A 115,343-nucleotide genomic window follows, 5' to 3' on the forward strand; every position below is an offset into this window, starting at 1 on the left:
GCGGTTGACGGTGTCGTCCTCGGCCTCCATGATCCGGTCCAGGCGCCGGATGTCGCCGTACCGGTGCCGGTAGCCCTCCCAGTCGAGTTCGGCGAGGTCGCCGTAGCCCTCGAACTGGCTGATGACGCCTTCGTGGAAGGGGACGTGGAGGGTGCGGGAGACGTCCTCCCACTGTTCGAGTTCGCCGTCGTCGAGGCCGGTGCGCTCGGCGAGTTCGCGGCGCCGGGGCTCCGGGAGGGTGCGCAGGACGTCGAGGGTGCGGGAGAGCACCCAGGCGGCGGTGACGTTGGTGTAGGCGTTGTCGTCGAGTCCGGGCCGCAGCGCGTCGGGGTAGGCGTCGTGGTACTCGTCGGGGCCCATCACGCCCCGGATGCGGTGCCGGCCGAGCCGCTCGTCCCAGGTGGCCGAGTCGGCCCAGAAGCGGGCGATCTGGAGCAGCATCTCCGCGCCCTTGGTGTGCAGGAACTCGGTGTCGCCGCTGGACTCGCAGTACTGCCACACGTTGTACGCCACGGCCGAGCCGACGTGCCGCTGGAGCCGTGAGTGGTCGGGCAGCCAGCGCCCGGAGCGGGGGTTGAGATGGACCTCCTGGGTCTCCTCTCGGCCGTCGCTGCCGCTCTGCCACGGGTAGAGGGCGCCGCGCCGACCGGCCGCGCGGGCGGCGGCGCAGGCCCGGTCCAGGCGGCGGTGCCGGTAGCGGAGCAGGGCGCGCGAGACCTCGGGGAAGTGCAGGTTGAGGTACGGCAGGACGAACAGTTCGTCCCAGAAGACATGGCCGCGGTACGCCTCCCCGTGCAGCCCTCGGGCCGGTACGCCGACGTCGAGTTCGGCCGTGTGCGGGGAGAGGGTCTGGAGGACGTGGAAGAGGTGCAGGCGGAGGATGTCGCCGGCCTCGCCGGGGACGTCGAGTTCGGCGCGCCGCCACAACTGGTCCCAGGCCGTCAGATGTGTTTCGAGCAGGTCGTCGAAGTCGGGGGCGGCGGCGACGCGGTCGATCGCGGCGTCGAGCGGGTCGCTGATGGCGGGGTCGCGGGAGGTGTGCAGGGCGATGGTCTTGTCGACGGTGGCGGTGCGGCCGGGCCGCAGGCTCAGCCGGACGCGCTGTGCGGCCCGCGCCCCCTCGTGGCGGTCGGTGACCGGGGCGTCGGCGCTCAGCCGGGCCGCCATGCCGATGCGGATGTCGGAGGTGCGGGTGCGGCAGCGCAGCCACACCAGGCCGGGTTCGGCGGAGCCCGTGTCGGGCGAGGTGAGGTGGCGGCCGTCCAGGTCCCGGTAGCGGGCGACGCCCGAGTTGGTGACGCCGCCGTCGAGCGCCGCCTCCACGTCGAGGTCCCCGGTGAAGCCCTCGGCCGTGAACTCGGTGCGCAGCGCGGCGAGATGGGGGTCGGCCATGTGGACGAGCCGCTGTTGCCTGACCGACAGGACCCGGCCCTCGCCGAGCGCGTAGCGGGTGCGGCGTTCCAGGAGGCCGGAGGCCAGGTGCACCATCTGCCGGTGGTCGAGCACCTCGGCCGTCTCGGGGGTGAGCCAGGATCCGTCCACGAGCCGGAAGCGCAGCGGCAGCCAGTTGGGGACGTTGACGATGTCCTCGTTCTCGACCCGGCGGCCCGCGATCTCCGTGGTGAGCCGGTTGTAGCAGCCGGCCACGTAGGTGCCGGGGTGGTGGATGTCGTCGGCGGCGCATTCGGGCAGGGCGCCGCGGGTGGCGAAGTAGCCGTTGCCGAGGGTGCACAGCGATTCGCGCAGGCGCTCGTCGGCGGGGTCGTAGCCCTCGTACTCCCAGGTCCAGCCGGTCACCGGGGCGCCCCTCCGCCGTCCGCGCCCTGTCGGTCGAGCAGCTCGCCGAGGTCGTCCACGACGATGTCGGCGCCGTGCCGCAGCAGTCTGGCGCGGGTGTCCGGGCCCGCGGCGCGGTCCACGCCGACGACGAGGGCGAAGCCGCCGTTCCGGCCCGCCTCGACGCCGGCGAGGGCGTCCTCCACGACGGCGGCGCGGTCGGGCGGGACGCCGAGCCGGCGGGCCGCTTCGAGGAACAGGTCGGGCCGCGGTTTCCCGGCGAGGCCGAGGCGGGCCGCCTCGCCGCCGTCGACCAGGGCGGTGAAGAGGTCCAGCGCGCCCGCCCGGGTGAGCAGCTCGCGCGCGTGCCGGGACGCGGAGGCCGCGGCGACGGGGACGCCCGCCGCGCGCAGGGCGCGGACCAGCCGCAGGGTCCCCTCGAAGGCGTCGACGCCCCGCTCCCGGAGCCGCTCGGTGAAGAGCCGTTCCTTGTCGGCCGCCACGGCGCGCACCGTCTCCTGCGTGGGGTCGAGGCCACGGGAGGCCAGGAAGGCGGCGGCGCCGTCGAGCCGTGACCTGCCGTCCACGTATCGCAGGTAGTCGTCGTGGGAGTCGAACGGGCGGCGCTGTGCGGGGTCCGTGGGCGGGTGTCCGGCGAGGAAGGTGTCGAAGGCGGTCTTCCAGGCGGCCGCGTGCACCGTGGCGGAGTCGGTGATCACTCCGTCCGTGTCGCACACGACCGCGTCGACGTCACGCAGCACGGGCACGAGCGCGGCACGGGACCTGGCGGCCATCTTCACTCCCCCTCCGGCCCGGCGGCCATCGTCGCCGCCCCTGCGGGCGGGCACCTTCCACGGTCACACCGTCTGCGGTACCACCGCCACCGGGCACGCCGCGTGGTGGAGCAGGGTGTGGCTGACCCGGCCGAGCTGGAGGCCGAGGTGCCCGTGCCTGCGCCGGGCTCCGACGATCACCAGGTCGGCGGCGGCCGAGCGGTGGACGAGGACGCCGTGGGCCGCTCCCTCGACCGTCACGCGCCGTACCCGGACGTCCGGATGCCCGGCCGCGGCGTCCCGGACGAGCGCGTCGAGCAGCGCCGACGCCCGTTCCTCGTGCCGGCGCGCCGGCTGCGCGGCGAGCGCGGGGTCGTCGGCGCTCTCGTGGGCGGGGCAGCGCCAGGCGCGTACGACGTCCAGGGTGCAGCCGCGGGCCCGCGCCTCGCGGAAGGCGAAGCGCGCGGCCTCGGCGCCGGTGACGGGATCGCCCGCGCCCAGCAGGATCCGTTCGTGGGTGCCGGCCAGGCCCGCCTTGTCGCCGCGGACCACGATCACCGGGCAGTGCGCGCGGGCCGCGACGGCCAGGCCGACCGAGCCGAGGAGCAGTCCCTCCAGCCGGCCTCGGCCGCGCGCCCCGGTGACCAGGGCGAACGCGTTGTTGCCCTCGCGCAGGAGGGCGGCGGCCGCGTCGTCGGGGACGATGTCGGTGGTGACCTTCACCTCGGGGTGGCGCCGTACGGCGCGTTCGGCGGCGGTGGCGACGAGGTTCTCGGCGTACACGCGCTCGGAGGGGCGGTCGAGGCCGGTGGAGGGTGCGGGGCGCTCGTAGCGCTCCCAGCGCGAGGCGTGGACCAGGCGCAGCGGGAGGCCGAGCCGGGCGGCCTCGTCGGCCGCCCAGTCGACCGCCGTCAGACTCGCGTCGGATCCGTCGACACCCAGGACCAGGGGAAGCGTCAGCGTCATCGTCCCCACCGCCTTCCGTACCGCACGGGGTCATGCCTTCACGGGGCCATGTCTTCACGGTGTCACTGGCGGGCCCGCTGGTGCGAGAGGCGAACGGGCCGTCGGTCGGGACCTTCGGCCCATGCGTACCGCGTGTCTCAGTCGTGCGGCACCACGGCCACCGGCGCCGACGCGTGCTGGAGCACGCCGTGCGTCACCGGGCCGATGCGGCCGCCCACGCGCGCGTGGGACCGCTTGCGGCCGACGACGACCAGGGAGGCGTCCCGCGAGGCGTGCACGAGGTGCCGGCCCGGGCTGCCGACCACGGCCTGCGCGCGCACCTCCACGCCGGGGAACTTGTCCTTCCAGGGGAGCAGGACGTCGTCCAGCCCGCGCCGGGTCTCCTCGGCCAGTTCGGCGTCGAGCCCGCCCTCCAGGGCCGCCGCGTGACCGTAGACGGCGGCCGGGTCCCAGCCGTGGACGACCCGCAGGACGGCGGCGCGGCGCCGGGCCGTCTCGAAGGCGAACCGGATGACGGAGTCGTCCGGCTCCCGCAGGTCGAGCCCGAGGACGACGTCCCGGTAAGCGGTGGTGGCCGACGGGCCGCCCGTGGCGTCCGGGAGGTGTTCGTCCTCGGCCTGCTCGCCGGCCCGCACGAGGACGACGGGGCGTTCCGCCCGCGCCACCACGGCGAAGGCGACGGAGCCGACCAGGAAGCCGGTCACCGTGCCGAGGCCGCGCGACCCGAGGACGAGCAGTTCGGTGTCCTCGGCGGCGGCCGCCAGCAGGGCCGGGACCGCCTGTTCAGCGGTCTGCCGGGACATGATCCGCAGGCCGGGGTGGCGTTCCGCCAGCGCGGCCTCGGTCTCGCTCAGCATCTGCGCGGCCCATGCGCGCTGCGCCTCGATCACGCCGGGCGCGGGCACGCCCATGAAGGGGGTGTACGGCGGTCCCGGCAGGTCCCCCTCCGCGTGCAGGAGACGCAGGTCGGCGTCTCGTTGCGCCGCTTCGCGGGCGGCCCAGTCGGCGGCGGCGAGGCTTTCGGGTGAGCCGTCGAGACCGACGGTGATGGCGGGCATGCGGACCTCCTTCAGGGATGCGCTGTCAGTCTCGTCGTCGCGCGGGGGCCGCAGGAAGGGCCGGAGGTCCCTGCGGGGCGCCGACCGGCCCTCGGGGGCGGGGAGCTGACGTCGTGTCCCGGGGTGGGGCCGTTCGTCAGGCGGCGGCGCCGGGGTCGCCGGCCCGGGCGGTGTCTTCCTGCGGTGCCCGGTGCGGGTCGGCGGGGCGGGCCGGTCCGGACAGGGCGCAGTCCACGTCCACCACGCCCTCCACCGTCCGCACCAGCCGTGTCACCAGGGCGACGAGCGAGGCGTCCCACACGCGGCCGGTGAGGGTCACGACGCCGTCGTGGACCTCCACCCGGACCGGGCCGGTGGGCGCGGCGGGGAAGCGGGCGACGACCTCGCGGCGTATCTCGTCGGCGATCTCCGTGTCGTCGCGCAGGAACACCTTGATCAGGTCGGAGCGGCTGACGACGCCCAGGAGCACGCCGTCGTCGTCGACGACCGGGAGCCGCTTGAGATGGCGGTGCGCCATGAGGCGTGCGGCGCGGGCCACGGTGTCGCCGGCGCGCACGGTGACGGCGGGGGCGGTCATCAGGTCGCGGGCGACCACCGCGTCCGCCTTGGCCGCCGGGTCGGGGCGGACCGGGGACCGTCCGAAGCGGTCCGGGTCGCCGTCGCGCAGCATCTCCTTGGGCAGGAGATCGGCCTCGGACACGACACCGACGACGCGGCCGTCCTCGTCCAGCACGGGCAGGGCGCTGACCCTCCAGCGCCGCATGGTGCGGGCGATGTCCTTGAAGGCCACTTCGTCGCGCAGGGCGACCACGGTGTGTGTCATCACGTCGCTCACGAGGGAGAGCATGGCGTCCTCCAAGTGCTCCGGATGCCGTCCCCCGCCACCTTCCAGGCTCCGCCGGGCGGGCCCGCGCGGGGAGGGGCCGGACGGCCCTGCCGTGGGGCCGAAGGCCACCGAAGGCGCCGGCTCGCGCGCCGGTCACCGGCTTCCGCAGGGCGCCGGACGTGCGGCGGTGCGGTGATGTGTCACGGTAGTGGTCTGGGGCAGGACGCGGCGGCGACCGGGCCCGACCGGCCCTGTGGACAGGGACCGGCGGCACCTGCCCTCTCGGTCCCGGCGGCCGGACGCTGGAGAGGTATCCGGCCCGCAGCCCATCGGAGGAGACCGCGTCATGGTCCGTTATGTGTACGACTTCGCGTCCGGCGGCCGTGACATGGCCGACCTGCTCGGCGGCAAGGGCGCCAACCTGGCCGAGATGGCCCGGCTGGGGCTGCCTGTCCCGCCCGGTTTCACCGTGACCACCGAGGCGTGCCGGGTCTTCCTCGCCACCGGCAGCGAGCCGGACACCCTGGCCGGGGAGATCGCGGAACACCTCGCCACGCTGGAGCGGGCCGCGGGACGGCGCCTCGGGCAGCCCGACGATCCGCTGCTGCTGTCCGTGCGCTCCGGGGCGCGGTTCTCCATGCCCGGCATGATGGAGACGATCCTCGACGTCGGTCTCGACGACGACTCCGTGCTCGGCCTCGCGAAGACCTCCGGGAGCGAGCGGTTCGCCTGGGACTCCTACCGCCGCCTCGTACAGATGTTCGGCAGCACGGTGATGGGTGTCGACAGCGCCCTGTTCGAGAACGCCATCGCCGAACTGAAGCGCGCTCGCGGCGCGCAGGACGACCTGGCGCTGACCGCGGCGGACCTCGCCGAACTCGTCGGGATCTACAAGGACCTCATCCGCCGGGAGACCGGCGAGGACTTCCCGCAGTCCCCGGCCGAGCAACTCGGCCGGGCCGTGCGCGCCGTCTTCACGTCCTGGACGGGCGAGCGCGCCCGGCTGTACCGGCGCCGCGAGCACATCCCGGACGACCTGGGCACCGCCGTGACCGTCCAGACCATGGTCTTCGGCAACCTCGGCTCCGACTCCGGCAGCGGCGTCGCCTTCACCCGCGACCCGGCCACCGGCAGGACCGGCCTGTACGGCGACTATCTGGCGAACGCGCAGGGCGAGGACGTCGTCGCCGGCATCCGCAACACCGTTCCGCTCACCGCGCTGGAGGAGCTGGACCCCGTCTCGTACGGACAACTACGGGACCACATGGGCACGTTGGAGGCGCACTACCGGGATCTGTGCGACATCGAGTTCACCATCGAGCGGGGCCGGCTGTGGATGCTCCAGACCCGGGTGGGCAAGCGCACCGCCGGGGCCGCGTTCGCGCTCGCGGCCGAGCTGGCCGACGAGGGTCTGATCACCGCCGACGAGGGTCTGTCCCGGGTCGACGGGGACGGCCTCGCCCGGCTGATGTTCCCCCGCTTCGACACCTCGGCGGTCGGCACGGCGCTCGCGCACGGACTGCCGGCCTCCCCCGGCGCGGCCGTGGGCGCGGCGGTGTTCGACTCGGCGGAGGCGGTGCGCCGGGCCGCGGCGGGCGAGGACGTCGTCCTGGTGCGCCAGGAGACCACCCCCGACGATCTGCCCGGCATGATCGCCGCGCAGGCGGTGCTGACCAGCCGCGGCGGCAAGACGAGCCACGCGGCCGTCGTCGCCCGCGGCATGGGCACGGTGTGCGTGTGCGGGGCCGAGGAGCTGGACGTCGACCTCGCGGCCCGACGGTTCACGGTGGGCGACACCGTCGTGGAGGAGGGCACCGTCATCTCCGTCGACGGCTCCGAGGGCGCCGTCTACCCGGGTGCCGCGCCGCTCGTCGCCTCCGAGGTGATGCGCTACTTCGAGACCGGCGAACGGTCCCCCGGACTGGTCGAGTCCGTCGCCCGCGCCATGGAACGGGCCGACGGCGTCCGCACGTTGGAGGTGCGCGCGAACGCCGACACACCCGAAGACGCCGCCCGGGCCCGGCGGTTCGGCGCCCAGGGCGTCGGGCTCTGCCGGACCGAGCACATGTTCCTCGGCGAGCGCCGCAAGCTCGTGGAGGCGATGATCCTCGCCCGCGACGACAGCGAGCGCGAGAAGGCACTGAGCGCGCTTCTTCCGCTCCAGCGGCGGGACTTCATCGGCATCCTGGAGGCGATGGACGGTCTTCCGGTCACCATCCGGCTCATCGACCCGCCGCTGCACGAGTTCCTGCCCGACCGCACCGACCTCGCCGTACGCCTCGCCACCACCGAGGCCCAGGGCGACGTGCCGGCCGCCCACGACACCGAACTCCTCGACGCCGTCAACCGGATGCACGAGGAGAACCCGATGCTCGGCCTGCGCGGGGTGCGCCTGGGCCTGGTCGTGCCGGGGCTGGTCGCGATGCAGGTGCGGGCGATCGCGGAGGCGGTCGTGGAGCGCACCCGGGCCGGGGGCAGCCCGCGGGCGGAGATCATGGTGCCGCTGGTCGGCGCCGTGGAGGAACTGCGCATCGAACGGGCCGAGGTGGAACGCGTCCTGGCCGAGGTCTCCGAGGAGTCCGGCGTGCCCGTGCGCTGCCCGGTCGGCACGATGATCGAGCTGCCCCGGGCCGCGCTCACGGCCGGACGGATCGCCGAGGAGGCGGAGTTCTTCTCCTTCGGCACCAACGACCTCACCCAGACCACCTGGGGCTTCTCCCGCGACGACGTCGAGGCGGCGTTCTTCTCCGCCTACCTCGACAAGGGCATCTTCGCCACCTCCCCCTTCGAGACCCTCGACCGGGACGGAGTGGGCCGGCTGGTCCGCATCGCGGTCGACGAAGGCCGCGCCGCGCGGCCCGAGTTGAAGATCGGCGTCTGCGGCGAGCACGGCGGGGACCCGGCCTCCGTCCACTTCTTCCACGCCGCCGGCCTCGACTACGTCTCCTGCTCGCCGTTCCGGGTGCCGGTCGCGCGGCTGGAGGCCGGACGGGCCGCGCTGCCCGAGCCGGGGACGGGCAGCGACAGCAGGTGACGGGCGAGAGACGCAGGAGGTGGTCGGCATGGCCCGCATCGTCGGCGAGGTGATGACCCGCGACGTCGTGGAGGCGCACCGCGACACGTCGTTCAAGGACGTCGTACGGCTGCTGGACCGGCACCGGGTCAGCGGGCTGCCCGTCGTGGACGAGGACGACAAGGTGATCGGGGTGATCTCCCAGACCGACCTGCTCCGCCGCCGGGCGGGCCGGACGGGGACGACCGCTCCGTCCCCGGCACGGCGGCTGCGGATGCTTCCGTCGGGGCGGTCGGCGCGGTGGGCGGGGTCGGTCCGGGCCGCCTGGACCGCCCGGTCGGCGCGGGCCCTGCGGTCGTCGGCCCGGGCCGCCGGGCGTCCCGCCACGGGGGCGTACCCCGCCACGGCCGGGGAGCTGATGTCGACCCCCGCCGTCACCGTCCACCCCGAGCAGCGGATCGCCGACGCCGCGCGCGTGATGGAGCGTCACGGGGTGGACCGGCTGCCGGTGGTGGACGAGGAGGACCGGCTGATCGGCATCGCCACGCGCAGCGATCTGCTGCGGGTCTTCCTGCGCACGGACGACGCGATCCGCCGCGAGGTCCGGGGCGAGGTGCTGCCCCGCACCCTGGGCCCGTCGGCGGCCGGCGTGAGCGTGTCGGTCGCGGACGGCATGGTCACGCTGCGGGGCTCCCTGGAGCACGGGCACGGCGGGGACCTGGCGCTCGCGATCCGGCTGACGTACCGGGTGGACGGAGTGATCGGCGTCGTCAACAGGCTGACGGTCCCGGCCGGTTCGGGACCCGTCCCGGGACCGTGAGGGCCTGTCGGCCCCGTGCCGGGACCTCCGGGACCTGGGGTGCGGCACCCCTGACGCGGGACGCTACGGGTGGACGAGCGGCAGGGCCCGAGTCCCGGGACCGGATCCCGGGCCGGCACCGGTGATGCCGCCGTCCCCCGCGCCGCCGACCGTGCGGCGCCGCCCCCTCGACGACGGAGGCTCGCCCCCATGACCCGCCACCACGACCGCGACACGAAGAACCGTGCCGTGAAGGACCGTGACGCGAAGACCCGTCCCGCGACCGACCGTCCCGCCACCGCACCGTCAGGGAACGCGCCGTCCGGGAACGCGCCGTCCGAGATCGCCGTGACGGTGGACCGTCTGGTGACGAACGGGCTCAAGGCGCTCGCCGACTACGAGTCCCTCGACCAGGAGCAGGTCGACCACATCGTGAAGAAGGCGTCGGTGGCCGCGCTGGACCGGCACACGGACCTCGCGCGGCTCGCGGTGGACGAGACCGGGCGCGGTGTCTTCGAGGACAAGGCCGCCAAGAACATGTTCGCCTGCGAGTACGTCACGCACAGCATGGGCCCGATGAAGACGGTCGGTGTCATCGCCCGCGACGACCTGGACGACATGACGCAGGTGGCCGAGCCGGTCGGTGTGGTGTGCGCGGTCACCCCGGTCACCAACCCGACCTCCACCACGATCTTCAAGGCGCTGATGGCGCTGAAGACCCGCAACCCGGTGGTGTTCGCCTTCCACCCCAACGCGCAGCGGTGCAGCGAGGAGGCGGCCCGGATCGTGCGGGACGCGGCGGTCGCCGCGGGGGCGCCTGAGCACTGCGTGCAGTGGATCGAGACGCCGTCGGTGGCGGCGACCGGTGCCCTGATGCGGCACCCCGGGGTCTCCCTGATCCTCGCCACGGGCGGCAACGCCATGGTGAAGGCCGCCTATTCGGCCGGCAAGCCCGCCCTGGGCGTCGGCGCGGGCAACGTCCCGGCGTACATCCACCGCAGCGCCGACGTGCGGCGGGCGGTCAACGACCTGGTGCTGTCCAAGTCGTTCGACAACGGCATGATCTGCGCCTCCGAACAGGCCGTCATCCTGGACGAGGAGATCCACGACGAGGTCCTCGCCGAGTTCCGCACCCTTCACGCGCATGTGGCGACCGCCGAGGAGAAGGCGAAGCTGGAGGCGTTCCTGTTCCCCGCGAGCCGGGCGGACGCCACCGGCGCGGGCTGCGAGCCCAAGGTCAACTCCGCGGCCGTCGGGCGGAGTCCGGCGTGGATCGCGGAGCAGGCCGGGTTCTCCGTGCCCCGGGACACCTCGCTGATCCTGGTCGAGGCGGACCGGGTCGGCCCGGACGAGCCCCTCACCCGGGAGAAGCTCTGCCCGGTCCTCGCGGTGCTGCGCGCCGGCACCTGGCAGCGGGGCTTCGACCTGGCCGCCGACATGGTGGCCTTCCACGGACAGGGCCACAGCGCCGTCATCCACACCGGGGATCCGGAGCTGGCGGAGGCGTACGGCCGGCGCATGAAGACGGTGCGGATCATCGTCAACGCCCCGTCCTCGCAGGGCGCGATCGGCGGCATCTACAACAGCCTGCTGCCGTCGCTGACCCTCGGCTGCGGATCCTGGGGCAGCACATCGGTGTCCGACAACGTCTCCGCCGCCCAACTCCTCAACGTCAAGCGGGTGTCGACGCGGCGCAACAACCTCCAGTGGTTCAAGGTGCCGCCGAAGATCTACTTCGAGCCGCAGTCGCTGCGCTACCTCACCTCGATGCCGGACGTGCACCGGGTCACCGTCGTCACCGACGCGACCATGACCCGTCTCGGTCTGGTCGGCCGGGTGGAACGCGTCCTGCGGCGGCGCCGCGAGCCGGTCACCATCCAGGTCATCGACAACGTCGAACCGGAGCCGAGCATCGACTCGGTGCGGCGCGGCGCCCGCCTCATGGGCGACTTCCGCCCGGACACCATCATCGCGCTCGGCGGCGGCTCCCCGATGGACGCCGCGAAGGTGATGTGGCTGCTGTACGAGCAGCAGGCCGAGGGCAGGGACGTCGACTTCGCCGACATGCGGCACAAGTTCTCCGACATCCGCAAGCGGGCCTTCCGCTTCCCGGTGCTGGGGAAGCTCGCCCGGCTGGTGTGCGTGCCGACCACGTCCGGCACCGGCGCCGAGGTGACCCCGTTCGCCGTCATCTCCGACCCGGCCACCGGCAAGAAGTACCCGCTGGCCGACTACGCGCTCACCCCCAGCGTGGCCATCGTCGACCCGCTCCTGACGTCCGCGCTGCCCCGCGCGCTGGCCGCCGACAGCGGCTTCGACGCCCTCACCCACGCCATCGAGGCGTATGTGTCCGTCTACGCCAGCGACTTCACCGACGGGCTCGCCCTGCACGCGATCCGGCTGATCTTCGACAACATCGAGGCGGCCGTCCATGAGGGCGCGGCCCGGCCGCGGGCCCAGGAGAAGATGCACAACGCGGGCACGCTGGCGGGCATGGCCTTCGGCAACGCCTTCCTCGGCATCGTCCACGCCATGTCCCACACGCTCGGCGCGACCTTCCACATCGCGCACGGCCGGACCAACGCGGTCCTGCTGCCGCACGTCATCCGCTACAACGGCACCGTGCCCACGAAGCTCACCGGCTGGCCCAAGTACGAGAGTTACCGGGCTCCCGAGCGCTTCCAGGACATCGCGCGCACGCTCGGTCTGCCCGCCGCGACCCCGGCCGAGGGCGTCGAGTCCCTCGCCTCGGCGGTGGAGCGGCTGCGGGACGCCGTCGGCATCGAACCGTCCTTCCAGGCGCTCGGCGTCGACGAGCCGGCCTTCCTCGACGCCCTGCCCCGCCAGGCCCTCAACGCCTACGAGGACCAGTGCGCGCCGGCCAACCCCCGGATGCCGATGCTCGACGACATGCAGGAGCTGATGCGCGCGGCGTACTACGGCGGCCGTACCGCGGACCGCGAGGAGTAGGGCAACGGCACGCGCACGGTGGCGCGCCCCCACGGCGGGAGACTGTGGGGGCGCGCGGTTCCGATCGACCGAAGAACACGAGGAGTTGTGGGATGGCGAAGGCCTATCTGGTGGGCGGCGGGATCGCGGCCCTGGCCGCGGCGACGTATCTGATCCGCGACGGCGGCTTCGAGGGGAGCGACATCCATCTCTTCGAGGGCCATCGGGCGCTGGGCGGCAGCCTGGACGCGAGCGGCGGTCCGGACGTGGGCTACAGCATGCGCGGCGGGCGGATGTTCGACGGCGAGTCCCGCTGCACCTACGACCTGCTGTCGGGCATCCCCTCGCTCGACGACCCGGCCGTCTCGGTGACCGACGAGATCCTCGCCGGACACGCGGAGTCCCCCTGGGACGACGCGGCCCGGCTGGTCGACGCGGACGGCAAGATCGTCGACACGACGTCGATGGGCTTCTCGGAGCGCGACCGGCTGGAGCTGGTGCGCTGTCTGGCCGTGTCCGAGGGCCACTTGGACGGCAAGCGGATCAGCGACTGCTTCGGCGAGCACTTCTTCACGACCGCGTTCTGGTTCATGTGGTGCACCACGTTCGCGTTCCAGCCCTGGCACAGCGCCGTCGAGTTCCACCGCCATCTGCGGCGGTTCGTGCACCTGTTCCCGGAGTTCTCGTCCCTGTCGGCGATGCGCCGGACCCGTCACAACCAGTACGACTCGATCGTGCGGCCGCTGACGGCCTGGCTGCGCGCCCGCGGCGTCACCGTGCACCCCCGCTGCCAGGTCACGGACCTCGGGTTCACGCCGGGCATCCGCAGCGGCACGGTCGACGCCCTCCACCTCAGCCGGCGCGGCCGCGACGAGAAGATCGCCGTGGCCCCCGAGGATCTGGTCCTGGTCACCAACGGCTCGATGACCGACGCCTCCAGCCGCGGTTCGCACACCGCCGCGCCGCCGCCGGCCCCGCCGCGCTCGGACGCCTGGCTGCTGTGGCACCGACTGGCCCGCGGGCGCGCCGACTTCGGCGATCCGGGCGTCTTCGACAAGCGGGTGAAGGAGTCGCGCGGGGAGTCCTTCACGGTCACCACCCGCGACCCCGAATTCCTGCGGGCGGTCGAGGAGTTCAGCGGCCGGCCCGCGGGCCGGGGCGGTCCGGTCACCTTCACCGGGTCCAACTGGCTGCTGACCGTGCTGGTGGACCGTCAGCCCGTCTACCGGGACCAGCCCGAGGACGTCACCGTCTGGTGGGGGTACGGCCTCTTCCCCGGGCGGGCCGGCAACGGCACGCCCAAGCCGATGACGATGTGCACGGGCCGCGAGATCCTCGAAGAGGTCCTGCACCACCTGCCGTTCGACGCGGCTACGGAGGCGCGGATCCTGGAGACGTCGACGGTCGTGCCCTGTGTGATGCCCTACCTCACCAGCCAGTTCCTGGCCCGCCGCCACGGCGACCGGCCGCAGGTGGTCCCGGAGGGGTCGGTCAACCTCGCCTTCATCGGGCAGTTCGCCGAGGTGCCCGACGACGTCGTCCGCACCGTCGAGTACTCGGTGCGGACCGCCTGGACGGCGGTGGCGGGGCTGCTGAAGCTGGACCGGCGGCCGCCGGAGGTCTACAAGGGCCACCACGACCCGCACGTCCTGGCCGCCGCCCTGGAGCGCATGCACCGCCGCTGAGCGGCCCCGAGCCGCCCTGGTCCGTTCAGACCGCGATACGGCGTCCCGTGACGGCGTACGGCTCGATCCTCACCCACAGATCGCGCCGGCCGCCGGCCCACGGCTTGCTGTGGGCGCGTTCCGCGAGCCGCCGCTTCTCGCCGAGGTCCGTCACCGTGCGCGCGTATCCGCGGGCGAGGACGCTCCAGCCCTGGCTGAACACGTCGTCGATACGGTCGACCTCGAAGGCGACCGGGCAGCCGTCCGCGAGCGAGGGGGTCGCGCCGCGGGCGGTGCGGAAGACGATCGCGTCGTCGACCACGCTGTAGTTGACGGGCACGATCGTCGGCCCGAGCTCGGTCGCGACCGCGAGCCGTCCGACGCCGTGCGAGGACAGCAGCTCGGCGCACTCGGCTCGGCTCAGTTCGGTGAACTCCGGTGCGCGGCCCGCCTGTTCACGGCCGGGCGGTACTTCGGCGTCGCCGCCGGTGAGCGCCGAGACCGTGGTCTCCAGCGCGGCGGCGAGGGTGAGCAGCGCGCCTCGGCCGGGCACGGCGTCGGCGTGCTGTTCCAGGTGTGCCACATAGCTGGGGGCCATGCCGGCCCGGTCGGCGGTCTCGTCGCGCGACAGCCCGAGGGCGAGCCGTCGCGCGACGAGCCGCCTGCCGAGGTCTCCCTTGGGCGTCAGGGCGTCCGTTGGCGTGTGGTCGTCCTCGGACGCGCCGTCGGTGCGTCGGGCGTCCGCAGCCGGTTCGGTCATGGCCCCTCACTTCCTCGCGTCAGGCCGCCGGGACGGCGATCTCGTCGTGCGACGGCTCGCCGAGCACCACCTTGAGCGCGCCGGTGTCGGCGGCGCGGGCGAAGACGTCGTACGCCTCCTCCATCCGGTCCAGCGGGAAGGTGTGGGTGACGAGCTGGGTGGTGGGCAGACGGCCCGCGGCCGTCATGCGCAGCAGGGTGGGGGTTGAGTAGGTGTCCACGAGACCGGTGGTGATGGTGACGTTCTTGATCCACAGGTCTTCGAGGTGCAGCGTGGCGGGCTTGCCGTGCACGCCGATGTTGGCGACATGACCGCCGGGGCGCACCATGCGCGTGCACAGCTCGAAGCTCTCGGGCACCCCGACCGCCTCCACGACGACGTCCGCGCCGAGGCCGTCGGTGAGGTCGGCGATGAGCTGCGCGGGGTCCTCGGCGGCGTCGGCCACGGCGTCCGCGCCGAGCCGTTTGGCGGCCTCCAGACGGGACGCGGCGAGGTCGACGGCGACGATCCGTTCCGGCGAGAACAGGCGCGCCGTGGCGATCGCCGCGAGGCCGATGGGGCCGGCGCCGACGACGGCGACGGTGTCGCCGGGGCGGACCCGGCCGTTGAGGACGCCCACCTCGTAGGAGGTGGGGAAGATGTCGGCCAGCAGGACGGCGTCCTTGCTGTCGACCGCGCCGGGCAGGGCGTGCACGGACAGGTCGGCGAAGGGGACGCGCACGTACTCGGCCTGGGTGCCGTCGATCAGATGGCCGAGGATCCAGCCCCCGCCGCCCAGGCACTGGCCGTAGGCGCTGTCGCGGCAGTAGCGGCAGCGTCCGCAGGCGCTGATGCAGGAGACCAGCACACGGTCGCCCGGACGGACGGTCCGGACGTCGCTGCCGACCTCCACGATCTCGCCGACCGCCTCGTGCCCCAGCACGGTGCCGGGGCGCACCTCGGGGACGTCGCCCTTGAGGATGTGCAGGTCGGTGCCGCAGATGGTGACCGCGTCGACGCGTACGACGGCGTCGGTGGGCTCCTTGACGGCAGGGTCGGGGACCTCTTCCCAGGCGGACTGCCCGGGGCCGTGGAAGACGTAGCCTTTCATGGTGCTCCTCCCGATCCTTTCCGGTGGCGGTAGTGCCCCACCTATCCAGCTTGTCCGGTAATCGCCGGATCCGCTTGGGCCGACCGGCCCTCACTTCAGCGCGTCGGCGACACCCTGGGCCCATTTCTCGATCGCGCCGAAGTCCCGGAAGTCGCCGCCCTTGCCGGAGCGGAGGATCATCCCGGCCACCCACCCCTTGGCGCCGTCCTCCAGCCGCCCGCCGAACGTGACGTGCTCCTCCACGCCCAGCCGGTCCATGGCCCGCCGCACGCCGCGCACGGGCGGGATGTCCCGCTCGGAGGCCGAGGCGTCCAGCGGTCCGCTGTCGAAGAACCACACGGGCCGCTCCTTGAGCAGGGCGCGGTGCCGGCGGACGAAGCGCCGCGCGTCCTTGTGCCAGCGCCCCGCGTAGAGCCCGCCGCCGACCACGACGGCGTCGTAGCGCGCCACGTCCGTGACGGAGCGGGCCGGGAGCACCTCGGCGGTCAGGCCGCGGGTGCGCAGGACGTCGGCGACGGCCGTGGCGATCTCCGCCGTCGATCCGTTCGTCGTTCCGTAGACAACCAGAACGGTGGCGGTCTCGGTCTCGGTGGCGGTCTCGTTGTCGGTGCCGGTCATGGCGGTCCGCCTCCTCTCGCGGTCCGCGCGGCCGCGCTCAGCGCAGCCGGCGCAGGTAGGGGTCCTGGGGGCGGCGCGGCAGCAGGCGTATCCGGGTGTCGAGCGCGGTGACGCCGTCCGGCCTGGCCAGGACGGGGTTGAAGTCGGCCTCGGCGAGCTGCGGCAGATCCGCCGCCATCCGGGACAGCCGCAGGAGCAGCCGTTCCAGCCCTTCGAGGTCGACGGGGGCCTGTCCGTTCGCGCCCAGCAGCAGCGGGGCGCAGCGCGGCGAGGTGATGAGGTCGTGCACGTCGCGGTCGGTGAGCGGGGCGAGCCGGGCGGCGTGGTCGGCGAGCACCTCGGTGGCGGTGCCGCCGAGCCCGAACAGCACGAGCGGGCCGAAGACCTCGTCCTGGGCGACGCCCGCGAAGAGTTCGATGCCGCGGGCGGCCAGCGGCTGCACGACCACGCCGGTCATGAGTCCGGCGAAGCGCCTCTCCAGGTCGCGGAACGCGGCCCGTACCTGGGCGTCCCCGCGCAGGTCCAGATGGACGGCGTGCTGCTGCGCCTTGTGCAGCAGTCCCGGCCAGTGGGCCTTCATGACCACCCGGCCGTCGGCGCCGCGCAGCCGGTCGGCGGCCAGCACGGCCTCGTCCTCGGTCTCGGCCCAGGCCCAGGGGATCTGCGGGATGCCGTAGCAGTCCAGCAGGTCGGCGCAGAGCATCGGGTCGAGCCAGCCCCCGTCGGGGTGGTCCGACAGGTAGCGGGCCACGACCGTGCGGGCGCGGTCGGTCTGGAGGTCGTCGAGTGCGGGGACGGCGCCGGAGGGCCGGGCGAGCCAGGCGGCGCGATCGGCGGCATGGGCGAGCGCGCGGGCGGCCGCCTGCGGTTCGGCGTAGGAGGGGATCGTGCCGCCGTTGGCGGCGGGCAGCAGCGTGACGGACCGGTCCTGTTCCAGGCGTACGGCGAGGACGGGGCGGGCCCGCCGGCCGGGGGCGGCGGTGAGGGCGCGCACCAGGTCGTCACCGGTGGCCGCGGCGACCGCCGTGGGCACGAGCGCCACCACGACGGCGTCGACACCGGGGCACCGGGTGAGACGGTCGACGCACTCGGTGAGCTGTTCCTCCGACACGGCGGCGGTGGCGTCGACCGGGTTGCCGACGGCGGCGCCCTCCGGCAGGACCGCGAGCAGGTCGTCGATCACGGTGGGGGTGAACGGGGGAAGGGCGAGGCCCGCCTCCGCGCAGGCGTCGGCGGTGAGCACCCCGGCGCCGCCGGCGTTGGTGACGATCGCGACGCGGGCGCCCGCGGGCAGCGGCTGGGAGTGCAGCAGGGCCGCGGTCTCGAGCAGCTCGCCGACCGAGCGGGTCGCGGTGATGCCGGCCTGGGTGAAGAGGGCGCCGCGGGTCATGGTGCGGGTGGCGGCGGCCGCGGTGTGGGAGGCGGCGGCCTTGCGGCCCGCCTCGGTACGGCCGGCGTCGACGGTGAGCACCGGGATGCGGCGCGTGACACGGCGGGCGGTGCGGGAGAAGGCGCGCGGGTTGCCGAACGACTCCAGGTGCAGCAGGGCGAGGTCGGTGCGGCCGTCGCTCTCCCACCACTGGAGCAGGTCGTTGCCGCTGACGTCGTACTTGTCACCGAGGGAGACGAACGACGACACCCCGATGCCGAGGCGGGAGAGTCCGTCGAGGAGGGCGATGCCGACGCCGCCGGACTGTACGGCGATCCCGGCGGTGCCGGGGCGGGGGTGCTCGGCGGCGAAGGTGGCGTCGAGGCTCAGTTCCGGGTCGGTGTTCGACACGCCGAGGCAGTTGGGGCCGACCAGCCGCATGCCGTGGGTGCGGCAGGCGGCCAGCAGCGCCCGCGCCTGGAGATGGTCGAGCCCCGCGGTGAGGACGACGAGCGCGCGTACCCCGGCTGTGCCGCACTCCTCGGCGAGGGCCGGGACGGCGGCGGCAGGTACGGCCACGATCACCAGGTCGGGCGTCTCGGGCAGGGCGGCGACCGACGGGTAGGAGGGCACGCCGAGCACGGTGCCGACGTGGGGGTTCACGGCGAACAGGCGCCGGGTGAAGCCGCCCGAGCGCAGATGGTGCAGGACGGCCCGGCCCACCGAACCGGGGGTGCGTCCGGCGCCGGCCACGGCGACCGCGGACGGCCGCAACAGCGGGACGAGGCTGGCCACGTCTGCGGCCTGGCCGCGCGCCTCGACGGCCGACAGGTAGGTGTCGTCCTGGCCGAGCCGGACGGTGCAGCGCACCTCGGGCCCCTCGAAGCGGCGCGAGGTGTGCAGGCCGAGGTCGGCGAAGAGACGGAGCACCTCGTGGTTCTCGCTGAGCGCGTCGGCGGTGAAGGCCGTGACGCCCTCCGCGCGCGCCGCCGAGACCAGGTGCTCGACGAGGAGGGTGCCGACGCCCCGGTGGTGCAGACCGTCGGCGACGGCGATGGAGACCTCGGCGGTGCCCTTGTCCTCGGCGGTGCCCTCCTGCTCGGCGCGGGCGTCGCCGCCGGCGCCGGTGTCGTACTCCGCGATGCCGATGATCCGGTCGTCCGCCTCGGCCAGCAGGGCCCGGTATCCCGGCCGGGCCGGGCCGCAGGCGCGGTCGGCGGCCTGGGCGGCCGAGCGCGGGCTGGCGGAGAAGAAGCGCAGCCGCAGGTTCTCCGGCGACATCTCCTCGTAGAAGCCGCGCACCTGCCGGTGGTCGCCGGGCCGCGCCGGCCGGATGCGGACGGTGGTGCCGTCCGCGAGCAGCGCGTGGACCGTGGGCCGGTCGAGCAGGTCGTCCGTCATCGCGGGTCGCCTCCATGGCTTCGGTACTTCGATCGTCCGGCGGAGCGGCGCCGGGGCCCAAGGGCCGGACGGCCCCGGTGCCGCCGCCGACCGGCCCCGGGACGGGTCAGTCGTCCGCGACCAGGGCCGTCAGGTCCAGGAGACGGTTGGTGTAGCCCCACTCGTTGTCGTACCAGCCGAAGACCTTGGCGAGGGTGCCGTTGGCCTGGGTCAGGGCGGGGTCGAAGACGCAGGACGAGGGGTCGCCGATGACGTCGCGGGAGACGATCGGCGCCTCGGACACCCGCAGGACGCCGTGGAGCGGGCCATCGGCGGCGGCCCGGAACGCGGCGTTGATCTCCTCCGCGGTCGCCTCCCGGGCGAGGACCACGGCGAGGTCGGTGAGCGAGCCGTCCTCCACCGGCACCCGGACGGCGATCCCGTCCAGCGCGCCGGCCAGCTCCGGGACCACCAGGCCGACGGCGCGGGCGGCGCCGGTGCTGGTGGGGATGATGCTGAGGGCGGCCGCGCGGGCTCGCCGCAGGTCCTTGTGCGGTCCGTCCAGCAGCGACTGGTCGTTGGTGTAGCCGTGGATGGTGGTCATCACGCCGCGTTCGATGCCGAAGGCGTCGTCGAGGACCTTCACCATCGGGGCGACGCAGTTGGTCGTGCAGGAGGCGGCGGAGACGATCCGGTGCCGGTCGCGGTCGTAGGCACGGTCGTTGACGCCCATCACGATCGTGGCGTCCACGTCCTTGCCGGGCGCCGACAGCAGCACGGTGCGGGCGCCGCCCTTCAGATGCAGTGCCGCGGAGTCGCGGTCGCGGAAGCGGCCGGTGGACTCGACGACGACGTCGACGCCGTGGTCGGACCAGCGCAGGGCGGCCGGGTCGCGTTCGGCGGTGACGGCGATCCGCCGTCCGTCGACGGTGATCGAGTGGTCGTCGTGCTCCACGTCCCGTCCGATACGGCCGAACGTCGAGTCGTACTCCAGGAGATGGGCCAGGGTGGCCGGCGAGGTGATGTCGTTGACGGCGACCACCTCGACGTCCTGGGCGCCCTGTTCGGCGCGGTCGAGGGCGGCGCGCAGATAGGTGCGGCCGATCCGTCCGAAGCCGTTGATGCCGACGCGCGTGGTCATGGCGTGGGGTCCTTCCTCAGGAGGTGGAGTGATCGGTCGGATGCCGGGTCCCGGCATGGCTCGGCGCGGTGGGCCGGGGCGGGCCCACCGCGCCGTGGCCGCTCAGCGCAGCCAGCCGTGGTCGCGGACGATCGGGAGTCGGGCCCAGAGGCGGCCGATGCCGAGGGTGTTGCCCGCGGCGGTGGCGGCCAGGACGATCAGGGCGACGGCGTAGATCACGTGGTAGTCGACGAAGGGATTCGTCGACATGGTCGGTGATCCGTCCGCGAGGTGCTGGGCGGGTGGCCATTCGGCGACCCACATCAGCGCCATCATCAAGGTGCCGGCGACGGCGGAGATACGGAGCGCGACCCCCGCGATGAGGGCGACGCCGATGCCGAGCAGGCCCAGCATGAACAGCCAGTTGGCCCACGGGTCGCCGGCCCAGGAGTGGAAGGTGGACTCCATCGGCCCGACCGCGACCGAGCCGAGGAAACCCTTGGTCGGCGAGCCGCCGTCGATCCAGCCCTTGCCGGATCCGGTGGCGTAGCCGAGGCCGAAGGTCTTGTCGAGGAAGGCCCACAGGAAGACGAAGCCGGTGAGCAGTCGCAGGGAGGCGAGGGCGTAGGCCCGCGCGGTGTGGGTGCCGGTGCCCGCCGACTCGGCCGGCTCGGTTGCGGAGGTGGTCCGGTTCCTGCGGAACGACGGCAGGTGGAGTCCGGAGCTCCGGTGCGGGGTCTCGTGCACGGCCATGGTCATGGTCCCTTCGGGGGCGTTCGGGGCGGTGCCTGACACCACATACTCTGGCCGTGCGCGGGGCCGGGCGGCGGATGCCGAAGGTCCGCGGCCGCAGGGCCGAACGTCCCTGTTCTCAGGGGACGTTGGGGGGTGCTGCGCGGACATGGCGCTCTGACCTGCCCGTCAGTACGCGGGCACGCCCCGCTTCCGGAAGCGTTCACGGACGCTCTCGGTGAGGGCGGGGTCGGGGACCGGGGTGTCGCGCAGCGGGAAGGGGATGCCGAGGGCCTCGTACTTGGGGGCGCCGAGCTTGTGGAAGGGCAGCACCTCGACCCGGCGCACGGTGCCGAGCCCGGCGACGAACTCGGCCAGTCCGTCGACGGCTTGGGGATCGTCGGTCCAGCCGGGGACCAGAACGTAGCGGATCCACACGGGGACGCCGAGCCGGTCGAGGCGGGTGGCGAACCCGAGCGTGGGGGCGAGCCGGGCGCCGGTGAGTTTCCGGTAGGTGCCGATGTCGAAGGACTTGATGTCCAGCAGCACCAGGTCGGTGTGGGCGAGCAACTCGTCGGTGGCGCGGGCGCCGAGGAAGCCGGAGGTGTCCAACGCCGTGTGCAGCCCGGCCTCTTGGCAGCGGCGGAGCACCTCGCCGGTGAATGCGGGCTGGAGCAGCGGTTCTCCGCCGGTGATGGTCACACCGCCGCCGGCGGTGGTGAGGAAGGGCCGGTACTTCTCGATCTCGGCCATCACCTCGTCGACAGTGGTCTCCCGGCCGTCGCGCATGTGCCAGGTGTCGGGGTTGGCGCAGTACAGACAGCGCAGCGGGCAGCCGCTGACGAAGAGGACGAACCGGGTCCCGGGCCCGTCCACGCCGGTGGACAGGTCCCAGGAGTGGATCCGGCCTCGCGTCATCGTGCTCACAACGTTCCGTGGAAGGTGCGGCTGATGACGTCGAGTTGCTGTTCGCGGGTCAGGCGGACGAAGTTGACGGCGTAGCCGGAGACCCGGATCGTCAGCTCGGGGTACTTCTCCGGGTGCGCCATCGCGTCCTCCAGCACGTCCCGGTTCAGCACGTTGACGTTCATGTGGAAGCCGCCAGAGGCCATGTAGGCGTCGAGGATGCCCACCAGATGTCCGGCGCGCTCCTGCGGGGCGTGTCCGAGCCCTTCCGGGGTGATGGTGGTGGTCAGGGAGATGCCGTCGCGGGCCTGCTCGTAGGGCAGCTTGGCGACGGAGAGGGCGGAGGCGGCGACGCCGTGCCGGTCGCGGCCGTTCATCGGGTTGGCGCCGGGTGCGAAGGGCTGTCCGGCCCGGCGTCCGTCGGGGGTGTTGCCGGTGTGCTTGCCGTAGACGACGTTGGAGGTGATGGTCAGCACCGACTGGGTGTGTTCGGCGTCCCGGTAGGTGGGGTGCCGGCGGACCTTGGCCATGAAGGACTCCACCAGTCCCACGGCGATGCTGTCGGCGCGGTCGTCGTTGTTGCCGTACGCCGGGAAGTCGCCCTCGGTCCGGAAGTCGACGGCGAGCCCGGAGGCGTCCCGGAAGACCTTCACCCGGGCGTACTTGACGGCGGAGAGGCTGTCGGCGGCGACCGAGAGGCCGGCGATGCCGCAGGCCATGTAGCGGTGCACGGGGTGGTCGTGCAGGGCCATCTCCAGCCGCTCGTAGGCGTACTTGTCGTGCATGAAGTGGATGACGTTGAGGGTGTCGACGTAGGTCTCGGCCAGCCAGTCCAGGACCCGGTCGTACGCCGCCGCCAGCTCGTCGTAGTCCAGGTGGTCGCCGGTCAGGGGCGGCATCGCCGGGGTGACCTGGTCGCCGGTCATCTCGTCCCGGCCGCCGTTGACGGCGTACAGCAGCGCCTTGGCCAGGTTGACCCGGGCGCCGAAGAACTGCATCTCCTTGCCGACGGCCATGGCGGAGACACAGCAGGCGATCGCGGTGTCGTCGCCGTTGCGGGGGCGGATCAGCTCGTCGGACTCGTACTGCACGGCGCTGGTGTCGATGGACACCTGGGCGCAGAACTCCTTGAAGCCGGCGGGCAGTCGGGGCGACCAGAGCACGGTCAGGTTGGGTTCCGGGGCGGGCCCGAGGTTGTAGAGGGTCTGGAGGAAGCGGAAGGAGGTGCGAGTGACCAGCGGGCGGCCGTCGGTGCCGAGGCCGCCGATGGACTCGGTCACCCAGGTCGGGTCGCCGGAGAACAGGGCGTCGTACTCGGGGGTGCGCAGGAACCGGACGATCCGCAGCTTGATCACGAAGTCGTCGATCAGTTCCTGGGCGCGGGACTCGTCGATGACGCCGTCGTCCAGATCGCGCTGGAGGTAGACGTCGAGGAACGTCGAGGTGCGGCCCAGCGACATCGCGGCGCCGTTCTGCTCCTTCACCGCGGCGAGATAGCCGAGGTAGAGCCACTGCACGGCCTCGTGCGCGGTGGCCGCGGGGCGTGAGACGTCACAGCCGTAGGTCGCCGCCATCCGGGTCAGCTCGCCCAACGCCCTTATCTGCTCGGCGAGTTCCTCGCGGTCGCGGATGACGTGCTCGGAGGACGGCCGGGCGTCGAGGAGGGCCCGCTCGGCCCGCTTGGCCTCGATCAGCCGGTCGGTGCCGTACAGCGCGACGCGCCGGTAGTCGCCGATGATCCGGCCGCGGCCGTAGGCGTCGGGCAGGCCCGTGATGATGCCGACCTTGCGCGCGGTGCGCATGGCCGGGGTGTAGGCGTCGAAGACCCCGTCGTTGTGGGTCTTGCGGTAGGTCCCGAACACCTTGGTCACGAACGGGTCGGCCTCGTAGCCGTACGCCTTCAGTCCGCTCTCCACCATGCGCAGACCGCCGTTCGGCATGATCGCGCGCTTGAGCGGGGCGTCCGTCTGGAGGCCGACGATCAGTTCACGGTCGCGGTCGATCCAGCCGGGGGCGTGCGAGGTGATCGTGGACGGGGTCGCCGGGTCGACGTCGAGGATGCCGCGGGCGCGTTCCTCGGGGAACAGCGAGCTGACCTTCTCCCACACGGCCCGGGTCCGTTCCGAGGCGCCGGCCAGGAAGGAGGCGTCGCCCTCGTACGGGGTGTAGTTGGCCTGGATGAAGTCGCGTACGTCGATCAGCTCGCGCCAGCGGGTCCCGGCGAAGCCCCGCCAGGCCGCGGTGACACGGTCGCCGGCGGTCACGGTGGGCACGGTCGTGGTCATCGCCGTTCCTCTCTTCTTCGTCTCTGTGTCGTGTCTGCTCTGTGCCGTGGTGCGTCTCCTTCGATGCTCGTCGTTCCCGGCCGGCGCCGGGAGTGCCGGCCGGCGCCCTCGCCCGGGCCGTACGGCCCGGGTCACCGGGCTGGGTGGCCCTGGCCCGGCCGGGGGCGCGCGCGGACACTGGAGGCGGAAGACCGTCCACGCCGTCACGGAGGGCTGTCATGGAAACCGCCCACACACCTCTGTTGCGCTCACTGACCGAGGAGCACCGTGAACGGCTGCTCCGCATCGCCCGAAAGGTGTCGTTCCCGCAGGGCACGCGCCTGTTCGAGGAGGGGGAGCGCGCCGACCGCTTCTGGATCATCCGCACCGGCCGGATCGAGCTGGACATGCGGGTGCCGGGCCGGCGGGCCGCCGTCATCGAGAGCCTCGGGCACAACGAGCTGATCGGCTGGTCCTGGTTCTTCACCCCGCACGTCTGGCATCTGGGCGCCGAGGCGACCACACCGGTGCGGGCCTACGAGTTCGACGCGGTCGCCGTCCGCTCCCTGTGCGACGACGATCCCGCGCTGGGCGACGACGTCGCCCGGTGGGTCGGCGAGGTGCTCGCCCACCGGCTGCGCTCCGCCCGGACGCGTCTGCTCGATCTGTACGCCCCGTACGGGTCCGGCAGCCCGGTCTGACTCCGCGGGCCCGGCCCCGCACCTGTCCCCCCCGGCCCGGCCCCGCACCCGTACCTCCTACCTGAGGAGTGGCCATGCACGGCACCCCGCACATCGTCAGCGACGTCATGACGCACACGGTCGCCGCCGTCGGCCGTGGGGCGACGTTCAAGGAGATCGTCAAGCTGATGCAGGACTGGAAGATCAGCGCCCTGCCCGTCCTCGAGGGCGAGGGCCGGGTCGTCGGGGTCGTCTCCGAGGCGGACCTGCTGCCGAAGGAGGAGTTCCGCGACAGCGATCCCGACCGGTCCACGCAGCTCAGCCGGCTGGCCGACCTGGCGAAGGCCGGCGCGGTCACGGCGGAGGAGCTGATGACGTCGCCCGCGCTGACCGTGCGGGCCGACGCCACGCTCGCCCAGGCCGCCCGGACCATGGCGCGGGCGAAGGTCAAGCGGCTGCCCGTGGTCGACTCGGTGGGGCTGCTGGAAGGGGTCGTCAGCCGGGCCGACCTGCTCAAGGTCTTCCTGCGCACCGACGAGGACATGGCCGAGGAGGTCCGGCGCGAGGTCGTGGCCTATCTGTTCCCCGCGCCGGGATCGAACGTGCGCGTGGCGGTGCGCGAGGGCGTCGTGACGCTGACCGGACGGGTCCGGGACACCTCGCTGGTGCCGGTGGCGGCACGGCTGATCCGGGCGGTCGAAGGGGTCGTGGACGTCGACTTCGACCTCACCGGGCACGGGCTTCCGGCGGACGCGCCCGCGGACGCCTGACCGCGGCCCGCCGGGCGGCGCGTGTCAGGCGTCCGCCCGGCGGAACGCCGCCGCCACGTCCAGCGCGACCCGCGCCGCCCGCCGGGCCGCATCCGTCTGCTTGGCCTTCTTGTCCACGCCCATCTCCTCGTCGCCGAGGTCGCTGACGCACTTGAGCATCGCCCCGCCCACGAAGTCCTTGGCCTTGAACGCCTCCCAGATCGTGTGCAGCACGCCGTGCGCCTCGGTCTCCACTCCCCCGATGTCCAGGGACAGGCCGAGCAGCTCGGCGCGCAGGGCGGCGTCGCGCCAGGCGATGACCTTCTCGCCGCTCGCGAAGTCCTTGACCAGCAGTTCATGGCCGTCGAGCGACGCGTCCAGCCGGCCGCGGGCGTCGAGTCTGCCGACGAGCCGCAGCACCTGCTCGTCGGACCGGTACACCGGCGGGCGCAGCCCGGCGCCCTCGGGCCGCACCCGCTCGGGGCCGTAGTCGAACACCTGGCGTGCGAAGAGGACGTCGCCCAGTGACACGCCGTGCTCGGCGAAGCCGCCGCAGACCCCGACCAGGAGCACGAGGTCCGGCCGGAACGCGGAGAGCAGTGCGCGGGTCACGGCCGCGGCGGACTGGCCGCCCTGGTCGGTGGCCTGGGTGGTGACCACCCGGACGGGGGTGCGGCCAGCCGAGTCCAGCTCGAAGACGTCGTAGTAGCGGCCGTCGCGCTGCATCTCGGTGATCTCGATGCCGCGGTCCTGGAGCGTGTGGAGGAGCGCCTTGGTCTCCACGGGGACGGCGGTGAGGAGGGCGACGTGGTACTCCTCCCCGGCGTCGGGCGCGGCTGCTTCGGTGCCGGTGCTCGTACCGGTGCCGGTGCTGGTGGTGGGTGCCGTCACTTCGAACCTCGACCTGCGTTGTGCGCGGAACCCGGCGAGGACCGCCTCGGGATTGCTGGTGAACGACTCGACCTCGGCCTCCACGCGTCTGCGCTCGGCGAGGGACTCCCGTTCGGCGAGGAGGGCGGGCTCCACGAACGGGTTCTCCGGCGGGGTGGCGTCGATGAGCGCCGTGAGCCGGAGGAAGATCTGCTCCGCGACGGGCAGGGGCAGCAGCCGCAACTGGGTGAGCGGCGGGATGACCGTGGCCCGGAAGGTGTTCTTCTGCACCAGCATGTGGACGACGCTGGGCAGCAGCGCGTCGGTGTAGGGGGGATCGTCGGCCGCCGCCCGTACGACGGCGGTCGCCGCGACGCCGAGGACGCCGGCGTCGCTGTCGCGGGGCCGCTTGTCCGCCCGCGGGTGCTCGGGCGCGATGATGAACTTGATCAGGTCGGCGTCCGCCTGCCCGGCCCGCGCGAGTCCTTCGAGGGCCGTGGTGCGGTTCAGCGGGTCCGTGTCGTCGCGGATCACGCCGACCAGCCAGTCCTTGGTCGTCGGTGTGATCTCCCGGCGGCCCACGAGGTCGACGATGGCCCCGCGCAGGGCGCGTCCGTGCCGGTTGTTGCGGGCGGTGTACTTGAGGCGGTCGGCGACGACCGTGATCCACTCCTCGTCGCCGGTGTCGAGGTGGGTGAGGGAGCCCACGGCGGCGCGCCGGGTGCGGTACGTCTCCTCGGGGTCGCGGATCGTGGTCCGCAGGACGTCGGCCGCCGCGGTGTCGCCGAGGTGCCCGAGGGCGTTGGCGGCGGAGCCGCGCACCCAGTCGTCGGCGTCGCCGACGAGTGCGGCGGTGAGCGGGCCGAGGGCGCCGGGGTCGTTGATCCGGCCGAGGGCGTTGGCGGCCGAGCCCCGGACGTTGGCCTCGCCGTCGTCGGCCAGGGCGGTGGTGAGGGCGGCGACGGCCTCGGGGTCGCCGATCCGGCCGAGGGCGTTGGCCGCCGCGCCGCGCACGATGGCCTCGCCGTCGTCGGCCAGGGAGACGCTGAGGGCGGGCACGGCCTGCGCGTCGCCGATCCGGCCGAGCGCGTTGGCGGCCGCCCCGCGCACGATCGCCTCGTCGTCACCGGCCAGGGTGGTGCTGAGGGCGGGCACCGCCTCCAGGTCGCCGATCCGGCCGAGCGCGTTGGCCGCGGAGCCCCGGACGCCGGAGTCGCCGTCGGCGAGGGCGGTCGTGAGCGCCGGTACCGCCCGGGGATCGCCGATGCTGCCGAAGGCGTTGGCGGCCGACCCCCGGACGATGGGCTCCCGGTCGTGGGCGAGCGTGCCGGTGAGGGCGGGGATCGCCTGCGGGTCGCCGATCCGGCCGAGCGAGTTCGCGGCCGAACCCCGCACGCTCGCGTCGGTGTCGGTGAGCGCGGCGGTGAGCGCGGCCACGGCCTGCGGATCACCGATGCTGCCGAGGGCGTTGGCCGCCGAACCGCGGACGTTGGACTCGGTGTCCTGGGCGAGGGCGGTGGTGAGGGTGACGACGGCCTGCGGATCGCCGATGCTGCCGAGGGCGTACGCGGCCGACCCCCGCACGCTGGACTCGGCGTGGACGCCGAGGACGGCGGTGAGCGCGGGCACCGCCTCCGGATCGCCGATCCGGCCGAGCGCGTTGGCGGCCGAACCCTGGACCCCGGCGTCGGGGTCGTCGGCGAGCGCGGCCGTGAGGGCGGGCACGGCCTGTGGATCGCCGATGTGGCCCAGGGCGTTGGCGGCCGAACCCCGCACGCTGGCCTCGGAGTCGGAGCCGAGCACGGTCATGAGCCTGGGCACCGCCTGCGGATCGCCGATCCGGCCGAGCGCGCTGGCGGCCGAACCGCGCACGCTGGGCTCGGCGTCGTCGGCGAGCACGACGGTGAGCGCGGGCACCACCTGGGCGCCGCCGATCCGGCCGAGGGCACTGGCGGCCGAACCGCGCACGCTGGTCTCGTCCTCGGTCTCCAGGGTCCGCAGCAGGGCGGGGACGGCCCGGGGCGAGCCGATGCGTCCGAGGGCGGTGGCGGAGGCGCCGCGCACGGCGGTGTCGGAGTCGGCGTACATCGCCGTGAGCAGGACGTCGACGTCCTGCTCGCCGCCCTTGCTGCTCAGCCAGTTGGCGCTGCGGCGGCGGGCCGCCGGGTCCTTGGACTCCAGCAGCCATCCCCGGCGCTTCGCCGCCTCGGCCTCGTCGCGGTCGGGTCCCCGCGGTGCCGGTTCCTTCTTGTTCCGCTGGTGGGTGCGGCGCAGTCGCTGGAGCGCCTGGGCGTCCAGGGAGCCGCTCCACAGGGCGGCCAGGATGTGGTCCGCGAACTCCGGGTCCTTGGTGTTGAGCGCCCGGAGCAGTCCGCGCTGGAGTCCGTCGCGCAGCACGGTCGACGGCAGGGCGGCCAGGGCTCCGGCCAGCCGGTCGCGGGTCTGGCGGCCCTGGTTGAAGCACTGGCCGAGCTGCTGCCACAGCACGCCGCGCACTTCGTCGCCGAGGACACCGCGGTTGGCGAGGAGGACGTCCACGAGGAGTTCGGGCGGCAGCGGTTTGGCGTCCGGGGCGAGGAGGCCGAGCGCGGCACTGTCGGGGTCGGACTGGAGGCCGACCCAGTCGCCGAGGCACTGGTCCAGGTAGGCGGGGTCGAGCACGACGGGCGGCGGGCTGGTGCTCCGCCAGGCGAGGGCGAGTCCGAAGTCGACGAACGCCGGGTGGATCAGGCTGTACTGGTCGTCGGCCGTGTCGCCGACCGGCTCCACCATCTGGGTGTCCAGGAACGCCTTCACGGTGTGGACGATCTCGTCCCGGTCCTCGAAGACCCGGCCGAGCAGCGCCTCGACGTCCCGGGCGAGGAAGTCGGCGTTTCCCTTGCGGGTGGTGATCGCGGCGAGCGCGGCCGCGCACAGGGCGGCCTCCATGCCGAGCCCGCGTTTCGCCGCGTCCTGCTCGGCCCTGCCGAGTCTGCCCTCGCTGTCGGGCCGGGCCACGGTCTGCCGCAGCAGGTCGGCGCGGCTGCGCGGGATCGCGCGGTCCTCGACGGAGCGGGTGCCGAGCAGCCAGTCGGTCAGCAGCGACAGCATGAACGGGTTGGAGGCGACGCCCAGCATGTCGCCGGACCTGATCTCGGCGAGCGCGTCGGTCGCCGACTCGTCGCGCATCCCGAGGTAGGTCTCGATGTCCTGTTCGCCGAGCGGCTCGATGGACACGGTCTCGACATCGCGCAGGATGGTCCGGTCCAGGTCGTCGACCTTGCTGCGGGACGTCACCAGTACGGTGAAGTCATGGGATCCGGCGACCAGTTGCCAGATGAACCTGCCCTCGGCGGAGCCGCCGAACTCCCGCTCCAGCTCGTTCAGCGCGTCCACCAGGAAGACCACGCGGTTCTTCTTGACGTGCGCCTTCCACAGCTTCTCGTCCACACCCGCCGGACGTAACTGGCGGGCGAGTTCCTTGACCGTCAGCCCCTGCACGTCCAACTGGCGGATGGTGCGGTTGTCGACGACGACGCAGGGCGTCTCACGGTCGAGGAGCGCGATGGCGTACTGGAGGACGGCGGTGCTCTTGCCGCTGCCCGCGCCCCCGGTCACCAGCCAGGTCTTCGGCCTGGGTGCGTACTTGGCCCGGTGGGAGGGCAGCAGGTCGAGCAGCGCGTCGAACCGGAGCCGTTCCCCGGAGTCGTCCGCGGCGGCGCGGACCCGGAAGGTGGGAGGGAGGTAGTGCGCGACGGTCCTGCTCACCAGCCGGGCGCGCAACGCACTGTACGGCGAATCGGCCATCCGTCCCCCGTGACGCTCTACGCCTCTCCATCAATGTCAACGAACGTACCACGCGCGGGGGTTCGTGATGTCTGCTTCGTCACCTCCGGTGATCAAGGTCCGCTTGTCATCTGCGCCAGAAGAGATGGTGCGTGACGCCGCTCGGGCTGGGCACGGCCTCCAGGTGGTAGCGGTCCAGCAGTTCGTCGGGCGAGTCCCACAGGCGCAGCCCGGATCCGAGTTTCACCGGTGCGACGACCACGTGGAGGGTGTCGACCAGGCCGGCGTCGAGGAACTCCCGGATCGTGGTCACGCCGCCGCCGAGCCGGACGTCCTTGCCCTGCGCGGCCTCCCGCGCGCGGGCGAGAACGGCGGCGGGGTCGTCGTCCGCGAAATGGAACGTGGTGTCGGAGAGCGTGAACGACGGCCGTTCGTGGTGGGTCATGACGAACACCGGTGTGTGGAAGGGCGGTTCGTCACCCCACCAGCCGCGCCACTCGTGGTTCTCCCAGGGGCCGCGCTGGGGTCCGAACTTGTTGCGGCCCATGATCTCGGCGCCGATGCCGTGACGGAAGTCCCGGGCGAAGTAGTCGTCCAGGCCCCGGCTTCCGCCGGGCGCGGTCCGGATGGGCCAGCTCGCCGTGGCGCCGGCCCACGCGAAGAGCTTTCCCGGGTCGATACCGCTCCCGAAGGGCGCCTCCAGGCTCTGGTCCTCTCCGGCGGCGATCCCGTCGCTGGAGATCGTGAAGTTCTGCACGCGCAGTAGCTGGTCCATCGGTTCGCTTCCCTCGTCAGGTCCGCCCCGCCTCGCAGGGCGCCGGGTCCTACGTCAGGATGTCGAACAGGACGTGGCCGGATCGACAGCGACGCGAGGATTCGCCGCCGCTGGGTGCAGGAGACGTGCATGAGTGACCTCAAGTTCGAGCAGAAGCGCTCGCTGTCCCGCCGTGAGGCCGCCGACCTGCTCACGGCGCTCGCCGGCGCGCTGCGCGAGGGTGGCCGGGCCGAGCTGGACCTCGGCTCCGGGGTGCTGGGGCTGCGGGTCCCCGACCGTCTGCACGGTGAGATCGAGGTCGAGGTCGAGGACGGGAAGATCGAACTGGAGATCGAGTTCACCTGGCCGATCACACCGCACGAGACAGCGGCCGGCCCGGAGCCGGCCACCGCCCCCGCGCGCAAGAGCACGCCCGCCAAGCCGGGCAGGGGCAGGAGCACCAAGCGGGCGGCGGCGAAGGCCGCCTGATCACAGCCGCGGTGCGCGGGGAGCGGACGGTTTCGCCCCGAGCGCGCCGCTCCCCGCGCACGTTCACGGGGCCGTCGGGGGCGGGATCTCCAGGAGCCCCTTGTCGGCGGAGCCGGCCGGGGTGTCCGCGCCGACCGGGGTGGCGGTCATGGGGCGGGCGGCGGCGCAGCGCTGCTTCTCGGCCTCGGACATCGGTCCGGTGCGTTGCAGGAGGCGGTCGGGGACCGCGCGGGACGGGCCGTCGACCACGGCGTGCAGCCGGTAGTCGTCCTTGGCGCTGACGAACCAGCCCTCGACGCGCTCCCTGCTGGGCTGGATCTCCACCCAGCCGACCTCGCCGGGCTGGATCCGCTCCACGATCTCCCGCTGGTCGCTGCTGAACCACTGCCAGGGCCGCTGCCAGGTCCGCTCGTAGGCGGCGGCGAACTGGGCCGCCATCGGGCGTTCCTTGAGGCGTTTGACGTCCTCGGCCCGGTCACCGGAGGTGGGCAGCCGGGCGACCTCTTCGAGCGGGAGGTTCGCGGCGGCGTAGGTCTGCGCGATGCTGTCGTGGCCGCGTTCGGCGTAGCGCAGGACGCGGGTGTGCTCCAGGGGGTTGCGGGTGCAGTTGACGAACGCCTCGCCGATCACGCGCGCCCGCCCGTAGTAGCGGAAGGAGGTGCGCCGGTCGGGGCGGAAGGTGCAGGCGTTCTCGCCGTTGCAGGCGGCGGCCGCGTTGTGGAGGGTCTTCTCGCGTTCGTTGCCCTTGTACGCCTCGGCCGTGCCGAGCGCGGTCCGGTCGACGCTCTGGTTCACGGCCGGCGGCACCTCCACCGCACGGATCCGGGTGATCATCGGGGTGCAGGTGACATGGGTGCGCGCGGCGGTGACCTTCGAGGTGAAGGTGAGAAGGGGTTCGTTCTCGGCGGCGGTGAACTCGTATCCGCGACCCGTCCACCGGCCGGTGCCCGGGGTGCCCTTGACCCGGCCGGGGTCGGGGGCGGTCGTCACCGCCCGGACGGGTCCTCCGCTCGCTTCGACGGTGTACGGCTGCCCGTTCTCGACGTCGGCGGCGACGCATTCCTTGGAGACGGCGGGGCTGTCCTCGTAGGAGACGGTGACCCTGGCTCCGGCGCGCACCCCGCGCAGCCGCTGCTGGAGGGTGTTGCCGTCCTTCTGGAGGGCCACGCCGTGGGCGCTGTCGGTACGGCCCGAGGCGGCGGCGGAGTAGCGCTGGTTGGCGCCGGTCCAGTGGTCGAGGCCGACGGTGGTGGGGCCGTCGCCCCTGATCGCCGGGGAGGCGAAGTCGCCGTTGAGGACCTCCACGGGCTGTTCGCCGACGGCGGCACCGGCGGCGAGGGGCGGGAGCAGCAGGGCGGTGGCGGTGAGCGCGGTCAGGGTGGTGAGGGTGGTGGCCAGGGGTGGGCGGGGTCGGTGCCGCATGGGGGTTCTCCTCGGGAAGGGGGCTCAGGAGGCGGCCGGGCTCAGGACGACCTCGCGCTGCGGTGCCGCGTCGGGCGGTACGGCGGTGCGGGCGGGGATCTCCCGGGGAGTGCCGTGGCGCAGCCCGCCGGGGCCGCCGCCGGTGTTGTCGTCGTCGCGCGCGGTCGCGTCGGGGGGCCGCGTACCGCTGCACACCCCGGCGGGGGCGGCGTAGGTCTGGGCGACGAAGTGGCTGTCGTTGACCATGGAGGGGCTGTCCACCGCCACGTTGAGGACGCTGCCGCCGCCGTCGGTCACCAGTTGTCCGACGACCCGGCGCATGGCGACGGTCGCGCCGAACACGAGCATGTCGTGGGCCCTGACGGTGGTCTTGTAGGTCGTGCTCTCGGTGCTCTCGACGGTCCAGGTCTTGGCGTACGCGGCCTTGAAGGCGGCCTGGAAGGCGAGGCTCGCGCTGGTCTGCCCGGTCAGCCTGGCCCCGGCGCCGACGCTGGTCTTGGTGCCGGACTCGGAGGTGGGGCCCTTGCTGAGGTCGGGTGTCTTGTGGGAGCTGGTGATGTCGTTGGCGAGCGTGGTGGTGACCTCGCCCGAGGCGCCGATGGAGCCCTCGGCGGTCACGGAGCCGGAGATCTCGCCGCTGATGTTGTCGGTGGTGCCGGCGTGCAGGGTCACCGTGCGTTCGATGTTGATGGGGTCCTGGGTGCAGTTGACGACGGCGTTGCCCAACGACCGCACGGTGGTGGCGAATTCGATGCCGAGCGCGCGGTCGATCAGGAACCGGCAGCCCGACCGGTTCTTCTCGCAGTGCTCCAGGACGTCAGCGATCTTCGCGGGGCGGCCGTCGGCGGTGACGGCGCGGGGTTCGGGCAGGGGGCCGGGGCTGTTCGTGGTGGGGGCGGGGCCCGGCGTGGCGAGGGCGGGGAGGGGTGCGGCGAGGGACACGGCGAGGGCGAGGGCCGGGGCGGCGAGCAGGACGCGGCGCGCGGGCATGGGGATCCCTTCTGCGGGGTGGACGGAAAGCGGCGAGGGAGGTGGCCGGTCAGCCGCCCAGCAGGGCGCACAGTCGGGAGACCGGGAACGGGCTCCGCCCGGGATCCGCGGAGCCGGCCGGGAGCGAGCCGGGGAAGCCGGAGCAGGTGCCGGTGACGGCGGCGGACACCTCGCCGGCCGGTCCGGGCTCGAAGCCCTTGACGGTGGCGGTCATGTCGGTGATGCCCTGCTTCTCGCCCATGCCAGGCCCGGCGAGCTGGTCCATGCAGGCGCTGTTGCCGGGCCGGCACTCCTCCAGTTGTCTGCCGACGTCCTTGATCGTCTGGTCGGCCTTCTTGGCGTCCTCCTCGGTCTTCTGCTGCTGTTCCTCGACCTTCTGCGCCTGCTCGGCGTTCTCCTGCTCGTCCTTGCACGCCTGGTCGTCGGGGGCGCACTCCTCGGCGGGGGCCAGGGACGAGGGGGGCCGGGCGTGCGCGGGCGGGGCGAGGAGGACCGGGGCGGCGAGGGACAGCGCGGAGGCGAGGACGGCGGTGCACAGGACGCGGCGTGCGGACGCGCGTGGGATCACGTGAACTCCCTACGGAATGGGGCGAGTCGACGGCCGGAGCGGCTCGGAGAGGCTCGGTGGGAGGCCGTCGCCGCGAACAGCAAAGATGATCAGAAGCTAATCCGACCCTCCCCGGTCGCCCGGAAGAACACACGCGCTCCGGGGTGACGCGAGCAGTGTTCACCGCATCGGCCCCATGCCGTCCGGACAGACCTCGGGCATATGTCGGACCCTCTTTCAGGTCATCGAAGGGGACCTCGTGCAGAGGTGCCGTCCCGCCCGTGCGGATGAACCCGATCTCCCCGCACCCCGCCCGGTACCGGCCCGCCGACCCCACCGGCCGCGTCCGACCGGCGGGCGGCACACCGACGGGACACAGCCCGCAGGGACACCTCCGAACGGGGGCGCCGACGGTGCCTGGGCCCTTCGGGTGTTTCGCCCGCTCCGGGGTCGCGCCGGTGATCGTTTGCGGACACGCTGCTCAGGGGCCCGGCGACCTCCCCGGCCGTCCGGCCCCACCCCACAGCCTTTCCCCCCGCCTTTCCCCCACCGCTTTTCGCCACCGCCTCCCCCTCAGCCCGCACGCGGTCCGACGCGAAGGAGAGCACAGCCATGTCCCCACGCCCTCGTCCCCGTCCCTCCCAGGACGTGACCGGCACCCGGCGGGCGGTGACCCGGCACCGCCGCACCCTCGCCACCCTCGCCGTCGTCGCCACGGCCGCCGTGGTGCTCACCCCCGTCGCGGCCGCGTCTCCCACCGCGGCCAACGAGGGGAACCCGACCGTCCTGAGCTGGGGCGCGGGCCGCACCGGTCAGCTCGGCAACGGCACCCTCGCCGACAGCCTGTCCCCCTCCTCCGTCACCAGCCTCTTCCGCGGCGACGTCGACCAGGTCTCGGCCGGCGGCACCTCGTCGGCCGACTCCTTCGCCCTCGCCCGCACCGACAAGACCGTGAAGTCGTGGGGCCACAACTCCTCGGGCCAGCTCGGCAACGGCGGCAACGCCAACCAGACCGTGCCGACCACCGTGCCCCGGCTGACCAATATCAAGGACATCGCCGCGGGCGGCCGGCACGCCCTCGCGCTCGACACCTCGGGCCAGGTCTACTCCTGGGGCGACAACGCGTACGGCCAGCTCGGCAACAACCGCACCGGGGACAGCCGTACGGTCCCCGACCGGGTGCAGGGCATGCCCAAGGTCAAGCAGATCTCGGCGGGCTGCGACTTCAGTCTCGCCCTGCTGGAGAACGGCAGGGTCTACGCCTGGGGCCGCGGCATCCACGGCCAGCTCGGCAACGGCAGCCGCGCCACCAGCTCCGTGCCGCGCCTGGTGAGCGGCCTGGAGGACGTCGTCGAGATCGACGCCGGCTGCCATCACGCGCTCGCGCTCACCGCCGACGACACCGTCAAGTCCTGGGGCTACAACCTGTACGGCCAGCTCGGCAACTCCTCCACCAAGTCCGCCACGGTCCCCGTCGACGTCGACTGGCTGGAGGGCGTCTCCGACATCGAGGCCGGCGCCCACCACAACTACGCCATGACCAGCGACAGTCATGTGTGGGGCTGGGGCAACAACCAGTACGGCCAACTCCTGGAAGGCGACGAGGCGTTCGGCGACAACGTCTCGCGCACCAACCGCACCGCGCCCGTCGAGATCCCGCGTCTGGAGGGCGTCCAGCACCTCGCCGCCGGGGCCCGGCACGGGGTCGCGGTGACCGCCGACGACGTCTTCACCTGGGGCCACAACGGCGAGGGCCAGCTCGGCAACGGCACCACCGTCTCCCGCTACGACTCGGTGCGGATCCTGACCGAGGGCTCGGCGATCAAGGACGTGGCGGTGTCGCTCGGCGGCAACACGACGTACGCGTACTGAGCGGCCGCGTGACGCTCATGTCGCCGTACCCGTACCGACGCACCGCCCGCGCCCTCCCTCCTCCGAAAGGCACGCCGATGACTCCACCCCTGCGCCGCACTCTCCTCACCTCCGTCGCCCTGACCACCGTCCTGGCCGCCCCCTGCCTGACCGCACCGGCCGCCGCGGGCACCGACCCGTGGGTCCGTGCCTGGGGCGAGAACGCCCAGGGCCAGCTCGGCAACGGCGGGCTGGCCGCCCAGCAGACCGCGACCGCCGTGACCGGCATCGCCCGTGACGACGTACGCGAGTTGTCCGCCGGAGGCGGCGGCGCCGGCGCGGCCGCCAACCCCTTCGCCGTCGCCCTTCTCAAGGACGGCACCGTCAAGAGCTGGGGCTCCAACGCCACCGGGCAGCTCGGCAACGGCACCCTCGTCAGCCAGCCCGTCCCGGTGACCGTCGCCGGGCTGTGGGGTGTCAGCGAGGTCTCCGCCGGCGCCAACCACGCGCTCGCCGTCAGGGCCGGGCGGGTGCTGGCCTGGGGCAGCAATGCCAGGAAGCAGCTCGGCACGGGTCTGGACACCACCAACCCGTACCGGACGCCGGTCCCCGTGCAGAGCCTGGACGAGGTCAGGGACGTCGGCGCGGGCTGCGACTTCAGTGTGGCCCTGCGGCAGGACGGCACCGTGTGGACCTGGGGTTCGGGCGCCAACGGCCGTCTGGGCACCGGGGCCAACACCGACCGGGACACCCCGCAGAAGGTGCCCGACCTCACCGACGTCGAGTCCGTCTCGGTCGGCTGCGACCATGTCCTCGCCCTCACCGCCGACGGCACGGTCAAGGCGTGGGGCCGCAACACCGAGGGCCAGCTCGGCAACGACAGCACCGCCGACAGCAACAAGCCGGTCGACGTAGCCTACTTGGACGCGGTGGCCGAGGTGTTCGCCACCTCGGCCTCGGGCTTCGCGGTCCTCGACGACGGCAGCCTGGCCGGCTGGGGCAAGAACAGCGACGGCCAGCTCGGCGACGGCACGAAGTCCCACCGCACCACGCCGGTCGTCCTGGACCAGCTCCGTGGCGTCCAACAGGTCGCGGGCGGAGCCGACTTCACCATCGCGGCGCTGGACGACGGTTCGGTGATCGGCTGGGGCGCCAACGCGGCCGCCCAGCTCGGTGACGGCACCACCACCTCGCCCGCGTCCACGACCGTCGCCCTGCCGCCCGGCAGCGGGATCACCCATGTGACGACGACGATCACCGGCAAGTCGGGGTACGCGTACTGACCGTCCCCGGATGGCCCTCACGGTTCGGTGGCGAGCGCTCTGCGTCGGTCGGTCACGTAGCTCGCCACCGTTTTTCGGTCACGTTCCGTCAGGAGCCGTTTCTCCACGGTCTGTTGGATGTCGTGTACGGCCTCCGCGAGTCCCGTCGACGCCTGGCAGTCGGCGTCGGCGCGTGCGGTGCGGATCTCGTCGCGGCCGAGGGCGCGCACGGCGTCCTGGTCCGGCCCGGTGCCGCCCTCCGCGACGGTCGTCCGCAGACGGGAGTCGACGGCCTGGCGCGGGGCCTGGAGGTCCTTCGCCGGATGCCCCGCCTTCGACATGCACGCCGACCAGCGCCGTACGGCGGCACGGTGGTCCGGGTCCGCCTCGACGGCGGCGATCACCCGGTTCGCGAGCCCCACGGTGACGGGCTCGACCGTGTTCCAGTCCGCCCCGTAGACCTCGGTGCGGGCGCGGGCGACACAGCCGTCGGTGGAGTACTCCAGGCTGACGCCGTCGGGCAGCCGCAGGGTCACCCGGTGCGCGGGCGTGCCGGTGAGGGCCTGCTGCCAGACCGTCTCGCGGGGTTCGTCGGCCGGCGCGGGGGCGGTGAGCCGGTAGAGGTACTCGCCGACGATCCCGTACCCGTCCTGGGCCGCCCTTCGCGGGGTGAGCAGCCCGTAGGGGTTCGTCTCCTCGCTGCGCGCGGACGTGGTGCGGGGCTGGGCCGTGTACTGCTGCCCGCGGGAGCGCATACAGGCGGCGACGGCGCGTTCCTCACGGTCGTGCAGGCGTACGGCGTCGGCGTGGCTGATCGCGGTGGCCCCCGACAGGGGACGGACGTCGGGGGCCGTGGACCCGCGGCCGGGCTGCTCACCCCCGTAGGAGCAGCCGGCCGCGGTCAACGCCACGGACACCGTGAGGAGTGTCCGCCACGCCGTCGGGGGGACGATCACACGCACCAGTCGTTCGAGGCGACGTTGTGCCAGTACACGGTGTTCGCCAGGGAGCCGTTGTAGTAGCCCCGGGAGAGCACGTAGCTGGAGCCGGTGTAGCCCGTGCCCGAGTAGATACGGACGTTGCAGCTCGTGCCGTTGTTGTAGAGCGACTCGGCGTTGTTGAACTTGTTGTACTGAAGGAGGTTGGTGTTGTCGCCGTAGACCACGCCGGGGGTGCCCGAGCCGTTGACTCCGAGGTAGGCGCACAGCCCGCCGGAGGGACAGTCGGACAGCGCCGCGTTCGCGGGGGCCGCGGTGACGACCGCGCCGGTGACGGCGAGCGCCACGCTTCCCAGGGCGATGCCGGCCTTGGCCAGGATCCGCTTCATTCTGTGTGTTCCTCCATCGCTCACGCCGCCCATGGAACGGAAGGCGTCCATCGGTGCGGCGGGGTGCCGTGCACACGATGGAGGAGGGAGGTGGCCGGGGAGCTTGCGTAAAACTTGCCTCGCAGGTGGCGCGGTGGTTGGGTGACGCCCGGCGGGGGACGGGACGGCGCGTGCGGGGCGGGGCAGGGGGACGGTGTGACGGGATTTCGGCTGCTGGGGCCCGTGGAGTTATGGGTGGCGGGCCGCCCGGTGGATCTGGGGCCCGCGAAGCGGCGTACGGTGCTGGCGGCGCTGCTGGCCGACGCGGGCGGCTGGGTGGCGGCCGAGACGCTGATCGACCGGGTGTGGGGCGAGGACCCGCCCGCGCAGGTGCGGTCGACGCTCTACGCCCATGTCGCCCGGATCCGCCGGGTCCTCGTGGACAGCGCCCCGCATCTGCGCGGCGCCGACGACGACACGGCGGCCGCGGCCTCGTTGGTGCGCGGGCCGGGCGGCTACCGCCTCGACGTCTCGCGGGACTTGGTCGACGTCCACCGCTTCCGGGGTCTGGTGGGCCGGGCCCGCGGCGCGGGCGGCTCCGACGCGGGGCGGGTGGCGACGCTGCGGGAGGCGATGGGCCTGTGGCGGGGCGAGCCGCTGGCCGGGCTGCCCGGTGCGTGGGCGGCGCGCACCCGGGAGACCTGGCTGCACCAGCGGATCGACGCCGTTCTGGCCTGGGCGGACGCCGAACTCCGGGTCGGCGGGCAGGTGGTGGTCGTCGACACGCTGTCCGTCCTGGTGGCCGAACACCCGCTGGTCGAGCCGCTGGCCGTCGCGCTGATGCGGGCCCTGCACGCCGCGGGGCGCGCCCCGGAGGCGCTGGCCTGCTACACGGCCCTGCGCAAGCGGCTGGCCGACGAACTCGGCACCACGCCGGGGGCGGAGGCGCGGCGGGAGCACCGGGCGGTCCTGAGCGGCGGTGCGGGCACGGCACCACCGCCGAGCAGGCCCAGTCCACGAGTTGGCGTGATTCCCGCTCAACTCCCCATGGAGGCGACCGGGTTCACCGGCCGTGAGGAGGAACTGGCGCACCTGGACAAGGTGGTGGCCGCGGACCGGGCGACGGCCGTGGTGATCTCGGCGGTGTCGGGGACGGCGGGTGTGGGCAAGACGGCGCTGGCGGTGCGGTGGGCGCATCGGGCCCGGGACCGTTTCCCGGACGGCCAGTTGTATGTGAACCTGCGCGGATACGATCCCGACCGGCCCATGGCGGCCGCCGAGGCGCTGGTGCGGTTCCTGACCGCGCTCGGGGTGGCCGGGCAGGACGTCCCGCTGGAGGAGGACGACCGGGCGGCGCGGTACCGCACCGAGGTCGCGGGCCGGCGGATGCTGATCGTCCTGGACAACGCCGCCACGGTGGAGCAGGTGCGGCCGCTGCTGCCCGGCACCGGTTCCTGTGCGGTGCTGGTGACCAGCCGGGACAGTCTGGCCGGGCTGGTCGCGCGGGAGGGCGCCCACCGACTGGACCTCGACCTGCTGCCCGTCGACGCCGCGCGCATCCTGCTACGGCGATTGGTCGGCCCGCGTGCCGAGGCCGAGCCCGGCGCCGTGGACGCCCTCGCCGCGCAGTGCGCGCGGCTGCCGCTCGCGCTGCGGGTGGCGGCGGAGCTGGCCGTGGCCCGCCCCGGCACTCCGCTGGCCGACCTGGTCGACGAACTCGCCGACCAGCAGCGCAGGTTGGACCTGCTGGGCGCGGACGGTGACCCTCGGACGGCCGTCGCCGCGGTGTTCTCGTGGTCGCTGCGGCAGTTGCCGGCCGACGCGGCGCGCGCGTTCCGGCTGCTCGGCCTGCATCCGGGCCCCGACGTCGACGCGTACGCGGCGGCCGCGCTGACGGACACCGGTCCGGCGGACGCCCGCCGTACCCTCGACGTCCTCGCCCGCGCCCATCTGATCCAGCGGACGGACACGGCCCGCTACAGCATGCACGACCTGCTGCGCGCCTACGCCACCCGGCTCGCGACCGCCGAGGAGACACCGGGGGCCCGCGAGGCGGCGCTCGACCGGCTCTTCGACCACTGTCTGGCCACCGCGGCCGCCGCCATGGACTGCCTCCACCCGGCCGAGGCCCACTTACGGCCGACCGCCCCCGAGACCGTCACTCCGGTGCCCGACCTGTCCGATCCCGATGCCGCGCGGGCCTGGCTGGACACCGAGCGTCCGGGCCTGACGGCGATGTCGGCCCATACGGCGACCCGGGGCCGCCCCACCCACGCGATCCGTCTCTCCTCGACCCTGTACCGCCATCTCGTCAGCGGCCAGCACACCGACGGCCTCACGATCCACGGGCACGCCCGGGACGCCGCCCGCGAGATCGGCGACCCGGTGGGCGAGGCACGGGCGCTGATCGGACTCGGCATCGCCTACTGGCAGTTGGCCCGTCACGAGCCGGCACGCCGGCATCTACAGCAGGCGCTCACGCTGTTCCGGCAGGCCGACGACGTGACCGGCCAGGCCCGCGCCCTGGTCAACCTCGGCCTGGTCGACGAACGGCTGGGCCGGTTCCTGTCGGCCGTCGAGTACCTCGAACAGGCGCTGGTGCTGTACCGCCGTCTGGACGACCGGTTGGGCGAGGCGACGGCGCTCAAGGACCTGGCCAGCGTCGAGAGCCAACTCGGCCGCTACGACCAGTCCGCCGGCCACCTCCGCCAGTCGCTGTCCCTCCTCCGCAGGACGAGCAACCGCTACCTGGAGGCCCACGCACTCAGCGACCTCGGCGCGGTCGAAGTACGCCTGGACCAATTGGACTCGGCCGCGGGTCACCAGCAACTGGCCCTGACCCTCCTCCGCGAGGTCGGCGACCGCTACGGCGAGGCGGGCGCGCTGCACGGCCTCGGCCTCGTCCACACCCGGCATGGCCGGCACCCGGACGCCACCGAATGCCACCGGCAGGCCCTCACCCTCTACCGCGAGAACGGCGACCGCGACGGCGAGGCCAGAGCCCTCAACGGCCTCGGCGAGGCCGCCCGCGCCGCCGGCCGCCCCACCGACGCCCTCACCCACCACACCGAGGCCCTCACCATCGCCGAGGACATCGGCAGCCCCACCCAACAGGCCCGCGCCCACAGCGGCCTGGCCGCCGCCCACCACTCCCCCACCCTCACCGCCCACCACTACCACCGAGCCCTCACCCTCTACACCCAACTCGGCATGCCGGAGGCCGACACGATCAGAACGAACCTGGCGGACCTGAACCTTTCGGGGGCCTGACGCTTCAGGTGCACGGCGCGAGCACATCGCTAGCATCATGACCATGCCAGACACATGGATCGGCCTCACCGCCGCCGAGCGGCGCCGGAACTGGTGGTGGACCGGGGTCCTGACCCTCATGTGTGTCGGCATGGCCATCGGAGTGACCCTGCCCTCGCCGTCGTCGACCCGGTGGTGGTGGGGCGGTGGCGTCGGCGTGGCCTGGTCGGCCTCACTCTTCTACATGATCAACCGTGGCTACGGCCGCACACTCCTCACCGCGAGCGGCATGCAGTTCCACACGTTCGTCAGCCGGCGATCGATCCCCTGGAGCGACATCACCGGGATCGAGAAGCGGGAACACCACGCGCGCAGCGCAACGTGGTGGGACCTCCGAGCCGTCCGGGTCCGCGGACGTCCACTGACGATCCCGGGAGCCTTCACCAGCCGACTGTGGGACGCGGAGTTCGACAACAAGTTGGCCGTCATCCAGGAGCACTGGACCCATGGGAGGAGCGGCTGAAGCCGCCGCCTCCCCTACAACACCTTGTAGGTCACATGCGTGACCTGGCTCGCTCGTCGTGACGTCGTCTGTTCGAGGTTCAGGGGTGGTACGCCGTCGAAGAGGCGGGTGCCGGTGGTGAGGGTGAACGGGACGATGTGCAGGCGGAGTTCGTCGATCAGGCCGGCCGTGAGGTATTGGTTGGCGGTGGTCGCGCCGCCGAGGACGGAGATCTCGCCGTCGCCCGCGGCCTCGCGTGCCTGGGCCAGTGCCGAGGTGATTCCGTCGGTGACGAAGGTGAACGTGGTGCCGCCAGCCATCGGCTGGGGCTCGCGTGCGTGGTGGGTGAGGACGAACACCGGTGCGCGGAAGGGCGGTTCGTCACCCCACCAGCCGTTCCACGGCCGGTCCCACGCGCCGCGGACCGGGCCGAACATGTTGCGCCCCATGATGAACGCCGAGGCGGCGGTCATCCGTTCGATCTCGGCCCTGTTCTCCTCGGGCGTGTCGAACATCCAGGCATGGAACCTGCCGCCCGAGCCGTCGCCGCCGTCGTTCCCGAACGGCCGCTCCTCCGTCTGGTCGGGCCCGGCCGAGCAGCCGTCGAGCGAGATCGTGATGTCGCAGATCACCTTGCCGGTCGGTGTCGTCACAGCACTCTCTCCTTCGCCGACGGGCCGTGGAGTCCAGCATGACGTGCCCGGCGCTCCGACACGGGGCCACCACGCGCGGGCGGTCCCCGTCACCGTCCTGGCAGGATGACCTCATGGAACGTGTGCTTGGTATCGGCGGCTACTTCCTGCGGTCCGCCGACCCCGTGACCCTGAGTGCCTGGTACCGCGACTGTCTGGGGCTGGACGCCGACGACAACGGGCTCTGGAATCAGCCGGCCGGGCCCACCGTGTTCGCGACGTTCGAGGCCGACACCGACTACTTCGGCACCCGCACGCAGCAGACGATGCTCAACTTCCGGGTCCGCGACCTGGACGCGATGCTCGCGCAACTGCGCGCCAAGGGCGCCGACGTGGCCGAGGAGGTCCAGGACATGGACGGCGTCGGCCGCTTCGGCTGGGTCACCGATCCCGAGGGCAACCGCGTCGAACTGTGGCAGCCCGCCTGATCCGCCCCCACCCCGGCAGTGATAGAAAAATCCCTGGTCACGCCTGATGGAAGGGATCACCTCATGCCTGCTCGTCGCATCGTCGTCATAGGTGGCGGAGTCATGGGTTCCGCGGCGGCGTGGCGGCTGGCCGCGCGCGGGGGTGAGGTCACGCTGCTGGAGCGGTTCCGGCCCGGGCACGACCGGGGCAGCTCGTACGGCACGTCGCGGATCTTCCGGCTGGCGTACACGGATCCGTTCTACGTCGATCTGGCCGTGCGGTCGCTGCCGTTGTGGCGGCGGCTGGAGGAGGAGACCGGGCGGCAGGTGCTGTCGCTGACCGGTGCCGTCGATCACGGCCCGGCCGAGGTCACCGACGCCCTGTTCGAGACGCTGACGGCGGCCGGGCGACCCGTCGAGCGGATGGTTCCGGACCAGGTGGCCGAGCGGTGGCCGGGGCTGCGTGCCGACACCGGCGCGGTGTTCCATCCGGAGGCGGGGCGGCTGCACGCCGATGACGCCGTCGCCGCGTTCCAGCAGGCGGCGCGGGCCCATGGCGCCGAGGTCCGGCACGGTGTCCGTGTGACCGGGGTGCGGGTGCTCGACAGCGGCGGTGTGCGCGTGGTGAGCGAGGCCGGCGAGGAGTGGACGGCGGACGCGGTGGTCGTCGCCGTCGGCGGCTGGACCCCGGCGCTGCTCGGCGACGGCGCGTCCGCGCTGGTCAGCGGAGTCCCGGCGCTGCGCGTCACGCAGGAGCAGCCCGCCCACTTCCCCGCCGCGGACCCCCTGTCCTGGCCCAGCTTCATCCATCACCCGGGTGCCGAGCTGCCCGCGACGGGCCGGTCGACGGACGGTGTCTACGGGCTCGGCAGCACCGACGGGGTCAAGGCGGGCTTCCACGGGATCGGACCGGTCGTCGACCCCGATCACCGCGACCGCACACCGGACGCCACGACCCTGGACGCGCTCGCCGCGTACGCCGAGCGCTGGCTGCCCGGCGTCGACCACACCGCGCCCGACCCGCTGACCTGCCTCTACACCACCACCGTCGACCACGACTTCCTCGTGGACCGGCAGGGTCCGGTCACGGTGCTCGGCGGCTGCTCGGGCCACGCGTTCAAGTTCGCCTCCGTGCTCGGCGAGCTGGCCGCCTCCCTCGTGCACGGCGAGCCCGGCCCGTCCCGCTTCGCCCTCGGTCCTCGCCCGCGCCCCGCCGCCTGACCGGCCAACGGCACGACCCTGTCAGTCACGCCGCCGCGCCCCCGGTCCCGGGCGGGCGGACACGTCCCGCGGGGAGTAGGCGACGTCACCCGGACGGGCGCACACCACTTCCGCACGCCATGTGGCCCGCACTCAGCCCTTCCCGGGTACCGGCATCGGATGTGTGGCCGGTTGCCGACCAACGGCATTCACACCGATTGCGAGAACCAGCAAGCGATCGTCACTCCCATGGGAGAGCTGACGATCGGTCACCTGCTCAACCCTCGAACACCTGGGCCACGCACAGGCCGTCGCGGGCTGCAGAGCCGTAGAGCCGCCAGAGGGCATCCAGGGTCTCATGCAGGTCCTCCAGATAGCCCACGGGGATACCGCCGCGGATGATCCCGCTGAGCACATCCGGGGCATTGCGCATCACCTCGTCGACGTCCACGGAAGCGATGAAGTCTGCCACGCCGACGACTTCCTGAGGCGACAGAACGGTACATACGGTGCCAACGCCGTCGTCTCCCAGAACCGTCTCCCCAGATACCGCAGACAGCGCGCCTTCGCCGGCGCCCGCCCTCTCCAGCAGTCGTTCCACCACATTCGCGTCCTCGCCGAGGTCGCACAGGTCGTCCGACTCGTCGTCTTCCAAGGCTCGCCAACGGGACAACACCTGCTCGAAACCGCCATGCACCTCATGCCGAGGGAGAGCGAACAGGGACACATTCATTGTTGTTCATCGCCTTTCACTCGATTTGAAGTCAGTAGGCTAGCAGAGGACCAGCAAGCCCCGGGAAGAGAGATGAGGAATCAGAGGAACCTCCGAACGGGCTTCTGGACCAGTCGTGATTCTCCACGTTGTTGTGCCACCACTCCTGGGACCGTTCTTTCCATTGCGAGTACCAGGTCTTTTCCTCAGTCACAGGAGCACGATTCGGCGGAGGGTTGGGGTTTCGGTTCTTGTCGTCCTTGATGTTCGATTTCCTGTACGCGATGACGCCATCACTCTGCACCGACGGAAAGGCATCCACCCACTCACCGGTCTTGAAGAGATTCGGTCCCTTCATCGGCGTCATCTTGAAACCGACTTTGACCTTGAGTTCCTTAGTTTTCGGATCGGCCGCGAGCTGCTTCCTGAGGCTGCTCACATAGTCTTTGACCTCTTGTTCACCTGCAATTTCTGCCGCGCCTCCGAAATGCTTCACATCCCACACATACACCGTGTCCTCCGTCCAGTAGAGAAGGTCGGCCCAGCCACCCTTCTTCTTCCCTGGCACATTCCTGATGTAGTTCTCGGAGTCGCGGTACCCCCTGGTCTGCTGCAGATCAACGGTCACCTTGCCCTTCCCCTTGGGCTGCAAGAGACGCAACCACGTCATATACATGATGATCGCCGTGTCGTGCGCCTTCGTATACTTTTCCTTGATGATTTCGGCGCGACGCCTCTTCTTCTGCTCCTCCTGCTGCTTCGCATGCATGGACTCGGCCTTGACAAGGTCCATGAGGCCCGTGGGGTCGCTACGTGACACCGGGCTGTTGTGGCTGTAGGCATAGCCGTTCATCTGAAGCGGATCGGCGATGTCGACCACAGGGTCCGCGGAGAGAAAACGTCCCGAGTCCTGGTCGTATTCGCGCGCGCCAATGTGTGTCAGTCCGGTGGCCGCGTCGTCAACACCGACGCCAAGATAGCCACGCTTGTTGGGCCACGTCGTCGGCTTGGGGCCGCGGAGCTCACCGTACGGTTTGTACGCACGGCGGGTCACCGGTTGGCTGCCGGACAGTTCCACCGAGGTGGTGGCAGTACCCAGGTGGTCGGCCAGGAGGACGTTGAGCTTGTGACCCGTGGCGGCGCCGTTGCTCGCGGTGCGCGTCACGGTCGGGGCACCGCTCTGACTGTAGGCGCGCGAGGCTCGGGTGACCTTGCCCGCCGAGTCAGTGGTGACCTCGGTCTCGCCCAGATAGAGCGTCGATCCTGCCGACGAATACTCGAGGATGCGGCTTCCGTCGGCGTCGTAGACGTACGTCGTCTTGTTGCCGTCGTCTGTGATCGTGTCGAGCTTGTTCTCTGATGTCCACGTCAAGCTCTGCGTTGTGTCGTACAGATCGCGGACTTCGGTGTTGCCCACCGCGTCGTAGGAGTAGCTGCTGCCCCTGCCGGGAGGATTGGTGCTGACCCACTGGAGAGTGTGCGGCTGATGTGTGGTGTAGCTGTACTTGTAGGCGACGTCCTTGGTCGCGTCCGCGAGGTCATGCTCTGTCATGGTGGCGCGGTTGCCGAGCCAGTCGAAGGTGAACGACTGGCGATAGGCAGTGGCTCCGGTGGACACCGTGGCCGCTTGGGGAGCGGCAGCGGCCAGACTCGACGTCAGCGCACTGTCCGGGGAGGTGACATCGGTCGCTGCATCCGGAGCGTCAGCGACCGGGCCTGATGAGGTCTCGAAGTCGGTGCGGTAGCCCCAGGAGCTACCGTCCGTGGACGTGCAGCCAGTGCCGGCGCCGTCGGGAGCCACCTTCGAGGTCCAGGCGTTGACGAGCTCGCCCATCGCATCATAGGTGAAACACTGGTTGTCCCACGTCGCCCCGGAAGCGTCCGAGAGGCGACGGGCCTCGGAGGTGATCACCCCTGCGGCGTCGTACGAGTAGTAGCTGTCCGTCAGGCGATGCGGGCCCGCCGTCTCACGGTCGGCGATGGTGCGTTGCAGTCGGCCCGTCCGAGGGTCGACGAAGTTCGTCGTCCAGACTCGCTGGGGTTGCGAACCGGAGACCGTCCGCAGGACCTCGCCATAGGGCGAATAGGTGACGTCCGCCGTGTACCAGGACTGTCCGGACGTGGACTCCGCCAGGCCGTCACCGTTGTAGCGGGTGATGACCCTTTCCTTCGCAAGACCACCGATCGCGGGCATCGTGACCGACAGCGGCTGCCCGGTGACGGGGGTGTACGTGTACGTGTATGCGTATGTCCCCGCGAGCCCCGTGGTCATCGAGTTGGCCGGGATCACCGTCTCACGGCCCGTGGGCCGGTACCCGGCGTCGTACCCGGTGACCCGGTTGATGTAGTCGCCGTCGGCGGTGTGCCGCTTCGACTCCGCCGGCTGGCCGAGCCCACCGGGCAGCGAGTCGTAGGTGAACTCCTTGACGGGCGTGGCAGTCTCGGATCCCTCACGGATCGCGCTGAGCCTGCCGAGGACGTCGTACTGGGTATAGGTGGTCCGGCCTTCGGCGTCGGTCACCTTGTTCGGCCGGTCCGCCTCGTCGTACCAGGTGTTGGTCCTGCCGGTGTCGGGGTCGTTGACGGAGGTGACGCGGGCGCGCGCGTCGTACGTGTATGTCCAGGTGTTTCCGGCCGCATCGATGACTTCGGAACGGTTGCCGCGGACGTCGTAGTGGTAGGTCGTCGTACGGCCCGTCGTCGACGCGGCACCGCTCTGCGCGTAGTGCTTCAACGAGGTGACACGGCCCAAGGCGTCGGTGTACGTCCGGGTCCGGGGTGCGGTGGAACCGGCCGGGTTGACATAGACGCTGGTGTCGCTGTAGGCCGTCTCGGTCGCGTACCGGTAGTCGCCGTCCAGATAGGTCGACAGACGCACCTGACGTTCCAGACCGTCGTAACGCGTCTTCGTCCAGCTGGGTATCAGCGACTTCGACTTCGGAGCGAAGATTTCGGCCGCAGGCTCGCCCTTGGCGAGATAGCCGCCGGTCTGCTCATCGACCAGACCGTGGTCGTTGTAGGTCGTGTCCTTGACAATACGCCCTGGCCCGTGCGCGTCCTCCTGTGTCTGGACCTGGCGCATCAAACCGTCGTAGATGGTCACCTGGCGCGCGTAGGTGCCGTCGCCCTTCAGCGTCCTGGCAGTGACGGCTGCCGGGCGGGTCTGCTCGCTGGTGGCGATCGCCTCCTGATAGGAGAACTGGACATCCGGGTCCCCCTCGCCGGCACGAGCCGCCGACCAGCCCTTGACCAGACGTCCCAGCGCGTCGTACTCGGTGCGCGTGACCTTGCCATTGGGGTCGGTGACCGTCAACGGCAGGTCTCGCCCCGGATCGAACGTCGTCCTGGTGACATGCCCCATGGCGTTGATCGTTCTGGTGGCGGTCACCGGACCGCCCGTCGCCGGGGTGTACTGGATCTCGGTCGTGCCCTCACCGGGCTTGCTGTGAGTACGCAGTCGGCCCAGCTCGTCGTAAGTGCTCTCGGTCACGACCGAGTACGAGGTGCCGGCACCGTTGATCTCGGCCACCGAGGTGAGTTGCCCCTGCGCGGGGGTTGCTCCGTAGGCCAGCCTGTCGTAGGTGTTGCGTACCGCCTGCTTCAACTCGGTAGCTGGGTCCGCCGATCCGTACCCAGCGCAGGAGGTGGCTGTCGTCCGCCGTTCCTTCAGGAGTCCGATCAGCCAGTCCGAGGTGTTGTGCACGTACAAGGTCTTGGTGCACGTCTGGTCGGAGAGGGCCTCGCCCCCGTCTCCATTGGGCTTGACCACCGCCGTCTCGACCTGCACGGGCAGACCGTAGGTGTCGTCGGGAGTGGTCAGCGTGCGGACGGCCCGCCAGCTGGTGTCGACTGTCTGTATCTCGTCCGTGCGCTTGGTCCCGACACGGTGTGCCAACAGCGGTTCGATGTCCGTGCCGGCCTCCGACTCGCGGGGGCGGGAAGCCGTCTGCTGCGACCACGGGTAGGTGAGTGTTCGCGACTGCACCCGCTTGTCCGAGTCGAGATAGGTGATCGATTCGGCTGTCATGCCCGCATACTGCGGCGCATCCTCCGTGACCAGCGTGTACTTACCTGTACTGTCCTTGACCTCGCCGCCCAGGCCCTGGAAGTAGCGCGTCTCGGAGTACGACTGGGACTGCGGGTCGCCCTGCTGAGAGGTGGACTTGCTGCCCTTGGTCACCCCCACTTGACGGTATCCACGCCAGTCACTGTATGTGCGCAGGGCAGGGCGGGTGAACTCGTCGTCGGTCTTGGCCCAGGCAGGACCCGTGTAGGAGTAGGAGGTGTGAACAGGCTTGCCGTGGGATGTGACCTTGTCGGTCTCGGTGACGGAGGCCACGACGTATTTGTTGAACCACGCCTTCGCCGGCGTTTTCTCGTCCCCGTCCGGCGACCAGCGCACCGGGTAGCAGGTGCCGTTGCTCCTGCCCTTGTCCTCGGCGGGCTCACTCGCGCAACCACCGGTGTACTCGACTTCTATGTCACCCCCGTACTCGGTCGCGACGGTGCCGATGCGGGGACGAGTGAAGCCCGGTCGCTGGTCGTTCGGGCCGCTGCCGACGAGGTTGGGCAGCTGGCGGTCCTTGAGGCGGGCGCGCAGTGGTGAGGCGGACCCGACTGTGTACTGGGCAAAGCTCACACCGTCCTTCGACTGAAGCAGACCGGTGGAGTCGCCGGGTGCGAAGCCCCTACGCGTGATCGAGTTCAGCCAGAGGCCGGGAGAGGTGTCGTACCAGTCCTCGGGGAAGGACTGATGCAGCGCATACGTGTCGACGCTGCCGAGGCCGCTCTGCCCGGGGCGGGCCGCCTTCGTCGTCACGGTGTCCAGGCGGACCTGGGTCCAGAAGGACGGGAAGGCGGGGCACAACTTGGACGTGGACTCGCAGTTGAGGTTGCCCGGGGTGTCCCACCATGGACGGTACGCACCCGGGTCATCGGTCTTCGCGAAGTTCGCGGCGGCGCAGATCGTGGCCGACTTCAGGCAACGCTGTGCAACCCCGAACTCGATGGTGGCGGACGGACTGGTCAGGTCGGAAGCACGCATGCCGTACTCGATCGAGGACGGGTAGGCATAGCGGTCGTACTGTTCGGGGGACTTGAACTTCTTCTTGACCGCGTAGTAGTTCGTCTCCTGCTTCCAGTTGACGATCATCGCGTTGTCGTGCACGTCCACGACCTTGTCCATGCCCCAGCGCCACGCCTGCTTCTTCCCAGCGCCGCAGCGTGAGTCGGCGAAGGTGTCGGCGTGGCACGGCTCCTCGGGGTGGTTACCGAAAACAGGGACGGTGGAGACGGAGTGCGTATCGGCGTGGCCGCCGCCCACCTCGTTGAGGCCGAAGAAGTACCGCGTGCCGTCGGTGGTGGTGACGACCCAGTACTCGCCGTTGTTGTCGGCGTTGCCGCCCCCGGACTTCAGCTCGACGCGTGTGCCGTCGTCCTGCTGTGGCCGGTAGGTGTTGGTCGCGCCGACCCGCACCAGTTCGGTGCTCCTGCCGCCCAGCGACATCACCGCGTTGTACGACACCCAGCACAGGTCGGACGTCTTGTCCTTCTTGGCCGTGTTGTTGGGCGTTCCGGAGTTCAGGCTTTTGCGATCGTCCTGGCAAGGGCGATAGCGCCGCTCGATATGGCCGGGGTCGTAGTCCCAGCCCTCACCGATCCAAGAGGCTTGCGGTGAGGATACGGCGGTACGCCCGTCCACTGTCTGGGAGTTGTAGGAGAAAGCGACGGTGGGGGACGGCCCGGCCGGCGGGGTCGGAACGGCCAGCGGATAGGACCATGTGAAGGCTCCCGAGGATCCACCAGCCTCCCACTTGCCGTCGGAAGAGAGGGGGGGTGGCCTTGAACGACCCTCCCGCGCCACCCCCGGAGTCAACCGCGCCGATGACGGCGGTGTCGCCGGACGTGGTCACGGGTGTGGCCGTATCGCGATATGCAGCCTGCACCATCGAGGGAAGGCCGGACGACGCTGACTTGTCGGCGGCGACCGGCGTGACCGTGCCGTCAGCGGCGGTGTCGACCGTGGCGGTGATCGACTGGGCCTCGGAGTCGTTGGTGGTCTCCAACTCCTCGTATGCCTGGCATGCCTCGTCGTCCGGGGTGGTGAGGTAGCACTCGGGGAATTGCACGAAGCGGAGTCGGGAGGCCCAGTCCGCGCCGTAGAGGTTCTTGAACTCGGCGTAGTCGAGCTCGACGGATATGGGGACGGAGCCGGTCGCGGGAGCCTGAACGGTGATGACTGCGCCGTCGACGCCTTCTGACACGGTGGCGGTACGGGCAGCCACGGACACCTGCCAGGTGCCGTTGGGTGCGGGCTGACCGGGTGCCTGCCCAAGGCTCACGGGCAGAGCGCCGACCGGGGTAAGGCCGATCTCCCGGACATCTGCGGCACCGCGGACGAGGGCCGTCTCCCTGTTGGCGGTTGCCCTCGTGGCGGTGGCCGTTTCTGTGGCCGTGCCGAAACTGACCGTGCCGGTCTCCGCGGTGGGCGCTGTCGCCGTGCCCGCCGGTGGCTGCTCCTGGTCGGCGGGCACCTCGACCTTGAGGCTTTCCAAGTCCCGTTCGAAGGTCTCGCCCGTGACCGGCGTCTCCTTCTCCAGGGTCTCCAGTTCCAGTGTTTCGCGGCCCTGTTCGGCAGCTGTGGGGTCGGGCGGCAGTGCCAAGGACTGGACGGGCAGCAGCCCCACCAGCAGGGCAGCGCCGACCATGGGCACGACGACACGGCCCAGACGGCGGCGACGGGCAGACGAAAAGCGACCGAACACGGCGAGGTCCCCCCGGACCACTTGTGGCGGGACCGGGAACGGACCACGCGTGATGGCGTATCAGATGGCGAAGATTCTGCGACGACAGCGTGAACACGCGCCAGAGCGGACCATGCCATGTGATCATCATCACGTATCGTAATCGGCCGTAGCCCTGCGTGTCGGACTAAGTCGACTCTGCTCATCTTCCGGAAATCCCTGGGCCTTTCGGTTCGTCCGGCAGCAATCCACTGATCACCTATCAGATCCATGCCATCAGGCGACCGTAAGGTCGTCACCGACCGTTTCGCCCCTCGGGGTGTGGTCACCCACCGACTGCGGTCAGGCCACGCGAAGCACCACATGCGCTACGACGACACGCCCGCTTCCGCTTTCGCCCCGTCGGTGCACAGGGTGACGAAGGCCTTCACATGGGTCATCATCAGCTGGCCCTGCCATGCCCTGACCGGATCGGGAAGATCCGCGCCGGGGAGCCGATGTCTCATGGCCCGGCTTCACCATTCCGGCCGCGCCCGCCCCGCGCGCCGGCTCCAAGGGGGAAGGGACCTCGTCCGATGACGCGTACCCGGCGCCGGATGCCTGGCCGCCGCACCAGCGCGGTGGTGCTCACCGCGGCCGTGCTGGTGGGCGGCCTCGCCTACACCGGTTTCCAGTTGGAAAGCCCGAAGGGCGCCGGCAGCCACCCCGACCGACGGCCCGGGCCCCTCTCCGAGGCAGCGGCAGTGGAGACGGCCGCGCGGACCGGCAAGCCGGTCGAGGTCACCGCCCTGCGTACTGCGCGCTCCACCACCTGGGCCCGCCCCGACGGCAGCATGGCCAAGAAGCTGTACTCCTCCCCCGTACGGGCCAAGGTCGGCAGCGAGTGGAAGGACATCGACTACCGCCTGCACCGGACAGCGGAGGGCTGGGAACCGCAGGCCACCAACACCCGGGTGGTGTTCTCACCCGGTTCCCGGGCTGCGGGACGCACATCCCGAAGCTCCGTGCACCGGATGCCCCTGGTCAAGGGCGCCACGAATGGGGACGGCACCGACACGGCGCTTGCCACCCTGCACATCGACGACTACGAGCTCCAACTGACCTGGCCCGGCACCGTCCCCGCCCCGATCATCGACGGCTCCCGCGCCCTGTACCCCGAGATCCTCCCGGGCGCCGACCTGGTCCTCACCGCCGACGACGACGGGTTCGCCCAACTGGTCGTCCTGAAGAACCGGCAGGCCGCCTCCGACGCCCGTGTCCGGCAACTGTCGTACGGCATCACGTCGGAGGACCTGACCTTCCGGCTCGACCCGGTGTCCCACGTCCTCATGGCTGAAAACGCCTACGGCAACGAGGTCGCGACCTCGCCCACTCCACTGATGTGGGACAGCAGCGGCCTCCCGGCGGTCACCGACAGCACAGTCGGCGCCACCGCCCAGCCGACCGAGGCAGAGTCACCGATCCCCACGGACGAGGGCGCAACGCCGGAGGACAGCGCCAGCCCCAGCGAGGACACGCCAGCCGAGTCGGACGAGCAGAGCGACACCAGCCCCGAAACCCTCCCGTCGGCCACCGATGGTCCCGAACCTACGGTGTCCGAGTCCCCCTTGCCGCCTGCGCCACCCGAGCCGACCCCCGCGCCCTCGCAGAGCGGATCGGCGGCCACGCTCAGTCTGCCCTCCATCGACGGCCCGTCCCCCGACTCCCGCGGCGATCTGGTCGAGGTCGGCCTGTCCGGGGCGAACTGGGTCTTCACGCCCGACCCGAACTTTCTCACCGACCCTGCGACCACGTACCCGGTCTTCATCGACCCCTCGGTGAAGAAGCACACGCAGAACTGGACCACCGCTTACAGCAGGCACCCCAACGCCTCCTTCTACAACGGTAAAGGCTTCAACAAAGGCGGTACGCACGAGGCTCGGGTCGGCTTCGAGTCCGACACCTGGGGAACTTCGCGCTCATTCTTCAACATCGATTTCGACAAGGACCTCAAGGGCACGAAGATCACCAGCGCGAAGCTGCGCGTCCTGGAGACATATGCGTGGTCGTGCAGTTCCCGCTCGATGACGGTTCACCTGACCGGCGCCATCAACTCCCACACCAACTGGAAGAACGCCCCGAAGCTGCACAACGGCAACAAGTACGCGACCAAGAGTTTCGCCCACGGATACAAGTCGGGCTGCCGGGATGCCTACGAGACCTTCGATGTGAAGAAGGCCGCCCAGCTCCGCGCCGACCAAGGGAAAGACAGCATCACCTTCGGCATGCGGGCGTCCGACGAGCACAGCCAGTACGCGTGGAAGAAGTTCCAGGCCGACGGTGACAATGCGCCTGTCCTTGAGCTGGTCTATAACCGCCGGCCGACCATCGACCCCAAGGCACTCGACCTTGGCCCCGACGCAAAGTGCACCACCACCGAGCCGTACGTCCGCATGGGGTCGGGCAACCTGACCTTCACCGCCCGCGCATCCGACAAGGACAAAAACCTCGACTTCTTCGATTTCGACCTGTGGCCCACAGGCAAGTGGGACAACACGGGTGACCTGCTGGGGTCCACGGGCAAGGTTTCCACGGGCAGTGACACGGACACCGCGCTGCGCACCACCACAGGCTTCTCCACGAGCAAACTGAGCAACGGGACCCTGTACTCCTGGCGGGTCCAAGCACGCGACGATGCTGGCTCCACCTCCGGATTTGCGCCGGCGAAGACACCGTGCCGTTTCGTCCTGGACACCAGTGCGCCCAAGCCGCCCAAGGTCAGTTCCACCGACTTTCCCAACGCCGACGGCGACGAGAACGGCTTCGGCAACGACGCCGAGGACGCCAACTGGAGCGCCAAGAAGTTCGGAACCCCCGGCTCGTTCACCGTGCGGGCCCTCAATACCGATGTCGTCCGGTATGAGTACGGGTTCAACTCCGCCAGTTACCCCTTCTCGCTCGCTCGCACATCCGGTACCGCCACCACAGTGACCGCGACGCTCGCGAACGCGAAGCCGCCCACCGCGGGGCCGAACGTCCTGTACGTCCGTACCGTGGACGCGGCCGGCAACGTCTCGCAGCCGACGAAGTACTTCTTCTACGTCTCGCCACGCGACCAAGCCGACGCGCCGGGCGACTTCACCGGCGACAAGCTCGCCGACCTCATGGTCGTCACGGAGGGCGGGAACCTGGCGCTCTACCCCTCGCAGGCCACCAACGACCTCGCCAAGGGCAGCGGCGACCTGGACTACTCCATGTCCGGCGCCTACCGCGCCAATCCCGACAAGGACCCCAACGGCGACGACCTGCCGCCCTTCGTCGCCGCCCCTTCCGGGCACTTCAAGGGTGCCCTGATCACCCACAACGGCGACATCTACGGCGGAGACGGCCTCCAAGATCTCGTCGTGCGCGTCGGCGGCAAGTTGTGGGTCTACCCGGGCGACGGCTACGGCGCCGTGAACGTCGACAAGCGCCGCGAGATACTCCTGCCCGACAATGCACCGAAGCCCGCCGACCTCAGCCAGATCGTGGCGGCCGGCGACATCACCGGAGACGGACGAACCGACTTCTTCGCCACCTCCGGCGACGCACTGTGGGCCTTCACCGGCTACCACGGAGCCACCGTCGACCAGGCCGTACGACTGTCCGCCTCAGCCTGGACCGAACGCGACATCGTCACCGTTCAGGACATCAGCGGTGACGGCGTCAGTGATCTCGTCTACCGCACCGACGTCTCCGCAAGATTGCTGCTGCGTAAGGGCATTGCGGCTTCCGGCGGCGGAGTGACACTCACCTCGCTTGCCTCCGCGGCCAACTCCTCGGGCGGCGTCGACATCGAGTACGGAGCCGCGGGCTGGGGCAGCGCCAGTATCCCGCACCTCATCGGGACGCCCGACGTCAACGGGGACTCCGTGCCCGACATCTGGACCGTGCGCTCCGACGGAGCGGTGCGCTTCTACGCGGGCAGTAAGACGGCACTGTCAGGATCTGGTGCCGAGATCATCGCTCCGGCGAGCTACTGGAAGACCCGTATCGCCATCGGCTGAGCCCTACACTCCGCGACACCCAAGGCCACGGTCCCGCCCTCTATGGGCGGGACCCGCTCTCGCCCATGGTTCGCCGCCTCGCTTGAGGAGACGCTGAAGGGCGCGATCCCCTGGTCACGAGGTCGAGGGCGGCTACGCGGATGTCGCAGTTGACAGACGCGCGAATGCGGGCGTCCGCGCTGGCGCCGCAGCAACCCGACCACCGCCGGGCCCCCGTTCCCGGGAGCCCGGCAGCTCGGTGGCGTGGGTCAGGCCGCGTTCAGGGTCCACTTCTGGTTGGCCCCGCCCGTGCACGTCCAGATCTGGGCGGGCGTGCCGTCCGCCGAGTTGTTGCCGGTGACGTCCAGGCACTTGTTCGCGCCGGTGTTGACGACGTCGTGCGTGCCGGCGTTGTACGACCACTGCTGGGCCGCGGTGCCGTTGCAGGTGTAGAGCTGCACGCGCGCCCCGTCGGCCGCCGAACCGCCGCTCACGTCGAGGCACTTGCCGAGCGCCCTCACCGTGCCGTCGGCTCCCACGGTCCAGCGCTGGGCGGTGGTGCCGTTGCAGCCGTAGAGCTGTACGGCGGTGCCGTCGGCGGTGGCGCCGCCCGCGACGTCCAGGCACTTGCCGGCCAGACCGGTGAGGGTGCCCGTGGTGCCGCCGCCCGGGTTGCCCGACGGCGTGCCGGACCAGGTGAAGGTCGCCGTCGTCCGGGCGGGCAGGGTGTAGACGAAGGACTGGCTGCCCCAGTCCACACGCACCGACCGGGCGGTGGTGCCGCCGTTGTGGGCGATCAGCGCCTTGGAGCCGTCCGGGTTGCGCCAGGCGACGTTGGGCACGGAGGAACTGGCGGTGGAGGCGATCCGGTAGGCGCCCGGCCTGACGAACTTGGTGAGATGGCCGGTGGTGTAGTACTCGACGGTGTAGTCGACCTGCCCGGCGCGCGGGCCGCCTTCCTGGACGGTGATCAGGCCGGTGCAGGTACCGCAGCCGCCGTTGTGCGGACCCATGTCCTGGTTCAGGGCCAGGCTCCACTTGACCAGGCTGCTGCTCCAGTTGCGGGCGTAGGTGACGATGTCGGCCAGGTCCTCGTTGTGCTGGTTGGTGATCCAGGTTCCGCCGGAGTGCTCGGTGCTGAACTGCCGTACGTTCGGGTACTGATTGTGGACCTGGGTGCCCACGGCCGGATCGCCGAAGTAGCCGTGCCACGCGATGCCGCCGAAGAGCGGGTCGTTGCGCACACCGGCGTCGGCCAGGATGGCGGCGCCGAAGTTCGCGTAGTCACCGTAGTTCCAGTCGTGGATCAGGACCTTGGTGTCGATGCCGGCGGCCCGGAAGGCCGGGTAGACATGGTTCTTGGTGAACTCGACCAGGCCGGACGGGTTCCAGCTCATCCCCGGGTAGTTCATGGCGGTGGGGTTGCCCGCCTGACAGCAGTTGGGCTCGTTCTGCACCGACAGATAGTCGACGTGCACTCCGGCGGCCTGGTAGCTCTGGATGTACTTGACCAGGTACTGGGCGTAGAGCGGGTAGTACTCCCACTTCAGCCAACCCATCTGGTCCATACGGCCGTTGTCCTTCATCCAGCCGGGCGCGCTCCACGGCACGCCCTTCACGCGCAGGGCCGGATTGAGCTGCTTGGCCTGGACAGTGAGCAGCCGGACATTGGTGTCGTAGCCGTTCGCGCCGAAGTCGCTCAGCGTGCAACAGGTGTCGTCCAGCGAGACGTTGCCGGGCCGGGACAGGTCCGACGCGCCGATGGGGTTGCGGACGAACGACAGCCCGATGCCGTCGGTGGGCGAGAACAGCTTGCGCATGACGGTGTCGCGGGTGGCGGCGCTGATGGCTCCGCCGCGCAGCAGATGGGCGGTGGTGTCGGTGATGGAGGCGCCGCCGCCCTCGAACTGCTGGTAGGTCGTGCCCTCGTCGACGGTGATGGTCTGGTCGGCGCCGCCGCCCGCGGAACCGAAGTTCACGGCCGTCTGCTGGGCGAGACCGCGGGTGACGTTGCGGCCCGCCGCGTCGGACGTCGTGGTCAGCCAGACGTCGACCCGTTCACCCGCCGCGGCGGCCCGGGGTGTCAGACCGGGGCCGACGCTCAGCGCCAGCACGAGCAGCAGGACGGCGGCCACGGTGGCGGGCAGCCGGCCGGACGAGGGGGTTCCGCGCCGGGGCGGGAGTCTGTGCGGCAGAGTCATGACGAGACCTCTCGTGGGGGGCCGTCGCCTTCAGGGCTTGAATGCACGCCGCAACGGTCCGGACGGCTCCGGACGTCCGGGCGCACGCCTGAGAGGGCACGGTGAGGGGCAGGTGTGCGGCTCAGCGACACCTCGGTGACTTATCTCAAGGCGTGATTCAACTAATAAGACATGCACTCGTCAATACTGTGCGTCCACATCTCCAAGCTTTGCCGCGCCCCTTGACAACTCCCCCTACAGGTTCCGGCAGCAGTGCCGTTCCGACTCCGCGCCGGAGAGCCTGGGGATGCGCAGCCGGTGCATCAGATCGCGGGTGAGACGGGTGTCGAGCGTCGTGCGCCAGGTGACCTCGGGGTACCGGGCCCGCAGATGCGACAGCGCACGGGTGCCCAACCCGCAGCCCAGGAAGGGTTCTTCGAGCACGACGTCCGTGATCACACCCTCGGCGCACCGGTCGCACGCGTGATATGTCACGCGCCCGACGACCTTGCGGATGTGCACCAGCAGCAGACACTCCTCGCCCGGGCCGTCCGGCGAGGAGGACGGCAGCAGTTCGACGCCGCGGTAGGCCAGCAGCCTGCGGTGCCACCGGCCGCCGCGCCCGCCGTGGCGCCGGTGCCTTCCCCCGGACCGGCCGGTCGGCCGCCGCGGTGAGACGTCCGCCCGGTGCCCGGGCCGGCCGTGCGTGTCCGACGTGGCATACGTCTGGTTTCCGTGCATGCGGTCGCGGGTGCCCAGGCCCGCGGACACCATGCGGGATCCGTGATCGTCCGATCCGATGGCGGCAGGTTGCCCGGGACAGGCATACAACCCCCCGCCACCGGGCACCAGAGGGACACAGCTCGGGACAAGTGCCCTCCCCCCGGCCACCCGAGCGCATGTCGGCCCCACCCCCGTCCCCCCGGGCAGTGGGGCCGACGCATGCCGTGCCCCACCTGCTCACACGTCCGCGACGGGGGCGGGCCCCAACTCCCGTACCGCGCGCGCCAGGGCGTCCCGGACCCGGTCCGTGTCCGCCTCCGTGGTACGCCAGTTGCTGAACGCGGCGCGCAGCGCGGGCGTTCCGTGCAGGACCGTGGGCGTGAGGAACGCCTCGCCGGAGTCGGCGACCGCCCGCGCCAGAGCGCCCAGCCGCTCGGGGGTCGGGCCCTCGGTGAGGGTGAGGCAGACGACGTTCAGCCGCACCGGCGCCAGGAGCCGCAGCCCCGGGACGGCCGCGACACCCTCGCCCAGCCGCCGGGCCAGCGCGACACAGCGCTCGACGATCTCCGCGTGGCCCTCACGGCCGTAGGCGGTGAGCGAGAACCAGGTGGCGAGGGCGCGCAGCCGCCGGGAGTTCTCCGGGGTCAGATGGAGGAAGTCGGGGGTGCCGGTGGGCAGGCCGAGATACGGGGACTCGTTGTGGAAGACCCGCACCTGGAGGTCCTGGCGGCGGGTGAACTGGACGGCGGCGTCGTAGGGGACGTTCAGCCATTTGTGCAGGTCCACGCAGATGGAGTCGGCGGCGTCGAGGCCGTCGACCAGAGCGGCGTGGGCCGGTGAGAGCGCGGCGAACGCGCCGAAGGCGGCGTCCACATGGAGCCAGAAGTCGTACCGCTCCTTGAGGGCGGCGATCGCCCGCAGGTCGTCGAAGTCGACCGTGTTCACCGTCCCGGCGTTGGCGACCACGACGGCGGGGTGTCCGTCGAGCGCGTCGAGGGCCTCGGCGAGCCGGGACACGTCCACGGCCTCGCGGTCACCGCCCAGCAGGGGGACGGGGCGCAGCCGGTCGCGGCCGATGCCGAGGACGGACAGGGCCTTGGTGATGCTGGAGTGCGGGCTGCCGGACAGCACATGGACGGGGCCGAGGGCGGCCGCTCCTTCGCGGGAGACGGACACGCCCTGCCGTTCGCCGAGCCACTCCCGGGCCACGGCCAGGCCCACGGTGTTGGACATCGTCGCGCCGCTGACGAAGGCGCCCCGGTGTGCCTCGCTCAGGCCGAACAGTTCCCGCAGCCAGCCCAGCGTCTCGTGCTCCAGGGCGTCGGCGCCGGAACCGCCGCCGCTGGAGCCGTTCTGGTCGTAGACGCCGGTGAGCCAGTCGCCGGTGAGGGCCGCGGGGGTGCTGCCGCCGGTGACGAATCCGAGGTAGCGCGGGCCCGCCGAACCGGAGAAGCCGGGCTCCCACTGCCGGGCGAAGCGGTCCAGGGCGCCTTGTGCGCCGACCCCGGCCGCCGGGAGCGGGCCGGGGTCGGGAGCGGGTGCGGCGGCGGAGACCGGTCGCTCCCCGATGCCGGCGAGCGCACGGGTAGCGAAGTCGCGGGCGGAGGCGAGGAGTTCGGGGAGTCGGTCGAGGTCGGCGCGGAGCGTGGGGTGCATGTCCGCAGCGTAGGCGGGCGGTCCGGGCGGACGCGGGAGCCAATCCGAGGGAAGTGGACCGGAATCGCGCACGAGGAGCACGGCGGGCGGCCGCGGGGTGCGCCGTGGCCGCCCGCCGGGGGATCAGGGCTTGGCGGTGTACGTCACTCCGGTCAGGTTCTGGGCCGCGGCGCCCCACACCTGGTCGTGGAGGGAGGAGTCGACGCCGAGGGTGTGGAGCAGCCAGGCGGTCGTGATGCCGTAGGTCAGGCGGAGCTGGGTGGCCCGGGTGACGGTTCCGCTGTCGCAGCCGATGCCGGAGCTGTCCTCGAAGCCGCAGTGGAACCCGCCGGTGATGACGCGCAGTTGGGTGGCGGACTGCTTGGCGTCGTACATCTTGCGCTGGTGGTCGGCGACCTTGGCGATGGTGTCGGAGCTGCCGCCGACGTACTGGACGGGGATGGTCAGCGCGCCGGAGGCGGCGACGGCCGAGGGGTTGGTCTCGGCGGCCGCGAGGGTGGAGACGGTGGCGACGGCCGGATTGCGGCCCGCCGCGACCAGGGCCGCTCCCCCGCCCATCGAGTGGCCCGAGAGGGCGAGCCGGTCGGTGCTGACCGCGCCGGCGAAGCGTGAACCGGCGGTGCCGTTCTGGACGGTGAGCCAGGTGAGCGCCGCGTTCAGGTCGTCGGCGAAGGCGGTGTGGCTGGGGAAGAGACCGCCCTGGGACTTGGGCGCGACGGTGATGACGCCCCAGGACGCGTAGTGCCTGAGGAGGCTCTCGTACTGGCCGATGCCCTGGAAGAAGCCGTGTCCGAAGGCAAGGCCGGGGTGGGTGCCGGCGGCGACCGGCGCGTTCGCCCCGGCCGTCGTGCCCGGGTACCAGACGCGTGCGCTGTAGGAGCGGCCCGAGGCGGAGACGGTGAGGTCGGTGTAGGCGACGGGGAACGACCCGGTGGTGAAGGGGTCCGTCGCCCGCACGGCGGGGGCGGCCTGTGCGGTGGGTGCGAGGGTGAGGGCGGCTGCCGCGGTGAGCAGCAGGGCGGTCAAGGAGCGCAGGAGCGTACGGAACACGAGATCACCTTTTCTGTGGGGAGGAAACAGTGATGTCTGAGCCGGTCGCGGTCGAACTCGGCCGACGCGTACGGCCGTTGACGCATTGGCCGTGGCGCGTTCAGCCGCCGAAGCGCAGGGTGAAGTCGCGCAGGGCGAGGCTGATCAGCGGGGGCCGGTCGCCGAGTGCGGCGACCGGGCTGCCGGCCGGTGCCGTCCATTCGGCACGCGCCCGTCGCAGCTCGGCGCGGCTGCGCACCGGGCTCGTCTTGATCCGGCCGTCGAGGCTCTGCGCCACCTTGTAGGCCAGTGGCCAGCGCCCGGGCAGACGTCCCCGCTCGGTGCAGCGGCTGGTCGCGAGCACCCCTTGCCCGGTCCGGGCGGTGAAGGACGCGCTGCCGTCCGTTCGCTCCGCGTCGAAGGCCGCCATCTCCTTGGGGATGCCCCACAGGGCACGGCCGCCCGCCATCGACGCCTCGCTGTCGACCCAGATGTCGGTGACGCAGACCCGGGCCCGGGCGCCGTCCCGTACCAGGACCGCCCGCAGCAGTTCGCTGTAGTGCAGGACGCTGTCGTTCTCGTAGACGACCCAGGCGGCGCCGACCAGCCCTCGGCCCGCGACGGTCAGGGGGCGCAGGCCGGGCGCGACGGGGGGAATCGCGGCACGTCGTACGGCCCACAGGGACAGGTACATCTGTCCGGCCAGGTGCCAGGGCTCGTCCGGGTAGGCGGTCATACCGCGTCCGTTCCATGGGGTGGGGGGAGGCGCAGGGCGGCGGGGGCGGTGGCCGCGACGGCGGGCCGGCGCGGCGGGACGGGTGCGACGGGGCGGTACGGGAGTCCGGGTGCGGGGCGGGGGTCGGTCTCCCCCAGGTTGGGCCACAGGGCGGTGGCCCGCTCGGCGAGGGCGGTGATGGTGAGCGAGGGGTTGACGCCGAGGTTGGCGGAGATGGTGGAGCCGTCGATCACGTGCAGGCCCGGATGGCCGTGGAGGCGGTGGTAGGGGTCGACGACTCCGGTGTCGGGGGTCTCGCCCATGGTGCAGCCGCCGATCAGGTGTCCGGTGGTCGGTACGTCGAAGAGGTCGGCCCAGGTGCCGCACGCCTGCCCGCCGATCCGGGCAGCGGCCGCGCGGGCGGCGCGGTGTCCCGCGGGGATCCAGGTCGGGTTGGGCGCGCCCTCGCCGGGCCGGCTGCCGAGACGGCGCCGGCCGGTCGGGCCGCGTCGCAGGTAGGTGGTGACCGAGTTGTCCACCGTCTGCATGACCAGCAGCACCACGGTCTGCTGCGACCACCGGCGCGGAGTGTGCAGGGCGGGCAGGCGGCGGGCGCCGCGCGCCATGGCGGCGAGTCCCACGAGGAGGCGGGAGCGTCCCGGGACCGGGTCGACGAGCATCGCGCCGAGCAGGGCGAGGAGGTTGCTGCCGCGGCCGTAGCGGACCGGCTCGACGTGCGTGGTGTCGTCCAGGTGGACGGAGGAGGTGATGGCGACGCCGTGGGAGTAGTCCGCGTCGCGTTCCCGGGCGCGGACTCCGAGGATCGCCTCCGAGTTGGTGCGGGTCAGCAGGCCGAGCCGGGGTGAGATTCCGGCGAGTGAACCGTCGTCCTTCAGGGTGTGCAACAGCCGTTGGGTGCCCAGGGCGCCGGCCGCGAAGATCACGTGCCGTGCGGTGAGGGTCCGCCGTCGTCGGCCGGGGACGGCGCCGGTGCGGACCGAGGTGACGGCCCAGCCGTCGCCCGCGCGGCGGACGCCCGTCACGGTGCGGCGTTCCATGACGTGTGCTCCGGCGCGTTCGGCCAGGCCGAGGTAGTTCTTGGGCAGGGTGTTCTTGGCGTTGTGGCGGCAACCGGTCATGCAGGCACCGCAGTTGACGCAGGTGGTGCGGTCCGGTCCGGCGCCGCCGAAGTACGGGTCGGGTACGGAGGTGCCGGGTGCGGCGCCGGCCGGGCCGAAGTGGACGGCGACGGGGGTGGGTCGGAAGGTGTCTTCGCAGCCGAGGTCGCGTGCGGTCTCCCTCAGCAGCAGGTCGGCCTCGGTGAACAGCGGGTTGGGGGTGACGCCGAGCATCCGGCGTGCCTGGGCGAAGTAGGGGGCCAGTTCGCGGCGCCAGTCGGTGAGGGACGCCCAGTGCGAGCCCTCGTAGAACGCGTCCGGGGGTTCGTAGAGGGTGTTGGCGTAGCCGAGCGATCCGCCGCCGACTCCGGCGCCGCTGAGCACGAGGATGTCGCCGAGCAGGGAGGCGCGCAGGATGCCGGTGCAGCCGAGACGGGGTGCGAAGAGGTACCTGCGCACCTGCCAGGACGTGCGCGGGAAGTCGGCGTCGGCGAAGCGCCGGCCGGCTTCCAGGACGCCGACGCGGTAGCCCTTCTCGGTGAGCCGGAGGGCGCTGACGCTGCCGCCGAAGCCGGAGCCGATGACGAGGACGTCGTAGTCGAAGGGGACTTGGCCGACGGCGGTCATCGGTCGTCTCTCGCTCTGAAGTCGGCGAGCAGCGGGGTGATGAGCCGTTCGAGGTTCTCGCGGCGGACCTGGGGGTGGACGCCGGTGAGCGGAAGGGGGCCGTCGAGGCCGGGGACGTGCGGGACGAGCGCGAGGTGGGGCAGCAGGACGAGGAGGTGCGAGAGAAGGGCGTCCAGGTCGGCGTCCTTCCTCAAGTCCCCTGCCGCGACGGCGCGTTCGAGGAGGGGGCGGAGGCCGGCCTGGTACAGGGCATCCACGGGGGCGCGGACCGCGTCCCGGACCGCGGGGTCCATCTCCATGTTGGTGGCCGCGGTGACCCCGCGTTCCAGGGGGTGTCCGGCGAAGTAGTCGAGCCAGGCTTCCAGGGCGTCGACGAGGTGGGTGGCGAAGTCCGTGCTCCCGTCGTAGCCGTCGAGCCAACGCCGCATCCGGGCGTAGATGCGCAGCGAGGTCTGTTCGGCGACGTAGGTGAAGAGGTCGAGCTTGCCGGAGAAGTACTGGAAGAGGGAGCCCTTGGCGACGCCGGCCTCGCGGGCGATGACGTTCAGGCTGCCCGTGGAGTAGCCGTGGGTGCCGAACTCGTCCATCGCGGCGACCAGGACGCGCTCGCGGCGGGCCGGCGACAGCCTGGTCCAGGTGGGCGTGGGCATGGACACTCCTCGGTATGACCGGACGGTCATGTGACCGCCCGGTCATGGTGGGGGCGGTGGGTGGGCGAAGTCAACGACTGTGCGGCAGAAGGCTGTTGAGGGGATCGGCACCGCGCCGCACCCGTTGACAGGAGGCGACGGATACGCCCAGCCTGTGACCGGCCCCCGATATGACCGGGTGGTCATGAGGAGGTCGGCATGCAGAAGGTGTGTGTGATCGGGGCCGGTTCTTCCGGGATCGCCGCGTGTCAGGTCCTGGCGGAGCGGGGCATCGCCTACGACTGCTTCGAGCTGGGCTCGGACGTGGGCGGCAACTGGCGCTATCTCAACGACAACGGGCAGTCGTCGGCGTACCGCTCGCTGCACATCAACACGTCCCGGCAGATCATGCAGTACGCCAGTTTCCCCATGTCGGACGCGTATCCGGTCTACCCGGGGCACGCACACATCGCGCGCTACTTCGACGCGTTCGTGGAGCACTTCGGGTTGCGGCCGTCGATCCGCTTCCGCACCGAGGTGACCGAGGTCGTCCAGGACGGGGACGGGTGGGCCGTGACGTCGCGCCATCGCGACACGCACGAGGAGGAGCGGGGGGTGTACGACGCCGTACTCGTCGCCAACGGCCACCACTGGAAGCCCCGTTGGCCCCGGCCGGGCATCCCGGGGTCGTCGGACTTCGAGGGCAGCCAACTCCACTCGCACGACTACCGCACGCCCGAACCGTTCGCCGACCGGCGGGTGTTGGTGGTGGGCATCGGCAACTCGGCGTGCGACATCGCCGTGGAGACCTCGCGCGTCTCCCGGCGGACGTATCTCGCGATGCGCCGGGGCGCGCACATCGTGCCCAAGCATCTGTTCGGCGTCCCCACCGATCACCTCACGCACTCCTGGCTGGCCAGGGCGCCCCTCGCGGTCCAGGACCGCGGCCTCCACCTCCTGCTCCGCCTGAGCCGCGGCCGGCTGGCGGACTACGGCCTGCCCACTCCCGCCCACCGCGTTCTGGCCGCCCACCCGACGATCTCCGACGACCTGCTGTCCCGGCTCGCGCACGGCGACATCACGGTAAAGCCCGCGCCGAGCAAGGCGGATGAGGGTCATGTCTTCTTCGAGGACGGCAGCGTGGAGGAGATCGACACGATCATCTACTGCACGGGGTACGACATCTCGTTCCCCTTCCTGGCGGACGGTGTGCTCGGCCTCCGGGACAACAACCCTGCCCTCTACCGCCGGGTCGCCGCCCCCGACCGCCCCGGCCTGTACTTCATCGGCCTCGTCCAGCCCCTCGGCGCCATCATGCCCCTGGCGGAGGCCCAGTCCCACTGGGTCGCCGACCTCATCCAGGGCCACTGCACCCTCCCCGACCGCGAGCACATGCACGCCGAGATCCACACCTACCGCACCCGAACGGCCCGCCGGTACGTGGCGTCCACCCGCCACACGATCCAGGTGGACGCCCAGGCGTATCTGCGGGAGCTGAGGAGGGAGCGGAGGCGGGGGGCGGTGCGGGGGCGGGGCGCGGTGCGGGGTGGCCTGCGGTGACGGTCTACGGTCCGGCCTCGAGGTCGTCGCGCATGGCGGCTCTGAGGGCGTCGAGCGCGGTGTCGTACCGGACGCGGTGTTCCGCGTAGGCGCCGTCTTCGAGGAGGAGGCCCTCGGCCATGGCGTTCCGGAGGTCGCGCAGGATGCGGTACAGCTCTTCGGACGGCGCGACGACGCTGCCGGGGGCGGAGATCGTCATCTGATGGCGGAACCCGGAACACGGGTCGAAGGCGTCCCAGGCGGCCTTGCCGCGCTCCGTGCCGGAGGCGCCCGTGTCCCGCGAGAGGCGGCTGAAGGTCAGCCTGGCCTGGGACAGGGCGGCCAGGTAGTCGCCGTAGAGCGCGCGGCGCGCCTCGGTGCGCTGGTCGATCCGGTCGCGTCTCCACCGTCGGCGGTCGAGGTACCCGGCGGACACCGTGGCGATCGCGCCGCCGGCCAGGGTGCTCGCGAGAGCCATCCAGTCCATCGTCACCACGATAGGGGGCCGTCGGCCGCCGCGTAGGGCTCCTGGTGCGGTGGGTAGTGTCCGTGGATGCATGTCCTTGCCGCGGAGACCTTGTTGCCCGTCGATCTGCGGCTCGGTGTCGCGTTGGTGGTGTTGTTGGTCGCCGCCGCCGGGGTGGCCGTGGTGTTTCGGCTGGCGCCGGACGCGTCGTTCGGGCGGGCGTGGGAGATCGTGGCGGCCGGGGTGCGGGCCGCCGCGCAACTGGCCGCCGTATCCCTGGTGATCGGGTGGGCGGTGGGGCATACCGCGGCGCTCGTCGGGTTCTTGTGTCTGATGTTCGGCGTCGCGACCCGGACGGCGGGTCGGCGGATCACCCGTAACTCGACGTGGTGGTGGGCGGCGTTGCCGATCGCCGTTCCGGTGGCGCCGGTCGTGGCGGGACTTGTGATCGGCGGGCTGTTGCCCGTGCCCGGGATCGCCATCGTTCCCGTGACCGGCATTCTCATGGGCGGGGCGCTGACCGCGACCGTGCTGGCGGGTCGGCGCGGTCTGGACGAACTCGCCCAGCGGCACGGAGAGGTGGAAGCCGGCCTCGCGCTGGGCCTGCTGGAGCGTGAGGCGCGGCTCGAAGTGGCTCGGGGTGCCGCGTCGGAGGCGTTGGTGCCGGCCCTGGACCAGACCCGCACCGTCGGACTGGTCACGCTGCCGGGGGCGTTCGTCGGCATGCTGCTCGGCGGAGCCTCGCCGGTGCTGGCCGGTGCCGTACAGGTCTTCGTGCTGATCGCCCTGCTCGCGGTGGAGGCGCTCGCGGTGGCCCTCACCCTCGAACTGATCGCCCGCCGCAGGATCCACCGGTGAGCGTCATCCGCCGACCTGGGCGATGCCCGACTCGTAGGCGAACACGACCGCCTGGGCGCGGCTGCGGAGGTTCAGCTTGGTCATCGCGCGGTGCAGGTGGGTCTTGACGGTCGACTCGCTGACGCTCATACGCTCGGCGATCTCCTCGTTGGCGAGACCCTTGGCGACGAGCCCGAGCACCTCGGCCTCGCGGTCCGTGAGCACGCTCGTCGCGTCGGCCCCGGTACGGAACCGCTGTTGGCGTACGGCATGCTGCTCGACCAGCCGCCGGACGCGGGCCGGGGCCACCAGGAGGTCGGCGGAGAGGGTCGCGGTGACGGCGCTGAGGAGCTGCTGCGGCGGCATGTCCTTGAGGAGGAAGCCGCTACAGCCCGCGCGCAGGGCGGCGTACACGTACTCGTCCTCGTCGAAGGTGGTGAGGACGACGATGCGGGGCGCCGGGTCGAGGCCGAGGGCGAGGATGCGCTCGGCGGCCGCGAGTCCGCTGAGCCGGGGCATCTTGATGTCCATGAGGATCAGATCCGGGCGGTGTTCGCGTGCGGCGGCGACGGCCTCCTCGCCGTCCGACGCCTCCAGGACCGGTCCCAGCCCCTCGACGGTGCGCAGCAGGGTCACGATGCCGGAGCGGATGAGGTGCTGATCGTCCACGACCAGGATGCGGGCCACAGCGCTCCTCGGAGATGCTCACTGCTCAGGTCTCGGATCAGCCGCCGTCCCGGTCCTGCCCCAGGGGGAGTCGTAGCTGTACCCGGTAACCGCCTCCCGGGGTGCGCACCGGTGGTCAGCGAGCCGTGCCACATCTTGGCCCGTTCCCGCATTCCGATCAAGCCGTGTCCGGATCCGCCGCCCGTCGTGGCCGGAGGCGGGCCTCCCCGGTCGAGGACCGTGACGCGCAATTCGTCGTCCAGGTAGCGGACTTCGACGTCGGCCGTCGTTGCTCCGGAGTGCTTGACGACGTTGGTGAGAGCTTCCTGGACGACGCGGTAGGCGCACAGTTCGAGCCCGGGGCGCAGGGGTCTGCGTTCACCTGTGAACCGGATCTCGACGTGCAGGCCGGCCGCCTCCAGGCGTTCCGCGAGCGCGGGGATGCGGCCGATGTCGGCCAACAGGTCGTCGGGAAGCGGATCGTCGGGGAGCGCGTCGGCCGGATCCTCCGCGCCCGGGGTGCCGCCGAGGTCGTGGGTGCGCAGGACGACGAGCAGTCGGCGCAGTTCGTCCAGCGACTCCCGTCCGGCCGCGGCGGCGGTGCCGAGGGCGGTGCGGGCGGCGGGCGGGTCGGCGTGGAACAGGTACTCGGCCACACCGGTCTGGAGGGTGACGATCGTCATGTGCTGCGAGATCGTGTCGTGCAGCTCGCGCGCGATCCGGAACCGCTCGTCCAGCACGGCCCGCCGGGCCTCCTGGCGTTGCTGCCGGTCGAGCAGCGCGGTCAGCCGCCGCAACTCGGCGTTGCGCGGCCAGTCGGCGCTGGGTGAGTCCGACGGCGAAGGCGACGGCCGGCACGATCAGCGCCTGTACGGCCACGACCGGCCAGGGCAGCCGCCCGCACACCCCGCTGAGCGCGATGACGGCGGTGAGCAGCGCGGCCCCGCAGACGATGCGGGCGCGGGCCGCCGCCCGGGCCGCGACGGAGACGAACGCCACCGCCGGGACCCAGAAGTTGAGCGAGGGCTGATACCCGAGCAGCAGATAGCCGGCGAAGCCCGCCGCCGTGACCACGAGCACGGCGAACGGCCGGTTCTCCCGCAGCGCGAGCGAGAGGGCGATCAGCAGGGTGAGCAGGTGGGCCCACAGGTCGAACGGCCGCCAGGGCGCCGGATGGTAGAAGGCGCCCGCCAGACAGCCGGCGACGGCGAAGCCGGCGGCGAGGGCCACGTGGGCCGGGCGCGGGCGGAGGGCCTGCGTCGCGGGCATCCGGTCATGGTAGACGACGGTTCTCAACTGATCCGCCCCCACGCGGAGTCGCGGCCCCGGGCCGTCAGGAGTCCATGATGAAGTCCAGCGCGTAGCCGGACGCGGTCGTCCAGTACGTGACGCGGGCGCCGTCGTCGAACGCCACCACCCGCGGCAGGTCCACGCCGATCGGCCCGCTCCCGTCGCCGCCGTGCTCACGGCCGTGCAGGAGAAGGGTGACCGAGTCCGTCTCGTACTGGTCCATGGGGACACCGGAGGCGAGCAGCGCGGCGTACGCCTCGTCCCCGGGTGCGAGGACGACGGGGCCCTCCCCGGGGTCGCTGTCCTCGTACACGTCGATCGGGTACCGGGCCTCGGCGTAGTCGCCGAGGAAGAGGTACGGGTAGTGGTGGACGGCGCACTTCTTGTCGCCCGCGTTGGTGACGGCGATCAGGAGATGCTTGGGGACCTCTCCCTTCCCGTCCTCCAGGGTGGTGCCGAACGAGAGGTCCTCCTCGGCGCAGTCGGGAACGGCGGCGCTGTCGCCGCCGTTCCCGCCGCCACCGGTGGTGCCCCCCGAGTTGTCACCACCGGAGTCACTCGGCTTCGCCGGACTCGACGCGCTCGGCCGGCCCGAAGGAGTGGAGCCGGCGCCGTCGGCCGTGTCGGGCTCGCACGCCGTGGCGGCGAACGCCGCGGCGAACGCGGCGGCCGTCACGGCGTAGGACCTCCAACCCCCGTTCGTCCTGGGGTCCTTGGTCTTCCTTGGTGTCGTGCGGTTGTCGCAGGCATCGGTACGCATGATGTTTTCCCCCGTGGCCGGCTGGTCCCGGCCGTACTCGACTCTCGGTGGGCGACGTCTGTCGCCCCCGCGATGTCGTCGAGGCTAGGAGAGCGAGGGTGCCGACGGCGTCCGCCGCGGAGCCGGAGACGTCGTCGACTTCGGGCGTCGGGAACGGCGTTCACGTAGACCGTGGACCGACGGCGGGGTCGTCCTGCGGTTGGCCCGGTCCCTGAGGGCGCTATCGCGTGGTGAAGGCACCGCCGTTGACGTGGATGGTCTGGCCGGTGATGTGCCGGGCGCCGGGCGAGGCGAGGAAGTGGGCCGTCTCGGCGATGTCGTCGACCGTGCCCGGGCGTTTGTCGTGCGTCTCCCCCACCAGCGACGCGTGGCGCTCGTCGGTCATCTGCCCCTGGAAGAAGTCGGTTCCGGCGATGTAGCCCGCGGAGATCACATTGACGGTGACCCCGCGGGGGCCGAGTTCGCCGGAGAGCGAGGCGCTCCACGCGGCCAGTGCCGCCTTCGCCGCGCCGTAGGAGCCGCCCCGGCGCTCGGCGCCGATCGACCCGATACTGAGGACCGTGCCGCCCGGGCCGAGCTTGTCCTGTACGGAGGCCGTGGTCAGCACCGCGCCGAGCAGGTTCTGGGCGAGGTTGGCCCGCCACTGCGCCAACACCCCTTCCAGGGGCGGGACATCGCCGGGTGTCGGGCCGGGCAGACCGCCGGCCGCGTTCACCAGGACGTCCAGCGCGTCGAACCGGGCGGCGAGTGCCGCGACCTGGCCGGGGTCGGTCGCGTCGCAGGTCACGCCGTGCACGCCCAGTTCCTTCGCCGCCCGTTCGACGGTGTCGGCGTGGCGGCCGGTGATGTACACCTCCGCCCGGTCGGCGGCGAACCGGGCCGCTACGGCACGGCCGATGCCGCTGGTTCCTCCTGTGACGAGCACGGTGCGGGTCAAGGGTTCCTCCTCCATGCCTCGCTGCTACGTTTAGACCTAAACATAGCCGATCCGATTCCGTGCGGAGGGATTCCACCGTGGCCGACAGCGGCGCCGTACCCGAAGAGCAGGTGCCCGAAGAGCAGGTGCCCGAAGAGCACGTGCCCTCCTACCCGCCCGCGGAGATCGCCGCGGCGTGGCGGCGGGAGCGGCCGGGCACGCCCACGGAGTCGATCGAGATCGTCACGCCCATCTGGTGGTTGGGGAAACTGTTCGCCGACGACCGCGGCCGGGTGCTGCGCGAGGCGGGCATCGACGCGGCGACGCTCGACCTGCTCTCCGTCATCCGCCGTTCCGGGCCGCCCTACTCGCTCAGCACCCGCGAGATCGCCCGGCGGACGCTGGTGACCGCCGGCGCGGTCTCGCAACGCGTCGCCCGGGCCGAACGGGACGGTCTGGTCCGGCGGGCGGCGGGAACCACCGGCCGCCGGTCCGTGGAGGTGTCGCTCACGGCCGACGGCCACGCGCTCATCGAACGGTCCGTGGACGCCGTCCTCGGCCGCGAGGCCACACTCGTCAGCGATCTGTCGGCGGACGAACGCGACCTGCTCATCGGGCTGTTGGAGAAGCTGATGACCGATGTACGGCGACGCACGGCTCAGTCGTGACGTGAGAGAGCCCAAGTCCCGGTCTCAGGAGATCGGTTCGATGACGACGCGCCGGTTCTCGCGGGCCGCCGAGAGGTCGTGGGTGCCGTCGGGGAGGATCTCCGGGCGTTTGGGTCGCGTCGCGCCGACGCCCCGTACGGTGAGCCGGTCCCGTGGGACGCCGAGCCGGACCAGCGCGTCGCGTACCGCCGCCGCCCGCTGGACGGACAGGGTGCGCCGGCCCGCCGCGGTGCCGTACGCGGCGGTGTGACCCGTCACGGTGTAGCGCCGGGCGCCGGGGGCGGCCCGGATCCGGTCGGCGACGTCCTGGAGCGTGGTCTCGGTCGACGGCAGCAGCCGGGCGCTCTCCGGGGCGAACAGCAGCGCGGCGGGGATCTCCCAACCGTCGTTCAGCGAGACGACTTTCGGCTCCGGGACGGTGTCCTGCGGCAGACCGGAACCATCGGTCCCGCCGGACGGCGTGGCGGTGGCCGCCGGTGCCGCGCGGTCGTCGAACTCGATGTCGTCCGCCGACACCCCGGACGCCGTCAGAAGGGCGCGCCACAGGGCGCGCAACTGCTCCACGTGGGCGGTGCCCAGCGGGACGCTGCTGCTGCCGAGGGACAGCCAGGTCACCCGCACCCCCTCCGGCAGCCGCGGCAGCGAGCCGCTCTCCCGGAGCTGGGCCACGAGGTCGTCGGGGGACACGTCGTACCCCGTGTCGGCCAGGTCCAGGGCACCGGCGGTGGAGATGCCGTCGGAGTCGATCACGATCCAGGAGGGGCGTTCCCGGGCCGCGGTGGCGAGGGCGGTCAGCAGATCGCTGCCCGGCTTCCGCGGGCGCAGGGCGCTCCCCCGGGCGTCGCGGCGGGCGCAGGCGACGGCGGCCGCCCGGACACGGTTCGCGAACGCCGAGCGGTTGTCCGGCAGCGGGTCGAGGCTGTAGCCGGCGACCGGATCACGGACGGCGTCCGTGCCGTCGACGGGGACGAACGTCACGCGCGCGTGCTCCTTCTGCGCCGCCGTCAGGGCGTCCGCCGCCCCCGGCGGGGCGATCTCGTGGGCACGGACGGACGCGGTGACGTCGCCGATCAGGGCGACCGTCTTCGCCGACGCGGGCTGCTCGGCGTTCCGTACGTCCGCGCACTGCTTTTCGTCCACGTGGTTCCGTACGGTCGTGTTGCCGCCGCCCTCGTCCTGGCAGCCGGCGAGCGCCAGCGCCATCAGCAGCGCCGCCGCCATGGCGGCCGTCCGGCGTGGTGTCGTCCTCTTCACTTCTCGCTCCCCCTACTGGTTCCACTCGTGTCCCGAATGTCCGGGCGGCCTCAGCGGACGACCAGTGGCCGCCCGGTCAGTGCGGCGAGGCTCGCCCCGAGGGCGAGCGCGACGTCCTCCGCGTCCCGGCCGTCGTAGACGCGCGGCGCGGGGCCGTGCGGCGGGTCCCAGCCGGGGACCCGGCCGAGGCCGGAGCGGTGGAAGGCGGGCATGCGGACCGCGCGCAGTCCGATGAGCGCCAAGTGGTCAGCGTCGCCGCCAGAGTTGTGGTCGGGCAGCCCGGTCAGCTCCCCCGTGCTCAGGACCACCAGCACGGTGTCCCGGTCGACGACGCACAGGGCCCCGACCGGCCCGGTCAGGGCGTCCAACGTCGACGCGGTGTGGCCGAGTTCGGGCCCGAGCGGAGCGGGCAGGGCGAACGGCCTTCCGACCGGGGCCGGTTCGAGGCGGACGCGGGCGGTCTCCGCGAAGTCCACCACGGCGAGTTCGTCGTCGTCCCGCAGCTCACCGCCGAGCCAGACGGCGAACGCGTCGAGTCCGGGCGCGGCGGCGGGGAGCGCGCGCAGGGACGACAGAGAGACGTCCAGCGCCACGACGAGACGCAGCGGCGGGCCGAACGGCTCGCCGCCGAGGCGGGCGCAGACGAGGCGGGCGGGGAGCGGGACCGCCGGCAGCTCCACGGACCGCGCTCCCGCCAGCCGCTTCGATCGCGCGAGACGGGGGTGCACCGCCAGCCGGGGAGCGCCGCCCGGGCTCACCGGTCGCTCCCGAAGCCGTCGTCAGGGGTTCGGGTGTCCTCCGTGCCGCCCGTGCCGCCCGCGCCGCCGGCGCCCTGGGGCGGGAGCGCCCGCGGCAGTTCTGCCTCCAGTCGTGCCCGCAGCGCCCGCGCGGCCCGCACATGGCGGAACGCCACCTCGGGGACGTCAAGCCCCGCGATGTGCAGTCCCGGATCACCGTCAGGGTGGGAGGAGGCGGAGAGGCCGCTGTCCTCCTCGCCCGACACGGGCGGCTTGTGCCGGGAGCGTTCGGCGAGGATGAGCGCGGCGGCCGCGGCCCGGCTGCCCACGGCCGTCACCATCAGGTCGTTCACGAGCCGGTCCAGCTCGATTCCCGCTTCCTCGTACGCCGTTCGGGCGTTCCGCCAGTCGCCGCGCAGGCGGTGCTCCCTGCTGTCGTCGGCGCGCACCTCCTTGTCCCGGGCCGTCTCCACCGCGTCGCGATTGCGCTCGCGTCCGAAGATCCGGGCGAGGAGGTCGGCCAGGAGCAGTCCGGCGAAGACGAGGGCGACCAGGGGCCCGCTGGGGCTGAGGTCCCCGAACGCGGTGAAGGCGGAGGAGCCGTCGAGCCTCTGGGCCGTGAGCAGGCAGGTCACCGCGATCAGGCCCAGGGCCACGAGCAGGGCGGCCGCCGGGCCGACGGGCGAGGGGCGGGGACGGGTCGCCCCGTCGCCGCCGGAGCTGCCGAGCCGCGCGGCGAACGGCCGGCACAGCGCGCCCGCCACCCGTACCGCCAGCACGCTGCTGACGGGGATCACGGCGGCCAGGGCGTAGCCGCGCAGATCGAGTCCGCCGGTCGCGTCGCCGAACGTGAAGGCGTTGAGCCAGAACAGGAACTCGGTGAGCACCAGGATCAGTTCGGTGACGATCAGCAGATGCCGGGGCAGGGTGAACAGCGCGGCCGGACTGCGGTCCGCGGCGCGTTCCTCGGCGGCGCGGGCGCGTTCGGCCTCGTACGCCGTCTCCCGCCGGATCGCGGGGCGCGGGTCCCTCGCCCAGATCCGGAAGGCGTCGTCGGCCGCGTGCCAGCGCCGGTGCTCGGCGAGCAGCGTCCGCTGGGCGTCCATCAGGGGGTCCGCGGCCGCGAGTTCGCCGACCGTGTCGGTGCTGACGACGGTGACGACGGCGAAGTACTCGCCGGGGGTGGGGCTTTCGGAGCGGACGGCGCGCTCCGCGGCGAGCAGTTCGGCCACCTGCTCGCTGCCGTCGGCGGTGTACGTCGGAACGGTGCGCCGGGGAAAGGTCGTCATCGGTGTCCCTTCGTCCCACCGGGCCCCTCGCCGGGCCGCGGTGGTTCCTCGTCGGGTCGGGCCGGCGGCGGCAGCGCCTTCAGGGCCTCGCCGAGTGCGTCGCCGGCCTGTCTCAGCGCGTCCTCGGTGTCCTCGGTGTCCCGCTTGTGGTGCTGTTCGAGGGCGAGCATCACCTCCCGTTGCCCGGCGGCACCGCGCGTCATCCACCGGGTCACGGCCTCGCGGTGCTCGTGGCGCAGCCGCTGGAGCTCGGTCGCCTCGGCGAGCAGCGCCGCACGGTACCGGGCGTCCTCGGGGTGCGCGCCGTCCTCGACGCCCTCGTCCGTGGCGGGCGGGACGTTGTCGAGCAGGACGGTGAGCGCCGTGAGGTGGTCCCCGGCCAGGGCCATACGGTGCGAGCGCGCCAAGTCGTCCCGGCAGCGCCGGGCCTGGACGCGCAGTTGCTCCACCTTCACCCGGAACACGGCGTCATCGGCGTCTTCCGTGTACGACCGCGCCTCGCCCAGTACGCCTGTGACGTGGGCGAGTTGGCGTTCCACGGCGGTGTGGACCCTGGCCCGTACGGCCGAGGCGTCGAGGCGCGGGACGGGTTCGAAGCCAGCGGAGTAGGAGGCGCGGGCTTCGTCGATGCGGGTCCTGAGGGAGTGCTCGACGGCCTTCTGATGGGCTCCCAGGGCCTCGTCGTAGGCGGCGGCCAGGGCGGGCAGCCCGGTGCCCGGGTCGTCCTCGACGAGGCCGCGGATCCAGTGCATGACGAAGCGGCCGGCCGCGGCGCCCACGACCGGCGCCACGAACAGGCCGACGCCGGAGAGTCCGAGCGCGGCGCCGACGATCATGCCGGCGTGGGCGCCGATCGCGGCGGACGCCGTGTCCTCCACGACGTGCTGGGCCGCCAGCCACATGTCGATCTCGCCTCGCCGCACCTTGCGGAACTCCCGGGCCGAGGAGAACAGCAGTCCGAAGAAGGGGATCCCGGAGTCGGTGATCGCGTGGAGCACGCCCGTGCCCATGTGTTCCAGGGCGTCCAGGCCGTGCTGGGCCGCGAGGTCGAGGTGGGCCGTCATGTCCTCGCCCAGCGGATGGTGGAGGAACTCCTCGAAGAGGGTCTTGCCGACACCGAGGGCCTGGTCGTGCAGGGCGCGGGAGACGAGTCCGCCCAGCGACACGTCCGCCTCGGCGCTGATGTGCAGCAGCCCTTTGACGGTGTCCACGAGGGTGGGCAGCGCCTGTTCCTGGAGGACGTCCCACGCATGGTCCAGGTAGTCGGTGTGTGCCACGACGTCGCGCAGATAGTGGACGGCCGCCTCGCCGGCGTGCGACAACTCGGCGTGCACGGCGTGCAGATCGCCGATGCCGGTCGCCATCAGCGTGCCGGACAGTTCGACGCCGTGCGGCTCGCCCCTGGCCGCCATGGCGAGCAACGCGCTTTCTACGGTGCTCAGTTTGACGCCCTGATCGAGGGTCTGCGAGAGCCATCGCCAGGCTCCCCCGGGGCGGCGAGGGTCGGCGTCCGGCGGGTCGGGGGGCGGGGGTTCGGGCAGGGCGCCGTGCAGCCGCCGTTCCAGGCCCGACGCGGCGGCGTCCTCGTAGCGCGCGAGCACGACGGCCTCGCGCAGTTCCACGACGACACCGGGGACGGGCCTGGCCGGATCCGGCGCCAGCGCCGCGACGCGGGCCGTCACCGACCGGCGGCGCTCGGCGTCCGGTTCGGCGCTGGAGGTTCGGGTGCGGGTTGCGAACGATGGTCGGAACGACGACGGCGGCATACGGAGCCTCCCGCCGGGGGTTTTTCAGGCGTGCCCGAGGCACGGACGGCTGCGCGCGAGGGCCCGCACCGTCGCACCGTGGCGTGGGAAGGACGCGGCGTCCGGAAGCCCCCCGTCATGCCCCCGCGCCGTGTGCTCACGCTACTGGCGGCGGTACGGGGCGAATTCCCGCCCGTGCGGGAGTTGTTCCGTCACGCCGGATACGGAATCGCCTCTCGGGCGGTGCGCAAGGCCCCCGCCCACCAGGCCAGTTGGTCGAGCATCGTCTTGGCGTAGCCGGGGGCGTCCGGGTCGACGGGACTGCCGTCCCGCCATTCCGTGTAGAGGAGGGGGAAGGCGAGGCCGTCGCGGATCGTCACGGCGTGCAGTTCGCTCAGCACGTTCTCCAGATGCAGCACCGCGTGACGGCCGCCCGCGGCACCGCCGTAGCTGACGAAGGCGACGGGCTTGGCCGCCCACTGGGTGAAGTGCCAGTCCACGGCGGCCTTCAGGGAGGCGGGGTAGCTGTGGTTGTACTCGGGTGTCACGACGAGGAAGGCGTCGGCGCGGGTCAGGGCCGCGGTCAGCGGGGCCATGCCGGCCGGGCGGGGGTAGTCGTCGCCCGCGTGTTTCGGGGACGCGTCGGGCAGCTCCAACGGGAGGTCGTAGTCGGCGAGATCGACGGTGTGGACCTCGAATCCCCCGTGGGCGACGGCCTGTTCGGCGGCCCAGGAGGCGACCGTCGGTCCGAACCGGTTCTCGCGGACGCTTCCGACGATGACGGCGAGGTTGTGTGCGCTCTTCATGACCTCCACGATCGGGCCGCGTCCCGGTCGCAGCCAGGCCGTGGTCAGGCTGGCCCTCGTGGGGCCACGCTGAGCCCGCGCCGCTCGCCCCGGCGGCCCATATCCTCGGGTCATGGGTACGCCGTTGGGGGATTTCATCAGGGCCAAGCGGGACAGCATCCAGCCCGAGTCGCTGGGACTGCCGGACCGCGGCCGCCGTCGTTCGCCGGGACTGCGGCGCATCGACCTCGCCGCCCGGGCGGGCATCAGCGTGGAGTATCTGACGCGCATCGAGCAGGGGCGGGACCGCAACCCGTCGATCGCGGTGGTGCACGCGCTGGCCGACGCGCTGAGTCTCGACGCCGCCGAGCGCGACCATCTGCGCCACCTCACGAAGATCACCGGCGGTGAGTGTTCCGCCCTCGGCCGCGGGCCGGAGCCGCCGGGCCGGGACGTGCGTCCGGAGGTGCTGGAGACGCTGCGTCTGCTGGAGCCGGGCCTCGCCCTGGTGACCAACCGGCTGGGTGATGTGCTGGCCCGGACCGACGCGTTCGAGGTGGTGCTGGCCGACACCGGTCTGTTCGACACCGACCGCCCCAACCTCACCCGGTACGTCTTCACCGACCCGCGCGCCCGTGCGCTCTTCCCCGACTGGGACGACGTCGCCGACGAGCGGGTGTTCGGCCTGTGGCACGGCCCCGCCGTCGAGAACTTCGCCTGGTTCACGGCGGAGTTGGCGGCCGTCGCGGGGCCCGGCTTCACCCGGCGCGTGAACCGGCACGCCGTACCGCGCGACCAGGTCCTCCGCCTCGACCACCCGACCGGATGCCGGCTCCTGCTGCACCGCGAGACCCTTGAACTGACGTCGGACGCACAGCAGTTGGTGGTCCATCTGGCGGCGGACGCGGAGACGGCCGAGGCCGTCGACCGTCTCCGCCGCCGCGCGCACGGCGGGCTCAGCGCCGTGTCGTAGGGTGCGGGACGGCGGCCCCGGCGTCGGCCCGGGAAGGCCGTGGCGGAAGTTCGAGGCCCAGGTTCTCGCGCAGGGTCGTCCCCGTGTAGTCGGGGGCGACGATCTTCCGCCTGCGCAGTTCGTGGAGGAGGCCGTTGACGATGAAGTCGTGCTGGCGCGGGTCGGCGAGGCCGCTGAGCGAGATCACGTCCAGCACGCCCGCCCGGAACCGTTCCTCCACCGCGTCGGCGAGCTGCTCGGGGGTTCCCGAGGCGGCCCAGTGTCCCGTTTCCTGGGCGGCGACGACGAGTTCGCGCAGCGTGTAGCCCTGCCGGACGTACCCGGCGAAGATGTCGACCCGGCCACGGCGCCGGTTCACCGAGGTGATCTCCGGCAACAGGCTCTCCGGCAGCGGCTTGTCGAGCGGCAGGTCCGACAGGTCGACGCCGCCGCCGAGCATGTCGGCGACCTGGTGACGGCCGCGCTCGAAGTCGATGGCTTCGCGCCGCTCACGCACCAGCCGCCGCGCCTCCTCCTCCGTCGCGCCGAACGTGGCGTGGAACGAGCTGAAGATCAGCGGCAGTCCGTCCGCCCGGCCGAACTCCTGCGCCTGGCCGCGGATCTTCCGCGTGAAGTCGAGGGCGTGGTCGAGCGTCGGGAGCGAGGTGAAGACGATCTCCGCGTAGCGGGCGCCCAGCGCGGTGCCCGCCTCGGACTGTCCCGCCTGGATCTGCACCGGGCGACGCTGCGGCAGGGGCGGGATGTTGAGCGGTCCGGCGACGTCGAAGAACCGGCCGGAGTGGTGGATCGGGTGCACCCGGTCGCGGTGCAGCACCGCCTTCCCGTCGGCGCCGACGGTCAGCGCGTCGGGCTGCCAACTGTCCCACAGCGCGTTGACCACCTCCAGCGTCTCGGCGGCGCGCGCGTAGCGCTCTTCGGGGCTGGGGAGTTCACCGTTTCCGTAGTTCTCCTCGCCGATCGAGGAGGTCACGAGGTTCCAGGCCGCCCGCCCGTTGCTCACATGGTCGAGGGTGCCGAACAACCGGGCCAGGTTGAAGGGGTGGTGGAAGGTCGACGACACGGTGGCGATCAGGCCGATCCGTGAGGTCACCTGGCTCAACGCCGAGACGAGGACCAGGGGTTCCTGCGAGCCGATCGCGCCCTGGGCGTCGAAGCGCAGCAGATCGGCGGTGAACAGGGCGTCGATGCGCGCCGCCTCGGCGAGCTTCGCGACCCGTACGGCGGTGTCGAGGGTGGACCGGGTGGGGTCGACCGCGAGGTCGTAGGTCTCCGACGTGCCGCCGGCTCCGGTCACGGTCCTCAGCGTCCTGGGCTGCTTCACGCTCACAACTCGTCCTTTTCTCAAGGGTGTCGGTGTCGTCCCGGGTCGACCGCCCGCGCGGACACGGTCACGCGCGGCGGGACGTGCGGGACATACGGGACCTGACGGATCCCGTGCGGGACCGCCAGAGAAAGCCGGAACAGTCGGGTCAGCGACAGAGCGCGGTGTGGGTCCGGCACAGATCGACGTGCCGGCGCCTGGTCCACCCGGGAGACAGGGCCGCGGAGAGGGCCGGCCGGACGGGTGCTGTCCCCACCGTGGCTCCCCTCCGGATCGGCGGCGGCGCGGGCGTGAGTGCCGCGGCGCGCGTCAAGCGCACCCATGATCTCCCGCCGCCGCGACCGCGGCAAGGCCGCCCGCTCCCCAAACAAGACGGCGACGGCCGTCACGCCGGACGTCAGACGGGAATGCGCACCGTCTCCACCCACTTCGGCGGCTCGGGTGCGGCCGGGCCGATCAGGGCGGCGATCAGACGGCAGGGGAGGTTTCCCTCGGGCCAGGGCGTGAATCCGTCGGTGAGGACGACGACGATGCCCGGGCGTTCGGGGGCCGCGAGGGCGGCGGCGATACCGACGCGCATGTCGGTGCCGCCACCGCCGCCCAGGGTGATCTGCTCGGTGGCCACCACGCGGGACACGGCGTGCACGTCGGCGTCGCAGGCGAGGACGGTCACGCGGTTGCCCCGGATGCCCACTTCGCGCAGGACGCCCGTCACCTCGCCCAGGGCGGCGGCCAGTTCGGCGTCGCCCATCGATCCTGAGGTGTCGATGACGACGGCCACCCGCGGCAACGGGCGGCGCAGGCTGGGCAGGACGACCCCGCGCAGCGCCGGTGTGCGGCGCGAGGGGCGGCGGTAGGTGTAGTCGACGGCGCCTGCGGCCCACGCGGCGGCCTCGCGGACCGCGCCGGTCAGGGCGCGCCGCCAGTCCACCGTGGGTTCCAGGACCTCCTCGGCCCAACGCCGCCAGCCCTCGGGGAGGTTGCCCCGGGTGCGCTGATGGGCGCGCATCGCCTCGGCGGTCTGTCTCCGCAGGGCCTGTGCCTCGACCTCGCCGAGCCGTGCGGGGCCCGCGGAGTCGGGGAGTTCCCAGGGCTCGGGCCGTCCGTGGGCGCCCGAGCCGCAGTCCGGCGTCGTCACCCCGGCCGGGAGCAGGTCGACGTACGCCTCGAACAACTGGCCCTCGACCAGGCCGAATCGGCCGGGTTCCATGCGTCCTTCGGGCAGCCGCAGGCCGTCGGCGAGGAGATCGTCGTTGATCTCGCAGTCCTGGGCGACGTTGACGCGGTACGGGTCGCGCTGGACGGCGGCGGGGAGCCGGTCCGCCCGGCCATGGTGGTCGCGCAGCAGGTGCGCCGCCTCGTGCACCCACACGCCCGCCAGTTCGGGCACGGGCGTCGCGTCGACGAAGGCGGGCGACACGTAGCAGCGCCAGTGCCGGTCCACGCCCATCGTCGGCACCTCGGTGCTGGGGACGACGGTCAGGGCGTACAGCGCCGACGCCAGGTAGGGCCGGTCCTGCGCGGCTTTGTAGCGGGCGGCGAGCAGTTTGGTGCGGTCCAGGGCGCGGCCGGCCTCCCCGGCCGGCCCCGGACGGGTCACCGTGGGCCGCCCGGCAGGGCTCCGGACATCTGGAGCAGACCGAGGAAGCCGTCGATGCCGGGCGGGACGGGCCAGTCGAGCCGGCGCATCGCCGCGAGGTCGGTGGCGGCCCGGGCGGCCACGTCGGGCACGCCCGCGTCGACCGCCTTGGCCAGGACGGCCCAGCCGGCCTCCCAGCGGGGGCGGGTGAGGTCGCTCTGGATGGCGGCGACCACCGCGATGAGGAACGCGAGCTGCCGGTCGCCGCGGTCGGGCAGCGCGAAGGCGTCCGGGTCGGCGAGGACCCGGTCGGGGTCGGGCAGGTCGAGGTGTTCGAGGTACGACAGCAGCTCGATGCCCGCGCCGTCCCCGACCGCGCCGGTGAGCGCGGCGGCCAGCGCCTCGCGGCCGGCCCCGGCCGCGTATCCGGCGGCGAGCAGCCTGAGCGCCATCTCCCAGGTGCGCGGGGACGGCCAGGACCGGCCGCGGCTCTCGGCGTCGGCGGGGATGTGGTGGACCAGGCCGGGGCGGGCCGTGAGGAAGCCGGAGATCGCGCCGCGGGCGCGGGCGACCGCACCGGGCACCTTGCCGGCGTCGACCACGGGGACGGTCACCTCCGGCCAGGTGCCGGCCATGCCGCGGGCGACCGTGCGGGGGTCGTGGGTCCAGTCGAGGTGGACGAACCGGTTGGCGAGCGGCGGGCTGAGGTGCCAGCCGTCCGCGGCGCTGGAGGGCGGGTTGGCGGCGGCGACGATCCGGACCGCCTCCGGCAGCACCAGGCTGCCGACCCGGCGTTCGAGGACCACCCGCAGCAGGGCCGCCTGCACGGCGGGCGGGGCGGAGGACAGCTCGTCGAAGAAGAGCAGGCCCTGTCCGGCCCGGGCGAGGCGGACCGCCCAGTCCGGCGGCGCCATCGGCACCCCGGTCACGGCCGGGTCGTCGCCGACGACGGGCAGTCCGGCGAAGTCGGACGGCTCGTGCACGCTGGCGATGACGGTCTCCAGCGGCAGCCCGAGTCCGGCGGCGAGCTGCTCCAGGCCGGCCGACTTGCCGATGCCCGGCTCGCCCCACAGCAGGACGGGCTGATTGGCCGTCACGGCGAGGGCGAGCGCCTCCAGTTGGGGGTTGGCGGCGGGCTCGGTCCGATGGGTGCGCAGCCTGCGGTTGAGGTCGTCCGCGGCGGCCAGCGGGCCGGGCGGCGCGGTGGCGGCGGTACGGGGCGTGCTCAAGAGGTCGGCTCTTCCTCGTCGTCGGACTCGTAAGCGTCGTCGGGCTCATCGGCGTCGTCGGGGTCGTCGGGCTCGTCCGTGTCGTACGCCTCCGGCTCCTCCTCCATCCACCGGTCCCACCAGTCGGCGCCGATGCCCGGGTGTTCCGCCTGGACGCGCTTGCGGAGGAAGGCCAGGTCGGGCCGTTTGTAGCGGCGGACGATCTGGGCGAGCGACAGTTCCGTGTCGTCGGTGACGTCGAGCCGGGCGCCCGCGGCGACGAGCGCCTGGACCAGGGCCTTCGAGCCGAGGTCGTTGGCCGCCACGAACAGCGGTGTGCGGCCCCGCTGGTCGCATGCCTCCAGGTCCAGCCCTTCGGCCAGCAGCCGCGGGAGCAGCGCCTCGTGGTCGAGGAGGTTCAGTACGTGCAGCAGGGTGCGGCCGTGCGCGTCCCGCACCCGGGGATCGACGCCCGCGTCCAGGAGTTCCAGCACGCCGGCGGTGTCGCCGTGCTGGGCGCGCAGGAACAGGTCGGCGCGCTGGGCGCGCAGCGCCTTGGGCAGCCGGCCCGCTCCGGAGGTCCAGGTCTGCTCCACGGCGAAGCATCCGGCGACCTCTCCGCCGAAGGCGCGCAGGGCGCGTTCGCGCTGCTGTTCCTCGTCGCTGTGCGGCATCCGCAGCAGGCCGCCGGGCCGGAAGGCCACCTCGTGCCACTCCCCGCGGCACCGGACCCGCACGGGTGCGGGGGCCGCGGGTCCCGGCGGTCCGGCCGGTCCCTGGGGGGCGGCGAGGGCGGGGAACAGCGCCTCGCGGACGAGCGGATGCAGATGCTCCGGTACGACGCCGCCGACGCGCAGCAGATCCAGGTCGGGGAGGCGGCGCCACAGGGCCTCGGGGAGGAAGGGCACCCCGTCGACGCCCTTGCGGTCGACCGGGCGCAGCCGCAGTCCGCCGGTGCTCGCGGGCTCCACCAGGAGGGAGGTGCGCCAGTCGGCGGCGATCAGACAGCGGTCGACGAGACCCTCGGCCGCGCGGCGGCGCAGTTCCGGTTCCAGGCGGGTGTGGTTCAGGGCGAGTCCGGCGATCAGCCGCTCGGGGTCGGCCCGGTACCAGCCGGACGTCTCCGGCGGGGTCAGGTCGGCCTCGATGCCGGCGGCGGCGAGGGCGGCCGGGGACTCGCCCCGCTGGTGCAGCAGGGTGGTCCATTCGGCGCGGGCCACGGGGTCGCCGTCGCCGGGGTCGGCGTCGGGCAGTTCGGCCGCGTCGCGCGGGGTGCCGTCGGCGTGGAAGAACGGCGGGCGCTCGTGGTCGCCGCCGCTCCGCTCGCGCAGTTCGGCGGTGTGCCGGGCGTCCCACAGGTGCCGGGCGGAGCGCCAGTCCTGGGTGGTGCGCGCGAAGACTCCGGCGGCCTGCTCTTCCTGGACCGTCTCGAACCGCAGGGCGATCCGCTGCGGGCCCTCGGTCATCGCGGGCGTGGTGAGGTGAAGGTAGGGGACGGCCCGGGGGCCCTCGCCCGGTCGCGCGGGCTGGTAGCGGGCGAGGACGACCGTGAGGTCGGTGGCGAGGGTGGTGCGTCCGCCGAGGACGCGCGGCAGATGCCAGCGCAGCAGATCGGGGGCGAGGTGGCGGAGGTCGTCGGTGAGGCGTTCGGCGATGTCGTCGCCGCAGTGGTCGGCGATCTCGGACAGGTCGAAGGTGATGTCGACGTTCGCCGCCGCGCAGGCGCCGCGCCAGTCACCGGCCAGCCTGCGTTCGGTCGCGTGCTCGATCATCCGGCGGGGCACCGCGTAGCGGCGGATCCGGCGGCGGCTCGCCGCCTCGTCGGGCGGCAGCCACGGCGCTTCGGCAGGGGTGCTCACCGGTAGACGCTCCCTATCGCGCGCAGGTCGGGGTGTGTGCCGGCGGTGGCGCGCAGCCGCTGGGTGAAGGACCGCTTCACCTTGCGGGGCAGGCCGGGGCCGAGGCCGACGTACTCCAGGGGCGAGCCGTCGGGGACGGCGGCCAGCAGGGTCTTCGCGCCGCGCCCGGTGAGTCCGGTGTGGCACAGCTCCAGGCGGCGCAGCGGGCTGCCGGGGAGGGCGGCGGCCAGGGCGTGGGCGCCTTCGTCGCCGGTGGTGTTGGCGGGGGCGCCGAGGCTGCGTTCGGACAGGGGCCGGCCCAGGTCGAGGGCCTCGATCCCGGCGAGCGATCCGGCGAGGGCGCGGGCGCCGGCGGGGCCGATGCCGTTGCCGCCGAGGCCGAGGCGTACGGGGCGGGCGGGGTCGGCCGCGGCGGCGAGGATCGCGGCGCCCTCGTCGCCCAGGTGGTTGGCGGGGAGGTACAGCTCGCGCACGCCCGCGTCCCGGATCAGGGCGGCGAGCAGCGGGGCGGCGTCGGCGGTGAGGCCGTTGCCGCCGACGAAGAGGCGTTCCACCGGACGGGGCCGGGCGGTGAGGGCGTCGAGCAGGGCTGCCAGACCGTCGGTGGTCAGCCCGGTGTTGACGAGGTCGAGGGTGCGCAGCGCGGTGTTGCGGCGGAGCGCCGCGGCGAGGGCGCGGGCGGCGGCGTCGCCGGCCGGGTTGCGCTTGAGCCACAGGGCGCGGACGGTGTCGTCGCCGGTCAGCGCGTCGGCGAGGGCGGTGACGCCGTCGGGGCCGATGCGGTTGCAGCCGAGGTACAGGGTGTGGAGGCCGTGTCCGCCGGTGAGGGCGTCGGCGACCGCGCGGGCGCCGTCGTCACCGATGGTGTTGGTGCCGAGCAGGAGGTGTGTGGCGTGGGCGGAGGCGGCGGCGACGGGCAGCAGCCGTGCGGCGCCGGCCGTGCCGAGGCCCTGCTTGCACAGGTCGACGCGGCCGTCGGCGCGCAGGGTGCCGACGGGGAAGCTCTCGTCCGTCCCGGCCGGCCGTGCCGATCGCAGCCGGTCGAGCAGCGGCTCCAGTGCGGCGGGGTCGCCGACCGGGATGTCCGGGTGCTCGATCGCGGGGCAGCGTACGGGTGTCGGCTGCGTCATCACCACTCCACCGGTCCGTCGCCGGTGCCAGGCCCGCCGAGGGCGGCTCGCCCTCCGCCCGCCCAGGACCGACGCCCATCGTCTGTTGCACTGTTCGTCTGTTGCGCTGTTCCACGACTGGGTGGCAAGACCGGTCGGATTCGAACCGACGTCCTCCAGCTCGCTGCTTGGGCGCGACGACCTCTGCGCTACAGCCTTGCCGCGAAGATCATAGCGGTACTCGCCCTGACGTTCGAAGCAATTCCCCTGTGGTCACGGCGGTGGTGGCGGGTGGAGCAGGAGGAGGGCGACGTCGTCACCGCACGACGGGGAGCGCTGGAGCAGGGCGTCGGCCATGGCGTCGAGGTCGCGGGGGTCCTCGCGTGCGAGGTGTCCGGCGAGGACGGCGGTGGCGTCCCCGAGGTCGACACCGGGCGCCTCGATCAGACCGTCGGTGTACAGGGCCAGTACGGCGCCGGGCGGCAGCGGGATCTCGGTGGCCTCGTACTCGGCGCCGGGGTCGATGCCGAGCAGCAGCCCGGGCGGCAGGTCGAGGATCTCGGTGCGGCCGTCGGGCCGGCGCAGCAGGGGCGGCGGGTGGCCGGCGGTGGCCAGGCGGACGGTGCGGCCGGCGAGGTCGAGGTGGGCGTAGACGCAGCTCGTGAACAGGCCCGAGTCGAGGTCGGTGAGCAGCCGGTTGGTGCGGGCGAGGACTTCGGCGGGCGGGGCCCCTGCGGTGGCGTGGACGGCGGTGCGGACCTGCCCCATGAGGGCGGCGGCGTTCACGTTGTGGCCCTGGACGTCGCCGATGGCGGCGGCGACACCGGCTCCGCCGCAGCGGATGACGTCGTAGAAGTCGCCGCCGATGTCCATGTCGCGGGCGCCGGGGAGGTAGCGGGCGGCCACGCGCAGTCCGGGCACGGTCGGGAGGGTGGCGGGGAGCAGGCCGGTCTGGAGGCTGTGGGCGAGCTGGTGCTTGGCGTCGTAGAGGCGGGCGCGGTCCACGGCCTGGGCGATCAGTCCGGCGAGGGAGGTCAGGACGGCCCGTTCGCCGGGGGCGAAGGTGTGGGGGCGCTGGTAGGAGACCACGCAGCAGCCGACGGGGCGCCCGGAGGCGATCAGCGGCAGGAAGGCCCAGGATCCCCTGCCGGTGAGCCTCGGGATGGCCGGGTTGAGCCGGGCCATCTCGCGCGGTGAGGCGAAGAAGAGCGGGGCGCCCGTGGTGAGGGCGCGCACGGTGGGTGCGGTCGCGTCCTTGAAGGGCGGCAGGTCGAGGAACTCGATCACCTCGGGCCGGTAGCCGCGGTGTCCTACGACCCGCAGCCGGCCGCCCTCGGCCAGGGACAGCACGAATCCCTGGGCGTCGAAGGCGGGCATGATGTGATCGGCGGCCAGCTCGACGACGTCCCGCACGCTCGCGGCCTCGGTGAGGGTGGCGGCGAGGTGCATCAGGTCGTAGAGGCCGCCGGTGCCCTGGTGCTCGGACCCCGGTCGATCGACAGTGTCGGCCGTCGCGGCGATCCCGACCGGGGTGATGCGGAGGCTGACACCCGAGCCGTCCGGGCAGAGCCGCAGGTCGAGCCGCCGGTCCGGCGGGCACAGGGCGGTGAACGACGTGGGCCGGTGACTGAGCACGGCGGCCCGGTAACGGTCCTCGAACGCGGGATCGTCCAGCCACGGCAACGCCTCCCACAGCAGCACCCCGGCCAGATCCGCCACCCGGCGCCCCAGCAGCTCCGCGGCCGCCGCGTTGACGAAGGTGATCCGTCCCTCCGGGTCCAGCGCGCAGCAGCCTTCCGGGAGGCGGTTGGCGAAGTCCGCGGCGGCCTGTGCCTCGGCGGGCCCGGCGGTGGGGCCGCGCGCCGGGGCGACATGACGCGGAGCGCGCCCCGGCAGGACCGGCTGCCCGTCCTCGGCGGCCCGCTCCAGCAGCGCGCTCATCCGGTCACGGGCGGCGCCGACAGCCCGGCGCTCATGGGCGCCGAGCCGCGGCGGGCGCGAGCCGGGCCACAGCAGCACCAGCGCACCCCGGACCATCGGCCCGGCCACGAGCGGGGCGGCGGCCAGCGCCACGTCGTACGGCAGCACGAGCGCGGCCTTCGGGTAGCGCCGCGTGAGTTCGGCCTGACTGGCGAGCCACACCAGCCGCCTCTCCCGCACCGCATCGGCCACGGGCCCCGAGGCCGCCACCCTCAGCCGCTCCCAGAGTGCGGCGATCTTCGGCGGCACCCCGCTGGTCGCCGCCAGCCGCAGCACCCGCCCGTCCAGCGACACGAGGTAGAGCAGTCCGGCGGACGCACCCGTCTCACGCACGACCTCGACCAGGCAGGGCCGAAGCGCCTCCAGGACGTGACCGGGCTGCTCCTCCGGTGCCGGGACGGAGTCGGTGCCCGGAAGCGGTGTCGTGGCGACGGCCGCGCGCCCGCGTCCGTACCGGTTTCTCGCCGCCTCTCCCCCGATTCCCAGCCCCGCGCCGATCTGGGCCCAGGTCGCGCCGGCCTGGCGGTCGGCCTGTACGGCGTTGCGTACGAGTTGGTCGGCCAGGTCCGGTACCTCCGCGGCCTCGGCGCAGAGGCGGCCCGCGTCGGAGTCGTGCGCCGGGGAGGGGTCGACCGCCCGTGTCGCCACCGCCTGGGCCCGGTCCAGCAGGTCCGTGCCGGTGAGCAGGGTCGCCCGGCGCGCGTCCGCCGCTGCGCGCCACCGGCGCCGGGCCCGCCAGGCCGCCTGCCGGTGCAGCGGGCCGCAGTACCGTCGGTTGCGGGCGGCGTCGTCCGGTAGCGGCGCATCGCACCAGCCGCACCGAACATCGTCCATATCAGCACAATACGCCCGTCTGGGGCGACGCTGCGGGGCCGGTCCGGCGCGATGCGCACACCGTCGCGATGTCTTTCATGATGCCTGGAGCGCCTTCGGCGTGCCGCCGGGCGAGAGGACGGTGGGCATGAACCGGATCTGCACGATCGGGCATTCCACGCGCGACGTCGACGAGGTGGTGGTGATGCTGCGGAACAACGCGGTCACCTGCCTGGTGGACGTCCGGTCGTTCCCGTCGTCCAGGAAGTTCCCGCAGTGGAACCAGGACGCGATCGTCGAGGCGCTGCCTCCGGACATCGGATACCGGTGGATCCGCGAGCTGGGCGGGCGGCGGCACACGCCGAAGGACGTGGCGAGCGTGAACGGCGCCTGGCGGGTCAAGGCGTTCCGTGACTACGCCGACTACATGGCCACCGACGCCTTCGCGGAGGGGCTGCGCGAGCTGATCGAGCTGGCCGGGCACGAACGGCCGGCGATCATGTGCAGCGAGGCGGTGCCCTGGCGCTGCCATCGCCGGCTGATCACGGACGCCCTGATCGTCGCGGGTGTCGAGGTCGTGAACATCATGTCCCCCACGACGACGGAGCCGGCCGTCCTGGACCGCAACGCCCGTGTCCAGGACGGCCGGTTGACCTACCCCGCGGACGCCAGTACCCCGTGAGAACACTCGGGCTCGGCGCCCGGTCGCGGCAGCTCGGCGCGGCCGAACAGCAGGGCATGGCCCGAAGGGAGCCGGGCGAGGATGCGGTGCAGGAGATCCTCGCCGGCGAGCTGGGCCACGACGCGGAGGACGGTGCCCGTGTCCCAGCGGGTGGTGGCCGCCGTGCCGCCGGTGCGGGCGGCCAGGTCCTTCACGAAGCCCCAGCCGGTGAGCGGTTCGACGGCCGGGATCTCGGAGGTGAAGGCGACCGCGGCCTCGTGCGGCAGTCTGGCCGCCAGCTCCACGCGCTCGTCGCCCGTGAGCTGGCGTCCGAACGCGGCCAGTACGGTGCGCACGACGTCCTCGGCCCGCTCACGCGTGGGGTACGCGCCCTCGTAGCGCACTCTTTCCAGCATCTGCTCGAACGTCATGCCGACGGCGGGCCGGCAGGGTTGTTCCGGCAGCGTGATCATCGGTGATGCGGTCGCCTTTCTCGTCTGCGGGAATCGTTCGGGGACGGCGCGGTCCGTTCAGGGACCGCCCGGTCCGTTCGGGGACGGCGCGGTCATCGTGTGCGCCGTCGGGCTCAGCCGCCGATCTCCTTGCGGGCCGTGCCGCCGCCGATGGCGATCTTGCGGGGCTTGGCGCGCTCGGCGATCGGGATGCGCAGGGTCAGCACGCCCGCGTCGTAGTCCGCCCGGATGTGCTCGGTGTCCAGGGTGTCGGCCAGCACGACCTGGCGGGAGAAGACGCCCAGCGGGCGCTCCGAGAGTTCCATCTGCACGTCGTCGGCCTTGGCGACGGGCCTCCGCTCGGCCTTGACGGTCAGCATGTTCCGCTCGACGTCGATGTCGATCGCGTCCGGGGAGACGCCCGGCAGGTCGAGGGCGATCACATACTCCTCGCCCTCCCGGTAGGCGTCCATCGGCATCGCCGACGGCCGCGACCAGGTACCGGTCGTGTTCAGGAGCTGCTGGGTGAGGCGGTCCAGCTCACGGAACGGGTCGGTGCGCATCAACATGAAAGACACCTCCAGTGTTCGGGTCAGCACGTCGCTGCCAATGCGGTTCACCTGCCATCCGTTGTAACATGTCATCGAAACGATGACAAGTTCAGTGTCATCGAAAGGGTGACACGACATCTCGGAGGATCCATACCCATGGACGATCGGCCCGCCCCCACCCCCACCCCCACCTCCTTCCTCGCCGCCGCCGCAGCGCTCGACTCGATCAACGAGACCCTGCACACGGCCCGGACCCCGCGGCACGGCGAGCCGCCCGAGCCCGTCCCGACCAGCGCCGAGCAGGCCCTCGCCGCGCTGCTCCTGCTCCGCGAGGTGCGCGACCAGCTCGCCGCCTGGGAGCCGGGACTGATCGAGGAGGCCCGTGCCGCGGGCGCCAACTGGGCCGATCTCGCCCACCCGCTCGGGGTCTCCAGCCGCCAGGCCGCCGAGCGCCGCTATCTGCGCGTACGCCCGGGAGGCCCCGGGACGACGGGCGAGGAGCGGGTGCAGGCGACCCGTGACCGCAGGGCCGCCGACCGCACGGTCACGGCCTGGGCGCGTGACAACGCGGCGGACCTCCGTCAGCTCGCCGGCCGGATCACCGCGCTCACCGACCTCCCGGCCTCCGCCCGCACCTCGCTCGCCGCGCTCACCACGGCCCTCGCCGACAACGACGCGGCCGCCCTCGTCAGCCCCCTGACGGCCACGCACGCGTACCTGACGTCCGGGCACTCCGACCTCGCGGCCCGCGTGGACGACGTCGCCCGGCACACCGACCGGCTCCGCCGGGACAGCGGCGACCAGCGGCGCGGCCCCCGCAGACCGGCGGGTTCCTGAGCGGGAACCGTGGGCGGAGCCCCCGGGCGGGCGCGTCCGCCGTGCCGGGCCGATCGGCGGCATCCGGATTATCGTGGTGGTTCATGAGCACCTGGTTGCCGGTCGGTGCCGTGCCCCGTCTCGCCGGTTCGGTGGTCCTCGGGGCCGCAGTCGGCGTGGCCGTCGGGCTGACGACCGACGCGCCGCTGGGCGCCCTGGCCGCGATCGCCGCGATGGAGCTGTTCTTCGTCCTGGCGGGGTGGGTGGTGCTGTGGCCGATGGACGCGGCCGCCACCCATCGCAACGCCCGCCGCGAGGACTTCGAGCCGGTCGTCGAGGAACTCGTGGTGGTCGGGGTGGCCCTGTGCGGCCTGGTCGCGATCGTGCTGTTGCTCCTGCACGGCGACACCTCCGACACCCGGCACGCGGCGACCGCCCTGTGCGGGGTCTTCACGGCCTGGGCCGCCCTGCACCTGATGTACGCGACGCGCTACGCCTACGTGTACTACGAGGACTCGGGCGGCGGCATCGACTTCAACTCGGACAGCCCGCCCGCGTACCGGGACTTCTTCTACTTCAGCTACAACCTCGGCATGACGTACCAGGTGTCCGACACGAACGTCTCCAGCACCACGATCCGCTCGATCGTGCTGCGGCACTGTCTGATGTCCTACGTCTTCGGCACCGGCATCCTGGCGACCGCCATCAACCTGGTCGTGGGAATCGTCAGCAGTTGAGATCAGCAGTCAAAGATCAGCAGTCAAAAGGGAGAACGCATGTCCAGCGAACCCGCGCCGATCAGCAGCGCCGCCCGTGACGCCCTCGAACGGGAACTCGCGGATCTCCACCGGGAACGCGGCGCGGTCGCGGCCACGCTCAAGGACTCCGACATGCAGGTCGGCGACGAGGCCGACGCGGCGGACGAGCTTCAGCGGGCCGACGATCTGACCCGTCTGGACGACCGTATCTCCGAGATCACCACCCGGCTCGAGCAGGCCGACGTGGCGGGGCCGCCGCCCACCGACGTGGTCGGCGTGGGCAGCACCGTGGCCGTGCGGTTCGCCGACGGCACGGTGGAGACCTTCCAGATCGGCGAGACGGCCACGGACGCCGATCCGACGCTCGTCACCGCGGACAGCCCGCTCGGGCGCGCCCTCCTCGGTCACCACGTGGGCGACACGGTGAGCTACGACGCACCCGACGGACCGGCGTCCGCGGTGGTGGTGTCTCTGGGCGAGCCACGGGACTCCCGTGACTGATCGGGACTCCTTCACTCCTCGTATTCGGCTTCCTCGTCCGACGAGGGACCGACCGGCAGTCCGGCCTCCAGACGGTCCTGCCGGGTCCGCTCGGCGAGTTCGTCCTGGTCGGGTCGCCGTGGCATGCCCCTGCCGTGACCGGTGCCCGGGTCGCCTTCGACGGCTCGATTGGACTTGTGGTGGTGCGCCATCCGGAGTCTCCTCCCATGGGTGCCCACGCAGCGGCGAGCACGCGTATGACTCTGCCAGGATATTTCCACTTTGCCCCTCACGTCTCTCCCGCCCGGACGGAAGCCGCTGATCGCCGATGCACCCGCGCCACGGAAGAGAACCCGAAGAACGACGGCCGGACACGCGCACCGGCCCGGTGCTGGACGCCCGGGTGGGCGCCTCGGGCGGTCCCGGAGCGGGCGGGTCCGCCTTCACCGTCGTCGTGGCGACCGCCGCCAACTTCGGTGTCGCCCTCGCCAAGGCCGTCGCCGGTGTCATCAGCGGTTCCAGCGCGATGCTGGCCGAGGCCGGGCACTCGGTCGCCGACACCTGCACCGAACTGCTGCTCCTCGTCTCCCTGAAGCGCAGCAAGAAGCCCGCCGACGAGGACCATCCGCTGGGGCACGCGCCCGAGCGCTACATCTGGGCGCTCCTCGCCTCCGTCGCCACCTTCGTCGGCGGCGGTGTGTTCGCCCTGTACGACGGCATCCACTCCCTGACCCACGGCGAGACCCCGGGCGATCCGCTGGTCTCCTACATCGTGCTCGCCGCCGCCTTCGTCCTGGAGGGGCTCTCGCTGCGCACCGGGCTCAAGCAGGCGTCCGGGCGCGCGGGGTACTTCAAGGTCCCCCTGCTGCGCTATCTGCGCCACACGCCCGACACCGCCGTCAAGGCGGTCGTCATGGAGGACACGGCCGCGCTCGTCGGTCTGGTGCTGGCCGCGCTGGGGCTGCTCGGCGGGCAGCTCACCGGGTCCGGGGTGTGGGACGGCATCGCCTCGATCCTCATCGGGCTGCTGCTCGTCCTCGTCGCGGTGATCCTGGGCCGCGCCAACACCGAACTCCTCGTCGGCCGCGCCCTGCCCGCGTCCGCGCGGGACGCGGTGCGCCGGGAGCTGCTGACGATCCGGCACATCGAGGACGTCATGGAGCTGACGACGCTGGTGCAGGGCCCGGGAGAGATCCTGGTCGCCGCGAAGGTCGACTTCCGCGACCTCTCCAGCGCCGCCGAGATCGAGTGGGCCTGCGAGGAGGCGGAAACCCGGCTCCGCGCGCTGTTCCCGGACATCCGGCGCGTCTACCTGGACCCGACCCCGCCCCGCCGCGACGGCTGAGCCACCTCTACTCCTGAGCGGAGTGACGCGGACCGGCGGCCGCCCGGCTGATCGCCGACTCGACCGCCGCCATCCGGTCGGCGAGCAGGCCGAGCGCCGCGATCGCGCGCGAGAGCTGGTCGTCCTCGGGTCCGCCGAGCGCGGCGGTGCGGACGTGGGCGGCCTTGACGTCGTTCCAGCGGGCCGACTGCTCCGGGGTGAGCGTGCCCCGCAGTTCGGCGAGCTTGAGCAGGTTCGCCTCGGTGCCGGTGGTGAGGACCTGGGCCTCGGCCGCGTAGTGGTCGTCGATCAGCGCGGCCAGCTCGGTGTCGTTCATGACCGGCCGGATCCGCTGCACGATCTTGTTCATGTTGCGGTACGACCCCTGGAGCTGGAAGGGCGGTTCCGTGCGGGCGTCGTCGGACCGGGCCGCCGAGGCGATGTAGGCGGCGTTCACCGCGAGGACCGTCGCGCGGGCGGTGAGGAGGTGGCGCAGTACGGCCAGGATCTGTTCCAGTTCGGCGGTCCCGTAGGGGTGGACGAGCCGGTCGGCGCGGGCCGTGCCGTCGCCCTCGGCGAGCCGGACCAGCAGGTCCAGGTCGGCGCGGTCGCGGCCGGCGAGCGGGGCCAGGACCGGGTGGGCGGTGAGCGCGTTCTCCACGAAGCTGAGCGCGAAGGCGTCCTGCTTGCCGGTCAGGACGTTGCCGAGGTTCCACACGTCGGCCCGGTTGGCGAGCATGTCGGGCACCCGGAAGCGGGTCCCCGACTCGGTGTAGGGGTTGCCGGCCATGCAGACGGCGAAGCGCTTGCCGCGCAGGTCGTAGGTGCGCGGCTCGCCGTCGCGGACGCCCTCGACGCGGCGGGTGGCGTCGCACAGCGGGATGAACTTCTGGAGCAGCTCGGGCGACGTGTGCTGGATGTCGTCCAGGTAGAGGAGGGTGTTGTTGCCCGCCTCCAGCGCGAAGTTGATCTTCTCGACCTCCTGGCGGGCCGTCGCGTTCGGGGCCTCGGCCGGGTCGAGGGAGGTGACGGCGTGTCCCAGGGCGGGGCCGTCGACCTTGACCAGGACGAGGCCGAGGCGGTCGGCGACGTACTCCATGAGGGTCGTCTTGCCGTAGCCGGGCGGGGAGATGAGGAGCAGCAGGCCGCCGGTGTCGGTGCGCCGGGACGCGCCGGTGGTGCCGAGCTGTTTGGCGAGGCTGTCGCCGATCAGCGGCAGGTACACCTCGTCGATGAGCCGGTTGCGCACGAACGCGGACATCACGCGCGGCCGGAACTCGTGCAGCCGGAGCCGGGTCCGTTCGGCGGTCACCAGCTCCGCGCGGCGGCGCTGGTAGGAGCGGTGGCCGGGGACGTCGTGGGCGCGGAAGGCGCGGGTGCGGGCGAGGAACTCGTCCACGCGCAGCGGCAGGGTGCCGGCGGTGACGCGGGGGTGGGAGCCGAGCAGCCCCTCGACCGTCGTGGTCAGCGGCGCGTCGGAGGTGTGGCGGGGCAGGCCGGGGCAGAGTTCGGCGGCCACCGCCTCGGCCAGGTCGCCGGGGGTGGTGCCGGCGCCGGTGGACGCGCTGTACGAGGACAGCCACGCCTCCACGAGCTGTCGGCGCGCGTCCAGCCCCTCGAGGGCGGCGAGGTCGTCGTCGTAGGCCGAAGTGCCCACCGTACGGCGGAACTTGTCGAGGAGGTCGCGGCAGCCGCCGCTGATGACGAAGCCGTCGGGGCCGCCGGTCAGCTCCTCGAACAGGTAGTCGGCGGCCGCGTCGGCGCGCTCTCCGGTGATCGCCCGCGCGAACTCCCGGCGGAGATCGGCGATGGCGGGGGTCAGGCCGAACGTGTCCCGGGCGCGGGCCAGGGAGACCGCGCGCCGAGTCCAGTCCTGGCGGGACTGTTCGGTGGTGCCGTGGGCCCAGAAGACCTGGGCGGCGGCGCGGGCCGCGGGTTCGTGGCGCAGGGGTCCGGCGGTCCGGTGCAGGCGGAGCAGGGCGGTGAGGATCAGGGTCGCGTCGTGGTCATGGACCCCGCGCTCGTAGCCCTCGTCGTAGGCGGCCTCGGCGGCCCGTCGTACCAGGCCGGGCAGGTCGGCCTCCTCCAGGGCCGGTGCGCCGTGCTCGTCCAGCAGCCGGGCGGCGAGGTGTTCGGCGCGGTAGACCTCCGGCGACTCCGACGGCAGGGTGCGGTCCCAGTACGGGCGGGTGGCGGCGAAGCCGGGGTCGGTGACCGGGGCGCGGTAGTCGGTGCCGGTCAGGGAGAGGACGAGGCCGTCGCCGTGCGGGACGAGGGTGAGGTCGAGGGGCTGGGTGTTGACGGCGAACCGGTGGGCGCCCAGGCGCAGGGTGCGGCCGTCGTCGGCGTAGAGGTCGGTGCGGTCGCGAAGGGAGCGCAGGGCGTTCTGGCGGGCGGCCTTGAGGCGGCCGTCGAGTTCCTCGGCCCTGACGGTGTCGCCGAGCCTGCGGAGTTCGTCGGTGATCGCGCGGAGCTTGGCGACCATGGGGTCGGCGGTGAAGTAGGTGGCGATGTCGTCCGCGTCGGCGAGGGCGGCGCCGCGCCGGGTGATCGTGCGCAGGACGCGGGCGGCCGACTCGGCGAGGCGTTCGGCGCGCCGGGCGCCCGCTTCCACGAGCGTCTGCTTGCGGGTGGAGAACGCCTCGTGGATCTCGTCGCGCCGTTCGGCGAGCCGGCCGAGGAAGTCGTCGAACTCGGCGAACCGGGACTCCAGGTTCTCCACCTGGACAAGGAGACGGGCGAGGTGGTCGTCGCACGCCTCGGGGGTGTCGGCGGCGGCGAGCGCGCCGGTGACGGACTGGCCGAGCAGGGCGAACTCGGCGGCGAACTCGGCGCGTCCCTCTCGGTCCAGCAGGGCTCGGCGGCGGGCGTCGAGGACGGCGCGGGCCCGGTTGACGCCGCCGAGGACCTCGGCGATCCGTTCCAGGACGGCGGTACGGACCGTGGTGTCGCCGATGTCGAGGCCCGCGACGACCTCGGTGACCGTGCCGAGCCCCTCGGCGATCCCGTCGAGCCGGGCGGCGAGCGGCGCGGCCTCGGCGACGGTGCCGATCTCCGCCGCCTCGGCGGCGAGTTGCTCGGTGTCGGACCGGTGGCCGGTGAAGGCGTCCTCGTGGGCGAGGTGGGCGACGGCGCGCTGTCCGAAGGAGGCGAGATCGGCCTCGGCGTCGACGGCGAGCGCGTCGATGCGGGCGAGGTCGACGTACCGCAGGTCCTTGAGGGTGAGCAAGTGGCTGTGGGCGCGCCTGAGTTCGGTCAGGCCGCTCACCCAGTCGGCGGCGCCGCGCGGGGTCTCGCCGCGCAACCGCCGTACGACGGCGGCGACCTGGGCCGCCGCCCGGTCCAGGGCGTCGGCGGCCTGGCGGGTCAGGGCCTGGACGGTCTCGAACTCGGCCAGCACCTGTTCGGCGGTGGCCCGTACCTCGGCCAACGGCTCGTGCAGACAGCCGAGTTCGGGCTCGGCCAGCCAGTGGTGGGTGTCGGCGGTCCGGACGCAGGCCGCGGCCAGGGCCTCGTACACCTCGCTCGTCGGGGTGGTCTCGGTGACCGTGCGGGCGAGGGAGAGGCAGTCGGAGATGCCGCGGACGAGGTCGGCGTTGCCGACCCGGGCCAGCGGGCCCGTGCCGACGGCCCGGGAGGCGGCGTGGGTGGCGGAGACGTAGGGCGAGTTCCAGCGCTGGACGGGGTGCACGCGCTGGGGTTCGTCGGCGCCGCCGCGGAGCACGGTCAGGGTGCCGTCGTCGAAGAGGGCCCAGCCGTCGCAGGACAGCGGGGTGGCGACCTCCTTGCGGATGAGGTTGTAGTGCAGCAGCAGACCGCGGCCCGCCGCGCGGGCGTGGAAGGCGAACAGGACGTCCTCGCCGTTGGGCGAGCGCACCGTCCGCTCGAACTCCAGGGGGTCGTCCTCGCCGCCGGTGACGCCGTCGAACGTCTTGTGCGTCCCGGCCGCCAGGCAGTAGCCGCCGGGGAAGACGATGCCCTGGTCCTCGGGGAGCCTGCGGCAGCCCTGTCCGATGCCGTCGAGGCGGACGACGGACCGGGTGAGCGTGTTGAACACCAGGTGGCGGTCGGTGTCCTCCTTGTAGGGGCGGACCCGGATCAGGACGAGTGCGCCGACGCGCGCGTAGGCGATGTCCGCGTCGGCGAGCGACTGGAGCGGCTCGGCGACGGGCTCGGTGTGGATGCCCTCGCCGGTCTCGGTGTCGTTCTCGGTCTTGACGGTGAGGGAGCCGCCGACGGTGGTGACGAACACCTCGCCCTCGACGGACACATGGGGGTGCCGGCCGAGGACGTGGTCCTCCCGGGTCGTCTCCCGCCAGGTGAAGTCGTGGGCGGGCGGCAGGACATGGTCCCGGTCGCCGCGGGCGTCGAGGAAGGCGACCTGCCCGTCGTCGGAGACCGCCCAGCGCAGGACCCGGATGTCGTCGGCCTTCTCACCGGTCTGGAAGACGGCCAGCAGCTTGCCCTCCACCCGCCGCAGCCGCAGCAGCCGGGCCTGGTGGTAGTAGCGGTGCAGGGCCCTGAACTCCCTTACGAATGAGGGGTCGTTCAGCAGGCCGGGCACGGCGTCGTCGGGCAGCCGGCGCATCTCGCGGTCGTGCAGGGCCAGCACGTCGCCGACCGTGGTCTCCGGCCCCCGGCCGGGGACGGTGTTGTAGCCGAGGAGCAGGACACCGGCGACGGCGACGACGTCCCGGGGCACACAGGCCGCGTCCGTGTGGAGCCGCTCGGTGCCCGCCAGTTCCAGCCGCAGCGAGCCGAACTCCTCGATCCGCCGGGTGTTCAACTCCTCGGCGCGGCGCGCGAGTTCGGCGGCCTGCGCGGTGAGCCGGTCGCGCAGCACCTCGTACGTGCCGGTGTCCAGGCCGTACATGCCGGTGTCCGGGCCGTGGCTACGGGTGTCCGGGCCATGCGTACCGGTGTCCGGGCCGATGGTCATGGGTTCCCTCTCAGAACGTCAGAGAAATGCGGTCCGGAGCCGCCGACCCCCGTACGGCGGGTCCGGACCGCGGCCTGTCAGACCTCGGCGCTGCCCTTGGCGCGGCCGTTCCCGGCGCTGCCGTTCAGGGCGGCGAGGGAGGTGTCGGCGATCCCCAGTTCACCGGCCCTGCCGAGCAGTTGCTCCAGGGCGTGGGAGTCGGCGCCGCCGGTCTTCATCAGCTTCATCAGCAGCGCGGACACGGTGAGGTTCTGCACGTCCGCCGTGGAGACCGAGCCGAGGACGCGGCCGAGGTCCTCGGTGAAGTCCGAGGTGCCGTCCAGCCACGGCCGGGCGAGGGCCTGCGCCGTCTGCGAGTGCTGCACGAACCCGTCGATGCCCCGGCCGAGCGAGATCGAGGAGACCAGGCGGTCGAGGAAGACGGACTCCCCGCCGACGATGTTGATGTCGGCGTTCTCCAGACCGGTGGCGAGCACCGTGGCCTGCGCCTCGGCGACCTGCCGCTGCACGTCCAGTCCGGCGAGCCGGATCTCCTTCTCGGCGGCGAGCCGCAGCCGGTACTCCTCGTGCCCGCGGGACGCCTCGTCGAGCGCGGCCATCGCGACGGCCTTCTGACTCAGGCCCTCCGCCTCCGCCTTGAGCTTCTCGGAGATGGCGGTGGCCTCGGCCAGCGCCTTGGCGCGGGTGCCCTCGCCCTCGGCGCGCAGCCGGGCCTCGGTCGCCTCGGCCTCGGCACGGCCGACCTTCTCGATGACCTCGGCCTCCTTGTCGCGGACCTGGACGGCCGCGAGCCCCTCGGCGGCGGTCTCGGCCTGGATGCCCTCCGCGAGCCGCAGCTTGGCCTGCGCGTCGAGGTCGGCGCTCTTCAACCGGGCCTCGGCGAGGGTGAGTTCCTCGGCGGCACGGTGCACCGCGGCCTGCTCGCCGGCCTCGGCGGCCTTGATGTCCTTGACCAGCTTCTCCTGCGCCTCCGCCTCGGCGGCGATGATCACTGCCTGCCGCTGCCGCTCCGCCTCCTCGACCGAGCGCAGCCGCTTGATGGCCTCCTCCTGCTCGGCGACCGTACGGTCCACGGCGATCCGCTCCCGGATGACCTCGGCGATGTCCCGCTTCTCCGCCTCGACCTCCTTCTCGGCGGCGATCCGGGTCAACTGGGTCTCCCGCTCCCGCGCGATGGCCTCCAGCATCCGGTCCTTCTCGATGCGCTCGTTCTCCACGGCGATGACCCGCTCGCGGTTCTTCTGCGCGACGGCGACCTCACGGGCCTGGTTCTCGCGCTGGACGCCGAGCTGCTCCTCCGTCTTCAGGAAGGCGCCCTGCGCGCGCAGCCGCTCCTCCTCCACCACCCGTGCCGTCTCGGCCTCCTCCCGGGCCCGCACGGTCTCGATCTCGCGGCGCTGCTTGATCTCCGCGTCCGCCTGACGGCGCTCCAGCTCCAGGATCGCCTCCCGCGCGTCGACGTTCTGCCGGGTGATCTCCTTCTCCTCGGTGCGCTGGGCCTCGTTGGTGCGGACGTGCTCCACGGCCGTCAGCTCGGTGATCTTGCGGATGCCCTGGGCGTCGAGGACGTTGGCCGGGTCGAGCTGGGTCAGCGGCGTCTGCTCCAGATAGTCGATCGCCGCGTCCTCCAGGTGGTAGCCGTTCAGATCGACGCCGATGACCTCGATGATCCGGTACCGCAGTTCCTCGCGCTTGGTGTAGAGGTCGGTGAAGTCCAGTTGCTTGCCGACGGTCTTCAGCGCCTCGGAGAACTTCGCGTGGAACAGCTCCTGGAGCGTCCGCTGGTCGCTGGCGCGGGCAGTGCCGACGGCCTGGGCGACCCGGATGACGTCCTCGACGGTCTTGTTGACCTTCACGAAGAACGAGATCCGGATGTCGGCGCGGATGTTGTCCTGGCAGATCAGCCCTTCCTTGCCGGCCCGGGTGATCTCGATGGTCTTCACCGAGATGTCCATCACCTCGGCCTTGTGCAGCACGGGCAGCACGACCTGGCCGGTGAAGGTCACATCGACCTTGCGCGTCTTGGAGACGATCAGCGCCTTGCCCTGTTCCACCTTGCGGAACAGCCGGGACACGACGAACAGCACGGCGGTGGCGATGAGGAGGCACACGACGACAAGCACGCCGAGGCCCATGGTCATGGAATCCATGGGAAGTCCTTCACGTCTGGGTGGAGTTGACACCTCGCGCGGCGAGGCGGGGCGGCCCGCGTCGGAGGCGGGCGGCGGGACGTCGGTCGGGGTCGGTCGCCCGGGGCGGTCACCCGGGGCGGCCGGTCGCTCGGTGCGGTCGCGGGGCACGGTGGCGATTCGGGGCACCGGCCGGATCGCGGGCGGGCGGACGGGCTGTGGTGGGGCGTCGTACGGGAGGTTTCGGGCGGCTCACGGCCGACGGTCGAGCGGTGGTCGGGCCACCGTGTCCGCGCGCGGCCGTCGGTGGTTCAGGCCGCCCGGTCGGACCGTGGCCGGACGGCGGTCCGGTCGCAGACGGGGGCCTGGCCACGGGCGGGGGCCTCGCCGCGCACGACGGTCCGATCGCGGGCGGTCGTCCGGCCCCGGGCAGCGGTCCGGCTGCGGGCGGTGGCCAGATCGCGGGCACCCGTCGGGCCGTGGTCGGCCGTCGGGCCGTGGCAGGGGCGACTGCCGGGGTCGTACGGCGTCCCGTCCGCGGGGTCCCGTCGGCGCGGCCCGGTGCGGGCGGACCGGGCAAAGCGCAGCCCGGCCAGTGTGACCACGCACCACCGGGTCGTGGTCAGGGCGAGGAGGGCGGACAGGGCGAGCAGCGCGACCCGCGCCGCGGCCTCGGCCGAACCGGTCAGCCGGAGCCGGTCCAGCAGGACCGACCCGGTGAGTCCGAGGAGCCAGGCGTGCGCGATCACGGCCGAGGCCAGGACGGCGACCGGCACCCCGCGCGACGACCGGGCCAGGCTCGGGGCGTCGGCGTCGAAGTCACGGGCGCCGGCCAGGCCCAGCAGGACCAGCAGCCAGAAGCCGAGGGCGACGACCAGGGCCGAGGTCCAGATGACGTCGGGAAACCGCACGGCGGCGTCGATGACGGCCTGCCTCACGTCCTCACCCCCGACTCGCTCAGTCCTCGCGCCCCGGTGCCCTCCCCGTTGCCGGGGCCGGGCACCGGGACAGCTCCCCGTGTTCCGCCCCTCCATCTTGAACTGCCCATGCCGGACGGCGCATTGCCGAACCCCGGCAAAGTTGACACCGCCTTCGTGCCGGGTGACGGCAACCGCGAATCACATCCCGATCTCCGCGCTTCACGTCCCGGTCTCCGCGCTTCACACCTCGATCTCCGCGACCAGCGCGCACAGGGCCGCGTGTCCGTGCGGTGCCGGGAGGTCGCGGTCCACCGCGCCGAGGGCGCGCAGGGCCCGGGTGCGGGCGCGGGCATTGCGACCGCTGCGGTGGTCGAGGAGCGCCTGGACGTAGCGGGCGGTGAGGGTGGCCCAGGCGTCGCCGCGGACGCCGGGGCCGGCCAGGGCACGGTGGGCGCTGCGGCGGGCGGCGCCGGGCGCGAAGGAGGCTTCGGCGAGGGCCTGGGCGGCCAGACTCATCGCCGCCGAGGGGCCGTTGGGGGTGTGCGGCGGGATGAGGGCGGCGGCCTGCGCGAACTGCTCGGCGGCGGTCCGGGCGTCCCCCTCGCGCAGGGCGATCACACCGTGGACGTGGGCGATGTGGCCGAGGGTGGCGTCGTCGCCGGCCAGTACGGCGCCCGGCCAGGCCCGGCCCAGCAGCACCCGGGCGGTCCGGGGGTCGTGTTCGGCGCTGAGCCAGGCCGCAAGCCACCGCCCGGGGGCCGTGGCCGCGCTGTCCGCCGGGCACAGGGGAAGGAGCCGGGTGAGCAGGTCGAGGCCCTCGCGGGCGTGTCCGTGGACGACCCACCAGAACCACAGGCCGGTCACCGTCTCCAGGGCGGTCTCCGCGTGGACCGCGCGGTGGACGGCCACCCGCAGGAGGGCCGTGATCTCCTCCTGCTCCTCGTGCACCAGACGGACGGCCTGGGACTCGCAGCCGGAGGTCCACAGATGCTGTGCGACGGCCGTCAACTGCCGGCAGCGGGACGCGCGACGCTCCAACGCCGCCTCCAACTCGCCTGCCTCGCGCAGCCGTTCATGGCCGAAGTCCTGGGCGGCGCGCGTCATCCGGTAGCGGGGCGGGCGCGGTCCTCCCGGTTCCCGTACCGGCTCCAGGACGTGGATGGCGGCCAGCCGGGCCAGCAGCGAGGGCACCGCGTGCGGTGCGACGGTGCCGCCGGCACACAGGAACACGGCGGTCGACTCGTCGAAGGCCCCGGCCAGCGCGCTGGCCCTGCCCCACACGATGCGGGCCTCGCGTTCGGACAGCGCGTAGCTGGCGCCGACGGTGTCGCGCAGCGAGCGATGGCGGCGCAGCAGGGGCCGTTCGCTGCGCAGCCAGCACTGGTGGCGTTCCAGTACGTCCGCGAGTTCGCCCACCGGCTGACGTGCCACCTGCTCGGCGGCCAGCTCGATGGCGTGCGGAACGCCTTCCAGGGAACGGCAGATGGCCTCGACCGCCCGGACGCCCTCCGCGCCGGGGCGGAACCCCTCCACCACCGCGCGTGCCCGCCGGAGGAACAACTCCACGGCCGCGGCATGGCCGTTGCCGTCCTCCGGGGCGCTGGTGGTCAACGGCGGTACCACCAGGACCTGTTCCTCGCCCAGGCCGAGCGCGCGCCGCGAGGTCACCAGGACCCGCAGTCCGGGCACGGCCACCAGCAGCCGCTGCACCAGCCCCATGCATTCGTGCTGGACGGGATCAACGTCGTCGAGGAACAGCAGTCCGCCCACGGGCGGCAGCAGGCGCGCCAGTCCTGCGGTGCCCGCCTCGCCGGGGCGCGGGCGTCTGCCGGTCAGCGCCCGGTGCACGGCCGCGGCCAGCGCACCCGGCGCGTCCGGTCCGCCGTACGCGTCCGAAGTCCCGGCGGCACCCGGTCCGTTCCCCGGTCCATGAAACGGCCCGTTGCCCGGGCCGTTCGCGAACTCGTTGCCCTGCCAGCGGACATGGACCACGCGGCGCCACGGGCCGTTCGCCCGCCGGGCGGCCGTGGCGGCCAGGCGGCTCTTGCCCACGCCCGCCCGGCCGGTGACCGTCACCAGATGGTGTCCCGCGAGCAGGTCCCACAGCGCCGTCGACTCCGACTCCCGGCCGACCAGCCCCCCGACCGGCTCACCGCCGTACACCGGCGCCACCGGCGCGCCGGCGACACACTTCCACACGTTCGCACCCTTCCCCGAGATTCGGACACCCGTTGGGGTGGCGCCGCGGCCCGGGGTAGGCGACCCGAGTGCAGAACCGTCACTGCAACGGCGTCACACCATCCCCAACGCGTCACTCTCGGCAAGGTCGCGCTCTTCCTCGCGGGATCACACCCGACGGGGGATTCCTCGAACACCTGAAGGGGTGGCACACTGCGCGCATGTCGTCCCGTGATCCCTTCCGTTCCCCGGCGCCCCGCGCCCTGCGTGACCCCGAAGCCCTGACCGCCCGGCTGGGCGCGGTGCGGACCGAGCCGAGGGTGCGCCCGCTCAACGACTGGGTGGAGAAGCTGCGCGTCCGGCTCGGCGACGGCGAGTCCGTGCCGTGGTTCGACCCCGCGTCCGGCGGTGTCGCAGCCCGCAGTCTGTTCCTCCTGGAAGCCCCGGGGCGCAAGTCCATGGGCGCGGAGGCCGAGTTGCGCCGCACCGGCAGCGGCATCATCTCCGTCGACAACGACGACCCGACGGCCCAGAACTGCTGGACCCTGCGCGCCGAGACCGGGCTCGACTACCGGGAGTCCGTGCACTGGAACGTCGTGCCGTGGTACCTGGGCACGGCGGACCGCATCGCCGCGCCGGGGCGCTCGGAGATCCAGCGCGCGGCGCCCTTCCTCCACGAGGTGATCGGCATGCTGCCCGCGCTGGAGGTGGTCGTCGCCATGGGCCGCAAGGCGCAGGCCGGCTGGGCGGTCTACCGGGAGAGGTACGCGCCGCAGGTGCACACCCTGGAGACCTGGCACCCCAGCCCCCGCGTCTTCGCCTCCCGGCCCACGGCCCGCGCGGAGATCACGGACGTCCTGCGGGAGGCGGCCCGCCTGCTGGAACGCGGGTGACGGGGACCGGTCGGCCGGACCGGACGGCGGGGCCCGTGTGACGGCTACGCTGGCGGGATGATCGAGAACCTTCCCCCCTGTCCGAAGTGCTCCTGCGCGTACACGTACGAGATGAACGCCCTCGTGGTCTGCCCGGAGTGCGGCCACGAATGGGTGCCCGCCGAGACGGACGCCGGTGCCGAGGCCGCCGGTCCCGCCGAGCGTGTCGTGAAGGACGCCGTCGGCAACGTCCTGCGGGACGGCGATTCCGTGGTCGTCGTCAAGGCGCTCAAGGTCAAGGGCAGCCCCTCCGGGATCAAGGCCGGCACCAAGGTGCGCGGGATCCGGCTCGTCGACGGCGTGGACGGACACGACATCGACTGCAAGGTCGACGGGTTCGGGGCGATGCAGCTCAAGTCGAGCGTGGTCAAGAAGGCCTGACGCGCCCCGCGCGCGGGTGTCCCGGGGGCCGGCAGCATGCAGAGTTGCTTATTTTCGCAATTGCTTAGATGCTGTGATGGCTGTGTCCGTAGGTAGCCGCGGGCACAGCCTCGCGCCTTGCCCTGACGCAGGGCGCGAGTAATCACCATCCGTCTCCGGACCCGCCGCGCCTGATCACACCCGATCGCGTCTCGTCGCGCTCCGCCGGAATGATGAATTGCCACATTTCGCAATTGAGCAGATGCTGTAGTCGGCTGTCTCAGCCGTTGAGCCGGCATGCGGCGTCTGCCAGGGAAGTCGAGGTCACCGCCCGATGACGACGACAGCGACCGGCCGGTACTGGGCCCGGGTCTCCGCCCTGCTGCCGGGCCGCGACGACCTGGCGGACGTACGCCGTGATCCGCGCCGCGACCTGCTCGCGGGGCTGACCGTGGCGATCGTGGCGCTGCCGCTCGCGCTCGGATTCGGGGTCTCCTCCGGTCTCGGCGCGGAGGCGGGTCTTGCCACCGCGGTCGTCGCCGGGGCCCTCGCCGCGGTCTTCGGCGGCTCGAACTTCCAGGTGTCGGGGCCGACCGGCGCGATGACGGTGGTGCTGGTCCCGATCGTCGCCGAGTACGGTCCGACCGGCGTCCTCACCGTCGGCCTGCTGGCCGGGATCATGCTCGTCGCGCTCGCCGTGCTGCGGGCGGGCAAGTACATGCGGTACGTCCCGGCGCCCGTCGTCGAGGGCTTCAGTCTCGGTATCGCCTGTGTGATCGGCCTCCAGCAGATCCCGGGGGCGCTCGGGGTGGACAAGCCCGAGGGCGACCGGGTGCTGGTGGTGGCCTGGCACGCGGCCGAGGAGTTCGCCAAGGACCCGAACTGGACGGCCGTCGCGCTCGCGGTGTCCGTGGCGGCGGTCATGCTGGCCGGCGCCCGGTGGCGGCCCACGATCCCCTTCTCCATCGTCGCCGTGATCGCCGCGACCCTGGTGACCCAGCTCGCGGGCCTGGACGGCGCCGCCCCGATCGGGGACCTCCCCTCCGGGCTGCCCGCCCCCTCCCTGGGCTTCCTCGACCTGGGCGCGCTGGGCTCCCTGCTCGCCCCGGCCGTCGCGGTCGCCGCGCTCGCCGCCCTGGAGTCCCTGCTGTCGGCGTCGGTCGCCGACGGCATGACCGTCGGCCGCAAGCACGATCCGGACCGGGAGCTGTTCGGCCAGGGCCTGGCCAACATCGCCGCCCCGCTCTTCGGAGGCGTCCCCGCGACCGGCGCCATCGCGCGCACCGCCGTCAACGTCCGCACCGGCGCCTCCTCCCGGCTCGCCGCCCTCACGCACGCCGCGGTGCTCGCCGCGATCGTCTTCGCCGCCGCGCCCCTGGTGTCGAAGATCCCGCTGGCCGCGCTCGCGGGCGTGCTGCTGGCCACCGCGGTGCGGATGGTCGAGGTGGGCTCGCTGCGGGCGATGGCCCGGGCCACCCGCTCCGACGCGCTGGTCCTCGTCCTCACCGCGGTCGCCACCCTCGCCCTGGACCTGGTCTACGCCGTGATCATCGGCCTGGTCGTGGCGGGCGTCCTGGCGCTGCGGGCGGTCGCCCGGCAGGCCCGGCTCGACCAGGTGCCGCTCGACCGCGGCGACCACAGCGCCGAGGAGCACGCCCTGCTCGCGGAGCACATCGTCGCCTACCGCATCGACGGCCCGCTGTTCTTCGCCGCCGCCCACCGCTTCCTGCTGGAACTCACCGAGGTCGCCGACGTGCGCGTGGTCATCCTGCGGATGTCGCGGGTGTCGACCATGGACGCCACCGGCGCCCTGGTGCTCAAGGACGCGGTGGAGAAACTGCGGCGGCGCGGCATCGTGGTGCTGGCCTCCGGGATCCGCCCCGACCAGCTCCAGGTCCTGGAGTCCGTCGGCGCGCTGGAGCTGCTGCGGCGCGACGGCCGGGAGTACGCGACGACGCCGGAGGCGATCCGGGGCGCCCGCGAGCATCTGGAACTGGCCGGGGTCCTGCCGCCCGGGGTGTCGGGGGGCGGGAAGAGCCCCGTACGGCACAGCGCGAAGCCCGCCGAGTCCCGGCACCGTGAGGAGCCGGCCCGATGACCGTCTCCCCGGCGACGCCGCGCATGGTCGAGGTCTCCGGCGCGGAGGCGTTGTGGCTGGTGGAGGGCAGCGGCCTGGGGCGGCTGGTGTACGGGCAGCGGGGGCTGACCGTCGTACGGCCGGCGCGGCATGTGTGGGAGTACGGGCGGCTGGTCGTCCGGGCTCCCGTGCGGGCGGCCGCCGTGCCCGAGGCGGTGACGTACCAGACCGACGAGATCCAGGCCGCGGCCGGCACCGGCTGGACGGTGACCCTGTCCGGCCCCGCCGAGGTCGTCACCGACCCGAACGAGGTGGCCCACCATCGGCGCACCCTGCCCGGCTGGAGCCATGGGCCGCACGACATCGTGCTGCGGATCCGTCCCACGACGGTGACCGGTTTCCGTCTCCTGCGGGCGGAGGGCTGATGTCCGTACCGACGCAGACGCTCCCGCACCGGCATGTGCTCACCATGCCCAGCACACCGTCCGCGGTCCGGGTCGCGCGCGAGACGGCGCAGCAGGTGATGGCCGAGTGGGGCGTCGCCGCGCGCCACCCGGCGGTCGACCCGGCCCTGCTGATCCTGAGCGAGCTGGTGACCAACAGCGTGCGGCACGCCGCCGACCGGTCCCCGCAGGTCACCGTGATCTACGCGGCCGGCCGGGACTGTCTGGCGTTCGCCGTGCACGACCGCCACCCGTTCCTGCCCCCGCTGTACGGCGCCCTCACGGGGAGCGGCTCGGGCGGTCTGGGCACGGTCATGGAACTGACCCTGGCCCTGGCCGGCACCGCGGTGGTGCGTGCCGACGCCGACGGTCTGGGCAAGAGCGTCTGGATCACCCTCCCGCTCTGACCTCACCGGCTCCCGCCCTTCTCCCCCGGCTCCCCCACCCGCCCCTCGCGCAAGGAAGTTCACGACCCATGACCATCGACTGGCGCTACACCGTCCAGGACGGCCTAGGCATCCTCTCCGTCGCCGGACACCTCGGCCCGGACGCGGTGCGCCGCTTCAGCGGAGCGGTCGGCTGGGCGCTGGCCCGCGGCACGGGTCCGGTCGTCGTCGACCTCACCGAGCTGCGCGGCTGGTCGGCGGAGGGGCAGCTCGCCATCACCGACGCCGCCCGCCGGCTCGTCGCCGCGGGCCGGGCTCTGGAGCTGGCCGCGATCCCGGCCGACGGTTCGCTCGTGCCGACCGGCGACTGCCCGCCCATCCCGGTCCACGCCGACCTGACCGCGGCGCTCGCCGCCGCCCGTCCGACCGGGCCGCACGAAGGTGCCGGGGACGAGGGCGGGGAGCAGCAGGAGTGGCGCACCACCGGCTGGCCGCGGGGCGAGGACGCCGGCAGGTCCGGGCGCTGACCCCCTTCTCCAGACCTTAGTAATTGCTAATATTGGCAAGTCGAGAGGTCATTGCCGCGGAACCCCGTGGCTCTCGGCTTCTCAGGGCGGATTCGGCGTGGCCGGTCCCTCAGGTGAGGATGGGCCACATGTGTGTGACGAGTGGGTGGGCGCGAGGCGCCGAGATCCGGCCGGCGGTGCCGGACCGCTGCCGTGGACAGGAGGCGAACCGGTGAGTACGCCGCTGTACCAACTGAAGGCCGAGTTCTTCAAGACGCTCGGCCATCCGGCACGCATCCGGGTCCTGGAGCTGCTGAGCGTGCGGGAGCACGCGGTCGCCGAGATGCTGCCCGAGGTGGGCATCGAACCCGCGCACCTGTCGCAGCAACTGGCGGTGCTGCGGCGGGCGAACCTGGTCGCGACCCGCCGCGAGGGCTCCACGGTGTACTACTCGCTGACCAGCCCGCAGGTCGCCGAACTCCTGCGGGTCGCCCGCTCGATCCTCTCCGGCGTCCTGACCGGCCAGGCCGAACTCCTCGCCGACCTCCAGGCCGCCCAGCCGCAGGCCGCCCCGCCGTCCCCCTGACGGCGGCCCCCGTACGGCGGCCGTCCCCCGCGCACTGGACAGCGAATTCACGCGCGGGGGACGGTCGTCCCTCCGAGCGGGTGCCTTGTACGGCCACCTCAACTCGGGCCCCCTGAACGGGAAGCACGGTGCCAGGCCGCGTCGCGCAGCAGGCGGAGGCCGTTGAGGCCGACGAGGACCGTGGAGCCCTCGTGGCCCAGGACGCCCAGCGGGAGCGGGAGTTCGCCGGCCAGGTCCCAGGCGACCAGGGCGCAGATGAAGGTTCCGGCGATGACCAGGTTCTGCACCACCAGCCGGTGCGCGGCCCGGGAGAGGGCCAACACGGCCGGGACGGCGGTCAGTTCGTCGCGGACCACGACCGCGTCGGCGGTCTCGAGGGCGAGGTCGGAGCCGACGCGGCCCATGGCGATGCCGCTGTGGGCGGCGGCCAGCGCGGGCGCGTCGTTGACACCGTCGCCGACGAGCAGCACCGTGCGTCCGTCGGCCGCGAGGCGCCGGACCGCCCGGACCTTGTCCTCGGGCAGCAGTCCGGCGTGGACGTCGTCCGCGGCGATGCCGGTCTCGGCGGCCAGGCGGGCGGCGGCACGGGAGTTGTCGCCGGTCAGCAGGATCGGCGTACGGCCGGTCAGCGCGGCGAGGGCGGCGACGGTGGCGGCGGCTTCCGGGCGCGGGCGGTCGGCGAGGCCCAGGACGCCGACGGGGACGCCGTCGCGTCGGACGACCACGGCCGTATGGCCGGCATCCTCCAACTCGCCTGCCAGAAGCTCTTCTTCGTCATCCGTGCCGTCCGACGGGCGGGCCGGCGCGCCGACCGCGATCGTGCGGCCGCCCACCGTGGCGGTGACGCCGACACCGGGCGTGGAGGTGAACTCCTCGGCGGCGGGCAGGTGGAGGCGGCGTGCGCGGGCGGCGTCGACGACGGCCCGGGCCAGCGGGTGTTCGCTGGGGTGCTCGGCGGCGGCCGCGAGGGTGAGCAGGTCGTCGTCGGTCAGCCCTGATCCGTCCAGCGGGCGGACCGCGGTGACGCGCGGGGTGCCTTCCGTGAGGGTGCCGGTCTTGTCCAGAGCGACGGTGTCGACCTGGCCGAGGCGTTCCATGACGACGGCGGACTTGACCAGGACGCCGTGGCGCCCGGCGGTGGCGATCGCGGAGAGCAGCGGGGGCATGGTCGCCAGGACGACCGCGCACGGCGAGGCGACGATCATGAAGGTCATCGCCCGGGTCAGCGCGTCGGCCAGTTCGGCGCCGAGGGCCGTCGGGACGGCGAAGACGGCCAGGGTCGCGGCGACCATGCCGAGGCTGTAGCGCTGTTCGACCTTCTCGATGAACAGGTGGGTGGGCGCCTTGGTCCCGGACGCCTCCGCGACCATCGCGACGATCCGGGCGATCACCGAGTCCGAGGCGTCGCGTTCCACCCGGACGCGCAGGGCGCCGGTGCCGTTCAGGGTGCCGGCGAACACCTCGTCCCCGACGCCCTTGGCCACCGGGAGGGGCTCGCCGGTGATCGTGGCCTGGTCGACCTCGCTCGCCCCGGCGACGACCCGCCCGTCGGCACCGACGCGCTCCCCGGGGCGGACCAGGACGGTGTCACCCACGGCCAACTCCGCCGTGGGAACCGCCTCTTCCCGGCCGTCCGCGCTCACACGGGTGGCGGTGGCCGGGGCGAGGTCGAGCAGGGAGTGGACCGCGTCCTGGGTGCGGGCCGTCGCGAGGGCCTCCAGGGCGCCGGAGGTGGCGAAGATGACGACGAGCAGCGCGCCGTCCCTCACCTGTCCGATCGCGGCGGCGCCGAGGGCGGCGACGATCATCAGCAGGTCGACGTCCAGGGTCCTGGCCCCGAGTGCCCGCAGCCCCTCCCGGGCCGGGTCCCAGCCGCCGGTGAGGTAGGTGAGCGCGTACAGCGGACCCCACGACCAGGCCGGGGCGCCCACCAGTTGGAGCGGCAGCGCGAGCAGGAACAGCGCCAGGGCGGCCGCGGCCCAGCGGGCCTCGACCAGGGCGAACACGCGGGTACGGCGCCGTGGCGGCGCCACCGGAACGGCCGGTGCCGTGTCTCCGGGGCGCCTGAGCAGGTCAGCGGGCATGGCGGGAGCAACCCTTCGCGGAGCGGCCCTCACGGGCGACCGACGGCAACCCGCTCACCATACAGGAACATCTGAACAGGTCTTCATATGTCGTCGGTAGCATGAACCCCATGGGCCATCGAACCGGCGCCGCCAGCGCGGCCAGCACCCGCGAACGTCTGGACGCCGTGGGCGCCGCCGACGTCGCCGCCACGCTCCAGGCCCTTGCCACGCCCTCGCGTCTGCGGATCCTCGCCCGCCTCCAGGAGGGCCCGTGCGCCGTCGGCGACCTCGCCGAGGCCGCCGAACTGGAGGCGTCCGCCTGCTCGCATCAGCTCCGTCTGCTGCGCAATCTGGGCCTCGTCACGGGCGAGCGCCGGGGCCGCTCCATCGTCTACAGCCTCTACGACGACCATGTCGCCGAACTGCTCGAACAGGCCCTGTACCACGTCGAGCATCTGCGCCTCGGCCACCAGGACACACCGGCGCCGACCGGCCGCTGACACCGGCACAGAGCAGTTTCAGCCGCGATCTATCGCCGTGGCCGGTTTGTAGTGCATGGTGTGGGGGCGGGCACCGATCCGATCCCCCGGGTGAGGTTCCCTCTGCTGGGCCCTGCCGTCCCGTGGGCGGCGGGGCCCGCCGCACCTCCCGGCTCCCCACGGGAGGCCGTGCGGCTGCCCGAGCGCGGACCGCTCACTGCGCCGGGCCGGCACGTCACACCCGTTCAGGTCACGGCGTCCAGCACGGCGCCGTGCACCGCTCGGGCCAGGCGGGCGCCCCACAGGGAGCGGGGGCCCGCGAAGGAGTGGGGCTCCTCGCCGGGGCGGGGGAGGCGGGACGCGACACAGATCGCGTCGGTCGGGGTGCCGGAGCAGTCGAGTCCGGCCTCCACCAGGGCCTGCACCTTGGCCTCGACTGCGGTGGCGACGGCGTTGACCAGCGCGGCGTCGCTCAGGGGCACGGGCACGGCGGCCACGACGTTGATCGTGCCGGGCGCGAAGGCGCGCGGACCGGCGGTGGCGGATATGGCGGGCGCTGCCGCCCATCCGCGGACCTCGATGCCGGCCGTGACCACCGCCTCGACACCCCCGTCGTCCGCGCGGGTGTGCGCCTCGACGTCGGCCGCCGTCATCAGGCCCACGCCGTCACCGGCCAGGCCCGCCGCCGCGGCCAGCTCCTTCAGATGCTCGGCCGGGTCGACGCGCCGATAGCCGTGGTGGACCTGCGCGTTGAGGACCCAGAGCCGCTCCCCCAGTCCCCCCCGAGCACGGCGCTGCTCACCATCCGCCAGCCCGGACCCGCCCGCCACACCAGCGCGGAGAGGTCCGCACCGTCCTCGAAGCGGCTCAGCCGCTCCACGGTCAGCCCCCGGCCCGTCGGGGTCGGCGGCAGGACGGCGTGCTGCACGAAGGGCTCCTCGCTGGTGCGGGCATGACCCGCACATGCTACGAACCGGCCCGGCCGCCCCCGCCGTCAGTGCCCGGAACCGTGGCGGCCGCCCAGTTGGTCGCGGTGCCGCGGATCGCCGAGGTGGGTGTCCTCGGCGAACACCGGCGCCGACTTGACCTGCGCCTTCGTCCGGGAGAGCTGCACGATCCGGGCGTCGTGGTCGACGCCCATCACGGCGTCCGAGGGGAGCACCACGTCCTTGCCGAGCACCCACGGTCCGGTGTGCACCACCAGGAACCGCGGACCGAGGTCCGCCGAGTACTTGCTGACCTTGCCGGCGTGCCCGTCCGTGGCGTCCACCTGGTAGCCGGTCAGATCGTCGTCCGGGGTGTGGCCGGCGGTCGGCACGTGCGGTGTGCGGTGGTGGCTCACGATGTCCTCCCTGGGTGTTCCCTGTCGTCCTGTCCTCCGGGTGCCCGCTCCGGCGGACGGCAGACCTGCGGCTACGCCGTCCAGACGCGTTCGGCGTAGTCCAGGAAGTTGCGGCCCATGATCTTCTCGATGCGGGTGGCGGACCAGCCGCGCCGTTCGAGGAGCCGTATCAGCTCCCGGAACTGGTCGACGCCGCGCAGGTCGACCACGAACGGGTAGGTGTCCGCCCGTTCGCCGGCCGCGGAGACCCCGGCCGCCCTGCGCTGCGCCACGTGCTCGGCCAGCCGTTCCCGGTAGGCGTCGAGGTCGTCGATCGCGGTGACCGGGCCGTCGGTGCCGATGCCGACGTGGTCCTCGCCGCAGACGTCCACGGCGTGCGCGAGGTGCTCGACGACGTCGGCGGCGCGGGCGTGTCCGGTGGGGTTGAGGAACGGCATGAAGTAGATGCCCACGAACCCGCCGCGCGAGGCCACCAGGCGCAGTTCGTCGTCGGTCTTGTTGCGCGGCAGATCGGTCAGCGCGCGGCACCCGGTGTGGTTGACCGACACGGGGGCGCGGGAGTGCGCGGCGGCGTCCAGGCAGGTCCGCTCGCCGCTGTGCGACAGATCGACCATGACGTGGTGGTCGTTGAGCGCGTCGACCACCTCGCGTCCGAACGCGGTCAGCCCGGTGCCCGCGGGCGCCGCCGAGCCGCCGCCGAGGTGGTTGGCCTGGTTGTAGGTCAACTGGACGACCCGCACGCCGCGTTCGGCGAACTCGGCGACCCGGCTCACGTCGTCGCCGACGGCCACGGCGTTCTGGAAGCCGTAGACGACACCGACCCGCCCGTCGCGTGCGACCGTGCGGATGTCGGCGGCGGTGGTGACCTTCAGCAGGGCGTCCGGATGCCGGTCGACGATGCCGTCCCAGACGTCGATCTCGTGCACCGTGTGCTCGTAGGGCGGCAGTTCGCCCATCACATAGCCGAGGGTGATGGTGACGGCGGTCAGGCCGGAGGCGCGCGCCTCGGCCAGGGTCCGGGCGTCCACGGTGAACTGCTCGCTGGTGGCGTTCAGTTCGGCCGCCGCCCGCATCGACCGCGGGGCGTTGGGGTTGTCGAGCTGTCCGAGCGCGTTGATGATCAGGGGCGTGCCGGTCAACGGGTCTCCCGGGATCGGGTGGCGGTGGCCGTGGCGGTGTAGGCGTCGCGCGGAAAGCGCCGCCCCCGCTTGACGGTCAGGGTGATGGTGCGCAGATGGCCGATGTCGGCCAGCGGATCCTGTGCGAAGACCGCCAGGTCGGCCAGCTTCCCCGGCTCGACACTGCCCGTCAGATGCCCGGCCCCGGCACTGCGGGCGCCGACGAGCGTCGCGGAGCGCAGCACGTCCCGCGCCGGGATGCCGCACCGCTTCACCAGGAAGGCGAGTTCCTCGTACAGGGCGGGGAACGGCTCGCCGGGGGCGGTCTCGTAGTCGGTGCCGGTGGCCAGCTCCACGCCCGCCCGGTGCGCCTGCGCGGTGAGGGCGACGGCCAACTCGGAGTTGCGGCGGGCGCGTTCGGCGCTCTCCGGGGTGTCGCCGGTGAGTTCCTCGCTCTCCCACATGGAGGCGGTCGCGTCCAGCACGACGCCCTGGTCCCGCATCCGGGCGAAGAGCGCGGCGAGGCGCGCGTCCCGGCCGGTCACCAGGCTCGCGTGGTCGACGGGCGGCTTGTCCTTGTAGGTGGTCAGCGGCTCCAGGGCGGCCTCGTGGGCCAGCAGCGTCACATGGGAGACGGTGTCCACCCCGGCCCCGACGACCTCGCCGGGGGTCGCCGGGAACACGGCCGCGTGCGCCCACACCGGGACGCCCTGCCGATGGGCCTCGGCGGTGATCGCGGCGACGAGGCCGGCGTCCAGGTCGGCGTAGACCTTGACGGCCGAGGCGTAGGTGCCGCGGGCCAGGGCGACCGCGAGCGGGAGGTCGGTGTCGGCGGTGACGGCCTGCATCCAGGGCACCTGCCCGGGCACGGCGCCCTGGCTCACCTGGTGGGTGCGGGGGTCGTCGAAGAAGGTGGGGCCGGCCATGAGCGCCGCGTAGTGGAGGTCGGGGGCGGCGATCTCGCCGACCAGCGCGGCCCGCGCGAGGTCGCCGATCTGCCGCAGGTCGTCCGCCATGTCCCGTACGGCCGTCACTCCGCTGTGGACCAGACGGCGCAGGACCGCCTCGGCGGCCGGACGGTCGGGGGGAGTCGCGAGGTGCTGGTGCGCGTC

89 protein-coding genes, 1 tRNA gene and 2 pseudogenes (2 of these 92 cut by a window edge) are annotated in these 115,343 nt (G+C 72.6%); 32 read left to right on the forward strand and 60 right to left on the reverse strand.

Annotated elements, in window-relative coordinates; all coding sequences use genetic code 11:
• The 5 genes from G6W55_RS00220 to G6W55_RS00240 all read right to left on the reverse strand — a co-directional run.
• Positions 1-1,797, reverse strand: partial view of a glycoside hydrolase family 65 protein gene (locus G6W55_RS00220; protein ID WP_175518672.1) — the 5' portion only. The gene continues 573 nt to the left of window position 1, outside the view; 1,797 of the gene's 2,370 nt are visible here — the first part of the coding sequence; its start codon is at positions 1,795-1,797; its stop codon lies beyond the left edge, outside the window.
• On the reverse strand, positions 1,794-2,570 hold the full coding sequence (locus tag G6W55_RS00225; RefSeq protein WP_175518673.1) for an HAD family phosphatase: 777 nt from the start codon (positions 2,568-2,570) through the stop codon (positions 1,794-1,796). The genes G6W55_RS00220 and G6W55_RS00225 overlap by 4 nt, the downstream gene beginning before the upstream one ends.
• A 63-nt stretch (positions 2,571-2,633) precedes the next feature.
• On the reverse strand, positions 2,634-3,515 hold the full coding sequence (locus tag G6W55_RS00230; protein ID WP_175518674.1) for a universal stress protein: 882 nt from the start codon (positions 3,513-3,515) through the stop codon (positions 2,634-2,636).
• A 137-nt stretch (positions 3,516-3,652) separates the two neighbouring features.
• Positions 3,653-4,573 carry a universal stress protein gene (locus tag G6W55_RS00235; RefSeq protein WP_175518675.1) on the reverse strand — a complete coding sequence of 307 codons (921 nt, stop codon included), beginning with the start codon at positions 4,571-4,573 and terminating at the stop codon, positions 3,653-3,655.
• 136 nt (positions 4,574-4,709) lie between these two features.
• Positions 4,710-5,420 (reverse strand): CBS domain-containing protein, encoded by a 711-nt coding sequence (locus G6W55_RS00240; RefSeq protein ID WP_254876039.1) that lies wholly within the window; start codon positions 5,418-5,420, stop codon positions 4,710-4,712.
• A 325-nt stretch (positions 5,421-5,745) separates the two neighbouring features.
• Between G6W55_RS00240 and ppdK the strand changes: the two genes are divergently transcribed.
• From ppdK to G6W55_RS00260, 4 genes are all read left to right on the forward strand, one after another.
• Positions 5,746-8,433, forward strand: coding sequence for a pyruvate, phosphate dikinase (gene ppdK / locus G6W55_RS00245; protein WP_175518676.1), 2,688 nt, complete (start codon positions 5,746-5,748; stop codon positions 8,431-8,433).
• Positions 8,434-8,461: 28 nt separating this feature from the next.
• Entirely contained in the window at positions 8,462-9,232 is a 771-nt protein-coding gene (locus tag G6W55_RS00250; protein WP_078636534.1) for a CBS domain-containing protein, read from the forward strand.
• Between the two features lie 189 nt (positions 9,233-9,421).
• Complete coding sequence (gene adhE / locus G6W55_RS00255) at positions 9,422-12,181, forward strand: bifunctional acetaldehyde-CoA/alcohol dehydrogenase (RefSeq protein ID WP_175518677.1); 2,760 nt, start codon at positions 9,422-9,424, stop codon at positions 12,179-12,181.
• 44 nt (positions 12,182-12,225) lie between these two features.
• Positions 12,226-13,845, forward strand: a complete 1,620-nt coding sequence (locus tag G6W55_RS00260; protein ID WP_309243580.1) for an oleate hydratase — start codon at positions 12,226-12,228, stop codon at positions 13,843-13,845.
• Between the two features lie 25 nt (positions 13,846-13,870).
• On the opposite strand, the gene G6W55_RS00265 is transcribed toward G6W55_RS00260, so the two are convergent.
• From G6W55_RS00265 to pflB, 8 genes are all read right to left on the reverse strand, one after another.
• Entirely contained in the window at positions 13,871-14,584 is a 714-nt protein-coding gene (locus G6W55_RS00265; RefSeq protein ID WP_175518679.1) for a pyridoxamine 5'-phosphate oxidase family protein, read from the reverse strand.
• 19 nt (positions 14,585-14,603) lie between these two features.
• Positions 14,604-15,674, reverse strand: a complete 1,071-nt coding sequence (locus tag G6W55_RS00270; protein WP_175518680.1) for a zinc-dependent alcohol dehydrogenase family protein — start codon at positions 15,672-15,674, stop codon at positions 14,604-14,606.
• Positions 15,675-15,764: 90 nt separating this feature from the next.
• Positions 15,765-16,292, reverse strand: a complete 528-nt coding sequence (locus G6W55_RS00275; RefSeq protein WP_175518681.1) for a flavodoxin domain-containing protein — start codon at positions 16,290-16,292, stop codon at positions 15,765-15,767.
• 37 nt (positions 16,293-16,329) lie between these two features.
• Positions 16,330-19,062, reverse strand: coding sequence for a GNAT family N-acetyltransferase (locus G6W55_RS00280; protein WP_175518682.1), 2,733 nt, complete (start codon positions 19,060-19,062; stop codon positions 16,330-16,332).
• A gap of 106 nt (positions 19,063-19,168) precedes the next feature.
• Positions 19,169-20,182, reverse strand: a complete 1,014-nt coding sequence (gene gap / locus G6W55_RS00285) for a type I glyceraldehyde-3-phosphate dehydrogenase (RefSeq protein ID WP_175518683.1) — start codon at positions 20,180-20,182, stop codon at positions 19,169-19,171.
• A 102-nt stretch (positions 20,183-20,284) separates the two neighbouring features.
• Positions 20,285-20,914: a DoxX family protein gene (locus G6W55_RS00290; protein WP_030782283.1), complete on the reverse strand. Its 630-nt coding sequence runs from the start codon at positions 20,912-20,914 to the stop codon at positions 20,285-20,287.
• Between the two features lie 168 nt (positions 20,915-21,082).
• On the reverse strand, positions 21,083-21,811 hold the full coding sequence (pflA, locus tag G6W55_RS00295) for a pyruvate formate-lyase-activating protein (protein WP_175519136.1): 729 nt from the start codon (positions 21,809-21,811) through the stop codon (positions 21,083-21,085).
• Between the two features lie 5 nt (positions 21,812-21,816).
• On the reverse strand, positions 21,817-24,084 hold the full coding sequence (gene pflB, locus G6W55_RS00300; protein WP_175518684.1) for a formate C-acetyltransferase: 2,268 nt from the start codon (positions 24,082-24,084) through the stop codon (positions 21,817-21,819).
• Positions 24,085-24,302: 218 nt separating this feature from the next.
• Between pflB and G6W55_RS00305 the strand changes: the two genes are divergently transcribed.
• The gene (locus G6W55_RS00305) at positions 24,303-24,764 is read left to right on the forward strand and encodes a Crp/Fnr family transcriptional regulator (protein ID WP_175518685.1); all 462 of its coding nucleotides are present in this window, start codon (positions 24,303-24,305) and stop codon (positions 24,762-24,764) included.
• Positions 24,765-24,838: 74 nt separating this feature from the next.
• Positions 24,839-25,513 (forward strand): CBS domain-containing protein, encoded by a 675-nt coding sequence (locus G6W55_RS00310; RefSeq protein WP_175518686.1) that lies wholly within the window; start codon positions 24,839-24,841, stop codon positions 25,511-25,513.
• 24 nt (positions 25,514-25,537) lie between these two features.
• On the opposite strand, the gene G6W55_RS00315 is transcribed toward G6W55_RS00310, so the two are convergent.
• Both G6W55_RS00315 and G6W55_RS00320 read right to left on the reverse strand, forming a co-directional pair.
• On the reverse strand, positions 25,538-30,148 hold the full coding sequence (locus G6W55_RS00315; protein WP_175518687.1) for a HEAT repeat domain-containing protein: 4,611 nt from the start codon (positions 30,146-30,148) through the stop codon (positions 25,538-25,540).
• A gap of 106 nt (positions 30,149-30,254) precedes the next feature.
• On the reverse strand, positions 30,255-30,902 hold the full coding sequence (locus tag G6W55_RS00320; RefSeq protein ID WP_175518688.1) for a dihydrofolate reductase family protein: 648 nt from the start codon (positions 30,900-30,902) through the stop codon (positions 30,255-30,257).
• A gap of 129 nt (positions 30,903-31,031) precedes the next feature.
• On the opposite strand from G6W55_RS00320, the gene G6W55_RS00325 reads away from it, so the two are divergent.
• Positions 31,032-31,370, forward strand: coding sequence for an amphi-Trp domain-containing protein (locus G6W55_RS00325; RefSeq protein WP_175518689.1), 339 nt, complete (start codon positions 31,032-31,034; stop codon positions 31,368-31,370).
• 63 nt (positions 31,371-31,433) lie between these two features.
• Here the strand turns inward: G6W55_RS00325 and G6W55_RS00330 are convergent, their stop codons facing one another.
• The 3 genes from G6W55_RS00330 to G6W55_RS00340 are packed head-to-tail and all read right to left on the reverse strand — an operon-like array spanning position 31,434 to position 34,350.
• Complete coding sequence (locus G6W55_RS00330) at positions 31,434-32,792, reverse strand: hypothetical protein (RefSeq protein ID WP_254876040.1); 1,359 nt, start codon at positions 32,790-32,792, stop codon at positions 31,434-31,436.
• A 24-nt stretch (positions 32,793-32,816) separates the two neighbouring features.
• Positions 32,817-33,782, reverse strand: coding sequence for a hypothetical protein (locus G6W55_RS00335; RefSeq protein WP_175518690.1), 966 nt, complete (start codon positions 33,780-33,782; stop codon positions 32,817-32,819).
• Positions 33,783-33,831: 49 nt separating this feature from the next.
• Positions 33,832-34,350 carry a hypothetical protein gene (locus G6W55_RS00340; RefSeq protein ID WP_175518691.1) on the reverse strand — a complete coding sequence of 173 codons (519 nt, stop codon included), beginning with the start codon at positions 34,348-34,350 and terminating at the stop codon, positions 33,832-33,834.
• A 591-nt stretch (positions 34,351-34,941) separates the two neighbouring features.
• Here G6W55_RS00340 and G6W55_RS00345 point away from each other — a divergent pair.
• Together G6W55_RS00345 and G6W55_RS39175 are read left to right on the forward strand one after the other, a co-directional pair.
• Complete coding sequence (locus G6W55_RS00345; protein ID WP_244368369.1) at positions 34,942-36,201, forward strand: sialidase; 1,260 nt, start codon at positions 34,942-34,944, stop codon at positions 36,199-36,201.
• A 77-nt stretch (positions 36,202-36,278) separates the two neighbouring features.
• A complete protein-coding gene (locus tag G6W55_RS39175; RefSeq protein ID WP_175518692.1) occupies positions 36,279-37,463 on the forward strand; it encodes a chromosome condensation regulator RCC1 in 1,185 nt (394 codons plus the stop codon).
• 17 nt (positions 37,464-37,480) lie between these two features.
• Here G6W55_RS39175 and G6W55_RS00355 read toward each other — a convergent pair whose 3' ends face one another.
• A complete protein-coding gene (locus G6W55_RS00355; RefSeq protein ID WP_309243581.1) occupies positions 37,481-38,359 on the reverse strand; it encodes a hypothetical protein in 879 nt (292 codons plus the stop codon).
• Between the two features lie 35 nt (positions 38,360-38,394).
• Positions 38,395-38,769 carry a peptidase inhibitor family I36 protein gene (locus G6W55_RS00360; RefSeq protein ID WP_175518693.1) on the reverse strand — a complete coding sequence of 125 codons (375 nt, stop codon included), beginning with the start codon at positions 38,767-38,769 and terminating at the stop codon, positions 38,395-38,397.
• 234 nt (positions 38,770-39,003) lie between these two features.
• Here G6W55_RS00360 and G6W55_RS00365 point away from each other — a divergent pair, with 234 nt between their 5' ends.
• Both G6W55_RS00365 and G6W55_RS00370 read left to right on the forward strand, forming a co-directional pair.
• Positions 39,004-42,018 carry a tetratricopeptide repeat protein gene (locus G6W55_RS00365; protein WP_309243582.1) on the forward strand — a complete coding sequence of 1,005 codons (3,015 nt, stop codon included), beginning with the start codon at positions 39,004-39,006 and terminating at the stop codon, positions 42,016-42,018.
• A gap of 43 nt (positions 42,019-42,061) precedes the next feature.
• Positions 42,062-42,520 carry a hypothetical protein gene (locus G6W55_RS00370; protein ID WP_244368370.1) on the forward strand — a complete coding sequence of 153 codons (459 nt, stop codon included), beginning with the start codon at positions 42,062-42,064 and terminating at the stop codon, positions 42,518-42,520.
• A gap of 14 nt (positions 42,521-42,534) precedes the next feature.
• On the opposite strand, the gene G6W55_RS00375 is transcribed toward G6W55_RS00370, so the two are convergent.
• Complete coding sequence (locus G6W55_RS00375; protein WP_175518694.1) at positions 42,535-43,152, reverse strand: dihydrofolate reductase family protein; 618 nt, start codon at positions 43,150-43,152, stop codon at positions 42,535-42,537.
• Between the two features lie 113 nt (positions 43,153-43,265).
• Here G6W55_RS00375 and G6W55_RS00380 point away from each other — a divergent pair, with 113 nt between their 5' ends.
• Together G6W55_RS00380 and G6W55_RS00385 are read left to right on the forward strand one after the other, a co-directional pair.
• Complete coding sequence (locus G6W55_RS00380; protein ID WP_175518695.1) at positions 43,266-43,619, forward strand: VOC family protein; 354 nt, start codon at positions 43,266-43,268, stop codon at positions 43,617-43,619.
• A gap of 63 nt (positions 43,620-43,682) precedes the next feature.
• Positions 43,683-44,819, forward strand: a complete 1,137-nt coding sequence (locus G6W55_RS00385) for an FAD-dependent oxidoreductase (protein ID WP_175518696.1) — start codon at positions 43,683-43,685, stop codon at positions 44,817-44,819.
• A gap of 256 nt (positions 44,820-45,075) precedes the next feature.
• Here G6W55_RS00385 and G6W55_RS00390 read toward each other — a convergent pair whose 3' ends face one another.
• The 3 genes and pseudogenes from G6W55_RS00390 to G6W55_RS00400 all read right to left on the reverse strand — a co-directional run bounded on the left by G6W55_RS00390 (position 45,076) and on the right by G6W55_RS00400 (position 52,759).
• Positions 45,076-45,525, reverse strand: a complete 450-nt coding sequence (locus tag G6W55_RS00390) for a DUF1877 family protein (RefSeq protein ID WP_175518697.1) — start codon at positions 45,523-45,525, stop codon at positions 45,076-45,078.
• 778 nt (positions 45,526-46,303) lie between these two features.
• Positions 46,304-52,217 (reverse strand): annotated as a pseudogene (locus G6W55_RS00395) (RHS repeat domain-containing protein); the annotation flags it as partial.
• A gap of 404 nt (positions 52,218-52,621) precedes the next feature.
• The gene (locus G6W55_RS00400) at positions 52,622-52,759 is read right to left on the reverse strand and encodes a hypothetical protein (protein ID WP_167797320.1); all 138 of its coding nucleotides are present in this window, start codon (positions 52,757-52,759) and stop codon (positions 52,622-52,624) included.
• Between the two features lie 69 nt (positions 52,760-52,828).
• Between G6W55_RS00400 and G6W55_RS00405 the strand changes: the two genes are divergently transcribed.
• Entirely contained in the window at positions 52,829-56,278 is a 3,450-nt protein-coding gene (locus tag G6W55_RS00405) for a DNRLRE domain-containing protein (RefSeq protein WP_078636520.1), read from the forward strand.
• A 248-nt stretch (positions 56,279-56,526) separates the two neighbouring features.
• Here the strand turns inward: G6W55_RS00405 and G6W55_RS00410 are convergent, their stop codons facing one another.
• From G6W55_RS00410 to G6W55_RS00440, 7 genes are all read right to left on the reverse strand, one after another.
• The gene (locus G6W55_RS00410) at positions 56,527-58,458 is read right to left on the reverse strand and encodes a lectin (protein ID WP_175518698.1); all 1,932 of its coding nucleotides are present in this window, start codon (positions 58,456-58,458) and stop codon (positions 56,527-56,529) included.
• Positions 58,459-58,692: 234 nt separating this feature from the next.
• Positions 58,693-59,211, reverse strand: a complete 519-nt coding sequence (locus G6W55_RS38420; protein ID WP_244368371.1) for a hypothetical protein — start codon at positions 59,209-59,211, stop codon at positions 58,693-58,695.
• A gap of 186 nt (positions 59,212-59,397) precedes the next feature.
• The gene (locus G6W55_RS00420) at positions 59,398-60,816 is read right to left on the reverse strand and encodes a pyridoxal-dependent decarboxylase (protein WP_175518699.1); all 1,419 of its coding nucleotides are present in this window, start codon (positions 60,814-60,816) and stop codon (positions 59,398-59,400) included.
• A 123-nt stretch (positions 60,817-60,939) separates the two neighbouring features.
• Positions 60,940-61,866: an alpha/beta hydrolase gene (locus G6W55_RS00425; RefSeq protein ID WP_175518700.1), complete on the reverse strand. Its 927-nt coding sequence runs from the start codon at positions 61,864-61,866 to the stop codon at positions 60,940-60,942.
• Positions 61,867-61,966: 100 nt separating this feature from the next.
• A complete protein-coding gene (locus G6W55_RS00430) occupies positions 61,967-62,581 on the reverse strand; it encodes an acetoacetate decarboxylase family protein (protein ID WP_175518701.1) in 615 nt (204 codons plus the stop codon).
• Positions 62,578-64,305, reverse strand: coding sequence for an FAD-dependent oxidoreductase (locus tag G6W55_RS00435; protein WP_175518702.1), 1,728 nt, complete (start codon positions 64,303-64,305; stop codon positions 62,578-62,580). Before G6W55_RS00435 ends, G6W55_RS00430 begins: the two co-directional genes overlap by 4 nt.
• Complete coding sequence (locus G6W55_RS00440; protein ID WP_175518703.1) at positions 64,302-64,955, reverse strand: TetR/AcrR family transcriptional regulator; 654 nt, start codon at positions 64,953-64,955, stop codon at positions 64,302-64,304. Before G6W55_RS00440 ends, G6W55_RS00435 begins: the two co-directional genes overlap by 4 nt.
• 198 nt (positions 64,956-65,153) lie before the next feature.
• Here G6W55_RS00440 and G6W55_RS00445 point away from each other — a divergent pair, with 198 nt between their 5' ends.
• Positions 65,154-66,494 carry an NAD(P)-binding domain-containing protein gene (locus G6W55_RS00445; RefSeq protein WP_175518704.1) on the forward strand — a complete coding sequence of 447 codons (1,341 nt, stop codon included), beginning with the start codon at positions 65,154-65,156 and terminating at the stop codon, positions 66,492-66,494.
• A gap of 4 nt (positions 66,495-66,498) precedes the next feature.
• On the opposite strand, the gene G6W55_RS00450 is transcribed toward G6W55_RS00445, so the two are convergent.
• Complete coding sequence (locus tag G6W55_RS00450; RefSeq protein WP_175518705.1) at positions 66,499-66,960, reverse strand: hypothetical protein; 462 nt, start codon at positions 66,958-66,960, stop codon at positions 66,499-66,501.
• A gap of 66 nt (positions 66,961-67,026) precedes the next feature.
• On the opposite strand from G6W55_RS00450, the gene G6W55_RS00455 reads away from it, so the two are divergent.
• The gene (locus G6W55_RS00455; RefSeq protein WP_030782358.1) at positions 67,027-67,797 is read left to right on the forward strand and encodes an ABC transporter permease; all 771 of its coding nucleotides are present in this window, start codon (positions 67,027-67,029) and stop codon (positions 67,795-67,797) included.
• 3 nt (positions 67,798-67,800) lie between these two features.
• On the opposite strand, the gene G6W55_RS00460 is transcribed toward G6W55_RS00455, so the two are convergent.
• Positions 67,801-68,463: a response regulator transcription factor gene (locus tag G6W55_RS00460; RefSeq protein WP_309243583.1), complete on the reverse strand. Its 663-nt coding sequence runs from the start codon at positions 68,461-68,463 to the stop codon at positions 67,801-67,803.
• Positions 68,409-69,239 (reverse strand): sensor histidine kinase, encoded by an 831-nt coding sequence (locus tag G6W55_RS00465; protein ID WP_175518706.1) that lies wholly within the window; start codon positions 69,237-69,239, stop codon positions 68,409-68,411. The genes G6W55_RS00460 and G6W55_RS00465 overlap by 55 nt, the downstream gene beginning before the upstream one ends.
• Positions 69,240-69,268: 29 nt before the next feature.
• Here G6W55_RS00465 and G6W55_RS00470 point away from each other — a divergent pair, with 29 nt between their 5' ends.
• Positions 69,269-69,472, forward strand: a complete 204-nt coding sequence (locus tag G6W55_RS00470; RefSeq protein WP_175518707.1) for a hypothetical protein — start codon at positions 69,269-69,271, stop codon at positions 69,470-69,472.
• Positions 69,473-69,775: 303 nt separating this feature from the next.
• On the opposite strand, the gene G6W55_RS00475 is transcribed toward G6W55_RS00470, so the two are convergent.
• Positions 69,776-70,492 (reverse strand): DUF4232 domain-containing protein, encoded by a 717-nt coding sequence (locus tag G6W55_RS00475; protein WP_175518708.1) that lies wholly within the window; start codon positions 70,490-70,492, stop codon positions 69,776-69,778.
• Positions 70,493-70,712: 220 nt separating this feature from the next.
• Positions 70,713-71,429 carry an SDR family NAD(P)-dependent oxidoreductase gene (locus tag G6W55_RS00480; RefSeq protein ID WP_030782371.1) on the reverse strand — a complete coding sequence of 239 codons (717 nt, stop codon included), beginning with the start codon at positions 71,427-71,429 and terminating at the stop codon, positions 70,713-70,715.
• 110 nt (positions 71,430-71,539) lie between these two features.
• Here G6W55_RS00480 and G6W55_RS00485 point away from each other — a divergent pair, with 110 nt between their 5' ends.
• Positions 71,540-72,076, forward strand: coding sequence for a MarR family transcriptional regulator (locus G6W55_RS00485; protein ID WP_175519142.1), 537 nt, complete (start codon positions 71,540-71,542; stop codon positions 72,074-72,076).
• A 24-nt stretch (positions 72,077-72,100) separates the two neighbouring features.
• Here G6W55_RS00485 and G6W55_RS00490 read toward each other — a convergent pair whose 3' ends face one another.
• The 5 genes from G6W55_RS00490 to G6W55_RS00510 form a co-directional block, all read right to left on the reverse strand.
• Positions 72,101-73,330: an OmpA family protein gene (locus G6W55_RS00490; RefSeq protein ID WP_175518709.1), complete on the reverse strand. Its 1,230-nt coding sequence runs from the start codon at positions 73,328-73,330 to the stop codon at positions 72,101-72,103.
• A gap of 50 nt (positions 73,331-73,380) precedes the next feature.
• Positions 73,381-74,010: a hypothetical protein gene (locus G6W55_RS00495; protein ID WP_175518710.1), complete on the reverse strand. Its 630-nt coding sequence runs from the start codon at positions 74,008-74,010 to the stop codon at positions 73,381-73,383.
• 74 nt (positions 74,011-74,084) lie between these two features.
• On the reverse strand, positions 74,085-75,356 hold the full coding sequence (locus G6W55_RS00500) for a hypothetical protein (RefSeq protein WP_175518711.1): 1,272 nt from the start codon (positions 75,354-75,356) through the stop codon (positions 74,085-74,087).
• Complete coding sequence (locus tag G6W55_RS00505; RefSeq protein ID WP_175518712.1) at positions 75,353-77,038, reverse strand: hypothetical protein; 1,686 nt, start codon at positions 77,036-77,038, stop codon at positions 75,353-75,355. The genes G6W55_RS00500 and G6W55_RS00505 overlap by 4 nt, the downstream gene beginning before the upstream one ends.
• Positions 77,039-77,313: 275 nt before the next feature.
• On the reverse strand, positions 77,314-77,907 hold the full coding sequence (locus tag G6W55_RS00510) for an NADPH-dependent FMN reductase (protein WP_175518713.1): 594 nt from the start codon (positions 77,905-77,907) through the stop codon (positions 77,314-77,316).
• Positions 77,908-78,019: 112 nt separating this feature from the next.
• On the opposite strand from G6W55_RS00510, the gene G6W55_RS00515 reads away from it, so the two are divergent.
• On the forward strand, positions 78,020-78,859 hold the full coding sequence (locus tag G6W55_RS00515) for a helix-turn-helix domain-containing protein (protein ID WP_175518714.1): 840 nt from the start codon (positions 78,020-78,022) through the stop codon (positions 78,857-78,859).
• Here the strand turns inward: G6W55_RS00515 and G6W55_RS00520 are convergent.
• The 7 genes from G6W55_RS00520 to G6W55_RS00550 form a co-directional block, all read right to left on the reverse strand.
• Positions 78,843-80,180: an NtaA/DmoA family FMN-dependent monooxygenase gene (locus tag G6W55_RS00520; RefSeq protein WP_309243584.1), complete on the reverse strand. Its 1,338-nt coding sequence runs from the start codon at positions 80,178-80,180 to the stop codon at positions 78,843-78,845. The two genes, G6W55_RS00515 and G6W55_RS00520, sit on opposite strands and share 17 nt — an antisense overlap.
• A gap of 397 nt (positions 80,181-80,577) precedes the next feature.
• Complete coding sequence (locus tag G6W55_RS00525; RefSeq protein WP_175518716.1) at positions 80,578-81,780, reverse strand: VWA-like domain-containing protein; 1,203 nt, start codon at positions 81,778-81,780, stop codon at positions 80,578-80,580.
• Positions 81,777-82,988 carry an AAA family ATPase gene (locus G6W55_RS00530; RefSeq protein ID WP_175518717.1) on the reverse strand — a complete coding sequence of 404 codons (1,212 nt, stop codon included), beginning with the start codon at positions 82,986-82,988 and terminating at the stop codon, positions 81,777-81,779. Before G6W55_RS00530 ends, G6W55_RS00525 begins: the two co-directional genes overlap by 4 nt.
• The gene (locus tag G6W55_RS00535; protein ID WP_175518718.1) at positions 82,985-84,826 is read right to left on the reverse strand and encodes an ankyrin repeat domain-containing protein; all 1,842 of its coding nucleotides are present in this window, start codon (positions 84,824-84,826) and stop codon (positions 82,985-82,987) included. Before G6W55_RS00535 ends, G6W55_RS00530 begins: the two co-directional genes overlap by 4 nt.
• Positions 84,823-85,956, reverse strand: a complete 1,134-nt coding sequence (locus G6W55_RS00540; RefSeq protein ID WP_175518719.1) for a gala protein — start codon at positions 85,954-85,956, stop codon at positions 84,823-84,825. The genes G6W55_RS00535 and G6W55_RS00540 overlap by 4 nt, the downstream gene beginning before the upstream one ends.
• 122 nt (positions 85,957-86,078) lie before the next feature.
• A tRNA-Arg gene (locus G6W55_RS00545) sits at positions 86,079-86,154 on the reverse strand.
• Positions 86,155-86,208: 54 nt separating this feature from the next.
• Positions 86,209-88,749, reverse strand: a complete 2,541-nt coding sequence (locus tag G6W55_RS00550) for a SpoIIE family protein phosphatase (RefSeq protein ID WP_175518720.1) — start codon at positions 88,747-88,749, stop codon at positions 86,209-86,211.
• A gap of 127 nt (positions 88,750-88,876) precedes the next feature.
• On the opposite strand from G6W55_RS00550, the gene G6W55_RS00555 reads away from it, so the two are divergent.
• Complete coding sequence (locus G6W55_RS00555; protein WP_175518721.1) at positions 88,877-89,410, forward strand: DUF488 family protein; 534 nt, start codon at positions 88,877-88,879, stop codon at positions 89,408-89,410.
• Here the strand turns inward: G6W55_RS00555 and G6W55_RS00560 are convergent.
• Both G6W55_RS00560 and G6W55_RS00565 read right to left on the reverse strand, forming a co-directional pair.
• The gene (locus G6W55_RS00560) at positions 89,383-89,862 is read right to left on the reverse strand and encodes a DUF2267 domain-containing protein (protein ID WP_254876041.1); all 480 of its coding nucleotides are present in this window, start codon (positions 89,860-89,862) and stop codon (positions 89,383-89,385) included. The two genes, G6W55_RS00555 and G6W55_RS00560, sit on opposite strands and share 28 nt — an antisense overlap.
• A gap of 113 nt (positions 89,863-89,975) precedes the next feature.
• Positions 89,976-90,410: an Hsp20/alpha crystallin family protein gene (locus G6W55_RS00565; RefSeq protein ID WP_175518722.1), complete on the reverse strand. Its 435-nt coding sequence runs from the start codon at positions 90,408-90,410 to the stop codon at positions 89,976-89,978.
• A gap of 138 nt (positions 90,411-90,548) precedes the next feature.
• On the opposite strand from G6W55_RS00565, the gene G6W55_RS00570 reads away from it, so the two are divergent.
• The 3 genes from G6W55_RS00570 to G6W55_RS00580 all read left to right on the forward strand — a co-directional run bounded on the left by G6W55_RS00570 (position 90,549) and on the right by G6W55_RS00580 (position 92,467).
• Positions 90,549-91,229: a type III effector protein gene (locus tag G6W55_RS00570; protein WP_175518723.1), complete on the forward strand. Its 681-nt coding sequence runs from the start codon at positions 90,549-90,551 to the stop codon at positions 91,227-91,229.
• 83 nt (positions 91,230-91,312) lie between these two features.
• Positions 91,313-91,945 (forward strand): DUF1345 domain-containing protein, encoded by a 633-nt coding sequence (locus G6W55_RS00575; protein WP_078636498.1) that lies wholly within the window; start codon positions 91,313-91,315, stop codon positions 91,943-91,945.
• A gap of 39 nt (positions 91,946-91,984) precedes the next feature.
• Complete coding sequence (locus tag G6W55_RS00580) at positions 91,985-92,467, forward strand: GreA/GreB family elongation factor (protein ID WP_078636497.1); 483 nt, start codon at positions 91,985-91,987, stop codon at positions 92,465-92,467.
• 11 nt (positions 92,468-92,478) lie between these two features.
• Here the strand turns inward: G6W55_RS00580 and G6W55_RS00585 are convergent, their stop codons facing one another.
• Positions 92,479-92,658, reverse strand: coding sequence for a hypothetical protein (locus G6W55_RS00585; RefSeq protein WP_030782424.1), 180 nt, complete (start codon positions 92,656-92,658; stop codon positions 92,479-92,481).
• A gap of 116 nt (positions 92,659-92,774) precedes the next feature.
• Between G6W55_RS00585 and G6W55_RS00590 the strand changes: the two genes are divergently transcribed.
• On the forward strand, positions 92,775-93,791 hold the full coding sequence (locus tag G6W55_RS00590) for a cation diffusion facilitator family transporter (RefSeq protein ID WP_078636496.1): 1,017 nt from the start codon (positions 92,775-92,777) through the stop codon (positions 93,789-93,791).
• A 7-nt stretch (positions 93,792-93,798) separates the two neighbouring features.
• Here the strand turns inward: G6W55_RS00590 and G6W55_RS00595 are convergent, their stop codons facing one another.
• The 4 genes from G6W55_RS00595 to G6W55_RS00610 all read right to left on the reverse strand — a co-directional run bounded on the left by G6W55_RS00595 (position 93,799) and on the right by G6W55_RS00610 (position 103,957).
• Positions 93,799-98,709 carry a DNA repair ATPase gene (locus G6W55_RS00595; protein WP_175518724.1) on the reverse strand — a complete coding sequence of 1,637 codons (4,911 nt, stop codon included), beginning with the start codon at positions 98,707-98,709 and terminating at the stop codon, positions 93,799-93,801.
• 77 nt (positions 98,710-98,786) lie between these two features.
• Positions 98,787-100,859, reverse strand: a complete 2,073-nt coding sequence (locus G6W55_RS00600) for a flotillin family protein (RefSeq protein WP_175518725.1) — start codon at positions 100,857-100,859, stop codon at positions 98,787-98,789.
• Positions 100,860-101,149: 290 nt separating this feature from the next.
• Positions 101,150-101,776, reverse strand: coding sequence for a hypothetical protein (locus G6W55_RS00605; protein WP_175518726.1), 627 nt, complete (start codon positions 101,774-101,776; stop codon positions 101,150-101,152).
• Between the two features lie 222 nt (positions 101,777-101,998).
• Positions 101,999-103,957: a hypothetical protein gene (locus G6W55_RS00610; RefSeq protein WP_175518727.1), complete on the reverse strand. Its 1,959-nt coding sequence runs from the start codon at positions 103,955-103,957 to the stop codon at positions 101,999-102,001.
• Between the two features lie 200 nt (positions 103,958-104,157).
• On the opposite strand from G6W55_RS00610, the gene G6W55_RS00615 reads away from it, so the two are divergent.
• The 7 genes from G6W55_RS00615 (at position 104,158) to G6W55_RS00645 (ending at position 109,226) form a co-directional block, all read left to right on the forward strand.
• Positions 104,158-104,829 carry a uracil-DNA glycosylase gene (locus tag G6W55_RS00615; RefSeq protein ID WP_175518728.1) on the forward strand — a complete coding sequence of 224 codons (672 nt, stop codon included), beginning with the start codon at positions 104,158-104,160 and terminating at the stop codon, positions 104,827-104,829.
• A gap of 57 nt (positions 104,830-104,886) precedes the next feature.
• Positions 104,887-105,249 carry a zinc ribbon domain-containing protein YjdM gene (locus G6W55_RS00620; RefSeq protein ID WP_217686371.1) on the forward strand — a complete coding sequence of 121 codons (363 nt, stop codon included), beginning with the start codon at positions 104,887-104,889 and terminating at the stop codon, positions 105,247-105,249.
• A 313-nt stretch (positions 105,250-105,562) separates the two neighbouring features.
• Positions 105,563-107,326, forward strand: a complete 1,764-nt coding sequence (locus G6W55_RS00625; protein ID WP_175518729.1) for a SulP family inorganic anion transporter — start codon at positions 105,563-105,565, stop codon at positions 107,324-107,326.
• Positions 107,323-107,730, forward strand: coding sequence for a pyridoxamine 5'-phosphate oxidase family protein (locus G6W55_RS00630; RefSeq protein ID WP_078636488.1), 408 nt, complete (start codon positions 107,323-107,325; stop codon positions 107,728-107,730). The genes G6W55_RS00625 and G6W55_RS00630 overlap by 4 nt, the downstream gene beginning before the upstream one ends.
• Entirely contained in the window at positions 107,730-108,155 is a 426-nt protein-coding gene (locus tag G6W55_RS00635) for an ATP-binding protein (protein WP_078636487.1), read from the forward strand. The genes G6W55_RS00630 and G6W55_RS00635 overlap by 1 nt, the downstream gene beginning before the upstream one ends.
• A 68-nt stretch (positions 108,156-108,223) precedes the next feature.
• The gene (locus G6W55_RS00640) at positions 108,224-108,661 is read left to right on the forward strand and encodes an anti-sigma factor antagonist (protein WP_175518730.1); all 438 of its coding nucleotides are present in this window, start codon (positions 108,224-108,226) and stop codon (positions 108,659-108,661) included.
• Between the two features lie 211 nt (positions 108,662-108,872).
• Entirely contained in the window at positions 108,873-109,226 is a 354-nt protein-coding gene (locus G6W55_RS00645; protein WP_030782456.1) for a metalloregulator ArsR/SmtB family transcription factor, read from the forward strand.
• A gap of 98 nt (positions 109,227-109,324) precedes the next feature.
• On the opposite strand, the gene G6W55_RS00650 is transcribed toward G6W55_RS00645, so the two are convergent.
• Positions 109,325-111,310 carry a heavy metal translocating P-type ATPase gene (locus G6W55_RS00650; protein ID WP_175518731.1) on the reverse strand — a complete coding sequence of 662 codons (1,986 nt, stop codon included), beginning with the start codon at positions 111,308-111,310 and terminating at the stop codon, positions 109,325-109,327.
• Positions 111,311-111,420: 110 nt separating this feature from the next.
• Between G6W55_RS00650 and G6W55_RS00655 the strand changes: the two genes are divergently transcribed.
• Positions 111,421-111,792: a metalloregulator ArsR/SmtB family transcription factor gene (locus G6W55_RS00655; RefSeq protein ID WP_175518732.1), complete on the forward strand. Its 372-nt coding sequence runs from the start codon at positions 111,421-111,423 to the stop codon at positions 111,790-111,792.
• A 224-nt stretch (positions 111,793-112,016) separates the two neighbouring features.
• Here G6W55_RS00655 and G6W55_RS00660 read toward each other — a convergent pair.
• The 4 genes and pseudogenes from G6W55_RS00660 to G6W55_RS00675 all read right to left on the reverse strand — a co-directional run.
• A pseudogene (locus G6W55_RS00660) lies at positions 112,017-112,699 on the reverse strand (adenosylcobinamide amidohydrolase).
• A 66-nt stretch (positions 112,700-112,765) separates the two neighbouring features.
• On the reverse strand, positions 112,766-113,113 hold the full coding sequence (locus tag G6W55_RS00665; RefSeq protein WP_309243585.1) for a PRC-barrel domain containing protein: 348 nt from the start codon (positions 113,111-113,113) through the stop codon (positions 112,766-112,768).
• Between the two features lie 71 nt (positions 113,114-113,184).
• On the reverse strand, positions 113,185-114,252 hold the full coding sequence (locus tag G6W55_RS00670) for a dipeptidase (RefSeq protein WP_217686372.1): 1,068 nt from the start codon (positions 114,250-114,252) through the stop codon (positions 113,185-113,187).
• Positions 114,249-115,343: the 3' portion of an amidohydrolase family protein gene (locus G6W55_RS00675; protein ID WP_175518733.1), read on the reverse strand. 249 nt of this gene lie beyond the right edge of the window; the window shows 1,095 of its 1,344 coding nt (coding positions 250-1,344); its start codon lies off the right edge, out of view — the gene reads right to left on this strand; it ends in the stop codon at positions 114,249-114,251. The genes G6W55_RS00670 and G6W55_RS00675 overlap by 4 nt, the downstream gene beginning before the upstream one ends.

Source organism: Streptomyces sp. CAI-85, from assembly GCF_013363615.1.
Classification (GTDB): Bacteria; Actinomycetota; Actinomycetes; order Streptomycetales; family Streptomycetaceae; genus Streptomyces; species Streptomyces antibioticus_B.

Coding starts and splice junctions, on each gene's coding strand:
- G6W55_RS00225 (WP_175518673.1), bottom strand. CDS start 2,570: ATGGCCGCCAGGTCCCGTGCCGCGCTCGTGCCCGTGCTGCGTGACGTC.
- G6W55_RS00230 (WP_175518674.1), bottom strand. CDS start 3,515: ATGACGCTGACGCTTCCCCTGGTCCTGGGTGTCGACGGATCCGACGCG.
- G6W55_RS00235 (WP_175518675.1), bottom strand. CDS start 4,573: ATGCCCGCCATCACCGTCGGTCTCGACGGCTCACCCGAAAGCCTCGCC.
- G6W55_RS00240 (WP_254876039.1), bottom strand. CDS start 5,420: ATGCTCTCCCTCGTGAGCGACGTGATGACACACACCGTGGTCGCCCTG.
- ppdK (WP_175518676.1), top strand. CDS start 5,746: ATGGTCCGTTATGTGTACGACTTCGCGTCCGGCGGCCGTGACATGGCC.
- G6W55_RS00250 (WP_078636534.1), top strand. CDS start 8,462: ATGGCCCGCATCGTCGGCGAGGTGATGACCCGCGACGTCGTGGAGGCG.
- adhE (WP_175518677.1), top strand. CDS start 9,422: ATGACCCGCCACCACGACCGCGACACGAAGAACCGTGCCGTGAAGGAC.
- G6W55_RS00265 (WP_175518679.1), bottom strand. CDS start 14,584: ATGACCGAACCGGCTGCGGACGCCCGACGCACCGACGGCGCGTCCGAG.
- G6W55_RS00270 (WP_175518680.1), bottom strand. CDS start 15,674: ATGAAAGGCTACGTCTTCCACGGCCCCGGGCAGTCCGCCTGGGAAGAG.
- G6W55_RS00275 (WP_175518681.1), bottom strand. CDS start 16,292: ATGACCGGCACCGACAACGAGACCGCCACCGAGACCGAGACCGCCACC.
- G6W55_RS00280 (WP_175518682.1), bottom strand. CDS start 19,062: ATGACGGACGACCTGCTCGACCGGCCCACGGTCCACGCGCTGCTCGCG.
- gap (WP_175518683.1), bottom strand. CDS start 20,182: ATGACCACGCGCGTCGGCATCAACGGCTTCGGACGGATCGGCCGCACC.
- G6W55_RS00290 (WP_030782283.1), bottom strand. CDS start 20,914: ATGGCCGTGCACGAGACCCCGCACCGGAGCTCCGGACTCCACCTGCCG.
- pflA (WP_175519136.1), bottom strand. CDS start 21,811: ATGACGCGAGGCCGGATCCACTCCTGGGACCTGTCCACCGGCGTGGAC.
- pflB (WP_175518684.1), bottom strand. CDS start 24,084: ATGACCACGACCGTGCCCACCGTGACCGCCGGCGACCGTGTCACCGCG.
- G6W55_RS00305 (WP_175518685.1), top strand. CDS start 24,303: ATGGAAACCGCCCACACACCTCTGTTGCGCTCACTGACCGAGGAGCAC.
- G6W55_RS00310 (WP_175518686.1), top strand. CDS start 24,839: ATGCACGGCACCCCGCACATCGTCAGCGACGTCATGACGCACACGGTC.
- G6W55_RS00315 (WP_175518687.1), bottom strand. CDS start 30,148: ATGGCCGATTCGCCGTACAGTGCGTTGCGCGCCCGGCTGGTGAGCAGG.
- G6W55_RS00320 (WP_175518688.1), bottom strand. CDS start 30,902: ATGGACCAGCTACTGCGCGTGCAGAACTTCACGATCTCCAGCGACGGG.
- G6W55_RS00325 (WP_175518689.1), top strand. CDS start 31,032: ATGAGTGACCTCAAGTTCGAGCAGAAGCGCTCGCTGTCCCGCCGTGAG.
- G6W55_RS00330 (WP_254876040.1), bottom strand. CDS start 32,792: ATGCGGCACCGACCCCGCCCACCCCTGGCCACCACCCTCACCACCCTG.
- G6W55_RS00335 (WP_175518690.1), bottom strand. CDS start 33,782: ATGCCCGCGCGCCGCGTCCTGCTCGCCGCCCCGGCCCTCGCCCTCGCC.
- G6W55_RS00345 (WP_244368369.1), top strand. CDS start 34,942: ATGTCCCCACGCCCTCGTCCCCGTCCCTCCCAGGACGTGACCGGCACC.
- G6W55_RS39175 (WP_175518692.1), top strand. CDS start 36,279: ATGACTCCACCCCTGCGCCGCACTCTCCTCACCTCCGTCGCCCTGACC.
- G6W55_RS00360 (WP_175518693.1), bottom strand. CDS start 38,769: ATGAAGCGGATCCTGGCCAAGGCCGGCATCGCCCTGGGAAGCGTGGCG.
- G6W55_RS00370 (WP_244368370.1), top strand. CDS start 42,062: ATGCCAGACACATGGATCGGCCTCACCGCCGCCGAGCGGCGCCGGAAC.
- G6W55_RS00380 (WP_175518695.1), top strand. CDS start 43,266: ATGGAACGTGTGCTTGGTATCGGCGGCTACTTCCTGCGGTCCGCCGAC.
- G6W55_RS00385 (WP_175518696.1), top strand. CDS start 43,683: ATGCCTGCTCGTCGCATCGTCGTCATAGGTGGCGGAGTCATGGGTTCC.
- G6W55_RS00400 (WP_167797320.1), bottom strand. CDS start 52,759: ATGAGACATCGGCTCCCCGGCGCGGATCTTCCCGATCCGGTCAGGGCA.
- G6W55_RS00405 (WP_078636520.1), top strand. CDS start 52,829: ATGACGCGTACCCGGCGCCGGATGCCTGGCCGCCGCACCAGCGCGGTG.
- G6W55_RS00410 (WP_175518698.1), bottom strand. CDS start 58,458: ATGACTCTGCCGCACAGACTCCCGCCCCGGCGCGGAACCCCCTCGTCC.
- G6W55_RS38420 (WP_244368371.1), bottom strand. CDS start 59,211: ATGGTGTCCGCGGGCCTGGGCACCCGCGACCGCATGCACGGAAACCAG.
- G6W55_RS00420 (WP_175518699.1), bottom strand. CDS start 60,816: ATGCACCCCACGCTCCGCGCCGACCTCGACCGACTCCCCGAACTCCTC.
- G6W55_RS00430 (WP_175518701.1), bottom strand. CDS start 62,581: ATGACCGCCTACCCGGACGAGCCCTGGCACCTGGCCGGACAGATGTAC.
- G6W55_RS00435 (WP_175518702.1), bottom strand. CDS start 64,305: ATGACCGCCGTCGGCCAAGTCCCCTTCGACTACGACGTCCTCGTCATC.
- G6W55_RS00440 (WP_175518703.1), bottom strand. CDS start 64,955: ATGCCCACGCCCACCTGGACCAGGCTGTCGCCGGCCCGCCGCGAGCGC.
- G6W55_RS00445 (WP_175518704.1), top strand. CDS start 65,154: ATGCAGAAGGTGTGTGTGATCGGGGCCGGTTCTTCCGGGATCGCCGCG.
- G6W55_RS00450 (WP_175518705.1), bottom strand. CDS start 66,960: ATGGACTGGATGGCTCTCGCGAGCACCCTGGCCGGCGGCGCGATCGCC.
- G6W55_RS00455 (WP_030782358.1), top strand. CDS start 67,027: ATGCATGTCCTTGCCGCGGAGACCTTGTTGCCCGTCGATCTGCGGCTC.
- G6W55_RS00475 (WP_175518708.1), bottom strand. CDS start 70,492: ATGCGTACCGATGCCTGCGACAACCGCACGACACCAAGGAAGACCAAG.
- G6W55_RS00500 (WP_175518711.1), bottom strand. CDS start 75,356: ATGACGACCTTTCCCCGGCGCACCGTTCCGACGTACACCGCCGACGGC.
- G6W55_RS00510 (WP_175518713.1), bottom strand. CDS start 77,907: ATGAAGAGCGCACACAACCTCGCCGTCATCGTCGGAAGCGTCCGCGAG.
- G6W55_RS00515 (WP_175518714.1), top strand. CDS start 78,020: ATGGGTACGCCGTTGGGGGATTTCATCAGGGCCAAGCGGGACAGCATC.
- G6W55_RS00540 (WP_175518719.1), bottom strand. CDS start 85,956: ATGACGCAGCCGACACCCGTACGCTGCCCCGCGATCGAGCACCCGGAC.
- G6W55_RS00550 (WP_175518720.1), bottom strand. CDS start 88,749: ATGGACGATGTTCGGTGCGGCTGGTGCGATGCGCCGCTACCGGACGAC.
- G6W55_RS00555 (WP_175518721.1), top strand. CDS start 88,877: ATGAACCGGATCTGCACGATCGGGCATTCCACGCGCGACGTCGACGAG.
- G6W55_RS00560 (WP_254876041.1), bottom strand. CDS start 89,862: ATGATCACGCTGCCGGAACAACCCTGCCGGCCCGCCGTCGGCATGACG.
- G6W55_RS00565 (WP_175518722.1), bottom strand. CDS start 90,410: ATGTTGATGCGCACCGACCCGTTCCGTGAGCTGGACCGCCTCACCCAG.
- G6W55_RS00570 (WP_175518723.1), top strand. CDS start 90,549: ATGGACGATCGGCCCGCCCCCACCCCCACCCCCACCTCCTTCCTCGCC.
- G6W55_RS00575 (WP_078636498.1), top strand. CDS start 91,313: ATGAGCACCTGGTTGCCGGTCGGTGCCGTGCCCCGTCTCGCCGGTTCG.
- G6W55_RS00580 (WP_078636497.1), top strand. CDS start 91,985: ATGTCCAGCGAACCCGCGCCGATCAGCAGCGCCGCCCGTGACGCCCTC.
- G6W55_RS00585 (WP_030782424.1), bottom strand. CDS start 92,658: ATGGCGCACCACCACAAGTCCAATCGAGCCGTCGAAGGCGACCCGGGC.
- G6W55_RS00590 (WP_078636496.1), top strand. CDS start 92,775: ATGCACCCGCGCCACGGAAGAGAACCCGAAGAACGACGGCCGGACACG.
- G6W55_RS00595 (WP_175518724.1), bottom strand. CDS start 98,709: ATGACCATCGGCCCGGACACCGGTACGCATGGCCCGGACACCCGTAGC.
- G6W55_RS00600 (WP_175518725.1), bottom strand. CDS start 100,859: ATGGATTCCATGACCATGGGCCTCGGCGTGCTTGTCGTCGTGTGCCTC.
- G6W55_RS00615 (WP_175518728.1), top strand. CDS start 104,158: ATGTCGTCCCGTGATCCCTTCCGTTCCCCGGCGCCCCGCGCCCTGCGT.
- G6W55_RS00620 (WP_217686371.1), top strand. CDS start 104,887: ATGATCGAGAACCTTCCCCCCTGTCCGAAGTGCTCCTGCGCGTACACG.
- G6W55_RS00625 (WP_175518729.1), top strand. CDS start 105,563: ATGACGACGACAGCGACCGGCCGGTACTGGGCCCGGGTCTCCGCCCTG.
- G6W55_RS00630 (WP_078636488.1), top strand. CDS start 107,323: ATGACCGTCTCCCCGGCGACGCCGCGCATGGTCGAGGTCTCCGGCGCG.
- G6W55_RS00635 (WP_078636487.1), top strand. CDS start 107,730: ATGTCCGTACCGACGCAGACGCTCCCGCACCGGCATGTGCTCACCATG.
- G6W55_RS00640 (WP_175518730.1), top strand. CDS start 108,224: ATGACCATCGACTGGCGCTACACCGTCCAGGACGGCCTAGGCATCCTC.
- G6W55_RS00650 (WP_175518731.1), bottom strand. CDS start 111,310: ATGCCCGCTGACCTGCTCAGGCGCCCCGGAGACACGGCACCGGCCGTT.
- G6W55_RS00655 (WP_175518732.1), top strand. CDS start 111,421: ATGGGCCATCGAACCGGCGCCGCCAGCGCGGCCAGCACCCGCGAACGT.